This is a genomic window from Labrenzia sp. PO1, assembly GCF_012273635.1.
GTDB classification, from domain to species: domain Bacteria; phylum Pseudomonadota; class Alphaproteobacteria; order Rhizobiales; family Stappiaceae; genus Roseibium; species Roseibium algicola.
On the sequence record NZ_JAAXCR010000003.1, the window covers coordinates 806,818 to 922,160 of the forward strand.

Genomic DNA, 115,343 nt, shown 5'->3' on the forward strand with positions numbered 1-115,343 from the left:
ACCCAGCAGATCAATACCGAACCGACGATCGAGAGCCTTATTGCCGGCGCAGATCCCGAATACCAGGGCAGGACGGATCTGACCGCAACACCGACCGCAAGCGCAGAGCAGGTAAAGTCGGCCAAGGACCGTATCCGCGAGGTATTCGCCTCAAGGTCGATAGCGTCCACTGCACCTGAAGACCATTCCAACCCGCTGGGTCATGACACCAACAAGGTTGCCGACGACAAGATCCAGTCGCGACTTGCTCCAGCTCAGCCCGCCCCCGTCAGAACCAATAGCCAATCGGCACGCGGCACCACCAATACGCTCGTTGCCAGCGCTGCTGCCGCAGTGCCGGAGACCGACGAAAATCCGGTATCGGATGCATCGCCTCTGGAAGCTGACATTCCGGCCGTCACGGCACCTGACACCGACACTGCATCCGCCTCTACTCCGGATACCAGCGCCGCTGCGTCGGACTTTCCTCTTTCGGCAAAAATCAAGTCATCGGTGAACCTGCGTGAAGCGCAGAACAAGGATGCGACGGTTCTGGCCGTCATCCCGGCTGGAGCCGAGGTTCGCTTCAACACGTGTGGCAACTGGTGGTGCGGCGTTCAGTATGACGGCAAGACCGGCTACGTAGGTGAAAGTTTCCTGGAACCCCAGCAGCAGCCATGAGTAAAACCTGCGATTGCCAGGTAGAGCCTTGTTAAGTGTCGAAGCGTAATATCCCGTCGATTTAAGTTTGCCCTGCGGACCGCGGGGACAGTTGCATCGACGGGCGCAATCAGCAGCGCCTGTTTCGATTGCTCTCGATATGTCGCAACATTCTTCCGGCCGGTCTCGGCATTTGGATTGTTGCGCTTTCGCGGTGCAAGTCAGGCACTGCAGACAGGAGACGGACCATGGCGAACCGTGCAGCCCTCAGCCTCAGCGCTTCCCTTCTCTTCACTTTCCCGGCCGCAATCACGCAAGCTCAGGCGGATGGAACCGATTGCACAGTCTATGCGACCGACTATGCCAACGCCCGCATGGGCAGCGGTGATGTCGTCGGAGATGCTGTTTCCGGCGGCATGGCCGGAGCGGTTGTTGGCGGCGAATGGCGCGGGGCATCGGGCGCTTATCGTGGCGCCCGTGCAGGTGCAGCGCTTGGCGTCCTGGACAACATGGGCTCAATGCCCGGCGGTTGGCAGGCCCTTTACGACATGGCCTACCAGATGTGCCAGCAGCAGACGTCCGGGGTAAACGCCCCCTATTACCAGTCCCCCAGCGTCGGAACGTCTTCCTCCGACTGTCGTTCTTCAGCCAGCGTCAACGCGCCGCTGAAAAGATCCCCGAACGGCGGCATCATGGTCGGCTCTGATTTCGGCAATTGCCGTTAGCACCGCAGCTTGCTGCCAAAGACTTGGTGGAAGAGCCTTCAGCTCGCCCTGTCGACGGGTTGACGTTACAGGCGAAGCACAGTCAACTATGGCCGATTTTTAAAGGCTCCGGCCTGCCTTTGCGCCCAACGACAGGATTTTTCATGACACTCCGCTTCTCCCCGAAAATCGCTGCCACCGCCCTCGCCGGTTTCTGGCTCGCCACCGCGCCTGCTCAGGCGCAGCAGTGTGGCGGCGACTTCCGGCAGTTCCTTGCAGGCGTGAAACAGGAAGCGATTGCCAAGGGCCTTTCCGCGAATGCGGCAGACCAGACCCTGGCGGGCGCACAGGTCGACCGCAAGGTGCTGTCGCGCGATCGGGCGCAGGGTGTCTTCAAGATGACCTTCCTGGACTTTTCCAAGCGGGTCATTTCCGGCTACCGGATGAAAAACGGCGCCGCGAACATGAAGAAATACGCGAGCATATTCCAGCGTACCGAATCCGAATATGGCGTTCCGGCACCTGTCATTACCGCTTTCTGGGCGCTTGAAACGGATTTCGGCGCGGTTCAGGGCGATTTCAACACCGTCAATGCGCTGGCCACGCTTGCTCATGATTGCCGCCGCCCGGAACTGTTCCGGCCGCAACTGATCGCTGCCATCGAGATGGTCCAGCACGGTGATCTTGACCCGCGCAGCACCACCGGCGCCTGGGCAGGTGAGATCGGCATGGTTCAGATGTTGCCCGAAGACATCATCAAGTTCGGCCGCGACGGCGATGGTGACGGGCACGTTAAGCTGAAGGAAAGTGCCGCCGATGCCATTCTGACTGCCGGTGCCTTCATCCAGCATCTGGGCTGGCGCCGCGGCGAACCCTGGCTGCAGGAGGTCAAGGTACCGCAGAACCTCAACTGGGCTGAAAGCGGGCTCGACAAGACCAAGACCGGTGCCCAGTGGGCTGCTCTTGGCGTGCAGCCGCGTTGGGGTCAGATTTCCGGCAACCTGCCCGCTTCGCTACTCCTGCCTCAGGGCCGCAAGGGGCCGGCATTCCTCGCCTATCCGAATTACAACATCTATCTGGAATGGAACCAGTCGTTCGTCTACACGACCACTGCCGCCTATTTCGCGACAAGGCTCGCCGGCGCACCGGTCTACACGGAAGGCAACCCGGACCTTGGCCTGGACGACGCCCAAATGAAGCAACTTCAGTCGAAGCTATCCAGCATGGGTTATGACGTCGGCAAGATCGACGGCATCCTCGGCTCCGGCACCCGAAATGCCGTGCAGCAGGTGCAGCAGAAGCTTGGCATGCCGGCCGATGCCTGGCCGACACCTGAACTGTTGAACCGTCTCTGAGATCCAAGATCAGAAGACCGCTAATTTCTGCGGTTCTGGACGACACATTGGCAAATACGCAAAAGAAGCCCGGAGCCTAGCAAGGCCCCGGGCTTTTCATTTTAGTGACAAGTTAAACTCAGTTGCTGCCGCTCATGCCGGCTTTCAACTTTTCCTCGATCGCTGACAGGTTGAAGGATCCAGGTGTCTGGCTTGGCGGATAGTCCTGCATGGTCTGCAGGAACCTTGAGGCCAGTGCCTGGATCGGAACGATCACGAACGCACGGTCCAGCAACCAGTCAAAATAGATATTGGCATTGTGCTGGGCCTTTTCGAAAGGATCCCGGCGCAGGTTGAAGACAGCAGGCACACGCAATTCCGTGAAGGGCTCCTGCCAGACGCCGAAGGCCTGACCGCGGTTTTCCAGGAACACGACCTTCCAGTCGTCGTACCGGGCCGCAACCACCTGACCATCGTCATTCACGTACCAGAACTCATGACGCGGCGATGAATCGGTCTCGCCTTTCAGATAGGCGTTGAGGTCGTAACCATCGATGTAGTTGCGGTAAGTCCGGCCACCGAGTTCAACACCTTCAAGAAGCTGTTCCTTGATATCCGAAGCCCCTGCAATCGCAGCGAAGGTCGGCAGCCAGTCTTCGTGGGCAACGATACCGTTCAGCGTCACGTTTTCCTGGAAGACGCCGGGCCAGCGAACAAAGGTCGGCACACGGTAAGCGCCCTCCCAGTTGGAATTCTTTTCGCTGCGGAACGGCGTCGTGCCAGCATCCGGCCAGGTGTTGAAATGCGGGCCGTTGTCGGTCGAATACATCACCACCGTGTTATCGGCGATGCCGAGCTCGTCCAACAGGTCCAGCAGTTCGCCGACATGCATGTCATGCTCGACCATGCCGTCGTGATAGGTATCCCCGCTCGGACCGGCAATCCCCGTATGCTCTTCCTTCACATGTGTGCGGAAATGCATGCGTGTTCCGTTCCACCAGACAAAGAAGGGAACACCCTCTTCCACCGCTTCACGAATAAAACGCTTGGCTTCGGCAAGCGATTCCTCATCGACGGTTTCCATGCGCTTCTTCGTAAGAGGACCGGTGTCCTCGATCTTCTGCGTTCCGTCTGCATTTGCCCATGTATGGAGGACACCACGCGGACCGAACTGTTCACGGAAGGTCTTGCCGTTCGCCAGAACCATATCACCCGGATAGTCCCGGTTTTCCGGCTCTTCTTCAGCATTCAGATGATAGAGATTGCCGAAGAACTCATCGAAACCGTGGTTTGTCGGCAGATGTTCGTCCAGGTCACCCTGGTGGTTCTTGCCGAACTGGCCGGTCTTGTAACCTTGCGACTTCAGGATAGTTGCCATGGTGACGTCGGTTTCCTGCCAGCCTTGCTCTGCTCCCGGCAGGCCAACCTTGGTCATGCCTGTACGGACAGGCACATTGCCCCCGATAAAGGCGGCGCGGCCGGCCGTACAGCTTTGCTGGGCGTAATAGTCGGTAAAGGCAACGCCTTCCTGTGCGATCCGGTCGATGTTGGGCGTGCGGTAGCCCATCATGCCACGGTTGTTGTGGCTGATGTTCCAGGTGCCGATATCGTCCCCCCAAATAGCGAGAATATTCGGCTTCTGCGCTTCCTGCGCCAGACTTGTCTGGGATGTTACGGCAAAAGCTGCCGCAAGTCCGAGAACCACCGCGCTCAGACGCGGCAACATGCGAAAATGGCTCATGAAAACTCCCACCTGAATGGTTGCTTGGACTGCGCGCTCAGATTGCAGATGCATTTTCACCCCATCTGACAGGCAGTCTACAGTTACCTTAGGTAAGTTTTCCAATCTGGCAAGGAATTTTCAATATTTTACATAAAGTTCGCATTCCCAAAGGTATTGACAATCGGCCCAGGCTTTATCAATCAATGGGTGTATCGGACAAAGAGGCTGTGCGCGGTGTCCCGCGCTTATTCGACCTTGTTCTTGTTTGCACCCGGCTTGTCTTCGGCAACCGTTGCCACACCGTCATCACCGAGCAGGAAAACAGCCAGGATCTTGGCCGGCCCTTCGCCGGTGTTCTGCCCTCTGTGGGTAACATCCATCGCTTCCAGAAGACCGTCACCGGTACGGTAGACCTTCTTGCCAAGTTCCTCGTAAGTGACGGTAATCTCGCCTTCCAAAATGTAGGCAAAGAGCGGCGCATGATGCTGGTGCCACTGTGTCTCCTCGCCCGGCTCCATGGTGATCTCGATGGCCTTTAGCGAAGGGTTCGATTGCGGAAAGGCGACCTTTTCACCGGCAACTGTCGTATCTCCGGAAAACACGTCCCGCACCGTCGAATAAGGCGTTTGAGCAGCAGCTTCTTCATCCTGCGCGGCTTTGGACCCCGGCTTGGCATGCGGCTTGGAGGGCGCGGGCTTGCCGTCAGGCGTGATCGACTTGTCTGCCGACAAGACAGGCGACGCACAAAGAGCGCCGCTCAGAACCGCGATGAAAGCAAAGCTGGACAGCTTCATGATAAGTCCCCGGTTATTCACTTGCTTGGGTGGCTGGGCCAAAACGACGGCTTGGCTACCATCAAAATGTGCTTGCATTGTGCCTGACGATTGAAGGCACAACAATATTCTCACAATGACTTGAACAACTTATCACACACCAAAGCGCATTCAGCCATTCGGGTGTAGAGAAGCATCGTCATACCCCAACCATAAACACACCAAATATTTTTACTGCTCTCTGAAACATATACTTAAAACTATCAATGTTCTTTTCTCCTATCATCTGGCGAAATACTTATTTAATCCAAGCCCCATACCATCAGAGAACTCACTTCAGACATGTTGAGGCTCTCATGAGATTCGGAATTTCCCGCAAGCTGGCGCTGGTATTTGGTGCCCTGGTTCTGGTTTCCCTGTCCATGGGGTTCTTCTCCTACAGTCTCATGAAAAGTGTCGCGAGCGAAGGGGAACACCTGGGAGCAGAATTGGCGCCGCTTGGGGATGCCGCGATGGAGATCAAGCTCACCGCGACGCATGCGCATTTGCTTTTTGAGGAAATCATGTCCGGTGACGACGGCGAGAGCATCGACGAAGTCTGGAATCTCCTCGACGAAACACGGTTTTACGCGAACGCCATATTAAACGGCGCGAGCAACGAAGAAGGAACCTTCTACCCTTCCCGCTCCCCGGAAGTCCGCGAAAAGATCAAGGAAGTTCTGGCCGCAGTCGACGAGTTTGTTGCCTCCGCCCAAGGCCGGTACGCTTCCCTCGCAGGCGATCAGGGTGTCGGCAGTTCGGCTGACGAGAAGTTCGATGCGATCTACGACGATCTGGAACAGAAGATCGCTGCAATCTCCGCACCGCTGACAAATGATGCGAAGGCGCAAGCCCTGGCAGGTGAAGCAAGGTTCAGTCTTGCGCATGGACATTTGCTGGTCGCGGAAATCCTGGGCGGTGATGCAGGTGAGGAATTCGCAGAAGCTCTGGGCAGTTTCGAAAACGCCCGGAAAGCGCTTGAGGCCCATCCGGACCTTCAGAAGAGCAAGGACGTTCTCGCCCAGATCGGCGAACTGATCGACCTTGCGAACGTTCGACACCAGGCCATGCTTTCAACCGAGAAAGCCGGCTCGGGAGCCGATGTTGCCTTTGACGAAACCTTCGAACGTTTCATCGCCCTGGCGGATGACGCCGAAACGCTCATTCACCAGGAAATGGATAATGGGTTGTCATCCCTGCGCTCGGCCGCAGAAACGTCCAATGCACTTCAGGTCGGCGGCACGCTGGTGCTTGCGCTATTTGCGGCAACAGCCTGGTTCTATTTCAGCCGCACTATCGGTCACCGCGCACGGCAGCTTTCCGAAAATGCCAACCTGCTGGCATCCGGCCAGCTTGAAATCAAGCGACCGACCTGGCGGGCAGCAGATGAGCTGGGCCAGCTCCGCGACACGCTGGACGTCTTCCAGGGCTCTCTGGTTGAACAACGCCAGTTGGCAGAAGAAGTCGACCGGCAGCGCGAGGTCCAGGCAGCAGACCGCAAGAAGCTGATGCACAGGCTTGCAGAAGATTTCCGTGCCAGCACCGAAGCGGTCCTCGCGGCTCTCGACAATGCCACAGAGGGGCTGCAGGTCGCCGTTGATATGTCCACCAAGGCCGCCGAGGACTCCGGCTCGATCGTACAATCGACCACTCACGCCGCGGACAATGCATCCGGCAAGGTCGATACGGTTGCCGCCGCCGCAGAAGAGCTTACTGCCTCCATTGCGGACATCAGCAGACAGGTGGAAGCGACCGCGTCCGTGGTTGCCTCGGCCACCGGCCAGGCCAGCTTGACCAACGAGAAGATTTCAAACCTGGCCGACGCAGCCGACAAGATTGGCGAAGTTGTCGTTCTTATCCAGGCTATCGCCGAGCAGACGAACCTGCTTGCACTGAACGCAACCATCGAAGCGGCGCGGGCCGGTGAAGCAGGCAAGGGATTTGCGGTAGTCGCGGCGGAAGTGAAAGAGCTGGCGACCCAAACCTCAAAGGCGACCGAGGAAATCGGCGGGCAGATTGCAGCCATTCAATCGGAAACCAGAGAGGCTGTGCTCGCAATCGAACAAATTTCAACGACCATGACAGAAGTCGACACTCATACGACAACGATTTCCGCCGCAGTGTCACAGCAGGGCTCGGCAACAACCGAGATTGCCGCAAACGCGCAGGAAACGTCTTCGGATACCAGCGTCGTCTCCCGCAACATGATGCAGATGCAGGAAGCCATTCAGGCGCTTGTTCAATCCTCCGACCAGCTCCGAGGGTCTTCTTCCTCCGTTCAGGATCAATCGACCAATCTCAGGAAATCTCTGGACGACTTCCTCGCCCGCCTGGATGCAGCCTGATGGCTTCAGCAACGTGTTGGCTGGCGGCAGGTCAGCTGCCGGTCAGCCAAATCGCCTCTCCTAAAGCTTCAGCGCATCGCCTGACCTTGCGTACGGCTTGGTACTCTTGAACTTTACGTGAGGCGAAATCCCCTCGCTCGCCGGTAAAAATGGCATTGCACGATGAGTGCTGCTTTGAACGTTTATCCAAGCAAAGATCTAAGCTTGGGCGATATCTCCACCTCGATCACTGTCGTCCCCCTGTGCGCAAGCGCCGCGGAAAGAGACGCCCTGAATTCGTCAGCGGTTTTCACCTTCGCAGTCTTTGCGCCGTATCCACGCCCAAGTGCCTCGATATCAAGCCCGGGAAGATCAAGACCCGGAACGTTCGGCGTTTCCTCCAGGATCGCGAATTCCTTCAGGATCGCATATTGACTGTTGCGCATGGCAACGAAGACCACATGCGCCTCCTCCTGCACGCCGGTGTAGATGCTCTGCACCGAATACTGGAACGAGCCGTCGCCGATCACGGCAATTACGGGCCTGTTGCGTCCGCTCGTTTCCTCGGCAATCGCAAGACCGACAGCGGCCGGCATGTCCCAGCCGAGACCTCCGGATGCAAAAGTGTAGAACGTGTCCGGTTTATCGATCGGAATTTGTCGCTCCAGCTCGATGACGTTGGATGGAGATTCCTCTACCAGCACGAAATCTGACGGCGCAGCCTCCCGGATCAAGCTGTAGACTGCATCCGGCGTCAGTGGCAGGGCCGAGTAGTTGGGTACCGGCGCCGGATCCTTTTTGTAGGGATTGGGCTTTTCCTCACGTCGATCCAGCTGAGGCAGGATTGCCTGAAGAAAAAGCCTGCTGTCCGAGACGAGGCTGTCGCCAACCGGTGCCTTGGCCGCCATGTCCGGATCGTCGGTGATTTGCAGCAGCTTTGTTCCTGCCGGAAGGTAGTCTCCCGCGACATATGGATAGTAGCGGAAGACCGGAGCTCCGACGGTGATAACCAGGTCGTGCCCCTCGAGCCGCTTGCAGATGGGGCCGATGGCCGAAGGCAATGTGCCGGCGTGGAACCGATGACTTTCCGGAAATGGCGTGCGTTCCGCGAAAGGAGCCGTCAGAACCGGGGCAGACAGCGCTTCTGCGAACGCGATCCCTTCGTCCCAGGCTTCTGACCGGGCAATGTCCGAGCCGTATACCAGAACCGGAGTTTTTGCTGCGTTGATACGCTCAGCGAAATCTTTGATTCTGGCAGGGTCGGCGGCCGAGCGCAGAGAGACGGAGCGGACTTCTGCAGGTCCCTCCATTTCCTTGTCCCAGTCGTCCAGCGGGAGAGACAGGAACACCGGCCCGCTCGGCTGTTGTACCGCTGCCGCGTAGGCCCGCATGAAAGCGGCCGGCACGTCCTGGGCCCTTGCCGGTTCATAACTCCACTTCACCCATGGCTGGGGCAAAAGCGTCGCATTGATGTTGGTAAGGAGCGGCTCGAGCAGCAGCATGTCTCGGGTCTGCTGTCCGGCGGTCAGAATGAGTGGTGTCTTGTTCTGGTAGGCGGTCAGGATGCAGCCCATCGCGTTACCGAGGCCTGCACCTGTATGGACATTCACAATGACAGGTTTGCGCAGACCCTGCGCCAGGCCGTCAGCGATGCCGACGACGCTGGCTTCCTGCAGAGAAAGAACGTAGCGGAAGTCGTCCGGAAAATTCTTCAGAAAGGTTTCTTCAGTGGACCCGGGATTGCCGACGATAGTTGTCAAACCGAGCTTGCGAAGCAGATCGAAGGTAACGTCTTTTACAGTCGGCATAATATCCTCCGCCTGACGCTGGAACCCAAGCTCCCAGCGTCACAAAACAAGAAAACCACCCTTACTTCTTAAATTTCCCGGAAAAAGACTAAACCTCTACCTCCAAGGGAGACAAGCAAAGATTGCTTCCCTCGACTGAACCCGTCAGACGTCAATCGGTTCACCGGGTTTTGGCTTTGCCACCTTGTCGCGATCGCCGCCCATTGCCTCAAGGAACGTATCCGCCGTCTGGTCGATGATCGGGAACGAGCCGTAGTGGCAGGGAATGATCGTATCGAAGTTGAAGAACCGGGTGCAGGCGAGCGCTGCCGACTTGCCGCCCATCGTGAAGCGGTCACCGATGGGAACAAGCCCGATCTTCGGCTGGTAGATCTCGTCGATCAGGGCCATGTCGGAGAAGATGTCGGTATCTCCCAGGTGATAGAGCGTCTTTTCTCCAGGAGCTTCGATGATGACACCATGTGGATTGCCCAGATAGATAGCCTCACCGCCAGCCTGGAAGGACGACGAGTGATCGGCACGTGTCAGCGCGACGCTGAACGGGCCGACGTTCACCTTGCCGCCGGAATTCATGGGGCTGATATTCTCGATCCCCTGCCGGTTGGCCCACATGCAGATTTCGAAATTGGAGGTCAGCTGCGCACCGGTTTTTTTCAGGATGTCGACGGCGTCACCGATGTGATCGTTGTGACCATGGGTCAGGATGACATGCGTTACGCCATCCGCTGCCTGATCGACTGACAGGGTCTCCGGGAAAGACGGATTTCCGGTAAAGAACGGATCGAACAGGATGGATGCGCCTTCAATCTCGATCTTGAAAGCGGAGTGGCCATACCAGGTCAGTTTCATCGCAGTCTCCTAATTCCAGGACAGGTTGCCCGGACCCTATCAGTGACAGACTGCTCGCAACAAGCTGAATGCGTTCAATGTGCTCCGCAGGGCACGGTCCTGTTATCGATAATTTTGACAGTTCACCTGTGCAATTATGGCAACGCCTCGATTATTTCGACAACCAGAGCTAGCTTCCCCTATTCCTTCAACGCAAGATGACGTTGGGGATTCGCGAGACTTTGGAGCTATGCCGATGCGACTGCGTTCGAAACGTGTCTGGCTGGAAGTCATCTGCCCGGCAGTTCTGCTCTTGAGCAGCCTTTCGACATCCGCCCTAGCCGCCAATTGCAAGAACGATGGCGGCCTGCTTTTTCTGGGAACCAACAAGTCTGACAGCCGTTCGATCTGGGTTTCAGGCACGGTAGCCGGCGACTACCGACTGGATGCCGCCCAGGGTAATCAGACCGTCGACACATGGTCCCGCTCCAGCACCGGCCTGCATCTATCCACTTCTCCAGTTGTTTCGAGCGGAAACGGCGGCACGCACAAGCTTTATGGTGTCGACGGCGGGTCCGATTGTCTTATCGACACTCAGAACCAGAAACGCGACTTTCAGCTTCCCGACAACATCAAGCCCCCTAGCCTGGTAAAGCCTCCAATCAGCAGGCTGTTTCCGAATTTCGGACGACCAGTTCCACCGATCGCCGTCGTGCCTCCAAGCGGAGTGATGCCTGGTTTGCCGGGCCCCATTGCGCCGCCTTCAAGCGGGATCACGCCACCAGTTGGAGGATTGCCGCCTGCTGGCTTTAATCTTGGCCGTCCCGGCACGGCTGCACCGCCTATTGGCACCGTGCCTTCTGGTGTGCTGCCGAGTGCACCAGGGGGTGTTACCCCGCCTATTGGAACGCTTCCCCCGTCTGGTGGAGGCACAGGCGCACCGGGCACCGTCACGCCACCAATCGGAACCCTGCCGCCCGGCAGCCGCAATCCAAATCAACCCGCCCTTCCGGCCGGCTTTGTGCCGGTCAGGCGCGCTGATGGTCAGGTCATCAGTTACTGCGTCGATCCACGATCAGCCGAGGAGACACAGACTGCCAATGCACACACGTTCTGCACCCGGGAACAACTGCTGGCCGCCGGCCGTCTGCAGCAGCAGGACGAAGTTCCAATCACTCCGGGCCGGGATCTGATCGAACCGACACTCTGGAATGCCTGGAGCACGGTAACCGGGGTCTACAGCGACGACCGTCGTTTCGGCAGGGACTTTCAGACACTCAGCGGAACCGCGGCATTTGGTGCCGACCGCAAGCTAACCGAAGATATCGTCGGCGGTTTTTCCGTGACCTTTGAAACCACCGACACCGACGGTTTCAATTCCAACCTGACAATCGACACCCAGGGATTTGAGATCGGCCCCTATGTTGCCGCACGAATTTCACAGCACTGGGCCGTTGATGGCTCGCTGAGCTATGGCTTTTCAAACAGTCAGTCGGATATCTCGGTTTTGAGCGGCGAATACAACACCCACGAACTCGGAGCGACTTTCAGTGTTCACGGTCAGTATGCGTTGAGCGAGATCCAGGTACGCCCCAAGGCGACCGTAACCTTCAACCGCGTTTTTTCCGACGGTTACGATCTGAACGGGACGATCCTCAACCGGGCTGTAAGCGTTCCCATCTCGGGCAATGCCGCCTCTCTGGGAACAATTGAACTGACGACCGAATTCAGCCGTCAATTCACCTTGCAGGACGGGCTTCTGATCCAGCCCTATGTGGAAGCAGGCGCGGTATACGAATATTTGCGACCGAACGACGGCAAGATACTCGATGATGAACTCAACTTTGTCACCGCATCGGCCTGGAGCTTTACGCTGCGCGGCGGGGCGACTGCCCTGATTGCGGAGAACGTGACGCTTGATGCAAAGGGAGGCTATCTCAGCCTGGGCCAGAACGGGCTGGACGTTTGGGAAGGGCAACTTCGTGTTGCCATCGGGTTCTGAGTGAAAATCGAACTGGCGTTTTCCATGCCTCGCTGGTAAAGCCGCCGAATGGCAAATGACCCCGCACTTTCCCTGGAAGACTTCATGGCCGCCGTGCCCGACCGCACCCGGCTGATCGGCCTGGATCTTGGCACCAAGACCATTGGTCTGGCGCTTTCAGATCTCGGCCGTGGCATCGCCTCTCCCATGGAAACAATCCGGCGCAAGAAGTTCACGCTGGATGCGGAACAACTCCTGGCCATCTGCGCCAAGCAGGGCGTCGGCGGCATGGTGCTCGGTCTGCCACTCAATATGGATGGCTCCGAAGGCCCCCGCGTTCAGGCGACCCGCGCTTTCGTGAGAAACCTCTCGCAGAAAACGGACCTGCCGATCACCTATTGGGACGAGCGGCTGTCGACGGCGGCCGTGACGCGCACGTTGCTGGAAGCCGATACGAGCCGTGCGAAACGAGCCGACGTGGTAGACAAGATGGCCGCTGCCTACATCCTGCAGGGCTTTCTGGACCGACTCGGCTTTATGGGCTTAGATAACGGCTGATCCCACCGCTGCCGGGTACAGGCCCTTGTTTCAAGGCCTGTCGAACGCGAAAGCCGAACACATGCTGACCACACTTGCCGCCCTGATGCCGGTCATCCTCGTGATTGCCTCCGGCTACCTGATCGCCCGCACCGGACTGATTACCGGCGAGCAATGGCGTGGTGTCGAACGGCTTGCCTATTATGTCCTGTTTCCGGCGGTGTTGTTCCGCACGATCTCGCAAGCGGATTTCGCCAGTTTTCCGACGCTCAACATGGGTGGTGCCCTGCTCGCCTCCATCTTGTCCATGGCGCTGCTTCTGCTTCTGGCACGCACGACCATCGAGCGTGCCTGGGGTATCGCCGCGCCGCGTTTTACCTCCATTTTCCAGGGAACCTTGCGCTGGAACGCCATGATCGCGCTCGCGATTGCCGACAATGTGGTCGGTGAAACAGGGCTGGCCTTGCTTGCGGTCGCAATGGTGTTCATGATCCCCTTGCTCAATGTTGCCAGCATCCTGGTGCTGTCGCATTACGCAAGCGGAACGTCACCAAGTGGCGCCAAGATCCTGAAAGACCTGTTCACCAATCCCTTCATCCTCTCGATCGGCGCAGGCGGCATCATGAACGCGGGTGGCATCTCCCTGCCTTTCGTGGTCGACGATACCCTGGAGATTTTCTCCAGGGCCGCACTCCCCATCGGCATCATCTGCGTCGGAGCCGGGCTGGACCTCGGCTCACTCCGCAGACCGGGTCCGGCGCTCGCCCTCGGCACCTTTTTACGGCCGATATTCATGCCATTGCTTGCCTTTGGATTTGCCAGTCTTTTCGGCGTTACCGGCCCCGCATTGGTCGTTGTCATCATTGCCAGTTCAGTGCCCTGTGCCAGCAACTCCTACCTGCTCGCCCGTCAGATGGGCGGCGACGCAAAGCTGATGGCCGAGATCATCACGCTTCAGACACTGGCAGCGACCCTGACGATCCCGCTCGCCCTGCTGCTGGTCACTTGATCAGGCTCTTTGGCAGTGGGCGCTCGCCCAGTTGCGCAAAATCGTGCCCGTCATCAATTCGCTTTAGACCGGCACAGTTGCCAAGCCATGTGCAACGCCTGAAAGAAACTGGAAATTGCCTATAATTTTCAGAAACTTGTCAGCTGCAACCTACCAGAGTGACAGCAAGCTGCGAGCGGAAGAAAACCTGCAGACTCTTTGCGACTATTGCGACAGTATTCTCGCCGAGATTCGGTCGTGATTTTGAGTGGAACACAATAGTTTCAATCCTTTGGCGGCGCCTGCGCGTGTCACCTTTGAAACCTCTCCCGTTTACCGCCGCGCACGCAGCCATATTTTGTCCAGCCGATCAAATATTTAGCAGGTATGTGGACAGTGGGCATGATGTGATTTCCTGACTTGTCGAACCGGGCGTTCCTCCTTATAGGAATGGTCTCGATGACCGCGAGCAACACCCATCGAGACAGCCCTTACCCCCATCGTCATTTGCTGGGCATAGAGGGCCTCCACCCCCACGAAATTCTGGGCCTTCTGGACCGGGCGGAAGAAGCTGTAGAGGTTTCCCGCCAGATCAGCAAACGACGGCTGGTCTTGCAGGGACGAACCCAGATCAACCTCTTTTTCGAGAACTCAACCCGCACCCAAAGTTCTTTTGAACTGGCCGGAAAACGGCTCGGGGCGGATGTGATGAACATGGCAGTGTCCCAATCGTCTGTGAAAAAGGGCGAGACGCTGATCGATACGGCGGCAACGCTGAATGCCATGCACCCCGACCTTCTGGTGGTTCGCCACCACGCGGCCGGTGCGGTGCATCTTCTGGCGCGAAAGGTCGGCTGCTCCGTGGTCAATGCCGGCGACGGCCCGCATGAACACCCGACACAGGCCCTGCTCGACGCTCTTACAATCCGGCGACACAAGGGAAAGATCGCGCGGTTGACCGTGGCCATCTGCGGTGACATCGCCCATTCTCGCGTTGCCCGGTCCAATATCATTCTTTTGAACGCGCTCGGAGCGCGCGTCCGTGTTGTTGCCCCCACCACCCTCTTGCCGTCCGGCATCGCCAAGATGGGCGTCGAGGTCTTCACCAGCATGAAGGAAGGTCTCGAGGGTGCCGACATCGTCATGATGCTGCGCCTGCAGCGCGAGCGCATGAACGGTGCCTTCATTCCATCTGTAAGGGAATATTACCGCTACTACGGACTGGACGCGGAAAAGCTCGCCTATGCCAAGGAAGACGCCCTTGTCATGCATCCCGGGCCGATGAACCGCGGTGTCGAGATCGATGCCTCGATTGCCGATGGCGCCCAAAGCCTTATTCGCGAACAGGTGGAAATGGGCGTTGCCGTGCGCATGGCCGTGCTTGAAGCCCTTGCCGCCAATCTGCCGAACAACTGATCCAGGGGACAAGACACGTGGCTTACGACACACCCAAACCTCTGGTTCTCTCAAACGCCAGAGTGATTGACCCGGCACGCGGCCTGGATGCTCCAGGTTCCGTCATCATCGCGGACGGCACCATTCTCGCCGCCGGGCCGGAAGCTGCCAACCAGGGCTCTCCCTACGGTGCGGAAATTATCGACTGCAAGGGCGCGATCGCCTGTCCGGGCCTGATCGACTTCTGCGTCTCCGTCGGGGAACCGGGTGCAGAGCACCGGGAAACGCTCGCCAGTGCCTCCCAGGCTGCCGCAAGCGGCGGCGTGACGACAATTTGCACAATGCCCGATACGGATCCGGTCATTGATGATCCCGCGCTGGTCGATTTCATCCTGCGCCGGGCGCGTGACACGGCCATCGTCAACGTGTTGCCACTGGCCGCCTTGACCAAGGGCCTCAAGGGCGAGGAAATGGCCGAAATCGGCTTGCTGAAGGAAGCAGGAGCCGTTGCCTTCACCAACGGCCACAAGTCGGTAAAGAACGCTCAAGTGATGCGTCGCATGATGACCTATGCCCGCGATTTCGACGCGCTGGTCATCCACCACACGGAAGACCCGGACCTCGCCGGCGGGGTCATGAACGCCGGCCTGAACGCCAGTTGGAAAGGTCTTTCCGGTGTGCCGCGTGAAGCGGAAATCATCATGCTGGAGCGAGACCTGCGCCTGGTTGCCATGTCCAAGGGCAAGTACCACGCAAACCTCATTTCCACCTCTGACAGCGCAGACGTGGTTCGAGCAGGCAAGGCGAAAGGGCTGGACATCACCGCCGGGGTGTCGATCAATCACCTGACCCACAATGAAAACGACATCGGCGCCTATCGGACGTTCTTCAAGATGTCGCCCCCACTGCGCGATGAAGACGACCGGCAAGCGATGATCGCGGCTGTTGCCGACGGCACCATCGACATCATCTGCTCCAATCATGACCCGCAGGACGTGGAAACCAAACGTCATCCGTGGGCAGAAGCAGAAGACGGCGCCATCGGCCTTGAAACCCTTCTGGCGGCGGCCTTGCGGCTTTATCATTCCGAGCAGGTCGACCTTGTCACCCTGCTTGGCGCGATGACCTGTCGCCCGGCGGACCGGCTGGGACTGGAAACCGGACGCCTTTCGAAAGGGGCTCCGGCGGATGTGACCGTGTTCGACCCCGAGCGTCCCTGGGTCCTGGAAAAAAGTACCATCAAGTCACGTTCGAAAAATTCTCCCTTCGAAGATGCACGGTTCTCGGGGCGGGTGCTGCGCACGGTTGTCGGTGGGAAAACGGTTTTCAGCCACACCTGAACGAGCCCTTGTTTCCGTTCCAACGTTGATCCTGTTCGCGCCACAATTCTCCCTGAATCTGGCGCGAACGGAACTTCCAACGGAACTTGCTGATGCGCCCGATCGCCCTTGCCTTTCTGATAACCGCGCTGTTTACCGGCAGCGCTTCGGCGGCTGATCTCTACATTAAATACAAGCTTTACGCCCTTGGGCTGCCTATCGGCTCCGGCGTCCTGTCACTGGATGTCGACAGCAAGTCCTATTCCGTCAGTGCCAACGGCCAGACCGCCGCCTTCGGACGGCTGGTGTCTGACGGCAAAGGCACAGTTGAAGTCACTGGAACCGCACAAAAACTCGTCCTGGAGCCAGCCCGCTACGCTCTTGACCTCAAGAGTGAAGACGAGACCGGAACCATCACCATGCGAATGCGTAAGGGCAGTATCGACGCTATCGAAGTTCGGCCGCCGCAGGATCGGATGAAGGAACGGGTCAAGGTAACCGCCGAGCATCTTAAGAGTGTTCTCGATCCCCTGACCGCCGCCGTGCTTCCTGCCCCGCAGGGACTTGCCAAGGAGAGCTGCAACAGGACATTGCGCATATTCGACGGCAAGGAACGTTACGACGTTCACCTGCAGTACAAATCCCGCAAGGCCAACAGAACGTCTGATGGCCGGTTCAAGGGCGACGTCATAGTCTGCGGTGTCCGGTACGAACCCATTTCCGGCCACCGGCCGAAGCGCAAGTCGATCCAGCAACTCGCGGCAAACAAGTCCATGGAAGTCTGGCTCGCACCGGTTGGTGACAAGCCGTATCTCGTCCCGCTCCGGGCCAGTATTTCCCTTCCGTTCGGGTCGCTGCTGGTGGAAGCGGAAAAATACAAGCTCTCGGAATAGACCCCGCGCTATTTCCCTGCAAAGACACTCTTTTCTCAGTTGCCGGACTTGATCCGGGCTGCCATGCCGTTACATTGCGATGGCTATTTATTATGCACGTCATTGGAGTATCGCGTGCCAGAACCGATCAGCTGGGCCTTTGCCTGGCCCTACTATCTCGCCGCCATCGCCTTCGGCTATCTGCTCGGTTCGATTCCCTTCGGCCTGCTGTTCACGCGCATGGCCGGACTTGGAGACATCCGCCAAATCGGCTCGGGCAATATCGGCACCACCAACGTTCTGCGCACCGGCCGCAAATCTCTGGCAGCTGCCACGTTGCTGGGGGATGGATTGAAGGGCACCGTTGCCGTTCTGATCGTCAATCACTTCTACGGCCAGGAAATGGCTCTTATCGCCGGCCTTGGGGCGTTTCTCGGGCATCTCTTCCCGGTGTGGCTGAAGTTCAAGGGCGGCAAGGGTGTTGCAACCTACCTCGGCATTCTGCTTGGCCTCTATTGGCCGATGTTCCTGCTCGCGGCAGGCATCTGGATCGGCATGGCCTTTCTGTTCCGTTATTCGTCTCTGTCCGCACTGACGGCGACCCTGCTGACCCCGATCGTGCTCTATCTCGTTTTCCATCAGGTCCAGATAGCTCAGATGTTCGTCTTGCTGTCGGTGCTGCTATGGGCCAAGCATCACGAAAACATTGGGCGGCTTCTGCGTGGGGAAGAAAGCAAGATCGGCTCGAAATCCAAACCGGCGGCCAATGCTTCGTCTCCGCCCGGCGATGAAAGCGCGTGAACCGCGTTTCTGAAAATATAACTCCCGGCAACCTCTCCGAGGCGGAACGTCTGGCGTGGCTTCGTTTAATACGATCGGAAAACGTTGGTCCCGTTACATTCGCGGAACTTCTGAAACACGCTGGCTCCGCTCAACGAGCGCTGGAGCTGCTTCCCGATCTAGCAAGGCGCGGCGGCAAGGCTAGCCGGATTTGTCCGCTTGAAGACGCTGAAGCCGAGCTGGACGCCCATGGGCGGATCGGGGCCCGGTTGATTGGCCTGCATGAACCCGACTATCCGCAACATCTTCGACATATCGACGGTCCGCCGCCGCTCCTGTCCGTAAAGGGCGGCGCCTCCGCGCTGACCCGGGAACGGATGATTGCGATCGTCGGTGCCCGCAACGCTTCACTCTCGGGCAGAAAACTTGCGACACGATTTGCACAGGGGCTTGGAGCAGAAGGCTTTTCAATCGTGTCCGGCCTCGCCCGCGGGATCGATGCTGCCGCCCATGAAGCCTCACTACAAACAGGTACCATCGCCGTGTTTGCGGGAGGCATAAATGTGCTCTACCCGCCGGAACACGACAGGTTGCTTGCTGCCGTTCTCGACGCAGGGGGCGCCGTCATCAGCGAGATGCCTCTTGGCTGGAAACCCCGCAGCCGGGATTTTCCCCGGCGCAACCGGCTGATTTCAGGCCTGTCTCTGGGGGTCATCGTTATCGAAGCCGCCAAGGCCTCCGGCTCTCTTCATACCGCTCGTTATGCTCTTGAGCAGAACAGGGACATATTCGCCGTACCGGGTTCCCCCCTGGATCCGCGTTCGGAAGGTGCCAATGGCTTGATCCGGCAGGGTGCGGCACTTGTCTCGACCGCCGACGATGTGCTGGAAGGTCTTGGTGGTCGACTGGCACCAACCCTTCCCTTTGGCAGGCAGTTCCGCGAAGAGAGCGAAACCGCCCCTCTTTCCCGCTCCGAACCGGACGGAAAGCTGCGTGACCGCGTCCTTGCGGCGCTTGGTCCAACCCCGGTGGACATGGATGAATTGATACGCTTTGCGGATGGTGATGCGAGGTCGGTTCATGTCGTGCTGCTGGAACTCGAACTTGCCGGGCGCCTCGAAAGACACCGCGGCAACAAAATCTCCGCTTTGATGTAAGGGGCCGTTTTTCCTTGAATCTCAGTGGATAACCCGTATCTGGACCGAACCGCTTGACCCGGAAGGATCAAAGGTCCATTTGACAGGCGGCGCTTGATCCTTGATCGTCTGCGCCACTGAATTAGCACTCAGATCACCTTCTCCACCGGGCGGGGGCTCCGTATCCGGCAAAAATATTTTGGGTAAGAATGAACGTCGTCATTGTCGAATCGCCGGCGAAAGCCAAGACGATCAACAAATATCTCGGTTCCGACTATACGGTGCTGGCTTCCTACGGCCATGTGCGAGATCTGCCGGCCAAGGACGGCTCGGTGCTGCCGGACGACAATTTCGCCATGAGCTGGCAAGTGGATGCGAAGGCGCAGAAACGGCTGAGCGAAATCGCCAATGCGGTCAAGGATGCCGACCGCCTCATTCTCGCGACTGACCCCGACCGCGAAGGGGAAGCAATTTCGTGGCACGTTCTGGAAGTGCTGCAAAAGAAGAAGGTGCTGAAGGACAAGCAGGTCGAGCGCGTGGTCTTCAACGCGATCACCAAGAAGGCGATCCTGGAAGCGATGGACAATCCGCGCCAGCTGGATACCCCGCTGGTCGATGCCTATCTCGCTCGCCGAGCACTGGATTACCTGGTCGGTTTCACCCTGTCTCCGGTCCTGTGGCGCAAGCTGCCCGGTGCCCGTTCCGCCGGGCGCGTGCAGTCTGTCGCATTGCGGCTGATCTGCGACCGGGAAATGGAAATCGAAACCTTCAAGCCGCAGGAATACTGGTCGATCTTCGCCAACATGAAGACACCGACCGGGGACATGTTCCAGGCTGGCGTGACCGGTTTCGACGGCAAGAAAATCGGCCGTCTCGACATCAACAACGAAGCGGAAGCAACCGCGATCAAGACCATGCTGGAAAGTGCCAGCTTCAAGGTCGACAGCGTGGCTTCCAAACCTGCGAAGCGCAATCCGGCGGCGCCGTTCACCACCTCCACCCTGCAGCAGGAAGCCTCACGCAAACTCGGGTTTTCCGCATCGCGCACCATGCAGGTGGCGCAGAAGCTTTATGAGGGCATTTCAATCGGTGGCGAGACTTCCGGTCTCATCACCTACATGCGTACCGACGGCGTTCAGATTGCCGGCGAAGCGATCGCTGCCGCCCGCTCCGTAATCGCCAAGGATTTCGGTGACAATTACGTTCCGGAAAGCCCGCGCGTCTATACCTCCAAGGCAAAGAACGCCCAGGAAGCACACGAAGCGATCCGGCCAACGGACCTTTCGCGTCGCCCGAAGGATGTCGCCCGGTTCCTGGATCCGGACCAGGCCAAGCTTTATGAGCTGGTGTGGAAACGGACCATGGCTTCTCAGATGGAGTCGGCCGTTCTGGAACGGACCACCATTGAGATTCTCGCCGACGGTTCCGGTAAACGCGCCAATCTGCGTGCCACTGGCTCCGTCGTCCGCTTCGACGGTTTTCTTGCGCTTTACCAGGAAGGCCGGGACGACGAGGAAGACGAGAACTCCAAGCGTCTGCCGGCGGTCGATGAAGGTGCCGCGCTGACGGCTGCCTCTGTCGACGGGACCGCACAAGCCATCGAAGCCTCGCAGCATTTCACGACACCGCCGCCGCGCTACACCGAAGCGAGCCTGGTCAAGAAGATGGAAGAGCTTGGCATCGGCCGGCCGTCCACCTATGCCTCGACGCTTCAGACCCTGCGCGACCGTGACTATGTCGAACTCGACAAGAAGCAGCTTGTTCCGATGGACAAGGGCCGCATTGTTACCGCGTTCCTGGAAAGCTTCTTCCAGCGCTATGTCGAATTCGACTTCACAGCGAGCCTGGAAGAACAGCTCGACAAGATTTCCGCAGGCGAGCTTTCCTGGCTCGACGTGCTCCGTGATTTCTGGACCGGGTTTTCCGGCGCGGTCGATGAAATCAAGGACCTGCGCGTTGCCCATGTCATCGACGCGCTGAACGAACTGCTCGGGCCGCATATCTTCCCGCCGAAGGAAGATGGCACCGATCCGCGCAAGTGCCCGTCCTGCGACACAGGTCAGCTATCGCTCAAGGTCAGCCGCTGGGGCGCTTTCATCGGCTGCTCCAACTATCCCGAGTGCGGCTTTACACGGCAGCTCGGCAAGCCGAGCGGTGAAGACGGCGAAGGTGACGACGGCCCGAAGGTTCTCGGCACCGATCCGGAAACCGGCCTTGACGTTTCCCTGCGCAACGGCCGCTTCGGCCCCTATGTTCAGCTGGGCGAAGAAGCCAAGCCGAAACGAGCCTCCCTGCCCCGTGGCTGGTCCGCACCGGATATGGATCTGGAAAAGGCGCTGCAGCTTCTGTCGCTGCCACGCGAGGTGGGGCCACACCCGGAAGACGGCAAGATGATCTCGGCCGGTATCGGTCGCTACGGGCCCTTCGTGCTGCATGAAGGCACCTATGCCAATCTGTCCACACCAGACGAAGTGTTCTCCGTCGGCATCAACCGTGCTGTTGATGCGCTGGCGCAGAAACGCGCCAAGGGTGGTGGCCGCGGCGGTGCAGCGGCAACGCCGCTGAAGGAGCTTGGCGAGCATCCGTCCGAAGGTGGCCCGATCAATGTCTATGACGGGCGCTATGGGCCTTACGTCAAGCACGGCAAGATCAACGCCACGCTACCGAAGGACACCGACCCCAAGGCCGTGACGATGGAACAGGCGCTGGAGCTGATCGCGGCAAAGGCCTCCAAGGGCGGCACCAAGAAGAAGGCGGCTGCCAAGAAACCTGCTGCGAAGAAAACAGCAACCAAAAAGACGACCACCAAGAAGACGACGGCAAAGTCATCCGCAAAGGCAAAGGTCGATGCGTCGTCCGAAGAGGTGCCCTGGGATGATGCGAGTTGAGCGCAAAACGGATTAACACGCGCAAGCACACCAATCGAAAACACGCCAAGGTTCCGGGTGAAATGCCATCACGCGAGGATATTCTCGCGTTTGTTGCAGATAACCCGGGGCGTGCGGGCAAGCGCGAGATTGCCCGTCATTTCGGTATTATCGGCGGGGCCCGCATCCATCTGAAAAAGATGTTGAAGGACCTGACCGACGACGGCCTGATGGAAAAGCGCAACAAGCGCATGATCCGTCCTGGCGATCTGCCGCCGGTTTTCGTGGCCAATCTCATTGCACGCGACCGGGACGGTGAGCTGATCGCGACCCCTGTCGACTGGGACGACGAGGCTGGCACTCCGCCGAAAATTCTGGTGCTGACCGGCAAGACCAAGGCGACGCAACCCGGCCTGGGTGACCGCGCACTCGTGCGCCTGACCGAAGCTGAGAGCGGCCCCGAAACAGAACATGTTGCCCGCGTCATCCGTGTTTTGGAAAAGCGTCAGGGTGCAATCCTCGGGATTCTGCGGAAGCGTGACGGCACCCGCCCGCCCTATCTCGAACCGATTGACCGCAAGCAGCGGGAACTCGACATTGATCCGCGTGACCTCAAGGACTCAGAGGACGGAGATCTTGTCAGCGTTCAGGTGACGCGCTCCGGCCGCTACGGCCATCCCGTCGCGTCGGTGGTTGAGCGCTTCGGCTCGATGAATTCGGAAAAGGCGGTTTCGGAGATCGCCCTGCAATCGCATGGCATTCCGCATGTCTTTCCGGCAGCTGTAGAAGCGCAGGCCGAGAGCGCAAAGCCGGTAGAGAAACTCGGCAAGCGCGAAGACTGGCGGCAGGTGCCGCTGATCACCATCGACCCGCCCGACGCAAAAGACCACGACGACGCCGTCTACGCCGAAGCGGACGAGGACCCTTCCAACGAAGGCGGCTATATTTGCTATGTGGCGATTGCGGATGTCGCATACTACGTCACCCCCGGCTCTCCGATGGACCGGGAAGCGAACCTGCGCGGCAACTCGGTCTATTTTCCCGACCGGGTGATCCCGATGCTGCCAGAGCGTATTTCCAACCAGCTCTGTTCGCTCCGGGAAAAGGAAGACAAGCCGGCGCTTGGCGTGCGGATGGTGTTCGACAAGACCGGACGCAAGACCGGGCACACCTTTCACAGGGTGCTGATGCGTTCGGCGGCAAAACTCTCCTATCTGCAGGCCCAGAAGGCGATTGACGGCACGACAGACGAGAAGACCGAAACCCTGCTCGACGGCGTCCTGAAGCCGCTATGGGCCGCTTACGCCGTGCTGAAGAAGGGACGCGAGGCGCGCGAACCGCTGGAACTCGATCTGCCGGAACGCAAGATCAAGCTGAAACCGGATGGAACTGTCGATCATGTGTATGTTCCGGAGCGTCTGGACGCCCACAAGCTGATCGAAGAATTCATGATCCAGGCGAACGTGGCAGCCGCCGAAACGCTGGAGCAGAAGAAAACGTCCCTGCTCTACCGGATCCACGATGCCTCGACCCCGGAGAAGCTTGAAAACCTGAAAGACTTCCTGTCGACGCTCAACATCAAGCTGCCGTCTTCCGGAGGTCTGCGCCCGTCAGCCTTCAACGGCATACTTGCCAAGGTGAAGGACACACCGCAGGCCAATCTCGTCAACGAAGTGGTCTTGCGCAGCCAGGCCCAGGCAGAATACGCCCCGCAGAACATCGGCCATTTCGGCTTGAACCTGCGGCGGTACGCGCATTTCACGTCACCGATCCGCCGGTATGCCGATCTTATCGTTCACCGTGGGCTGATATCCGCGCTCGGGCTTGGCAAGGATGGCTTGCCGGAAGGTATCGAGACGAAGCTTGAGGCCATCGGCGCTGAAATCTCGGCCGCTGAACGGCGGGCAATGCTTGCCGAACGCGACACCATCGACCGTCTGATTGCCCTTTGGATGAGCGACCAGATCGGCGCGAGTTTTCAGGGCAGAATTGCAGGGGTGGTCAAGTCCGGCATGTTTGTTCGCCTGTCCGATACAGGTGCCGACGGCTTCGTACCGGCCTCCACAATCGGCCTCGATTATTATCGCTATGACGAAGGGTCGCACGCCCTGATAGGTGACAAAACCGGCGAGACCTACCAACTTGGCGATCAAGTGGAGGTCCGGCTGGTGGAAGCAGCCCCCTTTGCCGGTGCACTGACATTCGAGCTGCTGAGCCACGGCAGCATTGCCGGCAAACGCATCCGGAAAGCCGCGCCGAAGGTGCGGCGTGGGCCGCCGAAGGGCGGACGCAGCAAGGCCTCACCGAAGAAACAGGGTCGAAGGAGATCTTCGTGACGGTCCGGTATGAACTGCACGACAAACTGGAATCGCCGGAAACAGCATCCGAAAAACCGCGGCGCAATGTTCTTCAGGCCATGCTGCGCGGTGCCGGCAACCGGTGCATGAACTGCGGAAAAGGCAAGGTGTTCGATGGCTTCCTTCAGCCACACTATGCCTGCTCTGTCTGCGGTGAGGAGTTCCATCACCATCGCGCGGACGACGCCCCGCCCTATTTCACAATCACCATTGTCGGCCACATTATCGTTCCCGGCCTTCTGGCCGTGGAAGTGTTGTGGCATCCCGCGTTGTGGATCCATATGTCTCTCTGGGTCCCGCTGACGCTGATCCTGTCGCTGTCGCTTCTGCGACCGATCAAAGGCGCGCTGATCGGTCTGCAGTGGGCGCTCTACATGCATGGTTTTGACCCGGATGCGGAAGACGACACGCCTCCCATTCCGGTGCCTTCCGAAAGGGTGACATGAGCGGTTCGTTCGAAAAGCAGCTGGCAAAAGACGAAAAAGCCGGAAACTATCCGTATATCCGTCCCAAGGATGCCGCAACGCTGCTCATTCTGGACCGCGACGATCGGGGTTCCGTGAAGCTGCTGATGGGCCGTCGTCACATGCGCCATGCCTTCATGCCGGGAAAATTCGTGTTCCCTGGTGGCAGAGTGGATGTCTCCGATTCCCGTGTGACCGACGTGCTTCCCTATCATCCGGACGTCGAGGCAAAGCTTACGCAGGACCTGAAGAACGCCAAGTCTGCCGCGCGCGTTCGTGCGCTGGCCCTGGCCGCCATTCGGGAAACCTATGAAGAGGCCGGGCTGTTTATCGGCCGTCAGGCGCACAACAACCACCTGCACCTTGGTACCGGCTTCGAGGCATTTGCCGAGCGCGGCATACAGCCCGACCTGAGCGGCCTTCGGATGATTGCGAGGGCCATCACCCCACCGCAACGCCCGCGACGCTTCGACACCCGTTTTCTGGCCGTCTGGGCGGACGCCATTGCCGACAGGTTGCCCGATGGAACCGGCCCGTCCGGCGAACTGGAAGATTGTGCCTGGCTGACTTTCGAAGAGGCGAGGCAGAAGGATCTGCCGATGATCACCAACAAGATCCTGACCGACCTGGAAGACAGGCTGGCGAAAGACCCTGAGCTTTCACCGACGACGCCTGTCCCCTACTATTTCTTTCGCAAGGGCGGTTTCGTGAAGCAGGAGCTCTGAAGTTACCTGTACCTGGCGGATTGCCGGCCGTTGCAACACACAAAGGTGTGTCCAGGCTTATGCCTATCCTGATTGCCCTTTCCGGTTTACCCGGCGTCGGCAAGTCGACGATAGCAAAGGATCTGAGCGGGCGGCTGCCCGCATTTCTTTTGCGAGTGGATGCGGTTGAAGCTGCCCTCAAACGCAGTGTCTTGAACATTCATCCGGCTGAAGACGCGGGTTACCTCGCCCTTGCTGCTATCGCTGCCGGAAACCTGGAAATTGGTCACAACGTCGTTGCCGATACGGTCAACCCGGTTGCCGAATCCAGGCAATTGTGGAGGGAAACCGCTCAATCAACCGGCGCGACACTGCTGAATGTCGAGATTATCTGCTCGGATGAGCGCGAACACCGCAAGCGCGTTGAAAGCAGGGAAACCGAGATTGACGGACTGACCCTGCCCCGGTGGCCTGAGGTACGAAGTCATGAATACGAACCGTGGACGGAACCATGTCTCCAGCTGGATAGTTCCAGCCTGAGCGTGGGCCAATCGGTTGATACGATAACGAAGGCTTTGACAGCACTGCGGCAGAATGGCTGACATGGTTCGAAAAGGCGGCTGAACCATAGCAAGTGCTTGACTTTCGCGCTGCGATGAGTAGTTTGCGCGCTGATTTCAGACATTGGGGCAGATTCATCGCCAGCCATCTGGCCGCAAGAACTCTTTGCCCGACAACAGAGAACAGGATCCAAGGCCATGGCCAAGGCGACAACAATCAAGATCAAGCTCCTCTCCACGGCTGACACCGGCTTCTTCTATGTCACCAAGAAGAACTCCCGTACGATGACCGAGAAGATGGTCAAAAAGAAATACGACCCGGTTGCCAAGAAGCACGTCGAGTTCAAGGAAACCAAGATCAAGTAAGATCTGGTTCCTGATGATTTTTAAAGAACCCGCCGGAAACGGCGGGTTTTTTCATGCGTGGCCGAATGTGATTTTGAAATTTTGTCGGCGCAGGCCAGCGTCGTGAAACCTGTTTCCACAAATGATTACTGTGCGGACGCAGAGGCACGACGACGCAGCTTCAGCATTGCTGCTGGTGCTGCTTCTTGATTTTCGGTTGAAAGATTAGTGGTCGGCGGGAACACGGCATTCGAGGAGGCCACTCATCGGCCGGTTCCCTGCCGACCTGCCCCACGGACCCAGGAGATGCGGCGGACCTGAGCACTCCGAGGGGAAACTGTATTGCCCGTTTTGACGCTACGGCATTCTTTACCACGTCATTGAGGCGATCAGGAAAAACACTAATCTGCGGTCACACTACCTGAATGTTGCCTGATTGCAATATTTTCCGCAAAATATGCACAGAAACAATGCCGTTTTAGTAAATCCGTAACCTTAATATGAAGAGCGCGTGAACGCGAGGTTTTGCGATTCGCAGGAATTGGTTGCACGCAGCCATGCCAAACAACCGTGAAACCTTGCAGAAATCTTTACCTGCCGCAGCTCTACCGACGGCGGCCCGTTACGCTTCGCCGAGATATGCCCGAACTGTTTCCAGGAATTTCGCTACGGAGATCGGCTTGGATATGTAAGCTTCGCACCCGCCCTGCCGGATACGCTCCTCATCACCTTTCATGGCGAAAGCGGTCACGGCGATAACCGGGATGGAAGCGATATCCTCGTCTTCCTTGATCCATTTCGTGACTTCCAGCCCCGACACTTCCGGCAGCTGAATATCCATCAGGATCAGATCGGGATGATGCTCACGGGCCAACTGCAAGGCTTCGATGCCGGTCCGGGTCTGCAATGTATTATAGCCGTGCGCTTCGAGCAGATCATGAAACAGCTTCATGTTCAGCTCGTTGTCTTCGACGATCAACACGGATTTTGCCATATGTCCGGCCCTTTACCCGGCCTCTTGCCGGTCCCATTTTATCTTCGCAGCACATTTTAGTCCGCGGTAGAACCCTTCCCCGGTCCGCATTAAATTTCTTCTAACCCGGAATCGTTTCAGAAAGGCAAAAAAACACAATGAAAAATATACAGAGCAAGTCATTGTCCGTTGAAGAAGCACAAGGAATTGCTACTGAAGCTCTTCTCCAACTCAGCCGTGACCCGGAACAGATCGGCAGGTTTCTTGCTTTTTCTGGAATTGGACCGGAAATGATTCGAGAAGCGGCGGGAGAACCGGGGTTTCTTGCCGGTGTGCTCGAGTTCTACATGATGGATGAAGCGCTGCTGCTTGCCTTTTGTGAAAATGCCGGGATACGGCCAACGATGATGGCCGCTGCACGCTACGCAATTGCCGGCGGAGACGAAGACCATGCCTGAACCGACGCAAGTGCTGCCCGAAGTTCTTGCGCAGATCCAGGCACTGCCGTTTTCGAACCGTCCTTTGATCATCTGCGATGTGGATGAAGTGATTTTGCATCTGATCGCTCATCTGGAAGACTATCTTCACGCTCGTGACCTGGCTTTCCTGAAGTACGAGTACAGGCTGACCGGCAATATTGGTCGGCGGGACAACGGTGAACCCCTGTCGTCCGACGACGTTCGCAGACTGCTTCTGGAGTTCTTCGACGAAGTCAGCCATCGTCAGGACATGGTCCCCGGTGCAGGCGATGCGCTCAATGCACTTGCACAGCAATGGGACGTTATCCTGCTGACCAATCTGCCCGGAGGTCACAACAAGCCAGTGCGGGAAAAGCTGCTCACCGGGCTCGGTATCACCTTTCCGTTGCTGACGAATTCCGGTCCCAAAGGTGGTGCGGTTGCAGCTCTGTCTCGTGGACGTCCGGAGCCGGTTGTCTTCATTGACGACAGTCCGACCAACCACACCTCCGTGAACGCGACCCTGCCGTCTGCTGTCCAGATACAGTTCATCGCAGACGCCAGATTTCTGCAGACCACTGAAAAGGCAGGTTACATCGATCTGTTGAGCAGCGATTGGCAGGAGACGGCCGCCTTTATCGGAGCTATTCTGCAGGGCTCGAACCGAAACCAGCAGAGCGGCTGATTGCCCATCCGCACCGCAGCCGATTGCCAACGCCGTGTCCCAACCCGTTCCGCCCTTACGTGCCCTTTGCCGAGACTGCGGTGCCCGCCTCGCCCCGTCCGCAGCCAGGTGCACCCGCTGCGGCAGCCCGAGGCTGGTCAAGCATCCGGAACTCGACACGCTGGCCATTGCCCACATTGATTGCGATGCCTTTTATGCCTCGATCGAAAAACGCGACAATCCGGAGCTGCAGGACCAGCCGGTAATCGTTGGCGGAGGTCAGCGCGGTGTGGTTTCCACATGCTGCTACATCGCCCGCATTTACGGTGTGCGGTCCGCAATGCCCATGTTCAAGGCGCTTGAGGCTTGCCCGCAAGCGATCGTGATCAAGCCTGACATGGCCAAATACGCGAGTGTCGGCAAGGAGATCCGTGAACGCATGCGTGCGCTCACGCCCCTGGTGGAGCCTTTGTCCATCGACGAAGCTTTTCTTGATCTGACGGGCACCGAACGCCTTCACAAGAAGTCTCCGGCGGAAACACTCGCCGGCTTCATACGCGACATGGAAGCCGATATCGGCATATCGGCGTCTGTCGGCCTTGCCCCCAACAAGTTTCTGGCAAAACTTGCGTCCGATCTCGAAAAGCCGCGTGGTTTCTCCGTCATCGGCACGGCGGAAGCTGAAGACGTGCTGGCGGCCATGCCTGTGGGCCGCATCTGGGGTGTCGGCAAGGTGTTCCAGCAGAAACTGGAGAGGGACGGCATTCGGACAATCGGACAGCTGCAGGAAATGGAAGCGACGGATCTCGCCCGCCGATACGGCACCATCGGCCTGCGTCTGGCCCGTCTTTCGCATGGAGACGACAGCCGTGAAGTCACTCCTGAACGGGGTGCAAAAAGCGTTTCTGCGGAAACCACCTTCTTCACCGACATTTCGAGTTTCGACACACTGCGTCCCATTCTCAGAAACCTGGCCGAGAAAGTGTCTGCGAGGCTCAAGAAGGCGGAACTCTCAGGGCGCGGAGTGACCTTGAAACTGAAAACCGCCGACTTCAAGACGATCACCCGCGCTAGGCATTTTTCCGATCCGACCCAATTGGCCGACAAGATCTACGCGGCGGGTGAAAATCTTCTTCAGATCGAAGCCGATGGCCGACGTTTCCGGCTTATCGGCATCGGGGTCAGCGATCTGGAAAATGCGGACCGCGCCGATCCGAGAGACCTGCTCGACCAGTCGGCCGAACGACGGAAGAATGCGGAACTGGCCGTGGATCGGCTTCGGGACAAGTTCGGAACGTCAGCTGTCGAACTCGGCCTCACGCACGCAGCGCGCGCGGCGAAGGAAGCCAAGAAGCAGGGTGACAAGTAGTGCGCCTGTCACCCGATCATTTCAAGAAGCGGTCTTGCCGGTTACTGCTGCGGGCACTCGGTTTCATCGTAAAGCTCCAGCGATGCCATCTTGCCTTGGATGGTGAAATCGCCGTAGTCGAGCTTCAGGTGTCCGCTGATGCCGTTTTCATATAGCCAGAATGACAGCTGATAGACCGGCAGAAGCTCTCCACTTGCGTCTTCGGCACTCGGGTCGAAGTAGGCGACGGTAACGGGCCAGTAGCCCTTGCCGGACAGCGGTGCATCCACGTGGTCAGCATCGGTTTTTGCGTCGTTGACGGCTTTGGCACCGATCACCGTCGTCGTTGCATAAACCTTTTCTCCGGTTTCGGCGCCGTCATAGATGTCGGCTGCAACAAAATGGACGCCCGCCTCGGCCGACTTCATGATCGTCAGAAGATGCTCCGTCGGAAACAGCACTTCCCGGCCAATCTCCAGCGATTTTTCCGAAGGTTCCTTCAGTTCGACAGTACGTGCTTTCTTTCCGCTCCGTGCCGTTCCACGGGTCGCTTCGACCAATTTCTGATCGACAAAGGTCTTGGAGAGGAACTGGTAGCTCTCGGCGCGTGGCTCTTCGAAGGAAGTCGTCTGCAGATCAGTGATCTGTGAACCACCGTCGGTATTCTGGAACTCGGTGACAAAGCGGAAGTTTACGCTGTAGCCCTCGCAGGCGCTTCCGGAGAAATCGTAGACCATGCGTCCGTTGAGGCCCGCGATCCCGGCTTGCTCCTCGCTGTCTCCCAGGTTCATGTCGTAAACGGCGCGATGGGGCACGAGTTTAAAGCCGACAGTGCCGCTCGCATCGGCGTCGGTCACGCCAGACACCGCAAAAGCTGCGGCGGCCAAAACGATCGCACCAACGGTCGAGGACACTGACTTCGGAACGCATTGCATCAAAAAAACCTCATTCTCGTCCTGGTGGAAACGCCACCTGGACCGGTTCCACACATTATGCGGCAAACTGCACATTCCGCCACCGCGAATGTGCAGCCATGCCCCAAGCCCCGCTGGCCTGTTATTTCACAAATCGTCCTTCTCAAGTGGTGACCGTGGCAATCGAAACCAAGCTCCTCCACAGTTTCCTTTTACCGTACACACCCCATTTTGACCTTGTCACCTGTGACGAATTACGCCAAGACACGCCGAAAGCTCTCAAACTTGGAGACCCCCATGAGCAGCGCGATCGAAGCCCGGCTGAACGAATTTGGCATCACCCTTCCGGAAGCGGCGGCACCCGCGGCCAACTATGTGCCTTTCCTGCAGACCGGCAATCAGCTGTTCGTTTCCGGCCAGTTGCCGATGGCAGGCGGCAAGCTTCAGATCTCCGGCAAGCTGGGTGACGGTCTGGGCATCGACGAAGGCAAGGCCGCTGCCAAGCTGTGCGCCATCAACCTGCTTGCACAGGCAAAGGCTGCCACCGGAAATCTCGACAAGGTTGCCCGACTGGTGAAGATCGTCGGCTTCGTGAACTCCACGGCCGAATTCGTCGACCAGCCGCAGGTCATCAACGGCGCATCCGACTTCCTGGTAGAAGCGATGGGCGAAAAGGGCCGCCATGCGCGCTCCGCCGTCAGCGCCGCGTCCCTGCCCTTCGGTGCTGCTGTCGAGATCGAAGCGATTTTCGAAATCGAAGACTGACTGATTGCGGGGAGCCAGGCCTCCCCCACACTCTTCCCGAAGCCACACCGGCCGGTGAGGCATTTTCCTTCCTGACGAGCCCCCGCCATGACACCGGAACTCGAAGCCATCTTCGCCCGCCCGATCGCCCATCGGGGTTATCACGATGCCGACAACGGCGTCATCGAGAATACGCCTACCGCAATTCAGCATGCGATCGACAAGAATTTCGCGATCGAGGTGGATGTTCAGGAAACGGCAGACGGCGAAGCTCTGGTGTTCCATGACTACACGCTGGAGCGCCTTGCGGAGGGAACCGGCAGGGTTATCGATCTGGCCGCACCCGAGCTCACCAGCATTCACATGAAGACCGGAACAGACAAGCTCTGGCTCCTGAAGGATCTGTTCGATCTTGTCGACGGCCGCGTCCCGCTGGTGGTCGAGATCAAGTCGTTGATGCGCCGTGATGCGCAAATGGACTTTGTCCGGCACGTGACGGACCAGGTGGCGGGCTACAAGGGCCCTGCATGCATCAAGTCATTCGATCCGGACATGTTGTCCATAGCAAAGGCACGCAACGCCTCGGTGCTGCGCGGTATCGTCGCCGACGGCGCCGAGCCCGGACCTGACTATGCCCGCTACAGCCGTGTCGACCGGTTCATCCTGCGCCATATCCTGCATGCACCGCGCACGCGCCCGCATTTCATTTCCTACGGTGTCAAGGACCTGCCAAAGGCCGGACCCAGTCTGCTGCGCTCTGTGTTCAAGGTGCCGCTGATGTCCTGGACGGTGAGGACCACCGAACAACGAGAAAAGGCCGATCGCTACGCAGACCAGATCGTTTTCGAGGGCTTTGATCCGGACAGGAGCGCAGCCCGTTCCCTTTAGAAATAACCATTACACGACATCAACCTCTTGCACTGCAAAATGCCAGCGCTACATCAAGAGTATGGTTTCAAACTTTGGTTTCTTCTGACGCATGACCTCCTCCCGGTCCACGGACGGCAACTCCCCGGCTACAGATGACGGCGGACAGACAGCGACCTTGCGAATCCTGTCTTCCTTGAAGGATGTCACTGCCTCCAACTGGGATCAGGTGGCCAATCCAGGCTGGCAGCTTTCCGGGCGGGGGTTCTTGAAGAAAGACCCGAAATGCGAGGCGCTGGCCGAGCTTTCCGGGGCACTTGGCGGCAGTTCCGAATTTGCCGGTGAGGACATCGATTTCAACCCGTTTCTGTCCCACGCTTTTCTGGAGGCTCTGGAGGCTTCCGGATGTGCAACGGAAGCGACAGGCTGGCTGCCCAGACACATGGTGCTGGAAGATAGCGGCGGCGAGGTCCTCGGTGCCGTGCCGGCTTATCTCAAGAGCCATTCGCAAGGCGAATATGTGTTCGACCACGGTTGGGCCGACGCCTTCTACCGTGCAGGTGGTGACTATTATCCGAAACTTCAGATCAGCGTGCCCTTCACGCCGGCAACCGGACGCCGGTTCCTGACAGGTGCCGGTGTCAACCGTGAAGCGGGCCTTCAAGCGCTTGCCGCCGGTCTGGTACAGGTGTGTCAGCGCTCCGGGGCTTCATCCGTGCATACCACTTTCCTGACCAAACCGGAATGGGACAGTCTGGGTGAACTAGGATATCTGCAACGGACCGATCAGCAGTTTCACTGGGAAAACCACGGTTATGACAATTTCGACGGCTTTCTGGCAGATCTGGCGTCGCGCAAGCGCAAGGCCGTCAAGAAAGAGCGGCGCGAAGCCCTGAGCGCAGAGGGCATTGAGGTGGAATGGGTCACCGGGTCCGATCTGACCGAGGCCCATTGGGACGCCTTCTACAAATTCTACATGGACACGGGTTCACGGAAGTGGGGCCGCCCCTATCTGAACAGAAAATTCTATTCGCTGATCAATGAGAGGTTGGCTGACCGCACCTTGCTGGTTCTTGCCAAACGGCACGGCCAATACATTGCCGGTGCCCTCAACTTCATCGGCTCGCACACCTTGTTCGGGCGCCATTGGGGCTGCACCGAGCACCATCCGTTCCTGCATTTCGAGCTCTGCTACTACCAGGCGATCGACTTTGCCATCGCCAACAAGTTGAAGCGCGTTGAAGCCGGCGCTCAAGGTGCCCACAAGCTGGCGCGCGGCTATCTGCCGACCACAACCTATTCCGCCCACTGGATCGCCCATGAAGGGCTACATCAGGCTGTCGCCGATTTTCTTGAACACGAACGCCTTGCCGTCGAACGCGAGAACGAGGCGCTGGCCGAACACGCGCCATTCCGCAAGATCGACCAAGAGACCTGAACCTTGGTGTGCACTTAGCAATCAAGCCGCATTTCGTATTGTTGCAGCAGCTCTTCCGCACCTGACAGGCGCAGGAATGCGTTGGCGCTTTGCGCAGCGGTGTCGACGTTGACAAACCGTAGTTCGGATCCGCCCAGGGCCTCCATCAGCCCCTGCAACAAGACTCGGCCAATGCCTTGGCGACGATGGTTCTTGTGAGCGGCGATCTGCGCGACCGCGCCATCGGCAAAACTCGCCCCCCACCCCAGAATTTCATCGTCATGGCGAACAGCCAGAAGGTGGATATCAGGGCTCAAACCACGAAGCCCGGCAATACTGTTCTGGGGGGTCGGCAAGGTATCGAAATAGGGGCCGGTATCATCAGGAAGATCGTTCAAGCCGATCCGCTCCAGCACCCACTCTCCGACCTGCGACTTGAGCGCCTTGCTGTTCACGAGCCGAAAGACACCAAGTGTCCTTTCGCGGCGAAAGCCAAAGGCTTCATAAGCAGAAACCGCCTTTTCGTTTGTCGTGATGACCTCAAGCTGCAGGCCTTTCGCACCGACCTCAAGCTGCTTTTCGAGGACCGCTGCAAGAAGCTTTCTCGACAGGCCTTTGCGACGATGCGCAGGACTGGTCCCGACGGACAACGTATAGGCCCTGTCGCCATAGCTGGAGTTCGGCAAGCTCGAAAACCAGAAGGCTGCAATCTCTTCCCCTGCCATCGCAACGAAGGAATGCTCTGCCGAAAACCCGCGCTGGCGCTGAAACTCACGGAAATCCTTCTCGCTCAGATGCAGTGGCGTGACGTAATCCGAGAAAGCAATGTTCAAGGCCTCGCACAGCTGGTCAGCACCAAACAAGCGGCAATCGACAATCTGGTAGGACATGGAAGTTTCCGAAAAATGCGGGAGGTCCGCAAGGAACCTCCGGCCCCTGTTCCAGGAGCCCGGAGCAATGTGCAACGCCGGTCGTTCACGACCGGCGCCATCACGATTTCTGTCATGAAGGTCAGGTCAGTCGTAGGCGTCCACGACGTCGTACATCACCGGTTCGAAACTCTTGCACAATGAACTGATACGCCGGTTGCGCTCACGCATTTCCGGTGAACGCAACATGGCCAGGAAATCCTCCCGTCGGCGCCACTGCGAATAATTGGCGATACGGGTTTGAGCATCGTTGACATGCAGCCCGGCACCAATGAAACCCGGCTGATGGCTAATGAAATTCTCGTAGGCGTCCTTCAGTTCGTCCAGAAGGTCGTAGCATGTGCCCGGTGTCATTTCGAAAGTGGTAATGACGGTCTGGCAATCGCGGTCGCTTGAAATTTCAGGCATGGGGCTCTCCTCCTCCGCCGGTACCTCCGAGGCTGGCACGTTTTTAGCGGACCGGCAATATGGGGAGGATTACGTGGCACGGGGGACCATCAATTCTGCTTTACGCTTCCAATTACCTTTGTGAGCCTCTTTCAGGCCGGCTCGACACCCTCAACTTGCATGCTGTTCACCGCCTGGAGCGCAAGGGTCAGCAGGTTTTCGAAATGGGTGGTTCGGGAAGACCCGCATCGCCAGACGAGATGCATCGTCCGGCGCATCGGCAAGCCCTCGATCTTCTTCAAAAGAAGATCCGGCTCCTTTCCGAACTCGGACGCAATGTAAGCGGCGGGAAAGAGTGCCAGTCCCATGCCGATCGAAGCCATCTGGCGCAAGGCATCAAGGCTTGTGCCTTCATAGTCCTGCCGGAAGTCCGCCCCCGCGGCATGTGCCAACGCCTGAACATCGTTGTGGAGGCGAAACCCCTGACCGAGTGCAAGCAGCTTCTCGCCGCGCAACATATCCACCGGGATCACTTCGACTCCAGCCAAGGGGTGCGACTTCGGCACGGCAAGTGACACGCTTTCCCGGCACAGCACCTGTGCCGTCCACTGATCCGATGACGCAAAATCCGGTGTCAGAATGCAGTCGAGCGCACCGGACATCAGTCCCTCTTCCAGGAGATTGGGCCTGTCTTCGCGGATGTAGAGCTCAAGAAGCGGAAATTCACGTTTCAGGATTGGCAAAAGGTAGGGCATGAAATACGGCCCGAATGTGGGCGAGACCCCAAGGCGGATCAGACCGCCGAGATTGGATTGTCCTGCCTGGGCGACAGTCACGATTTCGTCGAGATTTTCGAGGGTACGCCGTGCAAGCGGCAGCAGGCGCTCACCGGAGGCCGTCAGGCTGATCCCCCCACTGCCGCGCTCCAGCAAGGTGCAGCCAAGTTGCTCTTCAAGCAGCTTGAATTGTGCTGAAAGCGTCGGCTGCGAGACGTAGCAGCGAGAGGCAGCCCTGCCGAAGTGCAAGGTTTCTGCGAGTGCAACGAAATAGTCCAGCTGCCGTGACGATGGCCGAAACCGCATGTCGCCTCCCTGAGTGATAGAAAACTTCTATCAACTCAATCGAAACAATGTATTTCATCTATTCTCTCCGCGTATCCATATCAAGGGTGTCGAAGACACAGCCCACGAAAGAGGAGCAGGCGATGTACAACAGACTGAAGTCGCTGCGCAGCCAGCACAACACCCTGGATTCCCTGATCCGCAGAGAGGAAATGCACCCTTATCCGGATACGCAGCACATACGGTCGTTGAAGAAATTCAAGCTTCGGTTACGGGATGAGATTACCCGGATCGAGACCAACCTGAGCTCCTCTCAGCTGGTCTACTGACCGGCAACACAACGCCAATCGGGATGTTTTGAATGAATCCGTTCCTGCCATTCTTTTCACCCTTTGCGGCCCTGCTGCGCACGCCTTCCAGACAGTCCCGCCTGAAGGATATCGATGCTCGCATGGCCTCGTTCCTGCGCGAGAAACAGACGTCGGGCGCTGCCTGCCCCAAGGTGCTCGACAACGTCAAGACCGCAAGGAGCACAGTCCAGCGCGAGATGGTCTCGGCACGTTAGAACCACGTCCCGAAAAGAGGACGGGTTCCCGGCCCCAACCGGATTTCCGCCATCCGGACCACGCTGACCATCCAGCTGGACATCCCGCCCGCAGGCCTCGCGGGCGGGTTTTCTTTTTCGTTGCCTTGGCGTAAGCCGCGCTTTCTAATTCAGCTCGAAACACTGTTTCGGCAACGGTTCAGGGAAACCCGCATGACCTCATCGCCCTACTACTCTCCAAGCGGCGGTCACCCGCCACAAACCCAGCTGCTGACCGACCGGGCCGTCTTCACGGAGGCTTATGCCGTCATCCCGAAGGGAACGATGCGTGACATCGTCACCAGTTATCTGCCGTTCTGGGAAAAGACCCGGCTTTGGGTGCTGTCACGCCCTCTCTCCGGATTTGCAGAGACCTTCTCCCAATACATCATGGAAGTGCAGTCGGGCGGCGGCAGCAAGAACCCGGAGCAGGACGCCGATGCAGAAGCCGTTCTCTTCGTGGTGCAAGGAAAACTGACACTAACAATCGAGGGGAATGTGCACGTACTGGAAGACGGTGGATACGCCTATCTACCGGCCGGTTGTGCCTGGACGGTCGAAAATTCGGCCGATGCTCCAGTCCGGTTTCACTGGATCCGGAAAGCCTATGAAGCAGTCGAGGGACTGGCTGCCCCGGATGCATTCGTAACGAACGAAAAACAGATCAAGCCGACCGAAATGCCGGGGACGGACGGCAAGTGGGCAACCACCCGTTTCGTCGCGCCGGAAGACCTGCGTCATGACATGCATGTGACCATCGTCACCTTCGAACCGGGTGCCGTTATCCCGTTTGCCGAAACCCATGTGATGGAGCACGGGCTTTACGTGCTGGAGGGCAAAGCCGTCTACAGGCTCAATCAGGACTGGGTCGAGGTTGAAGCCGGTGACTACATGTGGCTGCGCGCCTTCTGCCCGCAAGCCTGTTATGCCGGCGGGCCAGGCAAGTTCCGCTATCTGCTCTACAAGGATGTCAACCGGCACATGAAACTCAGTCGCGGCTGAAAGGCAGACTGAGAAAATGAGTCCGGATACGTCGACAAGATCTTGATATCACGAGACTAGATGCCTCTTGAGGCCATAGTGAAACCCGGAACTGCATTTCCGTGTTTCCTGCACTCCCTGGCGTAACGGGTTGGGTCCCATGATCAAGCCATGGGGGGCCGATGTTGGTTGGCGTTGGGATGTCATTTGAGAGAAAGACAAAAGGCGGCTCGAAGGCCGCCTTTCAAGTTCGTGAGTGACCGCGTCCGGGGTTACTTGGCCGGAACGGCATCCGCCGGAACTGACGGTTCCGCCTTCGTCTTGTCTTTCTTCGGCGGGCGAATCCGGAAGAACAGGGCATAGAGCACGGGTGCGGCAATCAGGGTCAGCACGGTGGCAAACGCCAGACCGCCCATGATTGTCACTGCCATGCCCCGGAAGAAGGCATCCGACAGGAGCGGTGCCATGCCGAGGATGGTGGTGATCGCCGCCAGCATCACCGGCCGCATACGTGAGACGCTTGCATCGACGATTGCCTGGTATTTGTCCCTGCCCTCGCCAATCAGAAGATCGATCTCTTCAAGAAGCACGATGGCATTCTTGATGAGCATGCCGGAAAGCGACAGGAAGCCAAGCAGCGACATGAAGCCGAAGGCTGTGTCCGTGGCCAGCAAGGCAATGGCAACACCATTGATCGACATGGGCACCATCAGCCAGATGATCAGCGGCTGCCGCACGGAGCCGAACAGCAGGATCGAGATGATCAGCATGACCAGGAAACCGAGCGGCAGCTGCGCACCCAGAGATTCCTGCGCATCGTTGGTGCTTTCATATTCACCGCCCCACTCCAGCGCATAGCCCGGAGGCAGCTCGATGGCCTCGATTTGCGGACGGACCCTTGCAAGAGCAGCAGTCGCGGTTTCGCCCGCAGTCGTCTCAGCCTTCACCGTAAGCGTGCGCACGCGATCACGGCGATGGATGAGCGTATCCTGAGGCTCCATCACGAATTCCCGCACAACCTGCTCGATTGGCACATAGCGGCGTTCATTGCTGCTCAGGACCAAAGAGTCCGACACGCTCTCGTTGACGGAGATGCCGTTCTGTTCGGCCTTGCGGGCGACAATCGGAATGCTCTCGTCGACATCGCGGTAGGAGCCGACACGAATGCCTTCGGTCGAAAACTGCAGGGCGACCGACAGCTCCTCGCGGGTCACACCGGAAATACGGGCACGGTCTTCATCGAAGATCGGCCGCACGACAAGTTCGCGCTGGCGCCAGTTCGTGTTGACGTCTGCAAGCTTGTTGTCAGGCATCGCGAAGATCGCCTGCGCCTCGTTGCCGAGCCGCTTGAGCTCATCCGCATCCGGACCGGAGAACCGTGCCTCGATCTTGGCACCGCCACCGGGACCGAACACCAGGCGCTTGGTGATGATCTGAGCAGACGGGAAACGTTCGGCGAACTGCTCCCTCAACTCAAGCGCCAGCATGTCGATCTCTTCACGATCATGCGTCCGGATGATCATGTGGCCATAGGCCGGGTTGGCGTCTTCCGGTGCGTAGGTCAGCATGAAACGCGTTGCACCACCGCCCGCAAAGCTAGTGACGGTTGCGACCCGCTCATCCGTGAGGACGATTTTCTCCATCTCCTTCAGGTCCGCCTCGGTCGACCGGATATCGGTTCCCTGGGGTGACCAGTAGTGGACGTAGAAGATCGGCGTGTTGCTGTCCGGAAAGAAGGCCTGCTTCACGTTGCCGAAGGCCATGACACAGATAACCGTGATCCCGACAAGTGCGGCAACGGTCAGCAGCCGCACATGCAGGGAACCGATCAGAATCCCGCGATAGGCCTTGTAGAGAATGCCCTTGTAAGGGTCATGATCGTCCAGATTGCCGGTGGCGGTTCTGAAGAAGTACTTGCCGAACAGCGGGGTCACAGTGATCGCGAAGACCCACGACAACAGCAGCGATATTCCGATCACGGCAAACAACGAGAACAGAAACTCACCGGTAGCATCCGGCGACAGGCCGATGCCGGAAAATGCCATGATGCCGATGACAGTTGCCCCCAGCAACGGCCACATGGTCTGAGCGACGACGCGGCTGGCCGCCTCGATCGCCTTCTGGCCACGCTGCATGTTGATCATCATGCCTTCCGCCACCACGATGGCGTTGTCCACCAGCATACCCATGGCAATGATAAGCGCACCGAGCGAGATGCGCTCCATCTCGATGGCGAAGATGCGCATGAACAGAACGGTGGCCATCACGGTCAACAGAAGCACCGTGCCGACCACGATTGCCGCGCGCCACCCCATGAACAGCGCCAGAACACCGATCACGATGACGACGGAGGCCGCAAGGTTCATGATGAAGCCGTTTACGGATTCATCGACCACGATATTCTGCTCGTAGATGGGATGGATCTGCATGCCGACCGGCAATTGCGCTTCGACGGCGGCAAGCTTCTCGATCACCCGTTCGCCGACTTCGACAATATTGGTGCCATCGACCTGAGACACGCCAATCGTCACTGCCGCGTGGCCATCATGGCGTATCAACCTGTCCGGCTTCTCCGGCTCGCCCAACTCCAGCGTCGCGATGTCGGACAGGCGGATCATTGCCGTCGACCCTGCCCTGCCGATGACGAGATCCTGAATGCCGCGGAAGTCGTCAAAGGCGGAAGCCGTCATGAGGCGAATGCGTTTGTCACCTGAAACACCCGACCCGTTGGTCTGAATACGGTTTTCCGCATCCAGCACACCGATCACGTCGGTGAAAGTAATGCCGAGCCCGGCCATCTTGTCCTGATTGACATTCAGGTAGATGACATCCTGCGGTTCGCCGGCAACTTCCACCTTGCCGACCCCGGGAACCGTCAGGAGTTCGCGCCGGATACGCTTGACCGTGTCGCGAATGTCCCGGTTGGTATAACCGTCAGCAGTGAAGGCGTAGAAAAGGCCATAAACATCGCCGAAATCGTCATAGACCAGCGGCGTTCCCGCCCCTGTCGGCAGGTTCCGGACCTCGTCATTGACCTTGCGCCGCAATTCGTCCCAGACCTGAGGCAATTCTTCGCCGTCGTAGGTTGGCTTGATTTCGACGCTGATGCGCGACAAGCCGGGCTCCGACACGGATGTGATCAGATCCAGTTGCGGCATCTGCTGGATGGCCGTTTCGAGGTTTTCGGTAATTTCGTTTTCGACTTCAGCCGCAGTTGCGCCTGGATAGCTGGTGATCACCTGAGCCTGCTTGATGGTGAACGCAGGATCTTCCAGCCGCCCCACGGTGGACAGGCCCCAGAGCCCGCCCAGAAGCGACATGATCACGATCATCCAGGTGTTGACCGGCTTTTGAATGGAGTAGCGTGCAATATCCAAGGTTTCTGATCCTCTTGCCTGTCCGGAACCGGATCAGTTCAAACGCCGCACGACCTGGCCGTCGCTGAGATAGGCGACGCCGGCGGAAACGATGTCATCGCCTTTGTCCAGGCCGGAGCGGACCGGAATGAAGTCACCCATGACCGTGCCGATTTCGACCGGGTTCTTGGACACGGCGCCCGTGTCGGCATCGAATTTCCAGACGTAGGAGCTGCCATCACCGTCGACTGCAATTGCACTTGAGGGCACCAGGAACTGTTCTCCCAATTCCAGACCTTCCGGCAGAAACTTCACGGTGACAGAAGCCGTCATGCCGGGTGACAGCTGCTCTGCGCCGTCGCGAGGCATGGCAAGGGTGATACGATAGGTTTGCGCCACATCGTCGACCTGGCTGGAATGCTCGCGGTAGGTCAGCGGAAACAGCTTGTCGCCATAGGCCGGGAACCTTGCCTCGATCGAGGCCACTTCAGACTCAGATACCCGTCCGAACAGCGCCTCGGCAACGTTGATGTCCACCTGCACTTCCGACACATCGTGAAGCCGCACAACCGGTGTGCCGACACTGACCGTGGTGAAATTGTCGACCAGTCGTACTGAGACGATCCCGTCGAAAGGTGCTTTCAACGTGGTGTATTCGAGGTTCTGCTTGGCTTCCTTCAACGTCTCAAGCGCAAGGTCGTGCTTGTTCTTCTGCTCGTCGTAGGCGGACTGTGAGATCACGGAGCGTTCGCGCAGGGTTTCCAGCCGGTCGAGTTCCCTCTTTGCCTGCTCGGCATTGATCGTCGCCTCGCGGACGGCACGGTCGTAGTCAGTCGTGTCCAGCGTGGCGATCAGGTCGCCCTCTTTCACGCGCTGGCTTTCCAGAACCGGAAGCGCAACAAGCTTGCCCGGCACCTGAAAGGACAAGTCGACGGTCTTTACCGCCGCAACCCGGCCCGCGAACCGCCGCTCCAGCAAACCTATCTGGTCTGTCACCGTAAAGATCTTCGCAGGCCTTGGCGCGGCGTGAAGCTTTGCTTCTGCTTCGGAAACCGGATCAACTGCGTCTTCCTGGCAGGCTGCGAGCATCCCCGCAGCAAACAGGAGGGCGACCCAACGGCGGATTGGGGCTTTGTGAAGTGCCAGCATTTGGTCTTCCGTTCTAGTCTTGGAGTTGGGTCAGACGCTTGCGCAGTTCCTGAAAAACCAGCGCGCGTTCTTCATCTGTGAAAATCGTGACGCAATGCGCCTCGGAGAAATGCAGACCTTCCAGGCACGCCCAGATTGCCCAGGCTTTGCCGCGGTCGGAAAGTTCGGCTTCGATGGCCGCCTTCATACGGGATTTCACGCCCATGAAGGGTTCACTCAGGTCGGGACGGTCTGCTTTCGTGGCCAGCATGGCCTGCGCAAGATCCCGCTGCTCACTCAGCCAGCCTTCGGTGACTTCGATCATGGCGCTCAAGGTCGGGCATTCGGAAGAAAGGTTCCGCTCCCGCGCAGCGGACACTTCGGCTTCGAACTGGCCCGCAAGGAATTCCACCATGCCTGTAATCAGCGCGTCCTTGGTGGGAAAATTATAGAGCACCCCACCTTTCGAAAAGCCGCTTTCCTCGGCCACGGCATCCATGGTGAGGCTTTGCGCTCCCGAGCGTCTCACGACTTCGAGTGCAGCCTTCAGTATTTCCGATTTTGATTCATGCGAGTTGCGTGTCGAACGCGCGGCCATTTCTATACCGTCCAGTCAGTACAGTTTCGCGCTATTTATACCGTCCAGCCGGTACAGACAAGAGGGCACACTGGCATAAGTTCGCCAGCTTTTTCATCCTGCTCACACTCGAAGCGTGTCCAGGCAGCCGGACACTCCAAAAACTGGCACGGGTAAGAGCCTGTGCCAACCGACAGAACCTGATTTTTTTCGAGATCGATCCAGGTAAAAAAAAACAGCCAGCCGGGAGCCCGGATCAGGCCGCAGCGTTCTTGCGCATTGCAGCTTCGTTTGCCGCCTGTTCTGCGGCGGCAGCTTCCGCTGCAAGCCGCGAACGCTCATTGGCTTCTTCATCGGTGCGTTCTGCAAAGGCGATGAATTCATCGGCCGGCATGGGGGCTGCGAAGAAGTACCCCTGGGCAGCGGTAACGCCAAGTTCAAGCAACCGGTCGATCTGCTCTTCCATTTCGACACCTTCGGCAATGATGCCCATGCCCAGATTGTCGGCCAGTTCGACCATGGAATCGACGATGGTCGTCGAGTTGTCGTCCGACCCGATGGTATCGATGAACATCTTGTCGATCTTGATGATGTCGACGCCCAGCTTCTGCAGGTAAGCCATGCCGCCGTGGCCGGTGCCAACGTCGTCCAGCGCCACACGCACACCCAGGGCCTGCAATTCCGCGATGATCTTGCGGGCGAGTTCCATATCTTCCAGCGGATGGCGTTCGGTCACTTCCACGACGATCTGCTGGAAGGAAATCCGGGACTTTTCGAAGATCGAACGGATGTCGGAAATGATTTCGCGATCCAGGAAGTGCCCCGCGAAAAGGTTGATCGACAGCTTCAGGTCCGGGTTGTCGCCATAAAGGTCGCCGATTTCCTCCGACGACACGCGCATCATGTGGCGGGTCATGTCGAAGATATGGCCATTGTTTTCGGCATAAGCCATGAACTGGCCCGGCGAAACGATCATGCCGTTTGGACGGCGCCAGCGCATCAGGATCTCGCAGCCGCGCAACCGGCCACTCTCGATGTCCATGACAGGCTGATAATAGGGAATGAATTCGCCATTGCGGATCGCGGCGATGAATTCGTCGTCGGCCTCCCGCTCCGGACGCCAGGACAACCAGACGCCGATGGCAACGAATAGAAGCGCAATGCCGGCACAGGCGGCGGCCGCAACAACCTTCAGATCCTGCACGACATTGCCGGCGGCCGAAATCGGCGCGGTGATCGTCGCGACCAGCGGATAGAGCTGCGAGGAGACCTCGACAGACAGGATTTGCGAAGGATCGGTCGCCTCGGAGTTATAGCCGCCAATACTGTACCAGAGCAGATTGTTGCCGAGGCGCAGTTCGGCTCTGCGATAGGAGCGCAGATATTCCGGACCGGGATCGATGGCAATGACGGCGGGCGTCACTTCCGCGAACAGACGGGTCTGGTCCTTGAGATCCCAACTGATTACCGCTGCGCGAGCCCCCAGATAGTTGCGGTCCAGCATGCCGATACCGACCAGCGGGCCGTCTTCGCGCATCGGAGGAAGAACGACCTTCCCGGCCAGATCTCGATCCGGAATGATGCACATGCGTTGACCGGCCGCGTCCGCCAGCCCGATGGCGTCGATCATGCCGTGCTCGACGATCTGTTTTTCGTAAATGCCCCGGTCTTCGGCGCTACAGGTTTGCACGTCGTCACGGTCCAGTCGCTGCAGCAGGGAGACGGTCGTGGAAATTGCCTCTTCGGCGCGATGGATAGCCACATTTCCCATGGCTTCCATTTCGACGACGGCGCGGCGTTCCGCATATTGGTTGAGAATGACATTGATCGCAAAAAGCGGAGCAGTCGCCAGCGCAAGGGCGATCAGCACCGTTTTTACAAAACCAACATAGCGGAAAGACAAGTCGCGGGCCTGTTCGTGAATAAACTCTTTCTGACCATGGCTGATCTGGGTAAACAAGGACTGAAGATTCAGCAGTTTCATTCAGATCAAAGCGACCTGCCTCATTGCCGTGTTAGCTGCAGGGCAGACGAGAAAAAGCCGGACTTCGGGAGGGTTACATGCAGGCATTGTTTATTGGACAAGCCTATATCGACGTTACGTTTTTGACCGACCAGCTGCCGACGGGCGACGAAAAGACAATTGCCCGGGATTACGCGATCAGTTTCGGCGGCAATGCCGTTACAGCGGCGTTCTGCTGCGCCAAACTGGGCGGCAAGCCGGAACTGTTGTGTTCGCAGGCGGATGACTGGCTGGCGCGGATGTTCCTGGATATGGCCGCGGCCTACGGCATTTCCATTCACGGGCGCAAGGTGCGCGAGAGTTCGCTCTCCTTCATCATGCCGAAGGGTGGCAAGCGTGCCATCGTGCGCTGCCGCGACAACGAATTCCTGCATCCTTTCCCTCCCCTCACGCTTACCGGCATGAAGGCATTGCATTTGGATGGCCACATGCCGGATGCAGCCCTCCACTATGCGACCACATGCAAGAACCTCGGTATTCTGACGTCTCTCGACGGAGGTGCGGTTCGCGAGAACACGGACGAGCTTTTGAATCAGATCGACATTGCGGTCGTTTCCGAACGGTTCTGCCAGCAGCTTGGCATGTCGACCGGCGAGACCCTGGCGTATTTGCGTACCAAGAACTGTCCCGTCGGTGCTGTCACGCTCGGCGACGAAGGCATGGTCTGGTACGAAGCCGGCGGTCCGGACAAGGTTATGCCGGCCCTGAATGTACCTTTGTCGAAAGTGGTCGATTCCAATGGGGCCGGCGATGTGTTTCACGGCGCCTATGTTGCGTCCTATCTGCAATGGCCGGAAAGAAGCTGGGATCAACACTTCCGCTTTGCGCGTGGTGCCTCGACCCATGCGATCCAGCACCTGGGCAACGAAGCCAGCCTGCCGACACTGGAAGACATCGAACGCGCCAACAGCACCTTCCTTGAAAAGGCAGCTGCCTGACACAATCAGCCCCGGTAAAGCGCTGGCTACAAGGCCTTTGCGTTTCAACCGGGGAAAGTGTGACGCAGGACATATTTTGTTCGAATAAGCCCGGCTATTGCTTCAACCGGCTTTCGCCTTGCCACACTGTGGAACTTACCCCAGAGTGGGATCACCTCTATTTCGTGGAGATTTTCAATGATGTTTTCCCGTTCGCCCCGGATCGCAGCCGGTCTGACAGCCGCTGTCAGTCTGCTCGCTCTACAAGCCTCTCCGGCTCTTGCCTTCGATCCGTCCGGGAACGAGATTGCCGACGCGTTCCTGTCGCTGCTGGACGCTGAAAAAGGCACCGTCGAGAGCTACGGTTCGGTTGACGAAGCAGGTGGCGCCGTCACGCTCAGCGATATCGTCATCAGCAAGGAAGACGAGGAAGGCGCCAGCGTCACCATCGCTTCTACCGTGCTCACTGGTGGCGAAATCCAGGCTGACGGCCGGCTCAAACTGGCAAGTCTCGACATGAGCAACCTTCAGCTCACGGCCGAGGACGGCGGCATGTCGCTGGCAGACCTCAAGGTTACGGAACTTCTCCTGCCCACGCCGGAAGAAGCTGCGTCCGATACGCCGCCGGTCGGGCCCGGCTACAAGACGTTTGAAGCTAACAGCATCCAGATCCGCGATGAAGACAACCAGATTGCCGACATCACAAAAATCTCCTCTTCGATCGATGCCATGGACGGCGATCTTCCGACGGCCGGCAGTTTCGCCGTGACCGGCGCCACGATTGATGTGAAGGAACTGGAATCGAAAGAAACCAAGTCCCTCACGGATCTCGGTTATGAAACCCTGACTGTTGATGTTGCCGGTTCAGGCAAATGGGATCCGGAAGCAGCCACGCTTGTGGTGCCGGAACTCAAGATCGATGCCAAGGAAGCCGCCAGCCTGTCGCTTTCCTTCTCCATGGGCGGGGTTACCCGGGAAGTGGTCACCCAGCTCAACGAAAAGTCGGAGAAGCCGGAAGAAGCGATGGCGCTTCTACAGAACGTGACCATCGAAAATGCCAAGATCCGGCTGGACGACGCCTCTTTGACGGGCCGCGTTCTGGATCAGGAATCGAAAAAGGCCGGTGTTGACACGCCGACCTATGTAGCTGGCCTCACCGGCACACTGCCGATGATGCTTGGCATGCTGCAGAACAAGGAACTGGAAGGCAAGGTCACTCAGGCTGTGACCCAGTTCCTGAACACCCCAGGTTCGCTGGAACTGACGGCGGCACCCGGTGCGCCGGTTCCCCTGTCCCAGATCATGGGAACGGCGATGTTCGCGCCCCAGATGATCCCGCAGATCCTTTCGGTCGGCATTACCGCCAACCAGTAACTCTGCCTTTACACAGCAAAAAGCCCGGACCTTGTCCGGGCTTTTCTTGTTTGTGCGTTTAAGAATGCAAGTTTACTCGGCTGCCTCGTTCCGGCTCTGAAACTGCAGTTCGCACAGGCGGCGATATATGCCGTCGTGCTCGAACAATTCGTCATGCGTGCCGCTTTCAAGGACGCGGCCCCTGTCCAGAACGAGTATCTTGTGCGCGTGGCGAACCGTGCTGAGCCGGTGGGCGATCACAAGTGTCGTGCGGCCTTCCATCAGTGTTTCGAGCGCGGATTGGATCTTGGCCTCGGATTCCGCGTCGAGAGCGGAGGTCGCCTCGTCCAGTAACAGGATCGGCGCATCAAGCAGCATGGCGCGCGCGATGGCAACCCGCTGACGCTGACCGCCGGACAACCGGCCGCCACCGTCGCCTGCCAACGTGTTGTAGCCTTCAGGCAATTCGAGGATGAAGTCATGGGCGTTTGCCGCCTTTGCCGCCGCCTCGATCTCTTCCTGCGTGGCATCGGGCCTGCCGATTGCGATGTTGTCGCGGATGCTGATGTTGAAGAGGTAGGAGTCCTGACTGACGTAGGCAATGTTACGGCGCAGGGAACTCATCGTCACCGATTTGATCGGCTGGCCGTCAACGCAGATCGTACCTTGCTGCGGATCGTAGAAACGCTCGATCAAGGCAAAGACCGTTGATTTCCCGGCACCGGATGCACCAACCAGTGCCGTTGTCTTGCCGCCCTCAGCCGTCAGGGTCAGCCCGTTCAGGGCAGCACCTTCGCCATAGGAGAACTTGACGTCCTTCAGTTCGATCTGCCCGCTATCGACCTTGAGGTCCGGTGCATTTTCGACCTGCTCCAGATCCGGCTGCTCGTCGATCAATTCGTACATCAGACGAACCCCGACCAGCGCCTTGCTGAGATTGACATTCAGGCGGGCCAGACGGCGCGCCGGATCATACGCAAGCAGCAGGGCGGTGATGAATGCAAAGAACGCGCCGGGATCCTTGCCCAGTTCCACCACCGAATATCCACCGTAGAAGATAACCAGTGCGATCGCGAACCCACCGAGGGATTCCATCAGCGGGGATGTCCGCGCCGTTAGCGCCGCAATCTTGTTGGACTGGCGCTCGACTTCAGAGACGGATGTCGCCATCCGCTGCTGCATCGTCTGCTCCATTCGGAATGCCTTGACGATGCGAATACCCAGCACGGTTTCCTGCAGGGTCGAGCCGATCTTGGCGTTCGAAACCACCTGCCGCTTGGCATAGGTCTTCACCCGCTTGACCAGAAAACTGACACCGACGACGATCGGCGGCATGATCACCAGTGCGAGCAGGCTCATCAGGGGATCCTGGACAATCATCACGCCGACGAGACCGATCAGGGTCAGAATATCCCGGCCAAGGCTGAGCACGATCATGTCGATGACCGAACGGGCACTGCCAGCACCCGTGTTCACGCGAATGCCCAGTTCCGGCAGGGACATCCGGTCGTAATAGGCCTGGTCCTGCATGGTCAGCCGCTTGAACAAGCGGTTCTGAAGGTCGGCAACAATCGCATTGCCTACCCTTGAGAGAACGACCATCTGACCGTAGGTCGAAGCGCCCTTGAGGGTGAAGATGCAGATGACTGCTCCGGCGATGACATAGATCATCGCCTTGTCGCGGTTGATGAACACCTCGTTGATGACATCCTTCATGATCCAGGCACTTGCGGCAGTCGTCGCCGCTACCATGCCCATGAAAACGAAGGCCACCATGTAGCGTGGTATGTAGGCCCGGAGATTTTCGCTCAACAGGCGCTTGATGACTTGGACCGTGCCATCCGGATCGTTCCAGATCTCCCATTTTGCAGGGTTGAGCACTGTAAGCCGCCTTTCCAAAAACTCGCTAAGCTTAGCATGACTGAGGCCGGCTAGGCCGGCCTCAAGCCTCTGTTGCAGAGGGTTATCCCTATTTAACGGTTACCCGCAAGTAGGTTGTTATCAGGCGTCCGGCAAGTTCAGACGCAAATGCAGATCGCGAAGCTGAGCCGATGTCGCTTCGCTCGGTGCGCCCATCATCAGGTCTTCCGCCTTCTGGTTCATCGGGAAGAGCATGACTTCACGGATGTTGGCTTCATCAGCCATCAGCATGACCATGCGGTCGATGCCGGCCGCGCAGCCGCCATGCGGAGGAGCGCCATACTGGAATGCATTGACCATGCCGCCGAAGCGCTTGTCGACTTCCTCAGCCGGATAGCCAGCAATTTCGAAAGCCTTGTACATGATCTCCGGCTTGTGGTTCCGGATCGCGCCGGAAACCAGCTCGTGACCGTTGCAGGCCAGATCGTACTGATAACCGCGAACTTCCAGAGGATCGCCTTCCAAAGCTTCCATTCCGCCCTGAGGCATGGAGAACGGGTTGTGTTCGAAATCGATCTCACCGGTTTCCTCGTCGCGCTCGTAGATCGGGAAATCCACGATCCAGGCAAATTCGAACCGGTCCTTGTCGGTATGGCCGAGCTCTTCGCCGATGATGACACGGGCCTTGCCTGCGACCGGCTCGAACTGCTTCGGCTTGCCGCCGAGGAAGAAGGCCGCATCACCGACGTCGAGACCCAGCTGGGTGCGGATCGCTTCGGTGCGCTCCGGACCAATGTTCTTGGCCAGCGGACCGGCAGCTTCCATGGAACCGTCTTCAGCCTTGCGCCAGAAGATGTAGCCCATGCCCGGCAGGCCCTGCTCCTGGGCGAACTTGTTCATGCGGTCGCAGAACTTGCGGCTTCCACCCTTCGGTGCCGGGATAGCGCGGATCTCGGTGCCCGGCTGCTCCAGCAGCTTGGCAAAGATTGCAAAACCGGATCCTGCAAAATGCTCGGAGACGATTTCCATCTTGATCGGGTTTCTGAGGTCCGGCTTGTCGGTGCCGTACCAGAGCGCTGAATCCTTGTAGGAAATCTGCGGCCAGTCGCGGTTGACCGGACGGCCGTTGCCGAAACGCTCGAAGCAGCCTGCAATCACCGGCTCGATGGTATCGAACACGTCCTGCTGGGTGACGAAGGACATTTCCATGTCGAGCTGGTAGAAGTCGGTCGGTGAACGATCGGCACGCGGGTCTTCATCGCGGAAACACGGCGCGATCTGGAAGTACTTGTCGAAGCCGGAGACCATCAGCAGCTGCTTGAACTGCTGCGGGGCCTGCGGCAGGGCGTAGAACTTGCCGGGGTGCAGACGAGACGGAACCAGGAAGTCACGCGCGCCCTCAGGGGAAGAGGCCGTGATGATCGGCGTCTGGAATTCGTTGAATCCGATGTTCCACATGCGGTCACGCAGATCGCGCACAACGTTGGAGCGCAGGATCATGTTCTGGTGCAGCTTCTCGCGGCGCAGATCCAGGAAACGGTACTTCAGACGAACTTCTTCCGGATAGTCCAGATCACCGAAGACCGGCAGCGGCAGTTCCTTCGCCGCACCCAGGATTTCCATCTCGCGGATGAAGACTTCAATGTCACCGGTCGGAAGTTCGGCGTTGATGGTTTCGTCAGTACGCTTCTTCACGTTGCCGTCGATGCGGATACACCATTCGGAACGCACGGTTTCGGCCAGTTTGAAGGCCGCAGAGTCGGGGTCGACCACGCATTGGGTGACACCGTAATGATCGCGCAGATCGATGAACAGCACCCCGCCATGATCGCGGACCCTGTGGACCCAGCCGGAAAGACGGATAGTCTGGCCTTCGTCGGACAGACGGAGGTCACCGCATGTGTGACTACGGTAGGGGTGCATTCTAATTCCTCGACATTTTTCTTGGCATAGAAAATCGTTACGGCCCGCTGGAGGCAGGCCGAGTCCGGCTGCACAATCCATGTTGCGGGACGAAAGTCAAGGGAAAGGCTTGCGGTAGACTTGCCTCTCCCCTTTTGAACGCGAAACGGTTCGGAAATTTCTCTCAGGCGTCGACTGCTTGCAACAGTGGATGCCACTGGCCGCGGATCTCGTGGGAACTGGCATCGGAATAGTCGAAAACGCCAGACCCGGCTGCGGCATGGCGGGCATATATCACCCGATCAGAAATCCGGGCAAGCAGCGGATAGCCCTTCTTGGCGAGCAACTGCTCCAGATCGGCAACCTGGTTTGACCGGCGATCGATCCGGTTTGCGACCACGTGAATATCGGCCTTGCCCTTGCGCACGCGCTTGATATCGGAAATGCCGTCGAGAAACTTCAAGGTGGCGTCCCAGTCGAAGGCTGATGCAAGCACCGGAACAATGATATCGGACGACTCCGCGATCAGGTTCTTGGCCAGCTCCGATCGAAGCCCGCCGGGTCCGTCGATGACAATGGCGTCCAGATGCTTGTCCTTGTCACCGATAGCGTCCTCCTTGCTCCAGTTGAGACCTTCGATCTGCGCCAGGCCCTTTGGGCGGCGCTTGACCCAGGAAAGGCTCGACTTCTGGCGGTCCGCATCGGCAAGTGCAACATCTTCGCCACGAGCGGCGAGCGCAACGGCAAGATTCGTGGCGAGGGTCGTCTTGCCGCAACCGCCCTTTGAATTCACCACCAGTATCTTGCGCATTTCCACTCCCCTGTGTGTTCTTTTGCGGACGCTCGCTTAAGCTTCAACATAGGCGCACAAAATGCGCCTTTTCAAGAGCTTCAAGCGCGAAAATTACCATTTCGTGGCGACAAAGCGGCAGAACTCGGGTATAGCTGTCCGTCACCATGCATGTGATTACAAAAACAAAAGATCTCGCCGCTGCGTGCCAGCGTCTTGCCGCTCATGATTACGTGACTGTCGACACGGAGTTTCTCCGTGAGACAACCTTTTGGCCCAAGCTCTGCGTCATCCAGATGGCAGGGCCTGACATGGCCTTCATCGTCGATGCCCTGTCCGAAGGGCTGGACCTTGAGCCCTTTTTCGAGCTTATGCGCGACGGCAATGTGACAAAAGTTTTTCACGCTGCCCGCCAGGACATCGAAATCATCTATCATCTGGGAGAACTTATCCCGGCCCCGCTGTTCGACACTCAAGTCGCGGCCATGGTTTGCGGCTTTGGTGATTCCATTTCCTACGACCAGCTTGTCTACAAGGTGACCGGTGCCCGGATCGACAAGTCGTCCCGCTTCACCGACTGGGCCCGCAGGCCGCTGACGGCAAAGCAACTGGATTATGCGCTTGCGGACGTCACGCATCTGCGTGACGCCTATCAGTTCCTGAAAGCGAATCTCGCCGAACAGGACCGCAGCCACTGGGTTCAGGACGAAATGCAGGTGCTGACATCCATCAACACCTACCGTACGGATCCCGAACAGGCCTGGAAACGGCTGAAGCTTCGGGTGCGCAAGCCGGTTGAACTGGCCGTAATGATGGAAGTTGCAGCCTGGCGCGAACGGGAAGCGCAATCACGCGACGTTCCGCGCAGCCGCGTCATCAAGGACGATGCCATCTATGAGCTCGCAGCTCAGCAGCCTCAGGACGCAGAATCGCTCGCGCGCCTCAGGACCATTCCGCGCGGTTTCGAGCGTTCAAAGTCCGCAGACGAGATCCTGAAAGCCGTCAGACGGGCCGTTTCGCTTCCCAAGAACGAAATGCCGAAACTGCCGAAAGGTCGACAGGCACCGGATGGTTCAGCGGCCGCTGTCGATCTCTTGAAGGTTCTTCTGAAACTTGTTAGCGAAGCACATGGCGTTGCTGCCAAGGTCATAGCCACGGTGGATGATCTAGAAAAGATTGCCGCGGATGATGCTGCCGATGTGGCAGCCATGAAGGGCTGGCGGCGCGAGCTTTTCGGCGAAACCGCGCTCAAGCTGAAGCGCGGTGAAGTCGCCCTCGCCTTCCAGGATCGTCAGATCGTCGCGATTGATCAGCCGCGGCAGGCGAACGTTGAATCGGAAGCGGCAGAGTAAACTCTGCCGCCTGCCTTCTCAGTCTCGGTTCCGCAGCACCCCAGAAATCAGCCGGCGTTTACAGCAACATCGACATCGATGACCTTGCTGAGCTGGTTCGCGCGCTTGCGCAGGCGTTCACCGTCGAGGTCGGCAAGATCCTTGCCGAGATCGAGCGACAACCCTGTTTCCGATTTGGTGATGCCGACCTTCGGCAACATGCCGGCAATGGAAGCACTCAAAAGAGACGCCACCCGCATGGTCGCGCCAAGAACCTTGGCGCGGATGCGCAGACGGTCGGTAAACAGCTCCCGGATGACCGGCGAAAGATCGCCCTCGCGCAAACCCTGGTGGCGATAGAAAACGGCTGCCGCAAGATAAGCGCGACTGGCATGATCCAGCCCGACGAAAGATGCGTTCGAAATGATATTGAGGCTCTGCTCGCCGCGATAATCGGGATGGGCGCGCCAGCCGATGTCGGAGAGAAGACACGCTGCGTGGCGAAGCCGAGTCTCATTGGCGGTTTCCTCGATGCCAAGTTCCTTGAACAGCTTGTCCGTCCAGACAATCAGCTCCTCCGCGTGCGCAGGTGAGCGCGCACGCAGCGTGCACAGTTCGCGCGCAGCTTCAATCACCGGGTCATGAGCCTGCATTTCCAAAGGTAGCTTTTCATGGAGCAGGCCTTCACGAACACCGGTTGCGGAAAAGACCAGGCGCTCCGCCTTCATCGACGTCAGCACCTGTTCCAGGACGACCGCACCGATCGGCACCAGAGGACGGCGCTGTTTGGAAACGATCTCCGCCAGTTCCACCCCTTCAAGGTTCGGAATGGCGATACGCTTGCAGAAGGCAATCGCCTCTTCCGCACTGATTTCATAATTGTGCATCACGTGCAGCGGATAATTGTTCTGCATCAGATGCAGACGGCCCAGCGACCGCCACGTGCCGCCAACGGCATAGAATGTCCGTTCACCGGGAGCAAGGTCAGGCCACTGAAAGTCCTTGAGAGCCGCTTCGGTGATCTTCTGCGCCTTGGCGATCTTGCCTTCGGCCTCTTCCGAAAGCCGCAGCCCGCCAAGGGGGAACGTCGCTCCCGTGCCAGGCTTGTTGTCGGCAATTTCCACCAGCTCCAGACTGCCGCCACCCATGTCGCCGACAATGCCGCGCGGCTGCCAGAACCCGGCAATCACACCAAGAGCGGAATAATAGGCCTCTTCATTGCCATCGAGGATACGAACCGGAGCCTCCAGAAACCGTTCGACCTCACGCACGAAATCAGGCCCGTTTTCCGCATCGCGCGCCGCAGCCGTCGCCACGATGTAGATGTCCTGGCAGCCGGTATGCTTGATCAGGGTCTTGAAGCGGGTCAGTTCACCGAGAGCCAGGCTGACGGAATCGTCGGCCAGACGGCCGGTCGCCGCAATGCCCTTGCCAAGCCCTGCCAGCAGTTTTTCGTTGAACAGCATGGTCGGTGTGCGGGCCTTGCGTTCGTAAATCACGAGGCGCACGGAGTTGGAGCCGATGTCCACGACTGCGACAGGTCCGGACCCGTTGAGCCGGCCACGTGCCGGATGAAACTCAGCAGTCATGCTAACCTCGTTTTTGCCGTTCCAGGAACGGCCTCGGCCGATCGCTCTTCAATGATTTGCCTCTGCCGGAAAGCGAGGGGTTCGTCATGAAATACTGGTGCGCATTGAAGGGTTCCTCATTGGCGTTCGGAACGATGCGCTCATGGCTGCCGTCCGACAGAATGCGCCAGCTTTGCTGGTTGTCCTTCAGGTTGGCCACCATGATCTGGTCCAGAACCTGTTCGTGCACGGTCGGTGTCTTGAGCGGTGCCAGGACCTCGACCCGCCGGTCGATGTTACGCGGCATCAGATCAGCTGAACCGATATAGACGTGAGCCTCGGGAGACGGCAGCCCCTGGCCGTTGCCAAAGCAGTAGATGCGAGAATGCTCCAGGAAACGTCCGACAATGGATTTCACCCGAATATTGTCGGACAGACCCGGAATGCCCGGACGCAGGCAGCAAATGCCGCGAATGATCAGATCGATCTGCACGCCTGCCTGGCTTGCGCGATAAAGGGCATCGATGATCGCCGGATCCACGAGGGAATTCATCTTCCACCAGATCTGCGCGGGGCGGCCTGCGCGGGCGTGCTCGATCTCGTTCTCGGTCATTTCCAGCATGCGCTGACGCAGGTTGACCGGAGACACCATGAGGTTGTTCAGTTCCGCCGGTTGAGCGTAACCGGTGATGAAGTTGAACACCCGGGCCGCATCCTCGGCAATGCCGGGATCATCGGTGAAAAAGGAAAGATCCTCGTATATCCGCGCCGTGATCGGGTGATAGTTTCCTGTCCCGATGTGGCAATAGGTCTTGAGCTGACCGTGCTCGCGCTTGATGACCATGGAGAGCTTGGAGTGCGTTTTCAGCTCGATGAAGCCGAAGACCACCTGCACGCCAGCCCGCTCCAGATCGCGCGCCCACTTGATATTCGCTTCCTCGTCGAACCTTGCCTTGAGCTCCACCAGTGCGGTAACGGATTTGCCGGCTTCGGCCGCCTCAGCCAAAGCCTTCACGATGGGGCTGTCGTTGGAGGTACGATAGAGCGTCTGCTTAATCGCCACCACATCCGGATCACGCGCAGCCTGCCGCAGATACTGAACCACCACGTCGAAGGATTCATACGGGTGGTGGACGATGATGTCCTTCTGGTGGATCGCCGCCAGACAGTCACCGCCATGTTCGCGAATGCGCTCCGGAAAGCGGGCGGTATAGGGCTGGAACTTCAGGTCAGGCCGCTCGAGGTCAACAATCTGGGACAGGTTGTTGAGCGCAAGCAAGCCGTTTGCAAGGAAGATCTCGCTTTGCCCGACATGCAGCGCCTCGCCCACGAACTCACGCAGCGCCGGTGGTGTGGTTTCCTGGATTTCCAGACGGATCACCGAGCCCCGGCGGCGGCGGCGCAAAGCGCTCTCGAACAGACGAACGAGGTCTTCCGCTTCTTCTTCGATTTCAAGATCGCTGTCACGAATGACGCGGAACGCCCCCTTGCCCCGGATCTCGTAGCCTGGAAACAAGCGCCCGATGAAGAGGCTGACGACTTTCTCGATTGCGATGAACCGGGCGGCGCCATCTTCGCCGTTTGGCAATTGAACGAAGCGATCAACCTGGCTCGGAATTCTGAGCAGAGCAATCATGCCGCGCCCACCGGAAGTTGGCGCCAGTTCAAAGACGATGGAAAAGCCAAGGTTCGGAATGAACGGGAACGGATGCGCCGGATCGATGGCAAGCGGCGTCAGAACCGGGAAGACATAAGCAAGGAAATAGTCTTGCAGCCAGGCCTTGTCCGCCTGGTCAAGCGTGTCGCCTTGCGGGATCTCGATCCCCTTGTCGGCAATCTCCCGGCGCAGTTCCACCCAGATCTTCTGCTGAGACGCCTGGAGATCACGCACTGCTTCGCTGATCTTCTGAAGCTGTTCGGTCGGCGTCAGGCCGTCGTCGGACAGATTGGTAACGTCGGCCCGTTGCTGGCCACGCAGGCCGGCCACGCGCACCATGAAAAATTCGTCGAGATTGTTGGCGGAGATCGACAGGAACCGAACGCGCTCAAGCAGCGGATGGTTCGGGTTCATGGCTTCTTCCAGAACCCGGAGATTGAACTGGAGCCAGGACAGCTCCCGGTTCATGAACCTGGCCGGAGATGTAGCCAGCTCACCTTCCGGTGTCAGTTCCGGCACGGTTCCCTTTGCATCGGAAGCAACGGTGGAGGCAGGCAGAATGTCCGAAAGATCAGGGGCTTCGTTCATGGCATCATCCCTTGTTCCGCGCAGCTTCCGCTTCAATCCGGCAAAACCGGGCACGCCCATTCTGCCTCAACGCCGCCGTGACTAACATGAACTTCTGAGCGGGCAAATGACAGTCCTGTGGCAGCATTGGCGATTATTGGCCTTTATGCACATTTTCCAAGACCCGCCCGGCAAGTGGTTTCGTGATCTTGACCCGCCCGGCAAGAGCCTCCTGATCGATCGCCTCGACGGCGCGCATGGCGACTTCGAGCGAACGTTCCATTCGCACCACAAGATAGTCGACGACACCTTGATCGACCGCAATCTGCCGGTCGGCAAACAACTTCACCAGAACACGGCGAAGGAGATCATCGTCCGGCTCCAGAATTTCGACAGGAGTGGCCGCGCGCAGGCGGGACTGCAGATCCGGAAGGGAAATTTTCCAGCTGGCAGGCCAGGTGCGGCTGGTGATGAGCACCGTCTTGCCCGCCTGACGCGCCGCGTTGAGAAGGTGGAACAGGGCCGTGTTGTCGATGCCCAGGTGCGCATCCTCGATCACGGCAGCGGGTGCGGCAACGAGGGTTTCCACGGACTGCGGATCGAGCTTGGAAGCAGCCAGAACAGCAGCGCCGGTCTCATCCTGAAAGGCCTGGACAAGATGGGTTTTTCCCGCGCCGACGGGGCCTGCAAGGACAACGACCGGAGAAGGCCAATCCGGCCAGCGTTCCAGCAATTCGAACGCAGCCCGGTTGGAGCCTCCAACCAGATAGTCGTCACGGCTCAAGGCCGCTTCATGCGGCAATTCCAAAGGCAACTGGCGCGGTGTTTCCACCATTTTCTACTCTGATACCTGTTCTTCTTGCCCCGATACGGGATGATCGGTTCCCCGATAGACCGGGCTTGCGAGATACTGCTTCAGGGCAAAGCGTGCAAGCACGCCGATCATCGCGGCGGCGGGAACCGCGATCAGCATCCCCACAAATCCAAAGAGATATCCAAAGGCAAACAAGGCAAACATAAGCGTAACAGGATGCAGGCCCGTGCTTTCGCCAACAAGTTTGGGCTGCAGGATATTGCCCTCCAGAAACTGACCGACGCCAAAGATCGCGGCAACTGCGATAATCCAGGGCCATTCCGGCCAGAATTGGACAAGCGCCACCCCGATGGACAGGACAAGCCCCAACCCGGCCCCGACGAAGGGAATGAAACTGACGAGACCAGCCACCATTCCGATCAGGAGACCGAAGTTCAGCCCGATCAGCGCCAGAGAAACAGCATAAAACGATCCCAGGATAAGACAGACCGACACCTGCCCGCGAACGAAACCGGCAACAGCCTGATCCATTTCCTTTGCAAGGCCGCGGATTTCTGCCAGATGATCACGCGGCAGCCAGCTGTCGATACGCGCGACCATGCGGTCCCAGTCGAGCAAAAGATAGAATGCAACGACCGGTGTAATGACGAAGAGCGACAGGATCGACAGCAACGCCTGACCGCCGCTCCAGAGTGACTGGGCCAGCTTGCCGACGAAAGAAGCCCCCTGCCCGATGAGATTGGACATGGAGGACTGGAGGTCTTCCGCATTGATGCCCGCAACGGACGCCAGATCGGCCGGAAAGTTATCCGACAGCAATGCCTGCAGCTTGCGGATCAGCTCCGGGAACTTTTCCAGGAAAAGGGCAAGCTGATTGCCCAACAGTGGCAGAAGCAGGATGAAGAACATCACGAGGATGAGGACGAAGGCGAACAGGATTGTCAGCGTCGCCCACATCCGCCCCATGCCCAGCTTTTCCAGCCGGTCGCAAACCGGATCCAGCAGATAGGCCACCGCCATGCCAGCAACGAAAGGGAGAAGTACGCTGGAGAAGACATATAGAAACAGGCAAAGAACAACCAGGGAAATCAGCCAGAACTGGACCTGACGGCGAAGGGTCATGTATGGCGCTCCTCGGTTGTGCCGGTGCGTAGGAATGGCTTTCTTCCGGACATGGAATTAAACCCCGCCTCCGGTCAAGTCCAGAAGAAGTCGGCTTTTCGCGGCATTGGCCCATCAAGGAGCCAATTCTGCCTCGTGAGGCAAAGCCTATGACCACGGTTTCAAACAGGCCAGCAACACCGATTTCCGGCAACAGACTGTCTGCAGCCCGTTTGCGCTGAAGGGTGATCCGGATGCTCCATGACCTCTTTTTTCGCCGGCAATGCACTTTGAGCCATTCAAATCGGCCTGGTTTTGAAGAAAAATGCGGAAGTTGGCCTGCCATCTGTTCTTAAGCCCTGCGCAGAACCGCTCGCCTCTTGTGTTCCTTGGCGGCAGACTGTAATCCGCACTGGCACAGCCAACCGCACGCAGTCTCGGAGTGCCCCATGAGCGAATCCTCTGGTCCCAACGGCCTGACCTATGCCGATGCTGGTGTCGATATCGACGCCGGAAACGAACTGGTGAACCGCATCAAGCCGCTGGTCAAGGCAACTTCCCGCCCCGGGGCCGACAGCGATATCGGCGGTTTCGGTGGTCTTTTTGACCTCAAGGGCGCTGGGTTTCAGGACCCGATCCTTGTTGCCGCCAATGACGGCGTCGGTACCAAGTTGAAGATTGCGATTGAAACCGGCCAGCACCGCACTGTGGGCATCGACCTTGTTGCGATGTGTGTCAACGATCTGGTGGTCCAGGGCGCTGAACCGCTGTTCTTCCTCGACTATTTCGCGACCGGCGCGCTGGATGTGACCACTGCAACGGATGTGGTTGCCGGCATTGCAGACGGCTGCAAGATGGCAGGCGCCGCGCTGATCGGCGGCGAGACAGCTGAAATGCCGGGCATGTATGTGGAAGGCGACTACGATCTGGCAGGCTTCTCCGTCGGCGCCGTGGAACGCGGCGGGATCCTGCCGCGCCCGGACGTTGCCGCTGGTGATGTGCTGCTTGCTCTGGCCTCCTCCGGCGTTCATTCCAACGGCTATTCCATGGTGCGCAAGATCATCGAACTGTCCGGTATGAACTGGTCGGATGCGGCACCGTTTGCAGCCGGCAAGACACTGGGCGAAGCCCTGATGGAACCGACCAGGATTTACGTCAAACCGCTGCTGGCCGCACTGAAGGAAACCTCCGGCATCAAGGCGCTTGCCCACATCACCGGTGGTGGCCTGCCGGAAAACCTGCCGCGCGTCCTGCCGAAGAATTGCTCCGCTCGCATCGATCTTGGCCAGATCAGCGTTCCGCCGGTGTTCGGCTGGCTCGCGAAATCGGGCGGCGTTGCCGAGAAGGAAATGCTGCGCACGTTCAACTGCGGCACCGGGATGGTGATTGTCGTGTCTGCGGACCAGGCCGATGCGGTTGCCGACGTCCTGCGCAATGCCGGTGAAACGGTCAGCAAGATCGGCGTCATCGAAGCTGAAGGCGCTGCACCGGTGCTGTTTGACGGTAGCCTGGACCTTGGCGCATGAGCCGCAAGAAGACTGCCATCCTGATCTCAGGACGCGGCTCCAACATGGGCGCGCTGATTTCCGCGGCAATGTCTCCCGACTATCCCGCCGAAATCACGCTTGTCCTGTCCAACCGGCCTGACGCCAAGGGACTGGAACGGGCCGCTGAGCTGGGCATTGCAACGGCAGTTGTCGACCACAAGGACCATGCGGGTGATCGGGAAGCGTTCGAAAAATCGGTAGATGCCGTTTTGAAGGACCACAAGATCGACCTGGTCGCCCTTGCCGGTTTCATGCGTATTCTGACGCCCTACCTTGTCAATGCCTGGGCGGGCAGGATGATCAACATCCATCCGGCTCTCCTACCCTCTTTCAAAGGCCTTGCCACACATGAGCGGGCCTTGCAGGAAGGTGTCAAGTTGCATGGTGCCACCGTGCATTATGTGTCTGCTGAAATGGACGATGGTCCGATCATCATGCAGGGAGCCGTACCGGTTCTGGACAATGACACCCCTGACACGTTGGCTGCCCGTGTGCTGGACGTTGAACACCAGATCTACCCCAAGGCTCTTTCCATGGTTGCCAGTGGCAAGGCCAAGGTGTCGGGAGCACGGGTAACCGGCAGCGGCAACAGCGACGAGACGGAAACGCTCATCTGGCCGTAGGCCGGACGGCTTTTCTCGCTTGCAGCAAAACGATCGCAGATTTTTCAGACCGATCCTGACGCGCCAAATGGATCGGTTTCCTCTGGCTAGCCTTTTCGCACCTTCTGCTGGAACGACAGGACAATGAATTCCGCCGGCCGCAAGAGCGAAACCTTCACCACGACGTTCATGCAACCGGCCTGAACATCGGCGCCCGTCATCGTCGTCCCAAGGCCGACTTCGACACCGTAGGCATCTTCCGACGAAGCGCCCGCGAGAGCCCCTTGTTTCCATAGCCCGTTCAGGAAATTTTCGATCACCGATTTCACCATAAGCCAGGTCGGAGCGGTGTTTGGCGCAAAGACAAAAGGATCCAGCGCCGCCTTGATCGATTGTTCCAGCATGATTGCGGTTCGGCGGATATTCACATAGCGCCATTCCGAGCTGTTACCGTCCAGCGTGCGTGCTCCCCACACCACATTACCTCGCTCGGGAAACGACCGGATCGCGTTCACGGCTTTTCCGTCCAACGGAGTGTTCAGGTCTTCCTGCTCAGCATCGGAAATAGATACGCAAGGCGATACGACTGAATTGAGGCTGAGATTTGCAGGCGCTTTCCAGACACCTTCCTGGGCGTCTGTCGCTGCATATGCACCTGCCAACGCGCCTGACGGAGGCATGACACTTACTGCTTTTACAGCTTGCGAGAGAAGCTCGTTGTAGCGCTTTGAAAGACCCCGCATGATCTTGTGAGTAGTGCATTTCTCCTCTTCGGAGATGTCGTCGCCCTCCAGTGATTTCACCGCCTTATCGAAAGCGGCTTTCCGGGCCTCATTGGCCTGAATGGCAGTCTCCTGGCCAACATGTTCGAAGAAGGCCTTGCGCGTACCAGCCGAAACATTTTCAAAGGTCATCGACCCCGCACCGAAGTGAGACGTATTCAACCAGGGATAATAGGCGGCAGCAAAGCTCATATCTTCCGCTGCGAGCAAGGTTCGCAGGCCGCTTTTTCCCGAGATCACGTCGTTCTCGTCCAAAGTTCGCGCCCTGTTCCCATCGAACACGTCGACAATGGCGAAACGGTTTTGCAAGTCTGTACAATGGGCAAGGCATCTATTGCTGACGGTCTTGTAATCTTCTGACGACAACAACACCGCGTCGGGTATCACGATAACCGACGGCTCCTGCAGCTTGGCGAGCTCTCGCCAGACAGGTTCACCGAAATCCTCCACGGACTTGGTGAGAACGGGCTCTCCCGCGCCGTAACATCCAACCGACAAGATCCAGCAACCATGTCCTCCATTTTCGAAGAAAAGTCCCATGGCCGCATGCAAATTGAAGCGGCTTGCTTCCTCCAGGACCAGAGCCGGCTTGCCATCCTGCAGGTCGAAGTCGAAACGAAACATGGGCCCCACGCCGAAACGGGCCTCGAATTCCGACATCGAGGAGATCCGCACCGGAATGCCGGTCACATCCTTGCCATCCACAATTGCTGTTTCTGTGTAGCCGACAAAGACCGCAACGCTCGTCGGGACCTGCACGACCGTGTTTGGGAAGGAGTTCAGCTCGGTGACATAAACACCCGGGGCCTCATACTTCTTCATTGCTCTCTTCCTCGTAGCGCGTCATCCGGCAGGAGCTTGATAAGCCTGACAGGTTCAAGCTCCCACAGTCGTGCCGGCGAGCAAAGGACTTTCTGCCTCAAGTTGCAGATGCTCCATGAAGCACCCTTCGCCTCAATCTGACGCTCAAGGATCGCAAATGCGAAGCCGATAGTATCTTGACTGATTGTGGGCACTTAACCTGTCGGATAACGTGCCTGCATGTTTTTGAGTTTCATGTCCGCGCTTGGTGGCGTCGGGTTGTTTCTGATCGGTATGCTGCTACTGACCGACGGGCTGAAAGCCCTGGCGGCACAGCGCATGCGCGACGTGTTGTCCAGGTTTACCTCAACACCCTTGTCGGGCGCCGTGACGGGTGCTCTCACCACCGCAGTCATCCAGTCATCCAGTGCAACCACAGTTGCCGCTGTCGGCTTTGTCGCTTCCGGCCTCCTCACCTTTCCCCAGGCGCTCGGCGTCATCTTCGGTGCCAACGTCGGCACGACCCTGACAGGGTGGCTGGTTGCGGTTCTCGGCTTCAAGCTGGATCTTGGCCAGATCGCCCTGCCCTTCGTGTTTTTTGGCGCGATTGCGCGGCTGGCATTCCGTGGCCGGATCGCACTCTCAGGCCAGGCGCTCGCGGGCTTTTGCCTGATCTTTATCGGCATCGAACACATGAAAGACGGTCTGGACGCCTTCAGCGGCGTGGTAACCCCGACCGACTTTCCGCCGGACACACTCTTCGGCCGGCTGCAGCTGGTGTTGATCGGCATGCTGATCACCGTCGTGACACAGTCCTCCAGCGCAGGCGTTGCAACGGCGCTGGCTGCGCTTGGCGCCGGTGCGATCAACTTTCCGCAAGCAGCGGCGCTGGTAATCGGCATGGACGTCGGAACCACATTTACGGCAGCTTTGGCGACCATCGGCGGTGGCACCATGGCCCGACGTACGGGCTATGCGCATGTGATCTACAACGTCATGACCGGTGTCATGGCGTTTTTCCTTCTAGGACCGTTTCAGCTTGTGGCCGGGGCGTTGACCGGAAACGGCGACAGCCAGATTGCGCTTGTCGCATTTCACAGTTTCTTCAATGCGCTCGGCGTCGTCTTGGTGCTTCCACTTGCGCGGCCATTCGCCCGGCTGATCGAACATCTCGTTCCCGAAAAAGGCTCCGATCTGACCAGCCGTCTGGATCCGCTCGTATTGCGGGACCCGCACGCAGCCGCGTCCCTGGCGGGGCAGACCGTCGCACATCTGGAAACTTTGATCATCGAACGCCTGCGCGGTCGGTTGGGCGCAAAGTCATCTGCTTATGAAGAACTGGATCGGGAGGACCTGGCCAAGGCCATCGCAGAAGCACGGACATATCTGGACAAGATCATCGTTCCGCCGAACGACATGGCCTTTCAGGAGGAACTGAAAGGCCTGTTTCACATTCTCGACCATTTGAGCCGCCTTCTCTACCGTTGCGACCAGCGGCAGAGGATCGACGAGCTGTCTTTGGATCACCGGCTCAAGCGCCTGGCGGGTCTGCTTCTCGGCGTCACGGACATTTCCACCAGGCAGAAGGACGCCAAGACACAGGAGAAGACGCTGGACCGGTTGCGGTTGCTGATGCGCCGACAACGCCGCCTCAATCGTGACCGGCTGATTGCAATGGCCGCCGCCGATGCAGTCCCGGCGGAAACAGTCTGGCTGAAACTGGATGCCTTGCGCTGGCTGCACAGGGTTTCCTATCACCTGTGGCGGATCCGGTTGCACCAGAATGTGCTTCTGGATGCGAACCGGGATCTGGCCTCGACTGTCGAAGAAGCCCGCATAGACGTCGACCAGGATTGATCAGCGTTGGCCATCGGCCGATCACGCGCCGTCAGGCAGCGGACCGGTCGATGATGACGTGATTTTCTCCGCGCGAACAGGCCTCCACGCGCGCCTCCACACGGTAGATGTCACGCAGCATCGCTGACGTGATGACATCTTCGGACGGGCCGGCGGCAACGAGACGCCCTTCGGCAATCACCATGGTGTTCCGACAGAACCGCAGGGCATGATTGAGATCGTGCAAGGCAATCAGAACCAGGGTGCCCTGGCGGCGTGCCAGATCACGCATGAAGTTCAGAACCTCGACCTGCCGGTAGAGATCCAGCGCGGAGGTCGGTTCGTCCATCATCAAAACTTCCGGACGGCGTACCAGTGCCTGCGCAATCGAAACCAGCTGACGCTGACCGCCGGAGAGTTCGCCAAGGTTCCGGAACGCCAGGCTATCGATCTGAAGCGCCTTCAGGATCTGGTCGATTTCGACGAGTTCAGAGTCCTTTACACGCCAGCCCTCACCCTGTTTGGCAGCCAGCAGAACGGATTCATAAACCGTCAGGACGGCATTGGCGTGGGTATCCTGGGGCATATAGCGGATGGCATCCCGGGGCGCTGCCCGGTTGCCGGCCAGCACGACATCGCCGGGGCCTTTCAATAGACCGGAGATGCGCTTGAACAAGGTCGATTTGCCGGCCGCGTTGGGACCGATCACCGCCGTCAGTTCACCGCCGGAGAAGACCGGTGTCGTGACCCCTTCGACCGCAAGAGTGGAGCCATAGCGTGCGCCAACCCCTTTCAGCTGCAACGTTACCATGACTGCCTCCGGTCGGCGAAAATGAGCGCGAAGAAGAATGGAACCCCGACAAGCGCGGTGATGACGCCGATGGGCAGGATCGCCCCCGGAAGAATGATCTTGGAAACGACCGATGTTGCCGACAGCATCAAGGAACCGCACAAGATTGCCGCAGGCAGGAAGAAACGCTGGTCTTCTCCGACCAGCATCCGGGCAATGTGCGGTCCGACAAGCCCGACGAACCCGATCGTCCCGACAAAGGACACGGGGATCGCCGCCAGCAGGCTGACGCCGAGCAGCGTTTTCAGCCGAAGCGACCTGATGTTGACGCCGAAACTCGCCGCCTTGACGTCGCCGAGCCGAAGGGCTGTCAGAGCCCAGGAATGCCGTGCGAAGAACGGAACGCAGACAACAAGAATGATGAAGGTCGCCAGAACCTTGCCCCATGTCGCCTTGGTCAGCGACCCCATGGTCCAGAAGACAACCGCAGCCAGCGCCTGTTCGGACGCAAGATATTCCAGCAGTGACAGCAGAGCGTTGAACGTGAACACCAATGCGATCCCCAGAAGAACGATGGTCTGAACAGTCACGCCCCGTACAGTGGACAGCAGATAGATGAACAGCGAAGCCGCCATGGCCATCAGGAAAGCATTGATCGGGACCATGTATTGCACTGCGGCCGGAAAGATCGCGACGCCGGCGACAAGACCCAGGGCCGCGCCAAAGCTGGCAGCAGCGGAAATGCCTAGCGTGAAGGGGCTGGCCAGCGGGTTGGCAAGGATCGTCTGCATCTGCGCACCCGCAAGGGACAGGCAGGCCCCAACGGTGATCGCCATCAGCGCGATCGGCATGCGAATGTCCCATAGGACGACGCGTGTCTGCAGATCGGCGCCGGACGGATTAACCAGGGCGGAAAGCACTTCCGACAGCGGATAGCGGGCCGGTCCGAGGGCCAGATCCAAAGAAAAGCTGAACGCCAGAGCGACGATCAGCCCGCAAATAACCAGAATGCGCCTGAACGCAAGGGCGCGGTAAAGACCGCGCCCCTCCTCAGCCGGAATGATTTCCGAAACCGCCATCTTATTTACTCGAGTTCAACGAAACGAAGTAGCCTGGCCGGTAGTCGATCGGCAGGAAGCGGTCGTGCAATTCCTGGAAAGTCGCTTCCGGGTCAAGGTCAGCAAAGAGCTCCGGATGCAGCCATTTGGCGATCTGCTGAACAGCGACGAACTGGTAAGGGCTGTTGTAGAACTGATGCCAGATGGCATGGACATTGTTGTCCCGGACAGCCTTTACGCCAGTAAAGCCCGGACGTTCCATCAGGCCCGCCAGCTTGTCTGCCGATACTTCCGGATCCGCGCCGGCGCCGACACCAACCCAATTCCCGCCGGGAACATACAGCTCCCAGTTTGCACCGGTCACGATGATCTGGTCCGGATCGGACGCGATGATCTGCTCCGGGTTGACGGTGCCGAAGGTGCCGGGAATGATCTCGGCAGCCATGTTGATGCCACCGGCCATTTCAACCATCTTGCCGAAATTCTCGTTGCCGAACGACATGCAGCAATCATCGGAATAGCCGCCTGCACGCTCCACGAACACAACGGGTTTCGCGAGATCTGACTGTGCCGCCAGCTTGTCTGTCACCTTGGCGATCTCGGCTGCCCGGAATTCGATGAATTCCTCGGCCTTGTCTTCCTTGCCGTAGAGCTTGCCGATCAGGCGCATGGACGGCTCGGTGTTTTCCATCGGCTTTTCGCGGAAGTCGACATAGACAACCGGGATGCCGACCTTGCCGAGTTTCTCGATGTAGCCGCCTTCTTCGGTCGCAACCTTGGCGTCGAGGTTCAGGATGATCACGTCCGGCTGGAGTGCAACGGCCTGCTCAACATCGAAAGTGCCGTTCTTCATGCCGCCGAAAGTGGGCAGATCGGCCATTTCCGGGTACTTCTCGAGATACTGATGGTATCCGTCGTTGTCCGCCTTCTCGAAATCGTCTCGCCAGCCGACGACACGTTTGAAGGGGTCTTCACCATCCAGCGCGGCGGTGAAATAGATCTGGCGCCCCTCGCCCAGGATGACCTTTTCCACCGGCACTTCGACCTCGACCTCACGGCCGGTAATATCCGTGACCGTTACCACGTCGCCGGCAAGTGCCATTGCCGGAAGAAAAGTAGCCGTTACCAGCAAAGATGCTGCCAAGCTTCTGATTTTGCTCACATCCGCCTCGATTTTTTATTGAGGTTATAAGTTGAGTTTTAAATTCTTGTTTTTCGTATTTTTCCTGAGTATATGAGTCAAGAATTATCTTTTGGAATGGTTCCAAGCAACCGGAGCAATACGCCTGATGAGCGACGCAGACACACTCTCGAATTTCGATCTGCGTGAAGAAATCAAGGAATACTGGGGCAAGCGGGCCGAGACCTTCGACACCCAGCCGGGCCACGAGATTTTTTCCGACGAAGAGCACACCGCCTGGATAAGGCTGTTCGAAAAGCATCTGGGCCCGGGCGGCTCCAGGCGCGTTCTTGACCTTGCTTCCGGAACCGGCGTTATCTCGCACCTGCTCGACGACCTCGGCTTTGAGGTGACCGGCATGGACTGGGCGGAACCCATGCTTGCCAAGGCCCGAGAAAAGGCAATGAAACGCGGGCGCACGATCCGCTTTCTGCTTGGCGATGCCGAACGCACGATGGAAGCGTCCGAAAGCTACGATGCCATAACGTGCCGGCACCTTGTCTGGACCCTGGTCGATCCTGCGGCCGCCTTTGCGGAATGGCACCGGGTGCTGAAACCGGGAGGACAGCTGCTCGTCGTCGACGGAGACTTTGTCAATCCTGGCTGGTTCGCAAAGTTGCTTGCAACGTTTTCAAAAACTCGTGCTCGCTTTGGCTTGCTCGCGCAACCGGAAGCAAAGCCGGCAGACATGATGGAAACACATCGCAGCATCCTGTCCCGCGTTCATTTCTCGAGGGGAGCAAGGGCAGAAGCAGTCGTGGAGCTATTGCAGCAGGCCGGCTTCACTCAAATCGTTGTCGATACGGACCTGAAAGCCGTTCACCGGGCACAACGGCGTCACCTGCCTTTCTTCAAGGGTCTGGAAAGGGCAACGCAGCACCGCTACGCAATCTGTGCCAGGAAATGAACCACCCGACCTGGGTTGCCGATTTGAATACCAAACCAACTATTCTTGACATGGTGAAAGAATTATTACCTTCAGTACAGCAGAAGAAATAAAATCAACTCAAAAAATCTAAGTCAAACTATTTAAACTTACAATTGCAAGAATAAATTGAACCTTTATTATTCACCCTACGTTAAGCCGGTATCGATAAGAGTGCATGACAACACAACTATCGAGTATTGCCGATGCACGCCGGCCACGCTGTTTACTGCCTTCCTTATAACAGCCTTCCGGCTTTGTGCAGGACGCTGAAAACTCGTGCCGCAGCTGTTCTGCTGGCTCTGCTGCTTATTCCCCTGTCTGCAGGACTGACAAAAGCTTATGCAGCCGAATGGGTGATCACACGGATTTCCGGAACGGTTTATCTGGTCGCACCAGGCATTCAGGCGCACCGGGCCCGCAAGGGGATGGCACTTCACAAGGGCCATACCATTGCGACGCGAAAAGGCGCACGCGCCGTGCTGCAGCGAGGCAACGACAGCATCACGGTCGGCCCGAATACGGAATTTGCGCTGTCGCAATATCGCAGCAACGACAGCCAGACCACGCTGCTTCAACGCAAGGGAACGATCGATGTCGATGTCGAGACCCGCGGCAGACCGTTTTTCAGGGTTGAAACGCCTTATCTTGCAGCGGTCGTCAAGGGAACCCGCTTTTCGGTAACCGTAACCGGCAACGAAAGTCAGGTTTCGGTTCAGCGCGGCGTCGTTGGTGTTCAGGATCTCGCATCCGGGCAGCAAAGCGACCTGCGTGCAGGCCAAAGCGTCCAAAGCGCTCCGGGGAAGTTCAACGGTCTCAAATCCGTCGGCAAGAGCCGCGCCGCCATCCAGCAAGGTACACCTGGCAAGCCCAGCTTCGGCGATACCCCGGCAAGCCTCTCACCTGCGGGCTCAAAAGCTCAGAACACCGCCACCGGCGGGCGTGACAATGCCGCTAGCGGTAACGGCAACGCAAATGCCTCCTCCGGCAACTCGGGTGATCGCGGGCCGAGTGGTAACGCCAATGGGAACTCAAGCGGAAACTCTGGCGCAAATTCTGGCGGAAATTCTGGCGGAAACTCTGGTGCAAATTCCAGCGGAAGCTCTGGTGGTAACGCCGGCTCGGGTTCTGGTAACGCCGGTTCCGCAGGTGCTTCTAACAGCGGCGGGGCAAGCGCCGGCGCGTCGGCTGGCGGGACCAGCGCAGGCGCATCCGCCGGAAACGGTGGAGCAAACGCAAATGCCGGTGGCGCCGGAGCTTCTGCCGGACGCTAACCTTCTCTCGCTTCTTCCGGGTTCCGCTCTTCAGCCATTGCCGAGCGCTTCTCCAAGAGAGCGGCCGAGAGCTGACTTCTCTCGCAAATCCAGACCGGAATGCAGATCGACGATGTGGCTCTTCTGGATCTTCTCGGCTGCAGCGCCGTCGCGCTTTTCAAAGGCATTCATCAGGGCATGATGAGAGTGGCTTTCACAGGCAGTGTCTGAGCGTTTCCAGTAAAGAGCGATGATCAGCGAAGAGCGCGAGATCAGTGATCGGATCATGCCGGCGAACACCCGATGGTCGGCGATATCCGCAATCTCCGTATGAAAGCTTCCGGACAGGAACAGCGCCTTGCCCATGTCACCGGCATGAAGAGCTGCATGTTCCGCATCCAGATGTGCGTGCAACTGCGCGAGCTGCCTGTCGGTGATGACATCGGCTGCCAGCCTGGCCACGGCAGGCTCGATCAGCGCACGGGCCTGAAACACCTCGTGAGCCTCGCGGATCGATGGCTTTGCGACGAAGGCACCACGGTTCTTTTCCATGGCGACCAGCCCGGAATGGGCGAGTGCCTGCAACGCAGCGCGCACGACGGTACGGCTGACGCCATATATTTCGCCCACCTCATCCTCAGACAGTTTCAGCCCCGGTGTCAGTTTGTGTTCCAGAATGGCAGTCTGAAGCTTCAGGCAGATTTCAAGGGCCCGTCCCTGAGGTAGGGCAAAGACTTCATGCAGCTTGCTGCGTTGATCAAGATCGGCTGTGGTCACAGGTTTGGTCATTTTTCTTGAAGTGCCCAATGGGGGTTGAGCGGTGCCTTGATCCTACTCCCCGCCACCTGAAGCGGCAATCTAGGATCGTATACAATTTTTGTTCATATCGTATTTAATTTGCCAAAATATTGTGCACTTTTACCGGTGAGAATTTACTCATCGCTCCGCCTTCTCATCAGGATCTCCGGAATTCCGCCAGTTTTACGCTTTGGCACGGCACTTGCTGTCTCAGGAGCCGAAAACGGTTTTCTGAAGGAGACGTCCGGCCATGGCGAAGTCCCTGGACCTTGAACTGGCAGCCACCACCAAGATCTACGGCGAGACCATTGCGGTCGACGCGATCAATCACAAATTCGCCGCCGGCACCTATTCTTGCCTGCTCGGGCCATCGGGCTGCGGCAAGTCTTCAACCCTGCGAATGATTGCCGGCCATGAAAGCGTCTCCACCGGCGACATCGTTCTGGGCGGCACCAACATCACCGATCTTCCACCTGCCCGGCGCGGCACGGCGATGATGTTCCAGAACTATGCGCTGTTTCCGCATCTGTCCGTGGTCGACAACGTCGCCTTTTCCCAGAAGATGAAGGGTGTCGAAAAACCGGTCAGGCTCAAGAAGGCCCGTCAGTTGCTGGAACTGGTGGATATGGCGGCGTATGCTGAACGGTTGCCTTCGCAGCTCTCCGGCGGTCAGCAGCAACGTGTTGCCCTGGCCCGTGCCCTGATCACCGAACCTTCCGTGCTTCTGCTTGACGAACCGCTGTCGGCACTGGATCCGTTCCTGCGCATCAAGATGCGGCTCGAGTTGAAGAAGCTGCAGCGCGAGCTCGGCATTTCCTTCATCCACGTCACGCACAGCCAGGACGAAGCCCTTGCGCTGGCGGACGACATCATCGTCATGAACGGCGGCAAGATCGAGCAGGCAGGCAGCCCGCGCGACGTGTTCAACACGCCAACAACCGAGTTCGTCGCCCGCTTCATCGGCGGCCACAACGTACTGCAGCAGAAAGGCGCTTCGGTCGCGCTGAGGGCAGACAGGTTGAGGGTGAAAAAGGCGGCCGGAGAGGACGGCGCTGTTCTGACGGCCTTCGTCAAGGACGTCGAATACCTCGGCTCCACCGTCAATCTCGCGCTTGATGCGGGGGGCGCCGGCGATCTGACGGCCGCTCTCACCGACGAAGCCTTTTTCCAGGACCCGATCGAAATCGGCGCAACCGTCTTCCTGACATGGAAGCCGGAAGACGCACACCAACTGGCTGCCTGAAGGCTGCCGATCGAAGGCCTTCTCCCGAGGCCGAACAAACTCCAGAGGGGAACAGGAGTAAGAACATGACAGATACAGTGGGAAAAACTGAACAGATGACCAAGAAAGGCGTCAGCCGCCGCAGCATCCTGAAAGGCGGCGCTGCTGCTGCCGGTGCGGCCCTGGGTTCGGGAGCCATCACCGGCTTCCCGACCATCTGGGCACAGAACATCAAGGACGTGACCCTGCGCCAGTTCGGCACCGGCGTTTCCAACCTCAACGAAGTAGCGCAGAAGGTGAAGGAAGATCTCGGCTTCACCCTGGAAATGACCGCTCTGGACAGTGACGCCGTCACCCAGCGTGCGGCGACCCAGCCGGACAGCTTCGACATTGCGGACATCGAATACTGGATCTGCAAGAAGGTCTGGCCGACCGGCAACCTGCAGGCAATGGACACCTCCAAGATCAAGAACTACGACAAGATCGTCGGCATCTTCAAAAGCGGCAAGCTGACGCCGGAATCCGTGATCGCACAGGGCACCGCTCCGCACACGGTCGGCTTTGTCGACGGTCCGGACGGCAAGGCGTTCGCCACCGAAGAAACCGGCTGGATGACACTCATCCCGACCATCTACAACGCCGACACACTCGGCATCCGTCCGGACCTGATCGGCCGCCCGATCGAAAGCTGGACCGAACTGCTGAACCCGGAATTCAAGGGCAAGGCATCGATCCTCGACATCTCTTCCATCGGCATCATGGATGCGGCCATGGTTTGCGAAGCCATGGGCGAAATCCAGTATGGCGACAAGGGCAACATGACCCGCGAAGAGATCGACAAGACCATGGCGATCTTCACCGAAGCCAAGAAAAACGGCCAGTTCCGCGCCTTCTGGAAGACCTTCGACGAAAGCGTCAACCTGATGGCGTCCGGCGAAGTCGTGATCCAGTCCATGTGGTCTCCGGCGATCACTGCCGTGAAGTCCCGCGGCATCGATTGCGTTTATCAGCCGCTCAAAGAAGGCTACCGGTCGTGGGGTGGTGGCATCGGTCTTTCCAAGAGCTTGACCGGCCTCGAACTGGAAGCAGCCTACGAATACATCAACTGGTATCTCGACGGCTGGGTCGGCGGCTTCCTGATGCGCCAGGGCTATTACTCGGCCGTGCCGGAAACCTCCAAGAACCACATGGACGAGAACGAGTGGGGTTACTGGTTCGAAGGCAAGGAAGCCACCGGCGACATCACCAACCCGTTCGGTGACGTTCTGGCGAAAGCCGGCGAAACCCGCGACGGCGGCTCGTTCTACGAGCGCATGGGTGCCGTTGCCTGCTGGAACGCTGTCATGGACGAGAACCAGTACATGGTTCGCAAGTGGAACGAGTTCATCGCCGCCTGAGGCTGAGCCGACACACTGGTGCCCGGGAAACTTTTCCCGGGCACTTCAAGACACCCGGGGCGAGCATGACACCCGCCTTCTCTACTTACCGGACCCGACCTTCATGACGGATCAGACACAGTCCATTTCCAGCGTGGCCCCGGCTGCGAAAGCTCGTGCAAAGGCTCCCTTCAGCCTCAGCCGCCTGCCCGATGCCATGACCGGCTGGCTACTGTCGCTGCCTCTGGCGCTGGTGCTGTTCTTCTTCCTGGTTCTGCCGATTGCCATGATCGTCGTGGTGAGTTTCTGGGGAGCGACGGAATTCTCTATCTACCCGGCCTTCCAGTTCGACAACTACGAATTCCTGCTGACGTCTCCGGTGACCTACCAGGTGTTCTTCAACACGGTGAAATACGCGCTGATCACCTGGGCGATCACACTGGTGATCGGGTTTACCGTTGCCTATTTCCTCGCCTTTCACGTGCGCACGCTGACCTGGCAGATCGTTCTGTTTCTGTTGTGCACGATCCCGTTCTGGACATCCAACATCATCCGCATGATCTCCTGGATCCCGTTCCTGGGTCGCAACGGCATCGCCAATTCCACGTTGATCTCGATGGGCGTCATAGACGAGCCGCTGGATTGGCTGCTCTTTTCCGACTTTTCAGTGATCCTGGCCTTTGTCCACCTCTACACGCTGTTCATGGTGGTTCCGATCTTCAACACCATGATGCGTATCGACCGCTCGCTGATCGAGGCAGCTTATGACAATGGTGCCACCGGTCTGCAGACACTCACCAACGTCATCATTCCGCTGACCAAACCCGGCATCATGATCGGTTCCATTTTTGTCGTCACGCTGGTGATGGGCGACTTCATTACCGTGCGCTTCATGTCCGGCAGCCAGAAGGCCAATGTCGGCAGGTTGATCTCCAACGACATCGCGCTTTTGCAATATCCCTCTGCCGCGGCAACAGCGGTCATCCTGCTGATCACGGTGCTTCTGGTGATCTCGATCCTGCTGCGCTTCGTCGACATCCGGAAGGAGCTCTGATCATGGAAAAACGTTCGCGCTCCTTCTATGCGCTTGCCGCGTTCTTTGGCCTTTTCCTGGTTTTCCTCTATGGCCCGACAGTCACCATCGCGATCCTGAGTTTTCAGGGACCGCAGGGCGGGCTGACCTTCCCGATGCGCGGCGTCTCGCTGCACTGGTTCCACGACCTGTTCGAACAACAGGCCGTCGGGGATATCTGGGGCAGTTTCTCGCGCTCGCTCGTGCTTGGCCTCATGGTCATGGTGACAACGGTCGTTGTCTCCGTCATGGGCGGCCTTGCCTTCCGCAAGCGGTTTCCCGGGTCCGGTGCGATCTTCTATCTGATCATCACCTCGCTGGTGATCCCGTCGATCCTGGTTTCGCTCGGCGTCGGCCTGATCTTCTCCCAGTCCGGCCTTGCCGTGCATTGGTCGACCTCGGGCTTCGGCGCGCAGCTGACCTGGACCTTGCCCTTCGGCCTATTGATCATGTTCGCGGTTTTCAACCGTTTCGACAAATCCTACGAGGAAGCCGCGCGCGACCAGGGCGCAAGCGCCTGGCAGACTGTCCGTCATGTCGTGCTGCCGATAATCGCGCCGATGCTGATCGGGGTCGCCCTGTTCGGTTTCACCCTGTCCTATGACGAGTTTGCCCGCACGCTTCTGACGGCCGGCAGCTACAACACGCTGCCGCTGGAAATCTACGGCATGACAACAAACGTCACGACGCCGGTGATCTTTGCGCTCGGCACTCTGACAACCGCCTTCTCCTTCGGCATCATCGGCCTGTTCCTGGCCATTGTCGTCATCCTGAACAAACGCAGGTCACGGCACGGCTCGGATGCCGGAAAGGGCATGGTCTAGGGCCTTACATGCGCGACATACACATCCTCGTCATCAATCCGAATTCCACGGCTTCAATGACGCAGAAGATCGCGGCGGCTGCTCGCGCCGCAGCTGGTCCCTTCAGCCGGATTACGGCCATCAATCCGCTGGAGGGACCGGCAGCCATTCAAGGGCCAGCGGATGGCGAGGCCGCCCTGCCCGGCCTGTTCGATCTCTTCGAGCGCTCGCTGAAGACCGACCCTAGCATCAGCGCGGTCATCATCGCATGCTTCGACGACACCGGCCTGTGGGAACTGAAGGCGAAATCCCGCGTCCCGGTGGTTGGCATCGGCGAGGCGGCCTACCATGTTGCCTCCGTGGCGGCCGAACGGTTTTCGGTGGTTACCACCTTGTCCGTCTCCGTACCGGTGCTGGAAGAGAACCTGCAGCGCACCGGCCTTGCCGCCCGATGTGTCAGGGTGCGCGCATCTGACGTACCGGTTCTCGAACTGGAAAACCCCGAGAGCGATGCCCGGCACAAGATCGAGGCGGAAATCCAGGCCGCTCTGAGACTGGACGGCATTGGCGCAATCGCACTCGGTTGCGCGGGCATGGCGGATCTGGCCGCCGACCTGACGGCGCAATTCAAGGTACCCGTCATTGATGGTGTGGCGTCCGCTGTGCGTCTTGCAGAGGCGATCACCGCCTAGGCGTCCCCCTCGCCTGCTAGTGGTCCAGAATGACGTCCGCCTCCGTGCGGAAGCTTTCCACGGCGGAAAAGAAAACGTCGAACAACATGCTGCGCTCGTCGCCGAGCGAGAAAACCACTTCCTCGTATTGGCGTTGCATGTCCGAGACCGGAACCCGGTGAACGACATCGGTTCGACCGGTTCCGAACCGCCACATGAAACCGACCCCGAGGCCATTGACCACTGCTTCATAAACCGCGTCACGGGTGTCCAGTGTCAAAAGAGGCGAAGGCTCGAACCCGGCAGAACGAAAGGCCCTGTCGACCACCCGTTGGGTGGAGGATCCCCTTGTCCGGAAAATCAGGGGTTCGGCCATCAGCCGTTCGCAGGTCACGGCCGCCTCCCGGGAAAGCGGGCTGTCGGGATGGACGATGGCAACGACATTCTGCCTTGCAAGCAAGGCGCGCCGGAAACGGCCATCCGCAGGCACATCCGGCAGCACACCGATGTCGACTTCGCGGGTCAGCACTGCCCGCGTGATCCGCTCATGCGAACCTGTTTCCACCGCGATTTCGATGCCCGGATGTCGCTTGAGAAATTGCGCGATCAACGCCATGCCCGGCATCGAATTTCCCAATCCGATTTTCAAACGACCATTCAGCAAGGTGTTGTGGCGGGTCAAAAGCCGTGTTGCTGCGCGTTCGGCTTCTGCCATTCGTTCGGCGACATCGCATAGCTCGTTGCACAGCGGTGTTGGCGACAACACACCGTTTTTCCGGTCGAACAGGCGTACGCCGAATTCCGCTTCAAGGTCTTTCACATGACGCGCGACGGCCGGCTGCGAAATCTTCAGCGCCCGTGCCGCTGCAGCATATGAGCCTCCGGACGCGACCGCGTTGACCGCCCGAATGCGCGACAGGGAAAGGGTCATTCCAGGTTTTCTCCGATTAGCAAAGCCAAAGGTTTGATCACCTCAAACCATAGGTTCGCTCTGTTACGGCAGCGTCACAGAGTGACGACAATTTGATTGCGATTTCAGCGGGCCACGCCAACGGAGCACGGCCCTTCCTGACCAGAACAATCCGCCTGCCGTACCGGCGGATTCTCAATGCCGATCGGTGGTACCGAGAGGCAACCGGACAGATATGGACTTCGCAATGCGGGCTCGCAAAACAACAACAATTCAATGGCTTGGCGCCGCGGAGGTTGACGGTTATGCCGCAATCCTGTGCGATCTGGACGGCTGCCTGATAGCCGCCGGACGAGCATTGCCGGGCGCGGAAGATTTTGTCCGGGCTGCCGGCAGAAGGGTATCGATCGTTTCAAACAACTCGGCCGACACAAGCATCACGCTATCGGCAAAACTGAACGCAATCGGACTGCTGCTGCCGCAGGAAAGCATCTTTCTTGCAGGTGAGCTGGCTGTGCGCACGATCGCAGCGGAACGTCCGGGCGCGCGCATCCATGTAATTGCCGAACAGCCGCTTCACGCTCTTGCAACAGAGCTCGGCCTTGAGCGTGCGAACGACCGGACCGACGTCGTCCTGCTTGCCCGGGATACAAAGTTCACCCTGACCGGACTGGAAAAGGCCTTGCGACTGCTGGAGCAAGGCGCAGAGCTGGTCGTGACCAATCCGGATCTTTCCCACCCGAATGCGGACGGTCGCCCGGTGCCGGAAACCGGCTCCCTGCTTGCAGCTTTCAAGGCGTGCTGTCCGGAGATCGCGCCAAGGGTTATCGGCAAACCTCAGCCGTTCCTCATCAACGCGGCACTTGAAGCTGCGGGCGTTCCGGCGAGCGAGGCTGTCTTTGTGGGCGACAACGCCGCGACCGACGGCGCGGCGGCAACCCTTGCCGGTCTTGATTTCATTCACCTCGTCGCAACGCCCTCGCCGATCGCGAACGGTGCTCCCGTGAACGAGCCGATACCGTCCGCTCACCCATCGCCAGTGGAGGCGAGCGCATGTTGACCTACGTTCTGCGAACCCTTTTGCGGATGGCGATCACCCTGTTCCTCATCGTGACGCTCGTCTTCTTCGCCACCAGGCTTTCCGGAAATCCGGTCGACTTCGTTCTCGGCGAAGGCATCACCAAGGAAGACCGGGCCCTCCTGATCGCTTACTACGGTCTGGATTCCTCCATCGGCACTCAGTACTGGCGCTATCTCAGCTCGGTGTTTTCGGGCGAGTTCGGACTATCCTTCCTGGAAAGGCGGCCGGTTTCGGAAATCGTTCTCGAACGTGCCTGGCCATCCTTGAAACTGCTGCTGAGCGCCGTCTGCTTCACGCTCATTGTTTCCATTCCGCTTGGCATTCTGGCCGCCATCTACCGCACCAGCATCATCGGCAGCGTGGTGATGGTGATCGCCTTTCTCGGATATGCCGTGCCGTCCTTCATCATCGGCATCCTGCTGGTGCTGATCTTTGCCTACACGCTCAACTGGCTTCCCGTCATTGGCGATGGAACGGCGCTGCATTTCATTATGCCGACGCTTGCCATTTCCGGCACGCTGGTTGCGGCGATCACCCGCTTCACCCGCAACGCCATGCTGGACGTGCTCAGCCAGGACTACATGCGCACAGCCCGTGCCAAGGGTCTGCCGGAGTGGATCGTCATTCTGAAGCACGGACTGCGCAACGCGTCGATCACGCTGCTTTCCGTGGTCGGACTACAGATCGCCAGCCTCGCGGCGGCGGGTAGCGTTGTCGTGGAATCGATCTTCGCATGGCCCGGTATCGGCGACCTCCTCGTCCGGTCCGCCATCCTGCGTGACTACCCCGTCCTCCAGTTCGGTGTCCTGTCCGTCGCTGTCGCGGTCATCGTGATCAACGCAGTGGTCGACATCGCCTACGCCTTCGCGGATCCGCGCATCCGCCTTGCCAAGGGATAAGCGCATGACCGACGCAACACACAACCTGTCTTCGCCGCGTAATACCGGCACAAGAACATACCGTCTGCCGATCTGGTCGGATGCGAACTGGATTGTCCGGATCGCGCTTCTCATTGGCCTGATCCTGGTCGTGACGGCACTTGCCGCCCCCTGGGTAGCCCCCTTCGACCCGAATGCCCAAAGTCTCATTTCCCGGCTGCGACCGCCAATCGGGTTCGAACGCTACAAGGACGGCTTCTATTTCGGCACCGACGAACTCGGCCGGGATATCTTCTCCCGCTGCATCTACGGCCTGCGGCTGACCTTCGCACTCGCCCTTGCGGGAGCCGTCATAGGTCTTCTGATCGGCGGTACATTGGGTCTGATGGCCGGCATCATCGGCGGTGTTTTCGAAGAGGTCATCATGGGCCTGGTCGACGCGCAGATCGCCATTCCCTTCACCCTGATCGCCCTTCTCATTCTGGCAGTCATGGGCTCATCCCTGGACGTGATGATCCTCGTGCTCGGTGTCTACGGCTGGGAGCAATACACGCGGATCGTGCGCGGTGAAGTGAAGAAGCTGATCCAGATGCCCTTTGTCGAAGCGGCACGTGCAGCAGGTGCTACGCCGCTCCGGATTGCGGTGAGGCACATCCTGCCCAATGTCGTCTCGCCGGTCGTCGTCCAGTTCACACTGAACTTTTCCAACATCGTCATCCTGGAATCGACCTTGTCTTTCCTCGGTCTCGGCGTTCAACCGCCAACCGCAACGCTCGGATCGATGGTCGGCATCGGCCGCGACTATCTGCCGACGGCCCCCTGGATCGTTCTCGCCCCCGCGATGGTGATCCTGCTCCTCACATTCGCAGTCCAGATCCTTGGCGACTGGCTGCGCGACAAGGCGGATGTCCGTCTCAGGTCCCGCTGACCGAACCCAACCACAGAAGCCGGAACGGCCAACGCTCCACCCTAGCAGCCTTGGAGGCTCGATATGACCAAACTACTGGCAACCACCGCTCTTGCTTCGCTCATGGCGACAAGTGCCTTCGCAACAGAACTCACCGTTGGTGCAGCCAACGTGTCCAGCTACCTCGATCCGGGCCGCGATCACTCGAATGTCGGCTCACAGTTCTACTACAACGCCTTCGATACGCTGATCGCCAAGAACCACGACACCACCGACACTGAATGGCAGCCGGGCCTTGCGACAGAGTGGAGACTTGTCGAACCGACGATCATGGAACTGAAACTGCGCGAAGGCGTGAAGTTCCACAATGGTGCCGACATGACCGCCGACGACGTCGTGTTCTCGCTGAACCGGATGTATCAGGCCGACTTCCCACCCTATCAGGTGCGTGCCCGGGACCGTCTTGAAAACTTCGAGAAGGCCGAGAAGGTCGACGATCTCACCGTGCGCATCCATGCAAAGCGCCCGGAGCCTCTTTGGGAAACACTGCTGAACCTGCAGCAGGTCATGATCATTCCGGAAGCTTACACCAAGAGCCTTGCAGGCGACCCGGACAAGCTTGAGCATGACGACTTTGAAGCCTTTTCCCTGAAGCCGGTCGGCACAGGCCCATACAAGGTTGCCGAATTCGTTCCGGGCGAAACAGTGGTCTGGGAACGTTTTGACGACTTCTGGGGCGAAAAGGCACCGCTCGACAAGGTCACTGTCCGGCATATGCCGGAGACTGCTTCACGCATCACGGCCCTGAAAACAGGTGAAGCCGACATCGTCACCAACATCGCACCTGACCAGCTTCAGCTGATCGAGAACGATCCGGACATGAAGGCCGCCGGCAGCGCCACTGCCCTCTTCCACGTCATGATCATGAATGTGAACCATCCGAAACTGAAGGATGCCCGCATCCGTCAGGCCCTGTCGCTCGCCATCGACCGTGACACGCTGAACGAAGCCCTGTGGGGTGGCAAGGCCGTGGTTCCGTCCACGCACACGCTTGCGGAATTCGGCGAACTGTACCAGCCGGAGCTGACCACCTTCGAATACAATCCGGAGAAAGCCAGGGAACTGCTCAAGGAAGCAGGCTATGACGGCTTCGAAATCACCTACGACACCGCGCCGGGCTACTACACCAACGGCCTTCTGGCGGCCCAGGCCATCATGGAGATGTGGGCGGAAGTCGGTATCAAGGGCAAGGTCAACGTCCAGGACAAATGGAGCGGCAACTCACCGGACATGATGACCCGCAACTGGTCCAACCCGATGTATTTCGCCGACCCGTTCGGCAGCTTCGGCGTCATGTGGGCTCCGAATGGTCCGTCTGAATCCGAAGGCCGTTTCAACACGGACGAAGACTACGCCAAGAGCTGGGAGCAGTTCCGCTTTAACGGTGATGTCGAGTTGCGTCGCGCAGCCTATGCGGAGCTGATGGAGCGCATCAAGCAGGATCCGCCGGTGCTGCCGCTGTATCGCCCCTATGAGAGCTGGGCGATGAAGACCAACGTCAACTGGGCTCCCAAGCCGGGTCACATTCCCTACGTGCTCGACTTCCGCGCCGGCTCCATTTCGTTCAACTAAGCAAAAAAAGGCGCCGCCGGTACACCGGCGGCGCTTTCCCTACCCTTTGATCAATTCAGGAAATTCAACGTGTCCGTACGCATTGCTGTTGTCGCCGACATCCACCACGGCAAACCTTCCGCGACCAAGCGCGGTGACACTGCCCTCGAGCTGATGGCGGAGTTTGCCCGTTTCGCCAACGATGCCGCCCCCGATTTCGTCGTCGACCTGGGCGATCGGATTTCCGATATGGACCGCGACACGGACCTTCAGCTGGAACGCGAAGTCGCCGACGCCTTCAAGGCCGTCAATGCTCCGGTCCACCACATCAACGGCAATCACGACCGCGATCACCTGGATGTTTCGGACAACGAGGAAATCCTCGGTCAGTCCCTCGCCAACGCGACCTTTGATGCAGGTGACTGGAGAATTGCGCTGTGGCGCGCAGACAGCAAGATCCATCGGACGCCGGAGCATTCCGGGTTCATTCTGCATGAGGCCGATCTCCTGTGGCTGTCACGCGTTGCACAGAACACGGACAAGCCTCTTCTGGTTCTCAGCCACGTTCCCGTTTCCGGTCATGGCCAGATCGGTAACTACTACTTCGAACGCAATCCGTCAGCTTCCACCTACCCGATGGCAGAACGTGCCCGCGCGGCACTGGCGCAGTCCCGGCAGCCGGTGGTCTGTCTGTCCGGACACGTTCACTGGAACACAATCACCACGGTGGACGGCATTACCCATCTGACACAGCAGTCGCTCACCGAAAGCTTCACCACCAAGGGCCAACCTGCCGGTGCCTTCGGTTTGCTTGAGCTTGGCGAAACCGTCTCTTGGCAGGTGCAGGGCCTCGACCCGATTGCCCATTCGTTCAAGCCTCATGCCGACCGCTGGACACCGCCACTACCGGACTTCAAGCAGCATCCGGAATTTGCAGCAAGACGCCGCGGAGACCTCAAATGACCCAGTCGGTACTGGACGTTCAGGACCTCAGGATTTCTTTCGGTGCTCATGAAGCCGTGAAGGGAATTTCCTTTGCAATTCATGCGCGCGAGACACTTGCGCTGGTCGGAGAGTCCGGTTCCGGCAAATCAGCCACGGCACTTTCCATCCTGCGGCTGATCGAACGAGAAGGTGGAACGATTGGCGGCGGCAGCATCCGCCTGAACGATGGTGATCGCTCCCATGACTTGCGAAGCCTGTCGGATGCACAGCTGACAGCTCTGCGCGGCAATGCCATTTCCATGGTCTTTCAGGAGCCGATGACCTCACTCAACCCGGTTCTGAAAATCGGCGATCAGGTTGGCGAGGTCTTCATCCGCCATCGGAAGTTCGACAGGCGCAAGGCCATGCAAGCCGCGGAAGAAGCCCTCGATCAGGTGCGCATTCCGGATCCGGCGCGGCGGCTGCAGCAATATCCGCACGAACTTTCGGGCGGCCTGCGTCAACGGGTGATGATCGCAATGGCGCTCGCCTGCAGGCCCAAACTGCTGATCTGCGATGAACCGACAACGGCTCTGGATGTCACTACCCAGGCAGAGATCCTGACACTGATCCGGAACCTTCAGGCAGAGATCGGCATGGGCGTTCTGTTCATCACACACGACATGGGCGTCGTTGCCGAAATTGCCGACCGGGTCGTCGTCCTTCGCAACGGCGAAAAGATGGAAGAAGCCAGCGTTCACGATCTTTTCGAACGACCGAAGGCCGCCTACACAAAGGCGCTGATGGCGGCAACGCCGAAACCGGGTTCCGGCACCAGCACGCAGGAGGCCGGGACCGAGACAGTGCTGGATGTTGAGCAACTGTCGACACGATTTGCGGGCAAATCCGGCTTGTTTTCAAGGAAATCCGGCGGCGTTCTGGCCGTGAACCGCGTTTCGCTGAAGGTTGCGCGTGGTGAGACGCTTGGTCTGGTAGGCGAATCCGGTTGCGGCAAGTCGACCCTGGCGCGGTCCATTCTGCACCTGATCGAACCTGAAAGCGGATCTGTCCGGCTTGACGGTCATGTTCTGAACAGCTCCTCCCGGCAGGCGCTCCGCGAAACGCGGAAGGACATGCAGATGGTGTTTCAGGACCCTTATGCGAGCCTCAATCCGCGGCTTCCGGTACATGAGCTGATCACGGAGCCGGCACGGATCCACGGCCTTGTCTCGCGCAAGGACCAGAAGGAACTCGCAGCGGATCTGGTTGAAAGGGTTGGACTGGAGCGCGATGCCATCAATCGCTTCGTGCACCAATTCTCCGGCGGACAACGTCAGCGTCTGTGCATTGCGCGTGCCTTGTCGGTGGAACCGAAACTCATCATTGCGGACGAAGCGGTTTCCGCGCTGGATGTTTCCATTGCCCGGCAGATCACTGATCTGATGCTGGAACTGCAACGCACGGAAGGTCTGTCGTTCCTGTTCATCTCACACGACATCGGCGTGGTGGAGCGGGTCAGTCACCGCATTGCGGTGATGTACAAGGGCGAGATTGTCGAAACCGGTCCAACCGAACAGATTCTGAAAAACCCGCAGCACCCGTACACACGCCGCCTGTTGTCTGCAGTTCCAAACCCGATGCCGAAGCAACGCCGCAAGTCTGCGGAGGCCTTCACGGCATTTCCGCAGGAAAGCACGACACTGGCGGCCCTGGCCTAACCAACTTCAGGCCAATTCGTTCCGGTGCAATCTGTTTCGGGAATATGGGGTCTCTTTACTGGCCCCTCACCCGGCAACACGCTATATCCTTGCCCCGGACGGACACAGACCTGGAGCTGCCATGAGCGGATTGCTTGCCCTACTCGATGACGTTGCCGCAATCGCCAAGATTGCCGCGGCCTCCGCGGATGACGTGATCGGCCAGGCGGCCAAGGCGGGCGCGAAAGCGGCCGGAGCCGTAATCGACGACGCAGCCGTCACTCCGAAATATGTCGCCGGATTTTCCCCTGCACGCGAAATTCCGATCGTCTGGCGGATCGCGAAGGGATCAATCAAGAACAAGCTGATCTTCCTGCTTCCTGCCGGCCTCGTACTCAATGAGTTTTTACCAGGTATCATCACACCGTTGCTGATGCTGGGTGGCGCCTACCTGTGTTTTGAGGGGGCGGAAAAGATCTATCACATCTTCAAGCCACATCATCATGACGCCGACGAGCCGGAAGGCTTCGTTGCCGACCCGTTGCATCTGGAAGAACAGAAGGTTTCCGGCGCCATCAAGACCGACTTCATCCTGTCGGCGGAAATCATGACGATCGCCCTCGCCGAGATTCCTGAAAGCACCATCTGGATGGAAGCCGCCACGCTTGCAGTGGTCGCAATCGGCATAACCGTTCTCGTTTATGGCTCCGTTGCCTTGCTGGTAAAGGCGGACGACTTTGGCCTGATGCTGACGCGCAGAGGCCGCCTGTCGCTGACCCGCGCCATCGGCCACGGCATTGTGAAAGCCATGCCCGGCTTCATGAAACTGCTGATGACGGTTGGTACCGCCGCAATGCTTTGGGTCGGTGGCTCCATCGTGCTGCATGGTATGGACGTTCTGGGCTTCGGGCAGATCTACGGCATCATCCACGACATTGCCCACAACGTGGCTCATTCGGTACAGGTCGCTCAAGGCTTCCTCACATGGGCGGTAACGGCAAGCCTGGACGGTTTGTTCGGCCTTGCACTCGGCATGCTGCTGATCCCGGTCACCAGCAAGGTGATCCTGCCGGTCTGGCGGCTCGTCAGAGGCAAGTCAGCCGCGAAGAGCCACTGACCTTCCAGCGGTCGGCCCGGAAAAAACAAAGGCAATCGACAAGAGACAGTCGATTGCCTTTTTCGTTAGAGAGCAAAGCGTAGGATTTTCTGTACGCCGACGAAACCGGGACATGTCAGCCCGACAGCCTGCTCCCAGTCGCTCAAGGTCAGTTCCTAAAACGTATTGAAGCTTGAGGGGCCTTCTGGTTGAGCAAACGTGGTGTAAGGCGCAACGGTGAGTGCCGTACCGACGAAGCCAGACTTCATGATGACATAGGCATAGGCCATATAGGTGCGGTCATAGAGCACCGACGGGTCCTTGTCGCAGTCAACGAACCGCCACGCCCCTAAACACCTGCAAGCGCGAGAAGTTCAAATTAGCGTTTAGATCCAAATTAAATTTTACCTTCGCAAATTCGAGCATTGCGATTGAACGGGCATCGTTGGCTCTGCAGATCAGGCTTCGGCGTTACCGGGCAACAGCATCCCGAGTTCTTCGCCCGACAGGAACATTGCAAAGAGATCTGCCGCCTTGTTCGCATCAAGAGGGATGGTCTCGATCCGTTTCGGCAGATCAGCGCGCTGCGTGTCGTTCAAAACATATCCGCGCAGCTTCACAATGCCCGCAAGATAGTCCGGATCTATTTCCGGATGCGGCTGACATGTCAGGATCCGGCCAGGCAGATGAAGCCCGGCAATCGGGCAACCTGAACTGCTTGCAACAACTTCAAGCCCCTTGGGCGCCATTGTGACCTGGTCCTGATGCCAGGCATTGAGCACCAGTTTTTCTTGACCGAAACCGCGATAGGTTTCCGGTCCGGCGGTAAATCCCCTGGGCGACCTCTCCACTTTACCACCAAAGGCCTGAGCAATGATCTGGTGACCGAAGCAAACACCGATCAGAGGGCGCTCGCTCTGGTGGATAGCGCGGATAAGTTCCTCAAGCTGCGGAATCCAGTCGTGGTCTTCGTAAGCTCCGTGGCGGGACCCGGTTATCAACCAGGAATCTGCTGCTTCCGGCCCATCGGGGAACTGGCCTGCCTCGACATCATAGGTCGTGAAGGAAAACCCGCGACCGGCCAGCAACTGCCGGAAGCATGCATCGTAGTCGCCCAATTCCTGTGCCAGTTCGTCGGGGGCATGCCCGGGCTGCAAGATGCCGATATGTCTGGAGTTCATCGAAAGGTCTCGTCTGGCGAATCCGGCTGGCGCCGATCGCTCATGATTGACCGCTCTTTGCAGCATCCGCAAGACACGCACCAAGTTTGCGCTTCTGCTCTCCGGATGACTCGAAATTCTCCGCGGCCAACCAGGCTTCGTAGCCCTTTTTCAGCGCCGGCCATTCCTTGTCGATCATGGAGAACCACGCCGTATCGCGATTGAGACCCTTGACGACAAGATGCTGCCGGAAGACGCCCTCCTCGCTGAAACCGAAACGCAAGGCGGCCTGCCTGGACGGAATGTTGTCGTTGTTGCACTTCCATTCGAAGCGCCGGTAACCGAGATCATCGAACACATATTTCATGAACAGATAGAGGGCTTCGGTCGCCCCACGTCTGCGCGAGATCAGAGGCCCCCAATAGATATTTCCAATTTCGATGACACCGTTGGCCTCGTCGATCCGCATAAGCGTCTGCCGTCCGGCAACTTTGCCGGTTTCCTTGTCCACGATTGCAAAAAAGAGCGGATCCTTGCTGGCTGCAGCCTTTTCCACCCACCCGCGGAAATCAGTCTCCGTCTTCGGTGGATACTCAGGCAGCCAGTGGAATTTCTGATCGCCGTCCGGCACATCGGAAGCTTCGAATAGCCCGGACGTATGACGCTCCGGATCAAGCGGCTCCAGAACAACGTAACGGCCCTCAATCGGCTTGTGCTCCGGCCGGGGACGCGCGGTCCAATGGCTAAGGTTTTCAGGCATGATCATCTCCGGAAAGGGCATGGCTTGCTTGCATGTGCCGGCAGTTTGCTACCGGCAGGCTCCCACTGTCTACCGCTTCACTGGTACCGCGAGAAGATCCAGTTCCTCGAGACCAACAGAACCAGTTAGGAGGCTCTTTTCCTTTAGGCCGCACCACGCCGTAAAGGAGCAACGAAGCCCATCTGCAACCAACAAAACTCGTGTTAAGCTCGGCCGGTTTCTGGAGGAGGCAAACCATGACTTCGGGTGTAACGGTGCTTGTCGGAACCACCAAGGGAGCGTTCCTGCTGAACGGTGGAAGCGACCGAGGAGGCTGGAAGGTAAAGGGACCTTTCTGCGATGGCTGGCCGATCAACCACGTGATCGGCGATCCGGAAAGCGGTACGATCTGGGCCGGCGGCGGCGGCGAATGGTCCGGCGCGGGCGTCTGGCGTTCTGTCGACGGCGGCGAGACATGGGAGGTCACCCGACTGACCAAAGGGACGCTCGACGACTGGGCAGCCAATGATCCCGAGACGGCCAAGTTTCTGAATTGGACACCTCAGGACCTGCCTTTTGCGGACGACTTTTCGCAAATCTGGTCGCTCGGGTACGCCCACGGCACGCTCTACGCCGGCACCAAGCCCGCAAGATTTCTTGCCAGCCGGGATGGCGGCAAGAGCTTCGCGCATCTGGAGGGGCTTGCCAATCATCCGTCCGCAGACAGCTGGAACCCGGGTGCGGCCGGCCTTGTGCTGCACACGATCGTTTCCGACCCGGACAATCCGAAAAAGCTCTGGATAGGCATTTCTGCCGCAGGCGTTTTCGCCAGCGAAGATGGCGGCATGACGTGGGAGCGACGCAACCGGCTGTCCAACGCGGCCGCCTGTGAGGGACATGATCACCCTGCCTCCCCGCGCGACGGCGAGACCGGCCATTGCATTCACAACATGATGCGTGCACCTGGTGACAATGACCTGCTTTATCAGCAGAACCACCACGGCGTCTGGCGATCCGCAGACGGCGGGCTCAACTGGGACAACATCACCGACGGCCTGCCCTCCACCTTCGGCTTCCCGATCCGCGTTCATCCGCGAGATCCTGACACCATCTGGACGCTCCCGCTTAACGGAGACACCGAAGGCCGGTTTCCACCCGGTGCGGCAGCAGCCGTCTGGAAGTCCGATGACGGTGGCCGAACCTGGCGGGACAAGCGCGAGGGCCTTCCGCAGGAAGCCTGCTTCTTCACGGTTCTGCGTCAGGCGATGGGCGGCGACACACGAGACCCCGCCGGGCTCTACTTCGGCACAAACTCAGGCTCGGTTTTCGCCAGCCTGGATGAAGGTGAAACCTGGCAGGAGATTGCCCGCCATTTGCCGACAGTGCTGGCCGTTGAGGTTTTGGACCGAGGATAAAACCAGCTGACATCGGGAAGGCCCTGCTGCCAGCTCGCTGCCACACGTTCGTCACGACCACATCTTCCTGGAAACAAAGACCGTTCAGCACGCGCGCTGTTCGCCAGCCGTCCATTGTTCGCAAGCTCCCCTGGGTGCCCCACCCTGAAGCGAATGATTGGTGACATTCCGGCACGACCTCTGTATACAGTCAATATCCAGTCAATTTGAAAGCAATTCTTCATGACCGAATGGTGTCCGGACCTTTCCGCCAGCAATGCTCCGCGCTATGCCGCGATCGCGGACGCCATTGAAGAAGATATCCGCACCGGACGCCTTTCGCCTGGAGACCGGCTTCCTGCGCAGCGCCAGTTGGCAGCCCGGCTCGGGCTTGACTTCACCACCGTTGCACGCGGTTACACCGAAGCCCGCAGGCGTGGCGCTATCTCTTCCATGGTTGGCAGCGGTACATTCGTCACCGGCCCCGACAGCGTGCTGGGCGGCGGCGCTGCAACACGTGATGCCAAGCGGCTGTCACCTCCGGACTTTTCCATGAACCTGCCGCCGGAAGTCAGTGACGCTGGCCTGATTGCCCGTATGAAAGAGGGGCTCGCGGCGCTTTCAGCCGACCTCATTCCGCTGCTTCGATACCAGACAATTTCTGAAAAAGACCCGGACCGCCAGGCTGCAGCACGCTGGCTTGCCGGAGTTGGCCTCAAACCCGACCCGGAAGATATTCTGTTTGCTCCCGGTGCTCAGGCAGCTCTTGCCGGCATTCTTGCAACGCTTTGCGAGCCGGGTGACCGGATCGCATGCGAAGCCGTCACCTATCCCGGGATCCGCTCCATCTGCGGACAACTCAGACTGGAGCTTTGTGGCTTGCCGAGCGACGAAGAAGGCATTGATCCGGAGGCCTTTCGCAAAGCCTGTCTCGAAGGTCGCCTGAAGGCACTCTATCTCAATCCGACCCTGCACAACCCAACCACTCGCACCCTCTCCGAGCAGCGGCGCCGCGATCTTGCCGCCGCCGCGCAGCGCCACGGCGTGCCGATCCTGGAGGATGATCCCTACGGCCAGCTCAGCCGCAAGCAGGTCCCGTCGATAGCCGCTCTTGCTCCGGATATCACCTGGTACATCGGCTCTCTTTCGAAAAGCGTTGGAGCCGGTCTCCGGCTCGCCCACGTCCTTGCCCCGGACCGGAGCGCTGCATGGCAGTTCGCTCGTTCACAGCGCACGTCCAGCGTCATGATTTCCCCGCTCACGACAGCCCTGGCCACGCGCTGGATCGAAGATGGCACTGCCAGAGCCCTGCTTCGGCACATCCGAAGCGAAAGCGCGGCCCGGCAGGACCTGGCCGCCCGCTATCTGAAAAGCCAGAAGTTTGAAGCCGACTCTGACGGATTTCATATCTGGCTTGCCTTGCCGGAAGGCTGGTCTCGTCCGGCCTTTGTCAGCCAGATGAGGAACCAGGCTGTTGGCGTTGTGGAAAGCGACGCCTTCACGATTGCCGGAAAGGCGGATGAATCCGTGCGGCTCTGTCTGGGCGGACCACATGATCGCGCTCAGATCGATAGCGCGTTCAGGGTCATTTCCGAGGCATTGGCGTCAACGCCGGACAAGACCTCCACCTACTTCTGAACAAAAAAGACTGCACACATCCCTCTGCCAATCTGCCGCAGGCGATTGGCTTGCCATGCAAGCAATTTGCTTTATCTTTGACTGCAAACATATCCATTCATTCAAATATTGACTGGATTAACGTCTCCGGCTCGAACCGGAAGACCTCTCGCAGGAAAAGGTGTTCCATGACCACTCCACAAAGCTGGCCGCAAATTCCGCCGATCCGCACCGGCATCAAGGGCCGCTGCCCGCGTTGCGGCGAAGGTTCCATCTTCGACGGCTTCCTGAAGCTGAAGCCGAAATGCGACCACTGCGGACTTGATTACAGCTTTGCCGACCCTGCGGACGGGCCCGCGTTTTTCGTGATCTGCTTCGGCTGCATTCCCGCAGTCGCCTTTGCGATCTGGCTCGAAATCGCCTTTACAGCCCCTTACTGGGTGCATTTGGTGACGACCCTGCCGCTGATCCTGGTGACTTGCATTCCTATGCTTCGACCGCTCAAGGGCTGGCTGGTCTCAAGCCAGTATTTCTACAAGGCGGAAGAAGGCAAGCTGGCCACACCGGTTTCCCAATCCTCGGAAAGCCAGGTCTGACGTTCGGAAGCCCCAAGCCGGACCGACGACCAGACTTTCCCGAGGCAGGCGGTGACATCGGACGGGCGATGCACCGCCTTTTCTTTTCTGAAATTGAGAGGCTATGGAGCAAGTGGCCCATCCTTCGAGACGGTGCTTCGCACCTCCTCAGAATGAGGATGAGTGTGTTGCTCTGCTTGCGTCTGAATGCACGTCCGCCTCATCCTGAGGAGCGAGTTCGCTCGCATCTCGAAGGATGGGCCGCAATTACCTAACAAACCGGCAGTCAGCGTCAGACGGCCCTCACCCACACGGCCGTGTCGTGAAACGCCGCGCCGCCATAGGGCGCAACCGGGTCGGCCCCGGTAAGCGTGTTGATGCCGCGGCCATCCTCGAATGCATCGTTCGGCCAGATCCCTTCCGAGATCACGGTTCCGGGTGCGACGGTCGCAACATATCGCGCATGCAAAGTCACGACACCGCGCCGGTTGCCCATCTTTACCTTGGCACCGTCTTCGATGCCGAAACGCTCTGCCTCTTCCGGACGCAACCAGACCTCCGGTCGGCCTTCCTTCTTCTTCGAGCTGTCGGTCTCGTTGAACGTGGAATTCAGGAAAGAGCGAGCTGGCGATGTCACCAAGCGGAACGGATGCTGCTCGTCTGCAAGTTCGATGCTGTCCCATTGATCCGGCAACTCCGGCATCGTCTGCCAGGGACCGAAAATTGTGCCGTCTTCCGGCTTGTTGGGAGCAGAGGAACGACCCCAGTCAGCCTTGAAGTGGAACTTGCCGTCTGCGTGACCGAAACCGTTGAGATAATGCGCCGTTTCGAAATCAGGCTGCAGATCGATCCACTTTCCAGCTTCCAGGTCTGCGAGCGTTCCATAGTTGGAATTGCGCAACAGCCAGTCGATATGGTCGCGTGCGCTCATATCGAATCCGGGGTGAGGTTTTGAGTCAACGCGCCTGGCGATCTCGTTGATAACAAATATATTTTCCCTAGGACCTTCCGGCGGCTCAACAGCTTTGGGACCCAGCATCAGATACTGGTGTCCGCCGCCTTTATAAAGGTCGTCATGTTCCAGAAACTGGGTTGCCGGCAGCACGATGTCTGCCATCTGCGCTGTCTCTGTCAGGAAATGCTCATGGACGACGGTGAAGAGGTCCTCGCGCGCGAACCCCTGCTTTATCAGGTCCTGCTCCGGTGCCACGGAAACCGGGTTGGTATTCTGAATCAGCATCGCCTTCACCGGCGGACCACCAAGCAACGCCGCTTCGTCGCCCGTGAGAATCCGGCCGACAAGGCTCTGGTCGAGGGCACGCACAGCCGGGTCCTTCAGCGAGCCGGCTTCGATCATTTCCTTGTTGAGCTGATAGATCGCGCCGTTGTTGTGGAAGGCGCCGCCGCCCTCTTCCTTCCAGCAGCCGGTGACAGCGGCAATGGAACTGGCAGCATGCATGCCGACTGCACCATTGCGCGACCGGGTGAAGCCGTAGCCGAGCCGGAAATAGGTCTTCTTGACGGAACCGATCAGCTGCGCCAGCTCCTCGATCCTTGAGACGTCCAGCCCCGTGATCGAGGCAGCCCACTCCGGTGTCTTCGTTTTCAGATGCGCTTCCAGCTCGGCTGGACAATCCGTGTAGGTTTCCAGGTAATCCCGGTCGGCATGGCCGTCGCGGAAGAGCACATGCATGACAGCGCAGGCAAGCGCGGCATCCGTGCCGGGTTTCAGGATGATGCCGATGTCCGCCTGCTTCATCGTTTCGGTCTCATAGACGTCAACAACAATGATGCGTGCGCCGCGTTTCTTGCGGGCGGCAATGGCATGGGTCATCACGTTGACCTGGGTCGCGACCGGATTTGTGCCCCAGATGACGATCTGGTCGGAAACCGCCATTTCACGCGGATCGGGTCCGGCCAACTTGCCGGTGCCGGCAACATAGCCTGTCCAGGCCATGTTGGTGCAGAAACTGTCGAACTGACGCGAGTAGCCCTTGGTATGACGCAGCCGGTGGATACTGTCCCGCTGCACCATCCCCATCGTACCGGCATAGTGATAGGGCCAGACGCTTTCGGCTCCGAATTCGGCTTCCGCAGCCAGGAACTTTTCAGCGATCAGATCCAGCGCTGCATCCCAGGAGATTTCCTCAAAACGGCCTTCACCTTTCTTGCCGGTGCGCCGCAGCGGCTTCAATAGCCGGTCCGGGTGGTAAAGCCGCTCGGGATAACGCGCGACCTTGGCGCAGATAACGCCTGCGGTATAGGCATTGTCCTTGGCACCATTCAGCCGGCGTACGTCGCCATGCGGATAAAAATGCACCTCCAGCGCGCAGGTCGACGGACAATCGTGCGGACAGGCGGAAAAAGTGCTCTTGGGCGGCTGCTGGGTCATGATGCCTTACTGAATTCCTCGAACATGAGCCCGGCAAGGTTCCCCCAGCGCGGCCACCTGTCAAGTCGGATGGCCGCTTTTACCCATTATCCGGGTGGTTCGTTTCACCCGCGTGGGCCGAAATCCGCAACTGTGACGACCCCGTCGCCGTTGCGGTCGATCATTTCGATCCAGGAGGCTGCGTTGTCGAGAAACTCGGCTTCAGAAACCTTGCCGTCGCCGTCGATATCATTGACTTCAAGGCGCATGCCGTTTGCCGGGTTTCTTGCACCTTTCCCCATTCCCTTGGGCTCATTCTCTGCCTGATCCTGGGCTCTTGCCTCATCGAAGAGAACATATTCCTCTGCATCCAGAAAACCATCGTCGTTGGCGTCGAAACTGGCAAAGACATTGCCGCGCCGTTCCCGCGCTTCTTCAGCGGTCACTGCACCGTCACCATTCAGATCCCAGTTTTCGATGAAATGCGCCCCAGGCCCTTCTGCGGCAAAACATGAGCCCACGGTTGCCAGAATGAGGGCGGCTCCGAGCGTGATCGATTTCATGTGATTTCCTTTCTTTCCAAGTTTCGAATTTTTGAATGTTTCATTTCAAAAAAAAGTGCGTGGATGTCACGCACTTTTTTCGTTCAGCTGCCGCTGCAGGGAGATCTCCCCCCACGCCCGGCTTCCGGCCTTGCGCCGGGTGGAGGACCTCCGTTGCGCGAGCCAAAGCCTGGTCCATGGCCAGATCCAAGGCCCGGGGGCGGTGGGCGACCTCCATGCAGAAAACGTGGCGGGTGTCCGCCCTGCGCCTGAACAAGCATGACGGCAGCCTCGCTGTTGTCCGACAACGCCGCAAAATCGACCGTGGGAAGATCGCTCTCGTTCTGGATCTCGCCTCTCATGCCAGCTCGTTTCAAGCGCATGAAGCTGCTGTCGGGATTGCCCATCCAACAGCGCGGAATGAAAGGAAATGCATCCGTCAGCACATAGTGATACGTGCCGTTCGGATATTCCGGCGTAACCGCAAAACGCCCGTTGCACTGGTCAAGATCGCCGGCGCCGGCAACATAGGCCCAATCCTGTGTGAACTTGCCGTTGTAGCGCCCGCCCGGCCCGCCCGGCCGATTGCCTTTCTTCACCCTGTAGCTGCTGTTCAGCTTCTTGAGACCCGAATTCCGCTTGGGGTCGGAATAGCCGTAAGGGCCGTAGATGGGAAAGCCGTCCGCGGCAAATCCCAACAAGGCAGGCACTGACTTACCATCCTTGGAGGCCATGACGCCGGTCGGAATGCCATGATAATGGTAGGTGCCATCCGGTTGGACATGGGCGTTGTACCGATCAAGACCCAGCTTGCAAGCACCGCCCAGCGCCTCGTAGTTCCATCCCGAGCGCCGGTCGTTTTGCCAGAACTCCGCCGTGCCAGGGTCCATGACCACACCGTTCACCGCAATGCCAAAAACCGCCCCCTGCGCCCTGGTTGCACTGGAGTTCTTGTGCGGCACCAGAGGGACCTTCAGATTGTAGTTCTTTTTCGAAATGGAATGCGGGTTCCCGCGGTTGGGAAATTGTCCGGGTGGTTTCACCGGATAGCCGTCGGCATGAATATGGCGATAGTTGCTGTCGACTGAAATGTCTGCCGACGCTTCGGCCTTCGGCAGCAAGAGGTTCCAGACTTCCTCCATAACATGCGTCTGCTCGACGGCTTGTTCACCTTCCAGTGGCGCCATGCTGTCATGCGCGGCAGCCGGTACTGCAATCAGCACTCCGGCCAGCGCTATCGATATGCGCATCGCTCTCTCCCGATCTCTTCGCCCACGAATTGAGTATGAGGCCTTTGGAAGCAGAACGCTGTCAGACAATCGCATCAAAGTGTAACGCGATGTAACGGCTGAGAGGTGGCGCAAACAGAAAAAGCCGACCCCGACGGGACCGGCTTTTCAGTCAACTCATTGCCCGCAGGTTAGCCGACGAGTTCGACACCGGAGAACCAGAACGCGATTTCTTCAGCAGCGGTTTCAGCTGCATCGGAACCGTGTACGGAGTTTTCGCCGATGGACAGGGCATAGGACTTGCGGATCGTACCTTCTGCAGCGTCAGCCGGGTTGGTTGCCCCCATGACTTCACGGTTCTTGGCAATGGCATTTTCGCCTTCCAGAACCTGAACGACGGTCGGGCCAGAGGACATGAATTCAGTCAGTTCGCCGAAGAACGGACGTTCCTTGTGAACCGCATAGAAAGCTTCAGCTTCGCGCAGGGACATCCAAACGCGCTTGGAAGCAACGACGCGCAGGCCGGCTTCTTCAAGCTTGGCGGTGATGGCACCGGTCAGGTTGCGCTTGGTGGCGTCCGGCTTGATCATGGAAAACGTGCGTTCAATCGCCATGGTTTCATCTTTCTCGTTTCAGCAGCGGGCCGGCGGAGTGCCGGTTCCGGATTTTTAAAAATTTCGCGGCCTTAATAACGGGGTGCCGTCACGCCCGCAAGGGGGCCGGGTCATGACATTTTGATGTCGGTAACCGGTTTGTGGCTCAATATGGTGCTGGCCAACATACGAACGGCTGCCTAGTCTGCGCGCAAATGCAAAGGTCGAGCGGACGGTTTGCGGCGCTCCTCTTCGGGAATGACACCATGGTCGAACTCTTCGCCATCCTGCCAACGCTGCTTTATGCGGCCGTCGCATCGCTCTGGCTCAGCCTTGCCGCCCCCTCGGTGGCGGCCAATACACATGGGACCGATAGCCCGCAAACTTTCCCCACTTTGGCAGGGCAACTTGCCGCCCTTTCGCCCGAACAGCTGGAAGAGCTCTTCGTTTTCGTTGCGGGCAACACGCTGTTCACGCTCTACCACGAGAGCGGACATATGCTTGTCTCGGAACTGGAACTTCCCGTCCTGGCCCAGGAAGAAGATGCCGTCGACAATCTGGCCACCGTTTCCATGCTCGGCGCGGACACCGACGACATGGATCTTTATCTCACACAGGCGATGATCGGTTGGTTCCTGATTGCCGAGGAAGACTACGACGACCTGGTTTTCTACGATGAGCACGATCTGGACCAGCAACGCGGCTACAAGATGCTGTGCCTGATGGTAGGGGCCGACGAAGACGCCTTTCTGGATCTTGCCAGAGACCTGGAGTTGCCGGAGGAGCGGATCGAAAGTTGCGCCTTCGACTATGAACAGGCCTCGGCTTCGTGGGAAATCGTGACCGATCCTTATCTGAGAGACAGCGATACGCCAGGGGGCAAGATCAAGGTCGTCCATGATCCGGCAACAAGAGACCTGGAAGCCATGGCCGTTTTCCTGAAGGAAAGCGGACTGGTGGAGATGGTCGCCAAGGAATTCGACACTTTCTACGAGCTGCCGAAGACAGTCACCTTCCGCTCAACCGCCTGCGGCGAGGAAAACGCCTTCTGGGATCCGCAGACGCGGGAAGTGATCCTCTGCCATGAACTTCTCGCCGGCCTAGCCGAGATCTATCTGAGTGTTCCGGAAGAAGATGAAAAAGCTCAGAGCGAGGACTGAGCATTCTTGCGATAAGCGCCTGGCGCTTCGCCATATGCCTTCTGGAATTCCCTATAGAAGTTCGAACGGGTCAAAAATCCGGCCCGCTCCTGTATCCGGCCGACAGGCTCATCCGTCGTAACCAGCAGTCGTTCCGCTTCCGCGAGGCGGACCAGATTGACGAACTGGCTGACATTGATGCCTTCAACTGCGTTGACGGCTCTGGATAGATCCCGATCCGGAACCCCGACCCGCCGGGCCAGCCGCGTAAGTGTGAGCGATGGATCCCGGAAGAACTCCTGGTCCACCAGAACCTTTCGGGCAGAATCGACAATCCCTGCCCGCTGCGCGTCACTTCCAACGCTCTCTTCAACCTTTGCCCGTGACTGCCCGAAGCGGGCACCCAGAACACCAAAGGCTGCTCCGACTGCAAGGACCAGAAAGAACAGGCTTGCCAGCGAAATCGCAAGCGCGGCGGCAACCTCGCTTTGCTGCGCGAACAGGTAAGCGACAAAGGCGTCGATCAGCAGTGTTGCCAGCATGATCAATATGGAAAAGCCGAGCAGATTGCGAAGCAGACCACTCTTGTTCGTCGGAGCCTGGCAAAACACATCCGGCCCCTGGCTCCAGAGCCTTGCAAGCGCAAGCGCATAGACCGCGTAGCTTGCGCCGATTAGCCCATCAACGTAACCGGCAACCGGCACAGGCAAATGCATTGCAACTGTCACGATGGCAGCCGCACCAAAATTCAACACCACGAGTTGCCGGGTTCTTTCACCCGAAACGGTCAGCGAGACGAAAGCCAGATAAACGGACGGCGCTATCCACACCGGCAACACCCTTTGCACGGTCAGGAGTTCGACAACCCCGAAGGCGAAGCGCGCGCCCACGAGGGCAGCTTCCATCGTCAGCAGACCGAAGAGCCAGACGAACAGCCCTCTCGCGACAGGCGGCAACGAGCGCCAGTTCAGTGCAGCGATGCCGAGTGACAGGAAGACAGCTGCAAGCAGAAAGGAGACGGGAATGCTGATCATGACCGATATGCGCAGACAGGCAGTTTGAACGTGCTGTCCTTTATCACGATTGAGGACAGGACCGGCAGCCTGCAGCGATTGTCAACAGATCCGCCACCGGACATTTGAAGGGCATCGCAACTTTCAGATGGATTTCCCATGTCTCCTCACCTCGCCGGACGGCACTCTTGCACGCGCATATTCCTGAGTGCTGCAATCCTTGTTGCAGGCCTCATCGACCCGGTCCTGTCACAGGCACAGGACACTTCAACCCTCCCCTATGGTCCTGGTGTAAGCAGTCTGACGATCGAGGACGATCGGCTGGATCGCCCTCTGGCCGGAGATCTCTGGTATCCGACACAGACACCCGAGGTGTTCAGCCTGGCAGACAAGAGCAAGGTCTGGCAGATGGCTGCTGCGGATCCAGACGGCAAACCAGCGGACGGACGTTTCCCGCTGCTTGTCCTTTCACACGGAATGTATGGCAACACGTTCAATCAGGCCTGGCTGGGCTCGGAGTTGTCGCGGCGCGGTTACCTGGTCGCCATGATCAATCATCCGGGAACCAGTACATTCCTGCGTGATCCGGATCAGGCACGTGAACTCTGGGATCGACCGGTGGATCTATCGAGGGTGATCACTTTCCTGCAGGAAGACGAGGCAACTTCAAGGCGGATCGACCCGGACCGCATCTACGCGGCAGGGCATTCTCTTGGCGGGTACACCGTGATGCTGTTGGCAGGTGCCAAGTTTGACACTGAACGGCAAAGGGCAATCTGCACCGGCGAGAACCAGCCAGTGGTGTGCGGAGTTTTCGCAGGATGGTCCGTTGCCGAGACCGCCGCCGACAGGAAACAGATGTCCGTTTCGCGCAAGGATAGCCGTGTCCGGAAGGTCATCAGCATGGACCTCGGTGGCACGCCCCTGTTTTCAGGGCAAAGTCTTCACGCAATAGACATTCCGGTCCTGGTACTGGGTTCGGAACGTGCGGATATGCTGAACCAGGAAGTCGAATCCCGCGCTCTTGCGGCCGCCTTGCCTGCAAGCATGGTGCACCATCTTGAACTGAAAGATGCCGGACATTTCGACTTCATGGGCGTGTGCAAACCGGAGGCCTTCGAAATCCTGAAGGAAGAAGAGCCCGGCGATGAAATTGTTTGTGTCAAAGGTTCCCGGGAGCGCGAGCAGCAACACAGGCGGATAGTCGCCGAGATCCTCGATTTTCTGGAACCTTGATCTTCAAACCGGCGGGCCAACGGTGCAGCGATGCCACAGCCCGCCACCGGATCGCCCCAAGAACAGCTTTCCACTTGCATCCGCATGGACGCTCCGCCAAACATCCGCCTCATGTTGCAGATTACGGACCTTACATATCGGATCGGAGACCGCCTCCTGATCGACAGAGCCAGCGTTACGCTTCCCGGCAAGGCCAAGACAGGTCTTGTCGGTCGAAACGGTGCGGGCAAATCAACGCTGTTCAAGATCATCACCGGGGATCTTTCCACCGAGACAGGCTCAGTGCAGATCCCGAAGCGCGCGCGCATCGGTCAGGTCGCACAGGAAGCACCGGGGACGGAAGAAACCCTGATGGAAGTGGTGCTGGCCGCGGACAAGGAACGCAGCCAGCTGCTGGCAGAAGCCGAAACACAGACTGACCCGGCCCGGATTGCCGAAATCCACACACGGCTCGCCGACATCGGCGCCCACACGGCTGAAGCCAGGGCAGGCTCGATCCTGTCCGGCCTTGGCTTTGATGCCGCCGCGCAGCAAAGGCCGTGTTCGTCGTTTTCGGGCGGATGGCGCATGCGCGTTGCCCTGGCTGCGGTTCTTTTTTCCGAACCCGACCTTCTTCTGCTCGACGAGCCGACGAACTATCTCGATCTTGAAGGCACGATGTGGCTGGAAAACTATGTTGCCCGCTACCCGCATCAGGTGCTTCTTATCTCCCACGACAGAGACCTTCTGAACAAGGCTGTCGACAGCATCGTCCATCTCGACCGGGGCAAGATGACTTACTACTCCGGTGGCTATGACAGTTTCGACAGGCAACGTCGCGAAGCGATGATCCTTGCCGAAAAGGCAAAGGAAAAGCAGGACGCCCAGCGCAAGCACATGCAAGCGTTTGTCGACCGGTTCCGCTACAAGGCCAGCAAGGCCCGGCAGGCGCAGTCACGCCTGAAAATGCTTGAAAAGATGCAGCCGATTGCCGCCCTCACGGATGAGAGCAGCAAGCCGATCCATTTCCCCGATCCGGACAGCCAGCTGGCACCGCCCATCCTGAAACTCGAAGGCGTGGCGACCGGCTATGGCGATACCAGGATCCTGTCGCGGCTGACGCTGAATATCGACACCGACGACCGGATTGCGTTGCTGGGCGCCAACGGCAACGGCAAGTCGACATTCGCCAAACTGATTTCCGGACGCCTGGGCGCCATGGATGGTGAGATCACCAAGGCGTCAAAGCTGAAAATCGCCTTCTTCGCGCAGCACCAGCTTGACGAGCTCAAGCCTGCTGAAAGCGCCGTTGCGCATGTGCGTGCCCTCATGCTGGATGCGCCGGAGGCAAGGGTTCGGGCTCGTGTCGCACGCATGGGTCTTCCGACCGACCGGATGGACACGCCCGCGAAAGACCTGTCTGGTGGTGAAAAAGCCCGCCTCCTCCTGGGGCTGGCGACGTTTGACGGTCCGCATCTGCTGATCCTCGATGAACCGACCAACCACCTCGACATCGACAGCCGGGAAGCGCTCGTGATGGCGCTGAACGACTTTCAGGGAGCCGTGGTGCTGATCAGCCACGACAGGCATCTCGTCGAGGCTTGCGCCGACCGGCTATGGCTGGTGGCAGACGGCAAGGTGGAACCCTATGACGGCGACATGGAAGACTATCGCCGACTGATCCTGCAAGGTCCCGAGGCGGTTCAGAAAGCCCGTGACAAGGCCGCCGCGGAAGCTGACAAGGCAAATGCGCAAGAAAAACGCCGCGATGCTGCTGTCAAACGCGAACTTCTGAAACCGTTGAAACAGAAGATCGATGCCGCTGAAAAGGAAATGAAGCGCCTGCAGGAAAAGATCATCAAGCTGGACGAAGCCCTTGCCGATCCGGAATTCTTCACGAGGGAACCCGAACGGGCTGCGAAATTCGCCAAGGAACGGGCCTTCTGCGAGAAGAAGCTGATCAATACCGAAGAGGAATGGCTGGAGCTTTCCGCCGAATTCGAGGAGGCTTCCTGATGGCCAAGATCACGACACTCGGCTTCGATGCAGACGATACGCTCTGGCACAACGAACGGGTGTTCAGGCTGACGGAAGAACGGTTCGCCGCATTGCTCGGCGACTACACCGACAAGGATCACCTGGCCGAGCGGCTGCTGGCCGCGGAAAAACGCAATGTCCTGCATTACGGCTACGGCGTTAAGGGCTTTACCCTTTCCATGATCGAGACAGCGATCGACGTCACCGACAGGCAGGTGCCCGCCGATGTCATCGCCGAAATCCTGGAAGCCGGGCGAGAAATGATGTCCCATCCCGTCGAGCCTCTCCCTTACGTCGAAGAAACGCTGAAAAAAGTGAAGGCGTCTTTCAAGCTGGTCCTGATCACCAAGGGGGACCTGTTCGACCAGGAACGCAAGGTGACTGCCTCCGGCCTCGATGTCTATTTCGACGCAATCGAGATTGTCTCTGAAAAGACCGACGAGACATACCGCTCACTTTTTTCGCGTCACGGCAGTGGCCCGGGTGAAGCGCTTATGATCGGCAATTCGCTGAAATCGGACATCCTGCCTGCGCTGAACGCAGGAGCATACGGTGCTCACGTGCCCTATGACCTGACCTGGGCACTGGAAGAGGCGGACGAGCCACGTGGCCATGACCGGTTTTACCGATTGGACCACATCGGCAAGGTGCCGCAACTGCTCGCTCGTCTGAGTTGAATTGCGGTTTTTCGACCGAAAAATTCCTGTCGGAAGTGAAACCAATTAAAGTCTGACGGGTTGTCGTAAGTGAACATTCAGACACTGCGGGCACGTTTGCGGAGTTACCGCGGGCGTTTTCGCAAAGCTCGATTTTTCGCACGCTTCAGACCAGGATACGTAATGTCTCTCTCCAGAACCGTCACCCTATTCCTTGGCGCAACAGCGCTTGTCGTTGCCCCTTCCCTGTCGCCGGATGTGCCTTCGCTTTCCTTCCATGTGGACAAGGCGTTCGCCAAGAATGGCAACGGAAACGGCAATGGCGGTGGCGGCGGCGGAAATTCCGGCGGCAATGGTGGCGGCAACAAGGGAAATTCCGGCAACAAGGGCAATAGCGGCAACTCCAACCGCGGTGGGAACTCCGCTTCCAACGGCAACGGCAACGGCAACAAGGGCCTTGGGATCTTCAACCGCGGCAATGGTTCCAAGCAGGCCAAGTCGAACAACGGCAACGGAAATGGAAAAGGCCTCGGCGGCTTTCTGAATTCCGTATTCGGAACCGAAAATTCAAAGAACTCCGGCAAGCGTCAGACCGCCTCCAGAGGCAATAGTGGCACCGCGAGCCATCGGCTTCCAAAGGCTGAACGCGCGACACTGGCAAGCATTGCCGTGACCCCACAGGCAAGCCCTGCAGGCAAACCGAAGAACTTCAATGCAAAGCTTGGCCGGTTGAATTCCCTCAATCGCAATTACCACGCCTATATTAATTCCAACGACCCGCATCTGGCAGCCATTCAGGCCTACATAAATGACAGCCTTGCCTACGAGCGGCTTTCCGCAGATTTGCAAGGCCTTGAACAGGACCTCCTGACCGCACGTACGCTGTTCGACGGGTTGCTTCAAGACGTGGACAGCTATGATGGCTTCGCCTACGAAGGCCTGACCTCGCAACAGCTCGAAGACCGGCTTGCCGAACTTGAAAGCCTGGATACGGCTGAATTGTCAGATGACGAGCTGACCGCTCTCGAAACCGAAAGACTGGCGCTTGAAACTGCTCTTCAGAGCGACGCCTATTCGGATTTCAAAACGGCTGAAACCAACTACGAAACGGAAAAGACCGGCCTGGATGGGCTGGCCGCTGATGTTTCTGACGAAGCGCTGGAAGAAGCACTTCTGGCGATGGCAAACGAGAACCGCGTCCGGGAATATGGCGACGACTACGTCGACGAGGAAATGCTCGACTGGGCCAAGCAGGTTCTCGGGGTTGGCGATTACGACGGCAAGATTGATGAAATCCGCGAAGCAACCGAGACCCCGGACGACGGCACAGACCCGATTGACCCCGATGAAACCGCCGGCAACGACGATGGTACGGACGGTTCGGACGCCGATCCGGATGAACTGCGCCTGATCTCGACGTCCAACTAGCACCAATACGGCGGGGCGGTCTATTTCAGTCCTTTTGCTCGACAGGACCGCCCTTCTCGACCCAGTCTGCGAACCCATCTGTCAGATGGGCAGCTTCAAAGCCCATATCCTGAAGCGTCGCGACAGTGAGTGCAGAGCGCCAACCTGCGGCGCAATGGAAGATGAAGCGTTTTTCCTGCGAGAAGACCTCCTTGTGATAGGGGCTCTCCGGATCCACCCAGAACTCGATCATGCCGCGTGGGCAATGAATGCTGCCCGGAATGAACCCGAGCTTCTGACGTTCACGCACGTCTCGCAGGTCTACGAACACCACATCCGGGTTTCCTACCAAGGCAATGGCAGCGTCGGTGTCGACTTCCTCAATCCGTGCCTTGGCTTTGGCGACCATGTCGGCCGATGACATCTTCAGCTTCTTCATAAGGCTTTCCTCCAATATCGGCATCGCGCACCGATGCGCGTCTCACTTTTTAAAAGATTGTCGCCTGTAGCAGTGTCTGTGACGGCCTAGGCCTTGCGTTCCCAACCGCCGGCTTCGGTCTGTTGCCAGTAAGCGATTTCAAACCCTTCCGCCTTGGCTTCCTTCCAGCGATTGCGCGCTTCCTGAACAGCCTCGGTATCGTTGCCATCGAACATGTAGATCGCCCGCTTGTAGGCGCTCAGCGGTGGCGGTACTGCCCTGTCCACCAGGAAGCGCACGTCGGCTTCGTTCGGATTATCCTGTTCGGACGTGAGATATATCGGCTGATGTTCGGCGTAACCGTCTGCCTTGGTGCCATGTGGCAGAAAACCGTCGTCGGTAAAGGTCCACAAATGGGCATCAAGGGCGCTGCATCGCTCCTCGGTTCCCGTTTGCACGACAACTTTCCAATCCCGCTCCAGGCACTTTTGCAAAAGCTGCGGCAAAGCCATCTCCAGCGGCTTGTGCAAAAGGTGATAGAATACAACTTCAACGCTCATGCCGGACCCTGTCTAGACACATCCTTGTACCTTCGCTTTCCGTTTTCCACCGCCATGCCGGAATGTGGTGCAGGCCTGCAACACTTGCCTGTTCAAATTCCCCCGACGGCAAACATGACATGGACAGGCCATAAGACTCGTATCATTAACCCTTCGAAAATGTCGATTGGCTAGGGTTCGTCCCCGGGGACGATCCAATGATCATTTGATTTGGCCATGGATCAAAAAATTTGGCTGGTGAGCGGTTTTCCCGAGCCGGCGCAAAAGGGGATTTGGTGAATGCTTGCGCGTGTCGTTGTGTTTTTCGCATTGGTTGCTGTCGTTGCAGGCGCGACACTTGGCATGGGTCTTCTGGTTGAACCGGCAACGGCCTGCCAGACCTACAAGACCTGCTGATCCAGGGTCGACAGTCAGATACGAAAAACCCGCCTTCCCGGCGGGTTTTTCTTTGCCCAGCGGCATTGCAGTCCTGGCGCCCTCCACCAGTAGAAAATGCGAAGGACGCCAAGATGGACCTCAGCCTTCGTAGTGATCCGCGACAAGCTGGTTGAGCAGACGCACGCCATAGCCCGAAGCCCAGCTCTGGCAGATATCGTCCTTCGGAGCGCCGAATGCGGTTCCGGCGATGTCCAGATGCGCCCAGGGCACGTCATTCGTGAAACGCTGCAGGAACTGGGCAGCGGTGATGGACCCGGCCCAGCGGCCACCGGTGTTCTTGACGTCTGCGTTGGGCGTGTCGATGATCTTGTCGTATTCCTTCGACAACGGCAGGCGCCAAAGCGGCTCACCGCTCGACTTGGCAGATGACAACAGCTTGTCGGCCAGACCGTCGTTGTTGGAAAAGAGACCGGCATTCAGATTGCCGAGAGCGACAAGCACGGCACCGGTGAGCGTTGCCAGATCGATCATGATCGCCGGTTTGTACTTTTCCTGCGTGTACCAAAGTGCGTCGGCAAGAACCAAACGGCCTTCCGCATCGGTATTCAGGATCTCGATCGTGGTTCCGGACATGGCCGTGACGATGTCACCTGGTCGTTGCGCGTTACCGTCCGGCATGTTTTCGACGAGGCCGATGACACCGATCACGTTTGCCTTGGCCTTGCGCCCCGCGATCGCATGCATGGCGCCGATGACTGCGGCAGCTCCGCCCATGTCGCCTTTCATATCTTCCATGCCCGCGGCCGGCTTGATGGAGATGCCGCCAGTGTCGAACACCACGCCCTTACCAACGAACGCAACCGGAGCTTCGCCCTTCTTGCCTCCGTTCCAGCGCATCACGGCCAGCTGCGGTGGGCGGGTCGAGCCTTGGGACACGCCAAGCAAAGCAGCCATCTTAAGCTTCTTCATTTCCTTTTCGCCGAGAACCTCGACTTCGACACCAAGGGCCGTCAGTTCCTTGGCCTTCTCGGCAAACTCCACCGGACCCAGCACATTCGCCGGTTCGTTCACAAGGTCGCGGGCCAAAATCACGCCGTCGGCAATAGCTTCAGCAGAAGACCAGGCCTTCTTTGATGCCTTGGGATCGGCAACGGCCAAGGTCACCTTCATGTTCTTGGGTTTGTCATCGCCTTTCTTGGCAGTCTTGTAGGTGTCGAAGGCATAGGCCCGCAGCTTCACGCCCATTGCGAACTCTGCTGCCAATACTCCAGACGGATCTGCATCGCCCGGGACATCCAGAAGCACCGTTGCTGCGTCTGCCTTGGTCTTCTGCAATTCTGCAAATACTGCGCCGCCAAAAGCCCGCCAATCGTCGCCAGTCAGCTCGCCGGCATCGCCAACGCCGAATACGATCAGCCGGTCGAGACCCGATCCGGCAGGAGCGACCAGATCAAGACTTGCCTTCTTCTTCCCGGTGAAACCTGCGATACCGGCCGAACGTTGCAAGCCTCCCTCGAGACCCGAGACAACTTCTGCAGCAACCGGCCCAAGGCTAAGGTCGCTACCGGCCAGGATTACGGCCACCCCACCCTTCGGCGTTTCGGCCTTGGAGAAGTTCAGTTTTGCAAGCTTGGTCATGCTTCGGTCCCGTTGGTTTTTCTGGTTGGAGCGGTTGGGCAGTGGAAAGAAAAGGCGCCCTAACCCGTAGATTGTGATTTTCCTGTCAAATCATGGGGTTTCAACAGCTTTTCGGCAAGGGCGACAAAAATTAATGTATATTTACCATTCTTATTCATGAGCCATTCACCACATTCCGTGTTATTCGGTCTCAGGCCGATTATCGTCATTTTTGCAGGGACATGTACCGGCACCGTTATGAAAACGCTTGAACGTTACATCATCCGCCGGACTGTTTACGCTTTCACCCTCACGATTGCAGCGATGACGGGTGTGGTTTGGGCAACCCAGGCCTTGCGCCAACTGGACCTGGTGACCTCAAAGGGTCAGACCATCGTCCAGTTCATTGGCATAACCATGCTTGCCCTGCCCTTCCTGATCGTCATCGTGGCTCCGTTCGCCCTGATGATCGCGCTGATACTGGTTCTAAACTCCTTGTCGGGCGACAGTGAGCTGATCGTGATCGATGCCAGTGGCGGCTCCAGGTTCCTTGTCTTGAAACCGGTCATGCTCTTTGCCTTCGTGGTCATGTTGTTGACCGCGAGCATGTCACTTTATGTGGCTCCGACAGGACTGGCTCAGCTACGCACCGAGATTACCCGCGTGCGCGCAGACCTTGTTGCCAACATCGTCAAGCCGGGCCGCTTCATCACCGTCGAGGACGGATTGACGTTCCATATCCGCAACCGTTCAGGCAAAGGCACTCTTGACGGTCTTTTGATGCACGACACCCGCGACCCGGAGACGGCCTTTACCTATCAGGCAGACACCGGGCTGATCGTTGAAGCTGCCGATCGCACGCTTCTTGTCATGCAGAACGGCACAATTCAGAGACGTCCAAAACAGCAGGGCGATATTTCGATCGTTCGCTTCCAGTCCTATGCATTCGATTTGTCGAACCTTATTCCTGAAGCCGGCGAGCCAGTGTTCAAAGCCAGTGAGCGGACCACCCTCAACCTGATGTCACCAGGCAGGAACGACGAATATGCGCTGAAGAATCCGGACAAGTTGGCGCAGGAACTCCACGAACGCTTCAGCCAGCCGCTTTACTGCCTTTCCTTCGGCCTGATCGTGTTCGCGTTTCTCGGCAAGGCCAGAACGACACGCCAGGGGCGCGGGTTCGCCGTGCTCGGGGCAATCTGTTCCTGTGTCCTGTTGAGGACCACGGGCTTCGGCGTAACCGCCATTTCCGGTGGTTCCACCGCGCTTCTCAGCCTGCTTTACATTGTTCCCGTTGCGGGCGCGGTGTTCGCCCTCGTCTCCATCTTCCGCGAACAAGGCGGGTCGCAGCCACGCTGGCTGGTCGATCTGCAACATTCCGTTCAGGACAGGATTGATGCACTGAGTGATCGCTTGAACGGTCGCAAGCCGGGAGGCGTCGCATGATCCTTGGACGGACCCTGTCGCTGTATTTTTCAGGGCGTTTCCTGAAGGCTATCCTCGGTCTCTTCCTGTTTGCCGCCGTCCTGATCTATCTGTTCGACGTCCTGGAACTGGTTAGACGCGGTGGTGACCGCGAAGGATTTTCCGTCCTGCGCGTTGCCATGATCTCGGCCTTGCGGGTGCCTCTGCTGCTGGAACAGGTCATTCCCTTCACCGTCCTGTTCGGTGCAATTGCTGCCTTCGTGACGCTAAGCCGAGGCCTGGAACTGGTCGTGGCACGGGCTTCCGGCATCTCGGTCTGGCAGTTTTCTCTTCCCGCCATCCTTGTCGGGATCGTTCTCGGCATCCTGTCCATCACTGTCTACAATCCTGCGGCTGTCTGGTTTCAGCAGAAATCGGACGAGGCAGCTGCCGGTTTGTTCGGCTCGGAACAGAGTTTCCTTTTGCAGTCCTCGAACGACGTTTGGGTTCGGCAGGACGGCCTGGACGGAGAATCAGTTTTGCTTGCCAAGCAATTGCTGGAAGGCGGCACGCTGCTGCAGGGCGTCACCATTTTCACGTTCGACAAGGACGGTACCTTCCGCGAGCGGATCGAAGCTGACGAAGCGCGGCTTGGAGACCAGATCTGGTACCTGGACAATGCCATCGTCTACACGACCGAACAGGATCCACAGCCTTACGGGCAATATCAGATCAGCACATTCCTGACTGCGACTGAAGTTCGTGAAAGCATCGGATCCCCCGAATCGATTTCGTTCTGGAATTTGCCTCGTTTCATCGAACTGGCCAGAAACGCTGGGTTACCTGCCTATCGCTACAATTTGCAGTATCAGACTCTCCTCGCCCGCCCGCTTCTTTTGGTCGCTATGATTTTGATCGCAGCGGCGGTTTCCCTTAAAGTTTCGAGGTTTGGCGGTTTGGGAAGTATGATTCTGGGTGGAATCCTTTCCGGGTTCGTGCTTTACGTTCTAACCGAACTTGCCAAGGACTTCGGGGGTGCGGGTATTGTCCCTCCCTTGGTGGCGGCCTGGGCGCCGGGAATATTTGGAGTACTCATGGGTTTGACAATTCTCTTGAATCAGGAAGACGGGTAAAGCGATGACTTTTCCGGTTTTTCTGACAACAGAGACTTGGGCCAAAAAAGGCAGACTGTTGGCTGCGGCGAGCTTGTGCGCCATTGCAGCAACCCTTTGCCATGGGTACGGATCACCAGCCGCGGCACAGGACCTGACAGCAGGTCTGGCCGGTCAAGTCGATCCCGATGCCGAACTCCTGCTTGAATCAAGTGAGATCACCTACGATTTCGACCGCGATCTCATCGTCGCGACCGGAGATGTGCAGGTCTACTACGACGGCAGCACCGTGCAGGCGCATCAGGTTGTCTTCGACCGCAAGAGCCAGCAGCTCAAGGCGTCGGGCAATGTGATCTTCATCGAATCCAACGGCAATGTCGTGCGCACGGAAGAAATGGTTCTGTCCGAGGACTTTTCAGAAGGCTTCGCACGTGCCCTTCAGATCGACACGACGCGGCGCACACGCTTCCTGGCCGAGCAAGCCCGGCGCGAAGGCAACAACATCACGACCATCGATAACGGCGTCTATACGGTCTACACCAAACCGACCAACCCGCCGGACAAGCCGCCGCTCTGGCGCGTGCGGGCCGAGAAGATCATCCACAATCAGCAGGAAAAGATCATCCGGTTCGAGAACGCCGCCTTCGAGGTCTACGGTCAGCCGATTGCCTACCTGCCCTATCTGTCGATGCCGGATCCGTCCGTCACCCGAAAGTCCGGTTTCCTGATGCCCAGCGGCATTGTGTCCGACAAACTCGGGTATGGCGTAAGCGTTCCCTATTACTGGGCGCTCAGCCCCTATTACGATGTGACGACCATTCTGACGCCACTCACCAAGCAGGGCGTGTTCGGCGATGTCGAATATCGTCATCGGTTTGCCGCTGGCGAAGTGAGTGTTTCTGCGGCTGGCCTGTTTCAGGCACAGCCGAGCAATTTCACGACGGACCGCGCTGACGATCGCTGGCGTGGTGCGGTCAATTCGACCGCCTCCTTCAGCATTGCGCGCGACTGGACCCTCGGCTGGAACCTGACCTACAAGAGTGACCGTCAGTTCTTCAAGGACTACTCGTTCACCAGTTTTGGCGACAACGGCGAGACCTCCACGATCTACCTGGAAGGCAAGACCGACCGTAACGCGCTGTCTGTCAAAGCCTATGCGTATCAGATCTCCCAGGAGGACTATACGGACAGCCAGTTCAACGCCAATGGCTTCTCTCCGGTCGGCAGCTCCCTGCAGGACAAGCAGCCGCTCGTTCTGCCCGTGATCGACTATGACTATGTGTTCGCGGATCCGATCCTCGCCGGTGAGTTGGCACTGACTGCCAACTTCACCTCGCTGACACGCGATGAAACGGATGCTTTCTCCATTGATGGCGGCACAACCGCGAAATTCCGTGGTATCGACGGCACCTTCTCGCGCGTGTCCGTGAAGGGGAACTGGCGCCGCACATTCATCGATCCGCTTGGACAGTCGTTCACGCCGTTTGCCTATATGCGCGGTGACCTGTTCTTTCTTGCCTCACCGGATTCTGACGTGACCGCTCTCACAGGAGAAAGTTTCGTCGGCCGTGCGATGCCTGCTATCGGCCTGGAATACCGCTATCCGTTCATTGCAACCTTCAACGGCGGCAACCAGATCCTGGAGCCCGTCGCCCAGGTTGTGGCCCGTCCGAACGAGCAGCGGATCGGCGAACTGCCGAACGACGACGCGCAAAGCATCGTCTTTGATACGACGACCCTGTTCGACTACGACAAGTTCTCGGGCTTTGACCGCGCCGAAGGCGGCACACGTCTTAACGTCGGCCTGAACTACAAGCTGCAACTGGACAGTGGCTACTATGTCAGCGGCCTGTTCGGTCGGTCCTATCAGCTTGCCGGCGACAACTCCTATGCCATTCCGGACATACTCGGTGCGACGCAGGATTCCGGTCTGGAAACTTCCTTGTCCGATTACGTCGGCAGCCTCTATCTGGACACGCAATACGGTGTGAAGGTCGGCGCCCAGGCCCGGCTCGACAAGGAAGATTTCACCGTGAACCGGATACAGGCACAGGCCAGCGGTATCTACGGCCCGGTCGTGTCTTCCCTTGCCTATGCGTTCCTGAACGCTCAGCCGGATGTCGGGATCGATGACCCGCGAGAGGAACTGCTAGGCTCCGCAAGCCTTCGCCTTGAGGAAAACTGGCGCATTTTCGGTTCCATGCGATACGATCTGCAAAACAGCAACATCGTGCAGGACGGTCTCGGGATCGGTTATGACGACGAAGGTTTTTCGCTCTCCGTCACCTATGCTGAAGACCGCAGCCGCAACGATGGCGATGACGTCAACCGGACGCTTTATTTCCGCATCGGGTTGAGGACCATCGGCACGACACAGGTTTCAAGCGGCGCTCTCAACTAGGCCATCTGACTGACCGTAGGTCATCATGCCGCCATGAAAAAAGGCATGATGCGTGGAACCTTTGAAATTTCGGGCATGATATGCGAAACATCATGTCATAAAACAACGAACTTCGGTTTGGCCTCAAGCCAGCACGGATGGTTATTCAATGCGACTTCGTATCGTTCCGGTATTCTTTGGACTAGCTTTGATCCTGGCAGCGCCGCTGGCAACGCCTTCCCATGCAGCGATCAAGATCATCGTCAACGATGTGCCGATTACCGACTACGACATCAGCCAACGCGCCCGGCTGATTACAATGACCCAGCGCAAGTCCGCATCCATCGCCAAAAAGCAGGCGGAAGAGGAGCTGGTCGACGACCAGGTCAAACTTGCCGAAGCCGAGCGTGTCGGCGTTGACGTCAGCCAGTCGGAAGTCGACAACGCTTTCAACAACATTGCCCGTAATGTGAAGATGTCTCCGGCCCAGCTTTCCAAGGCGCTTCGCAGTGGCGGTGTTCAGCCGGATACCTTGAAGGAACGCCTCAAGGCGCAGCTTGCCTGGAACCAGGTGTTGCGGTCCCGTTTCAGTGGCCGGATCGAAGTGGATGAATCCGACGTGATCGCGGCCCTGAAGAAGACCGACGAGGAAGACCGTCAGAAGTCCGTGGAATATGACCTCAAAAGGGTCATTGTCGTGGTACCGAAGAACTCTTCCGGTGGCTTCAAGTCCAAGCGCAAGAACGAGAGCAACCAGATCCGGGCTGCTTTCAACGGCTGCGATGAATCCGGCGCCATTCTCGGCAAATACAGCGAAGTGGTTGTGCAGCCTATCGGACGCCGGCTCGAAACCGAGCTTCCGGAAAACATGCGCGCCGAAATCGAAAAAATGACACCGGGCAAGTTGACGAAACCTTCCACCACGCCCGTCGGTTACGAAATGATCGCGGTTTGCGGAAAACGCGAAATCGCGTCGGACATAGCCGTTCGCACGGAACTTGAAAACGAGCTGCGACAGAAGGAAGGCGAAAGCCAGTCCCGTCGGTATCTTCTGGAAATCCGCCGTCGTTCCACCATCATTTATCGCTGATCCTGCATGCGCTCCAACCAGAAGCCGATCGCCGTCAGTATGGGAGAACCTGCCGGGATCGGCCCGGACCTGGCTCTGATTGCATGGGCTAATCGCAAAGCTCTCGGATTGCCGCCATTCTACATTCGCGGTGACGAAGCCCTGCTGCACGAACGTGCACAGAAAATGGGTCTGAACGCGCGGCTCAGGCTGGTGGCGCAGGACGAAGCCGTTGCGACTTTCACCAAAGCTTTGCCAGTTGTACAGACCGGGCCGGCCCTACCCGACCAGCCGGGTGTGGAAGCACCTGAAACGGCAGCTTCCGTTGTTGCTGCTATTGAAGGATGTGTCGACGATATAAAGTCCGGCCATGCCTGCGCCCTCGTGACCAGTCCGATCAACAAGGCTGCGCTTTACCGAACCGGCTTCGCCTTCCCCGGGCATACGGAATATCTGGGCTCCCTTGCAGAGATGCACTGGCCCGGAGAACCGGCAAAACCCGTGATGATGATTGCCGGACCGGAGTTGATGGTGGTTCCGGTCACCATTCACATTCCAATTCGCGATGTTCCGACATCTCTCACGACTGAACTTATCGTTGAGACTGCGGAAATTACCGCACGCGACCTCAAGACCAGGTTTGGCTACACGTCGCCACGATTGGCGATTTGCGGGCTGAACCCTCATGCGGGTGAAAACGGCTCGATGGGAACAGAAGACCGCGACATTATAGAGCCAGCCATTTCTCGCCTGCGAGCGATGGGTATCGAGGCGACAGGTCCGCATCCAGCCGACACTCTGTTTCACCCGCCTGCACGGCAGCATTATGACTGCGTGCTTGGCATGTATCACGACCAGGTGTTGATACCGGCGAAGACCATCGGTTTCGATGAGAGTGTCAATGTCACGCTGGGCCTGCCTTTCGTGCGCACCTCTCCCGACCATGGCACGGCATACAACCTGGCTGGAACCGGCACCGCCCGGGTCGACAGTTTCGCTGCGTCCTTGCGCATGGCGGATGTGCTTGCCAACCCCGAGCGGTTCTAGGGCGATAGCGATCAATGGCTCAGATAGACGACCTGCCCCCGTTGCGCGACGTCATCGCCGCTCATGGTCTCAATGCGAAAAAGTCGCTGGGACAGAACTTCCTTCTCGATCTCAATCTCACCTCTCGCATCGCCCGATCTGCGGGCAGTCTTGAAGATTGCACCGTTCTGGAAGTCGGCCCTGGTCCCGGTGGGCTGACCCGTGCCCTGCTGGCCGCAGGAGCGAAGCGGGTGATCGCGATTGAAAAGGACAGCCGGTGCCTGCCGGCTCTTGCCGAAATCTCGGCACACTATCCGGGGCGCCTGGAAGTCATCGAAGGCGATGCCCTTGAAATCGATCCGGTGGCCCTGACTGGAGGAGACAAGGTCCGCATTGCCGCGAACCTGCCTTACAACGTTGGCACCCAGCTGCTTATCAATTGGATCACGACACCGCAGTGGCCGCCATTCTGGTCGTCGCTGACGCTGATGTTCCAGAAGGAAGTCGGTGAGCGGATCAGCGCGCCCCCCGCGTCCAAGGCCTATGGCAGGCTTGCAGTTCTGGCAGGCTGGCGCTGCAAGGGCGGGATCCTGTTCGACATCAGCCCAAAGGCATTCACGCCGCCCCCGAAAGTGACGTCGGCTGTGGTTCATCTGACGCCAAATCCTTCGCCCCTGCCCTGCGACCTGAAAGCCCTTGAAAAGATTACCGCTGCGGCCTTTGGCCAGAGACGCAAGATGCTGCGTGCCAGCCTCAAGTCACTGACACCGGACGCAGAAGACCTCGTCACAAAGGCCGGGTTGAAGCCGACCGCCCGTGCCGAAGAAATCGACATCGCCGGGTTCGTTGAACTTGCCAACACGTTCAGGGCCGCTCGGGTAGTTTGACGACTGGCAGGATGCTGGAAAGTTCCGGTTTGCGGCACTTGCCCGCCTGAATAGCTTTCAGGTTGTCCGGGTTATCCAACCCGAGATCCCGCATCATCCAATCCGGCATTTGGTTTCTTCGGTCAGCCTTGTCCGGACCGGTGTACCAAACGTGTCGTTTTCTTGAAAACAGGACCCTTAAAAAGCTGACCATTGTCTCATCTCCCGTTGATGACGGGCAGAAGATGTCAGAACCTTTTTAGAATGTAATTGAATGATGCTGCATGATATCATTCAAAAATGAATGAAACCGATTTTGACTGGGATGCCGTACGCGTCTTTCTTGCTGTTGCCGAGAATCAGAGCCTCAGCAAGGCCGCCCAGGTTCTTTGCCTGTCACAACCAACCGTCGGCCGCCATATTGCCCGGTTAGAAGAACAATTGGACGTACAATTGTTCGATCGACGCCAGACCGGCTACGAACTGACGGGCGGTGGGCGGCGTTTGATCAAGATTGCCAGATCCATGGCACGCGGAGCGGCGGACTTCAGGCGCGCGGTTGATCTGGAAAAGGTCGGTTCAAAAGAGCAGGTCTGCAGGATCACGCTCGGTGAATGGGGGCAGCATTATCTGACACGGCACGTCGACCAGATAACCGATGGTCTTGACGGTGTCCGGATAGAATTTTTCGCGGACGATGCCTTCTGGGATCTCAGCCGGAACTCCGCCGACATCGCCATCGGGAACAGACAGCCTAAACATCCGCACCTGATTGTCCAGAAACTGGGTGAGATCCAGTTTCACGTCTACGCCTCAAAGGACTACTGCCGAAAGCGGCCGGACGCAGTTGACCCCTCGACCTGGCAGGAACAGATCTGGGCGGGATATTGCGGCAGCCGGGCGCGGCTCAAGTCCTCGCAGTTGCTCAACGCCATTCTGCTGGGCAAGACATGCCGCTACGCCGTCAACAATTCCATATCGCTCTGCAATATTCTGAACGCCGGACATGCCATGGGCGTTCTACCGGACTGGATCGCGGAAACGGAGGGTTTGACGCGCCTGACCACCTCCCCACTCGCTCAGGGAGAGTCATGGATGAGCTTTCACGAAAGACTGCGTTTCCACCCGATGCTGTCGGAGGTCAAGGATCGCGTCGCCAAGCTCTTTCGGCAGAGGTTTTCAGAAACAGCCTCTCGAGCAGAGCAAATGGATACAGCTCATGTCGCAGGTGCAGGTTCTTCGTCTTCCTAGCTTCTATTGACGCTGAATGGCCAGTCCAAACAGCGCTTGAGACGTCAGGATTTTTCGGCCAGCTCGTTTTCCAGATCATCGACCATGCCCTGAATGAGCGGACCGATTTTCGGCGAGCGGAACTGCTTCAGTCTTTCTGCTTTCAGGATTGCACGAACGTTTTCGTAAGCGCGTTCCAGATCGTCATTCACCACAACATAATCGTATTTCGACCAGTGGCGCATTTCACCAACTGCAGTCTTCATCCGCTTGAGGATAACAGTGTCCTCATCTTCAGCACGCCGCTTCAGCCGTGATTTCATTTCCGCGATGGACGGCGGCAGAATGAAGATGGAAACGACATCGTCACGCATCTTTTCATAGAGCTGGAAGGTTCCCTGAATATCGATGTCGAACAGGATGTCCTTGCCATTTTCAATAGCATTTTCGACCGGTCCACGCGGTGTGGCGTAGTAGTTGCCATGCACCTCGGCCCACTCCAGCAGCTCATCGTGCTCGCGCATCTGCTCGAACCTGCCGGCATCAATGAAGTGGTAGTGCACGCCGTCAACTTCGCTAGACCTGCGTGGCCGCGTGGTCACGGAGATCGACAGGGCAAGATTGTCTTCGTTCTGCAGCAGCAGGCGCGCGATCGTCGACTTTCCGGCTCCGGACGGTGACGACAGCACCAGCATCAGGCCACGGCGCTGCTGCTCGGCCTGCTCCGCACTGACAGTGGTTCCCGTTGAGGTACCGGCAGGTGCGTCGGTCATGTGGCTCACTCCAGATTCTGTATCTGCTCACGCATTTGATCGATAACGGACTTCAGGTCCAGCCCAATGGCTGTCAGGTCCACGTCGTTGGACTTTGAACACAAAGTGTTGGCTTCCCGGTTAAATTCCTGAGCCAGGAAATCCAGGCGCCTTCCGATTGCTCCACCGGTGTCCATCAATTCACGCACGGCTGCCACATGGGCATGCAGGCGATCCAGCTCCTCACGGATGTCAGCCTTGGTTGCCAGAAAGACAG

101 protein-coding genes and 1 pseudogene (2 of these 102 only partly in view) are annotated in these 115,343 nt (G+C 58.4%); 62 read left to right on the top strand and 40 right to left on the bottom strand.

Translation table 11 applies throughout. The features are described 5' to 3' along the window. The 3 genes from HCG46_RS18570 to HCG46_RS18580 form a co-directional block, all read left to right on the top strand. Positions 1 to 660, top strand: the 3' portion of a protein-coding gene (locus HCG46_RS18570) for an SH3 domain-containing protein (protein ID WP_168687030.1). The gene continues 525 nt to the left of window position 1, outside the view; the window shows 660 of its 1,185 coding nt (coding positions 526–1,185); the start codon falls outside the window, past its left edge; the stop codon is at positions 658 to 660. A 227-nt stretch (positions 661 to 887) separates the two neighbouring features. Further along, positions 888 to 1,364, top strand: a complete 477-nt coding sequence (locus tag HCG46_RS18575) for a hypothetical protein (RefSeq protein WP_075281657.1) — start codon at positions 888 to 890, stop codon at positions 1,362 to 1,364. A 143-nt stretch (positions 1,365 to 1,507) separates the two neighbouring features. Then, positions 1,508 to 2,698 carry a lytic murein transglycosylase gene (locus HCG46_RS18580; RefSeq protein ID WP_168687031.1) on the top strand — a complete coding sequence of 397 codons (1,191 nt, stop codon included), beginning with the start codon at positions 1,508 to 1,510 and terminating at the stop codon, positions 2,696 to 2,698. 118 nt (positions 2,699 to 2,816) lie between these two features. Here the strand turns inward: HCG46_RS18580 and HCG46_RS18585 are convergent, their stop codons facing one another. After that, positions 2,817 to 4,418 carry an arylsulfatase gene (locus HCG46_RS18585; RefSeq protein ID WP_168687032.1) on the bottom strand — a complete coding sequence of 534 codons (1,602 nt, stop codon included), beginning with the start codon at positions 4,416 to 4,418 and terminating at the stop codon, positions 2,817 to 2,819. 227 nt (positions 4,419 to 4,645) lie between these two features. Further along, entirely contained in the window at positions 4,646 to 5,194 is a 549-nt protein-coding gene (locus HCG46_RS18590; RefSeq protein ID WP_209009524.1) for a cupin domain-containing protein, read from the bottom strand. 335 nt (positions 5,195 to 5,529) lie between these two features. On the opposite strand from HCG46_RS18590, the gene HCG46_RS18595 reads away from it, so the two are divergent. Continuing rightward, the gene (locus tag HCG46_RS18595; RefSeq protein ID WP_168687033.1) at positions 5,530 to 7,557 is read left to right on the top strand and encodes a methyl-accepting chemotaxis protein; all 2,028 of its coding nucleotides are present in this window, start codon (positions 5,530 to 5,532) and stop codon (positions 7,555 to 7,557) included. A 182-nt stretch (positions 7,558 to 7,739) separates the two neighbouring features. On the opposite strand, the gene mdlC is transcribed toward HCG46_RS18595, so the two are convergent. Next, on the bottom strand, positions 7,740 to 9,344 hold the full coding sequence (gene mdlC, locus HCG46_RS18600) for a benzoylformate decarboxylase (protein ID WP_168687034.1): 1,605 nt from the start codon (positions 9,342 to 9,344) through the stop codon (positions 7,740 to 7,742). A 144-nt stretch (positions 9,345 to 9,488) separates the two neighbouring features. Then, entirely contained in the window at positions 9,489 to 10,193 is a 705-nt protein-coding gene (locus HCG46_RS18605) for a metal-dependent hydrolase (protein WP_152506898.1), read from the bottom strand. Positions 10,194 to 10,428: 235 nt separating this feature from the next. Here HCG46_RS18605 and HCG46_RS18610 point away from each other — a divergent pair, with 235 nt between their 5' ends. The 14 genes from HCG46_RS18610 to rpmG all read left to right on the top strand — a co-directional run bounded on the left by HCG46_RS18610 (position 10,429) and on the right by rpmG (position 26,498). Further along, positions 10,429 to 12,174 (top strand): autotransporter domain-containing protein, encoded by a 1,746-nt coding sequence (locus HCG46_RS18610; protein ID WP_168687035.1) that lies wholly within the window; start codon positions 10,429 to 10,431, stop codon positions 12,172 to 12,174. A gap of 48 nt (positions 12,175 to 12,222) precedes the next feature. After that, a complete protein-coding gene (gene ruvX / locus HCG46_RS18615; RefSeq protein ID WP_023004059.1) occupies positions 12,223 to 12,711 on the top strand; it encodes a Holliday junction resolvase RuvX in 489 nt (162 codons plus the stop codon). A 61-nt stretch (positions 12,712 to 12,772) separates the two neighbouring features. Then, the gene (locus tag HCG46_RS18620) at positions 12,773 to 13,699 is read left to right on the top strand and encodes an AEC family transporter (protein WP_168687036.1); all 927 of its coding nucleotides are present in this window, start codon (positions 12,773 to 12,775) and stop codon (positions 13,697 to 13,699) included. A 429-nt stretch (positions 13,700 to 14,128) separates the two neighbouring features. Continuing rightward, positions 14,129 to 15,094 (top strand): aspartate carbamoyltransferase catalytic subunit, encoded by a 966-nt coding sequence (locus HCG46_RS18625; RefSeq protein WP_197923286.1) that lies wholly within the window; start codon positions 14,129 to 14,131, stop codon positions 15,092 to 15,094. 17 nt (positions 15,095 to 15,111) lie between these two features. Next, positions 15,112 to 16,413 (top strand): dihydroorotase, encoded by a 1,302-nt coding sequence (locus HCG46_RS18630; protein ID WP_031270764.1) that lies wholly within the window; start codon positions 15,112 to 15,114, stop codon positions 16,411 to 16,413. A gap of 92 nt (positions 16,414 to 16,505) precedes the next feature. After that, positions 16,506 to 17,285, top strand: coding sequence for a DUF3108 domain-containing protein (locus tag HCG46_RS18635; protein ID WP_168687037.1), 780 nt, complete (start codon positions 16,506 to 16,508; stop codon positions 17,283 to 17,285). A gap of 114 nt (positions 17,286 to 17,399) precedes the next feature. Further along, positions 17,400 to 18,065 carry a glycerol-3-phosphate 1-O-acyltransferase PlsY gene (plsY, locus tag HCG46_RS18640; protein ID WP_168687038.1) on the top strand — a complete coding sequence of 222 codons (666 nt, stop codon included), beginning with the start codon at positions 17,400 to 17,402 and terminating at the stop codon, positions 18,063 to 18,065. Then, positions 18,062 to 19,201, top strand: a complete 1,140-nt coding sequence (gene dprA / locus HCG46_RS18645; RefSeq protein WP_168687039.1) for a DNA-processing protein DprA — start codon at positions 18,062 to 18,064, stop codon at positions 19,199 to 19,201. Before plsY ends, dprA begins: the two co-directional genes overlap by 4 nt. A gap of 188 nt (positions 19,202 to 19,389) precedes the next feature. Further along, positions 19,390 to 22,068, top strand: coding sequence for a type I DNA topoisomerase (topA, locus tag HCG46_RS18650; RefSeq protein ID WP_168687040.1), 2,679 nt, complete (start codon positions 19,390 to 19,392; stop codon positions 22,066 to 22,068). Between the two features lie 62 nt (positions 22,069 to 22,130). After that, positions 22,131 to 24,383 (top strand): ribonuclease R, encoded by a 2,253-nt coding sequence (gene rnr, locus HCG46_RS18655; protein ID WP_205838606.1) that lies wholly within the window; start codon positions 22,131 to 22,133, stop codon positions 24,381 to 24,383. Then, complete coding sequence (locus tag HCG46_RS18660; protein WP_173017394.1) at positions 24,380 to 24,850, top strand: DUF983 domain-containing protein; 471 nt, start codon at positions 24,380 to 24,382, stop codon at positions 24,848 to 24,850. The genes rnr and HCG46_RS18660 overlap by 4 nt, the downstream gene beginning before the upstream one ends. After that, positions 24,847 to 25,593: an NUDIX hydrolase gene (locus tag HCG46_RS18665; protein WP_023004049.1), complete on the top strand. Its 747-nt coding sequence runs from the start codon at positions 24,847 to 24,849 to the stop codon at positions 25,591 to 25,593. The genes HCG46_RS18660 and HCG46_RS18665 overlap by 4 nt, the downstream gene beginning before the upstream one ends. Before the next feature lie 59 nt (positions 25,594 to 25,652). Then, positions 25,653 to 26,174 (top strand): AAA family ATPase, encoded by a 522-nt coding sequence (locus HCG46_RS18670; protein WP_168687042.1) that lies wholly within the window; start codon positions 25,653 to 25,655, stop codon positions 26,172 to 26,174. 156 nt (positions 26,175 to 26,330) lie between these two features. Next, positions 26,331 to 26,498, top strand: coding sequence for a 50S ribosomal protein L33 (rpmG, locus tag HCG46_RS18675; protein ID WP_023004047.1), 168 nt, complete (start codon positions 26,331 to 26,333; stop codon positions 26,496 to 26,498). 601 nt (positions 26,499 to 27,099) lie between these two features. Here rpmG and HCG46_RS18680 read toward each other — a convergent pair. After that, positions 27,100 to 27,471, bottom strand: coding sequence for a response regulator (locus HCG46_RS18680; protein ID WP_006934912.1), 372 nt, complete (start codon positions 27,469 to 27,471; stop codon positions 27,100 to 27,102). A gap of 137 nt (positions 27,472 to 27,608) precedes the next feature. Between HCG46_RS18680 and HCG46_RS18685 the strand changes: the two genes are divergently transcribed. The 3 genes from HCG46_RS18685 to HCG46_RS18695 are packed head-to-tail and all read left to right on the top strand — an operon-like array spanning position 27,609 to position 29,941. After that, complete coding sequence (locus tag HCG46_RS18685; protein ID WP_023004046.1) at positions 27,609 to 27,908, top strand: DUF3572 domain-containing protein; 300 nt, start codon at positions 27,609 to 27,611, stop codon at positions 27,906 to 27,908. Continuing rightward, positions 27,901 to 28,593, top strand: a complete 693-nt coding sequence (locus HCG46_RS18690; protein WP_023004045.1) for an HAD family hydrolase — start codon at positions 27,901 to 27,903, stop codon at positions 28,591 to 28,593. The genes HCG46_RS18685 and HCG46_RS18690 overlap by 8 nt, the downstream gene beginning before the upstream one ends. Before the next feature lie 34 nt (positions 28,594 to 28,627). Continuing rightward, positions 28,628 to 29,941: a DNA polymerase IV gene (locus HCG46_RS18695; protein ID WP_023004044.1), complete on the top strand. Its 1,314-nt coding sequence runs from the start codon at positions 28,628 to 28,630 to the stop codon at positions 29,939 to 29,941. Between the two features lie 41 nt (positions 29,942 to 29,982). On the opposite strand, the gene HCG46_RS18700 is transcribed toward HCG46_RS18695, so the two are convergent. Continuing rightward, positions 29,983 to 30,855 carry a cell envelope integrity EipB family protein gene (locus HCG46_RS18700; protein WP_205838582.1) on the bottom strand — a complete coding sequence of 291 codons (873 nt, stop codon included), beginning with the start codon at positions 30,853 to 30,855 and terminating at the stop codon, positions 29,983 to 29,985. 276 nt (positions 30,856 to 31,131) lie between these two features. On the opposite strand from HCG46_RS18700, the gene HCG46_RS18705 reads away from it, so the two are divergent. From HCG46_RS18705 to HCG46_RS18715, 3 genes are all read left to right on the top strand, one after another. After that, positions 31,132 to 31,599, top strand: a complete 468-nt coding sequence (locus HCG46_RS18705) for a RidA family protein (protein WP_168687043.1) — start codon at positions 31,132 to 31,134, stop codon at positions 31,597 to 31,599. Positions 31,600 to 31,686: 87 nt separating this feature from the next. Next, positions 31,687 to 32,466: a glycerophosphodiester phosphodiesterase family protein gene (locus HCG46_RS18710; protein ID WP_055653722.1), complete on the top strand. Its 780-nt coding sequence runs from the start codon at positions 31,687 to 31,689 to the stop codon at positions 32,464 to 32,466. Between the two features lie 91 nt (positions 32,467 to 32,557). After that, on the top strand, positions 32,558 to 33,883 hold the full coding sequence (locus tag HCG46_RS18715; protein WP_205838583.1) for a GNAT family N-acetyltransferase: 1,326 nt from the start codon (positions 32,558 to 32,560) through the stop codon (positions 33,881 to 33,883). Between the two features lie 14 nt (positions 33,884 to 33,897). On the opposite strand, the gene HCG46_RS18720 is transcribed toward HCG46_RS18715, so the two are convergent. The 3 genes from HCG46_RS18720 to HCG46_RS18730 all read right to left on the bottom strand — a co-directional run bounded on the left by HCG46_RS18720 (position 33,898) and on the right by HCG46_RS18730 (position 36,260). Further along, positions 33,898 to 34,752 (bottom strand): GNAT family N-acetyltransferase, encoded by an 855-nt coding sequence (locus tag HCG46_RS18720; RefSeq protein WP_168687044.1) that lies wholly within the window; start codon positions 34,750 to 34,752, stop codon positions 33,898 to 33,900. Positions 34,753 to 34,878: 126 nt separating this feature from the next. Next, positions 34,879 to 35,199 carry an antibiotic biosynthesis monooxygenase family protein gene (locus HCG46_RS18725; RefSeq protein ID WP_055653719.1) on the bottom strand — a complete coding sequence of 107 codons (321 nt, stop codon included), beginning with the start codon at positions 35,197 to 35,199 and terminating at the stop codon, positions 34,879 to 34,881. Positions 35,200 to 35,330: 131 nt separating this feature from the next. Then, complete coding sequence (locus HCG46_RS18730; RefSeq protein ID WP_168687045.1) at positions 35,331 to 36,260, bottom strand: LysR substrate-binding domain-containing protein; 930 nt, start codon at positions 36,258 to 36,260, stop codon at positions 35,331 to 35,333. 122 nt (positions 36,261 to 36,382) lie between these two features. On the opposite strand from HCG46_RS18730, the gene HCG46_RS18735 reads away from it, so the two are divergent. The 3 genes from HCG46_RS18735 (at position 36,383) to HCG46_RS18745 (ending at position 37,824) form a co-directional block, all read left to right on the top strand. Next, positions 36,383 to 36,568: a YdcH family protein gene (locus HCG46_RS18735; RefSeq protein ID WP_031270751.1), complete on the top strand. Its 186-nt coding sequence runs from the start codon at positions 36,383 to 36,385 to the stop codon at positions 36,566 to 36,568. Positions 36,569 to 36,600: 32 nt separating this feature from the next. Next, positions 36,601 to 36,804, top strand: a complete 204-nt coding sequence (locus tag HCG46_RS18740; RefSeq protein WP_168687046.1) for a hypothetical protein — start codon at positions 36,601 to 36,603, stop codon at positions 36,802 to 36,804. Between the two features lie 192 nt (positions 36,805 to 36,996). Continuing rightward, positions 36,997 to 37,824 (top strand): bifunctional allantoicase/(S)-ureidoglycine aminohydrolase, encoded by an 828-nt coding sequence (locus tag HCG46_RS18745; RefSeq protein WP_168687047.1) that lies wholly within the window; start codon positions 36,997 to 36,999, stop codon positions 37,822 to 37,824. A gap of 251 nt (positions 37,825 to 38,075) precedes the next feature. Here HCG46_RS18745 and HCG46_RS18750 read toward each other — a convergent pair whose 3' ends face one another. The 4 genes from HCG46_RS18750 to HCG46_RS18765 all read right to left on the bottom strand — a co-directional run bounded on the left by HCG46_RS18750 (position 38,076) and on the right by HCG46_RS18765 (position 44,848). Continuing rightward, on the bottom strand, positions 38,076 to 41,180 hold the full coding sequence (locus tag HCG46_RS18750) for an efflux RND transporter permease subunit (protein ID WP_168687048.1): 3,105 nt from the start codon (positions 41,178 to 41,180) through the stop codon (positions 38,076 to 38,078). Positions 41,181 to 41,213: 33 nt separating this feature from the next. Next, positions 41,214 to 42,308: an efflux RND transporter periplasmic adaptor subunit gene (locus HCG46_RS18755; protein ID WP_168687049.1), complete on the bottom strand. Its 1,095-nt coding sequence runs from the start codon at positions 42,306 to 42,308 to the stop codon at positions 41,214 to 41,216. Positions 42,309 to 42,321: 13 nt separating this feature from the next. Continuing rightward, on the bottom strand, positions 42,322 to 42,885 hold the full coding sequence (locus HCG46_RS18760; protein ID WP_023004031.1) for a TetR/AcrR family transcriptional regulator: 564 nt from the start codon (positions 42,883 to 42,885) through the stop codon (positions 42,322 to 42,324). Between the two features lie 235 nt (positions 42,886 to 43,120). Then, the gene (locus HCG46_RS18765; protein WP_209009525.1) at positions 43,121 to 44,848 is read right to left on the bottom strand and encodes an EAL domain-containing protein; all 1,728 of its coding nucleotides are present in this window, start codon (positions 44,846 to 44,848) and stop codon (positions 43,121 to 43,123) included. A 77-nt stretch (positions 44,849 to 44,925) separates the two neighbouring features. On the opposite strand from HCG46_RS18765, the gene HCG46_RS18770 reads away from it, so the two are divergent. Together HCG46_RS18770 and HCG46_RS18775 are read left to right on the top strand one after the other, a co-directional pair. Further along, on the top strand, positions 44,926 to 45,825 hold the full coding sequence (locus tag HCG46_RS18770) for a sugar kinase (RefSeq protein WP_023004029.1): 900 nt from the start codon (positions 44,926 to 44,928) through the stop codon (positions 45,823 to 45,825). 177 nt (positions 45,826 to 46,002) lie between these two features. Further along, a complete protein-coding gene (locus tag HCG46_RS18775; protein WP_209009526.1) occupies positions 46,003 to 47,178 on the top strand; it encodes a hypothetical protein in 1,176 nt (391 codons plus the stop codon). A 72-nt stretch (positions 47,179 to 47,250) separates the two neighbouring features. Here the strand turns inward: HCG46_RS18775 and HCG46_RS18780 are convergent, their stop codons facing one another. The 3 genes from HCG46_RS18780 to HCG46_RS18790 all read right to left on the bottom strand — a co-directional run bounded on the left by HCG46_RS18780 (position 47,251) and on the right by HCG46_RS18790 (position 51,730). After that, on the bottom strand, positions 47,251 to 49,038 hold the full coding sequence (locus HCG46_RS18780) for an ABC transporter ATP-binding protein (RefSeq protein ID WP_168687050.1): 1,788 nt from the start codon (positions 49,036 to 49,038) through the stop codon (positions 47,251 to 47,253). 120 nt (positions 49,039 to 49,158) lie between these two features. Next, positions 49,159 to 50,940 (bottom strand): aspartate--tRNA ligase, encoded by a 1,782-nt coding sequence (aspS, locus tag HCG46_RS18785; RefSeq protein WP_023004026.1) that lies wholly within the window; start codon positions 50,938 to 50,940, stop codon positions 49,159 to 49,161. 163 nt (positions 50,941 to 51,103) lie between these two features. Next, positions 51,104 to 51,730: a ParA family protein gene (locus tag HCG46_RS18790; RefSeq protein ID WP_168687051.1), complete on the bottom strand. Its 627-nt coding sequence runs from the start codon at positions 51,728 to 51,730 to the stop codon at positions 51,104 to 51,106. A 146-nt stretch (positions 51,731 to 51,876) separates the two neighbouring features. Between HCG46_RS18790 and rnd the strand changes: the two genes are divergently transcribed. Next, positions 51,877 to 53,061 carry a ribonuclease D gene (rnd, locus tag HCG46_RS18795; RefSeq protein ID WP_023004024.1) on the top strand — a complete coding sequence of 395 codons (1,185 nt, stop codon included), beginning with the start codon at positions 51,877 to 51,879 and terminating at the stop codon, positions 53,059 to 53,061. Positions 53,062 to 53,108: 47 nt separating this feature from the next. Here rnd and HCG46_RS18800 read toward each other — a convergent pair whose 3' ends face one another. The 4 genes from HCG46_RS18800 to HCG46_RS18815 all read right to left on the bottom strand — a co-directional run bounded on the left by HCG46_RS18800 (position 53,109) and on the right by HCG46_RS18815 (position 58,768). After that, positions 53,109 to 54,629 carry a Ppx/GppA phosphatase family protein gene (locus tag HCG46_RS18800; RefSeq protein ID WP_077290081.1) on the bottom strand — a complete coding sequence of 507 codons (1,521 nt, stop codon included), beginning with the start codon at positions 54,627 to 54,629 and terminating at the stop codon, positions 53,109 to 53,111. A gap of 1 nt (position 54,630) precedes the next feature. After that, the gene (locus HCG46_RS18805) at positions 54,631 to 56,853 is read right to left on the bottom strand and encodes an RNA degradosome polyphosphate kinase (protein ID WP_031270745.1); all 2,223 of its coding nucleotides are present in this window, start codon (positions 56,851 to 56,853) and stop codon (positions 54,631 to 54,633) included. A gap of 133 nt (positions 56,854 to 56,986) precedes the next feature. Next, positions 56,987 to 57,667, bottom strand: a complete 681-nt coding sequence (locus HCG46_RS18810; protein ID WP_055653703.1) for a DnaA/Hda family protein — start codon at positions 57,665 to 57,667, stop codon at positions 56,987 to 56,989. Positions 57,668 to 57,670: 3 nt separating this feature from the next. Further along, positions 57,671 to 58,768 carry an AI-2E family transporter gene (locus HCG46_RS18815; protein ID WP_023004020.1) on the bottom strand — a complete coding sequence of 366 codons (1,098 nt, stop codon included), beginning with the start codon at positions 58,766 to 58,768 and terminating at the stop codon, positions 57,671 to 57,673. Positions 58,769 to 59,196: 428 nt separating this feature from the next. On the opposite strand from HCG46_RS18815, the gene purM reads away from it, so the two are divergent. Both purM and purN read left to right on the top strand, forming a co-directional pair. After that, positions 59,197 to 60,273 carry a phosphoribosylformylglycinamidine cyclo-ligase gene (gene purM, locus HCG46_RS18820; protein WP_055653699.1) on the top strand — a complete coding sequence of 359 codons (1,077 nt, stop codon included), beginning with the start codon at positions 59,197 to 59,199 and terminating at the stop codon, positions 60,271 to 60,273. Continuing rightward, the gene (gene purN / locus HCG46_RS18825; RefSeq protein WP_168687052.1) at positions 60,270 to 60,917 is read left to right on the top strand and encodes a phosphoribosylglycinamide formyltransferase; all 648 of its coding nucleotides are present in this window, start codon (positions 60,270 to 60,272) and stop codon (positions 60,915 to 60,917) included. Before purM ends, purN begins: the two co-directional genes overlap by 4 nt. An 86-nt stretch (positions 60,918 to 61,003) precedes the next feature. Here the strand turns inward: purN and HCG46_RS18830 are convergent, their stop codons facing one another. Then, positions 61,004 to 62,500 carry a phage tail sheath C-terminal domain-containing protein gene (locus HCG46_RS18830; RefSeq protein WP_168687053.1) on the bottom strand — a complete coding sequence of 499 codons (1,497 nt, stop codon included), beginning with the start codon at positions 62,498 to 62,500 and terminating at the stop codon, positions 61,004 to 61,006. A gap of 219 nt (positions 62,501 to 62,719) precedes the next feature. On the opposite strand from HCG46_RS18830, the gene HCG46_RS18835 reads away from it, so the two are divergent. Then, positions 62,720 to 64,336 carry a Na/Pi symporter gene (locus tag HCG46_RS18835; RefSeq protein WP_168687054.1) on the top strand — a complete coding sequence of 539 codons (1,617 nt, stop codon included), beginning with the start codon at positions 62,720 to 62,722 and terminating at the stop codon, positions 64,334 to 64,336. A 31-nt stretch (positions 64,337 to 64,367) separates the two neighbouring features. On the opposite strand, the gene HCG46_RS18840 is transcribed toward HCG46_RS18835, so the two are convergent. From HCG46_RS18840 to HCG46_RS18850, 3 genes are read right to left on the bottom strand one after another with little or no spacing between them, the layout of a single operon-like run. Continuing rightward, entirely contained in the window at positions 64,368 to 65,126 is a 759-nt protein-coding gene (locus tag HCG46_RS18840; RefSeq protein ID WP_055653694.1) for an ABC transporter ATP-binding protein, read from the bottom strand. Next, positions 65,120 to 66,184: an iron ABC transporter permease gene (locus HCG46_RS18845; RefSeq protein WP_062489027.1), complete on the bottom strand. Its 1,065-nt coding sequence runs from the start codon at positions 66,182 to 66,184 to the stop codon at positions 65,120 to 65,122. The genes HCG46_RS18840 and HCG46_RS18845 overlap by 7 nt, the downstream gene beginning before the upstream one ends. Before the next feature lies 1 nt (position 66,185). Next, positions 66,186 to 67,265, bottom strand: coding sequence for an ABC transporter substrate-binding protein (locus HCG46_RS18850; protein WP_023004013.1), 1,080 nt, complete (start codon positions 67,263 to 67,265; stop codon positions 66,186 to 66,188). Between the two features lie 187 nt (positions 67,266 to 67,452). On the opposite strand from HCG46_RS18850, the gene HCG46_RS18855 reads away from it, so the two are divergent. Continuing rightward, on the top strand, positions 67,453 to 68,250 hold the full coding sequence (locus tag HCG46_RS18855; RefSeq protein WP_168687055.1) for a class I SAM-dependent methyltransferase: 798 nt from the start codon (positions 67,453 to 67,455) through the stop codon (positions 68,248 to 68,250). Between the two features lie 374 nt (positions 68,251 to 68,624). After that, a complete protein-coding gene (locus HCG46_RS18860; RefSeq protein ID WP_209009527.1) occupies positions 68,625 to 69,542 on the top strand; it encodes a FecR family protein in 918 nt (305 codons plus the stop codon). 30 nt (positions 69,543 to 69,572) lie between these two features. On the opposite strand, the gene HCG46_RS18865 is transcribed toward HCG46_RS18860, so the two are convergent. Further along, positions 69,573 to 70,310, bottom strand: coding sequence for a GntR family transcriptional regulator (locus HCG46_RS18865; protein ID WP_152506918.1), 738 nt, complete (start codon positions 70,308 to 70,310; stop codon positions 69,573 to 69,575). Positions 70,311 to 70,569: 259 nt separating this feature from the next. Here HCG46_RS18865 and HCG46_RS18870 point away from each other — a divergent pair, with 259 nt between their 5' ends. The 5 genes from HCG46_RS18870 to HCG46_RS18890 all read left to right on the top strand — a co-directional run bounded on the left by HCG46_RS18870 (position 70,570) and on the right by HCG46_RS18890 (position 75,484). Further along, a complete protein-coding gene (locus HCG46_RS18870; protein WP_023004009.1) occupies positions 70,570 to 71,562 on the top strand; it encodes an ABC transporter ATP-binding protein in 993 nt (330 codons plus the stop codon). 65 nt (positions 71,563 to 71,627) lie between these two features. Then, complete coding sequence (locus HCG46_RS18875) at positions 71,628 to 72,938, top strand: extracellular solute-binding protein (RefSeq protein ID WP_023014488.1); 1,311 nt, start codon at positions 71,628 to 71,630, stop codon at positions 72,936 to 72,938. 196 nt (positions 72,939 to 73,134) lie between these two features. Then, positions 73,135 to 73,971 carry an ABC transporter permease gene (locus HCG46_RS18880; RefSeq protein WP_031270739.1) on the top strand — a complete coding sequence of 279 codons (837 nt, stop codon included), beginning with the start codon at positions 73,135 to 73,137 and terminating at the stop codon, positions 73,969 to 73,971. A 2-nt stretch (positions 73,972 to 73,973) separates the two neighbouring features. Continuing rightward, positions 73,974 to 74,813, top strand: coding sequence for an ABC transporter permease (locus HCG46_RS18885; RefSeq protein ID WP_055653687.1), 840 nt, complete (start codon positions 73,974 to 73,976; stop codon positions 74,811 to 74,813). Between the two features lie 8 nt (positions 74,814 to 74,821). After that, entirely contained in the window at positions 74,822 to 75,484 is a 663-nt protein-coding gene (locus HCG46_RS18890; protein ID WP_023004005.1) for an aspartate/glutamate racemase family protein, read from the top strand. A 16-nt stretch (positions 75,485 to 75,500) separates the two neighbouring features. Here the strand turns inward: HCG46_RS18890 and HCG46_RS18895 are convergent, their stop codons facing one another. After that, positions 75,501 to 76,394, bottom strand: a complete 894-nt coding sequence (locus HCG46_RS18895) for a LysR family transcriptional regulator (RefSeq protein ID WP_055653685.1) — start codon at positions 76,392 to 76,394, stop codon at positions 75,501 to 75,503. A gap of 226 nt (positions 76,395 to 76,620) precedes the next feature. Here HCG46_RS18895 and HCG46_RS18900 point away from each other — a divergent pair, with 226 nt between their 5' ends. The 7 genes from HCG46_RS18900 (at position 76,621) to HCG46_RS18930 (ending at position 84,588) form a co-directional block, all read left to right on the top strand. Further along, positions 76,621 to 77,433: an HAD family hydrolase gene (locus HCG46_RS18900; protein WP_168687057.1), complete on the top strand. Its 813-nt coding sequence runs from the start codon at positions 76,621 to 76,623 to the stop codon at positions 77,431 to 77,433. Continuing rightward, complete coding sequence (locus tag HCG46_RS18905; protein ID WP_023004002.1) at positions 77,427 to 78,353, top strand: ABC transporter permease; 927 nt, start codon at positions 77,427 to 77,429, stop codon at positions 78,351 to 78,353. The genes HCG46_RS18900 and HCG46_RS18905 overlap by 7 nt, the downstream gene beginning before the upstream one ends. 4 nt (positions 78,354 to 78,357) lie before the next feature. After that, positions 78,358 to 79,260, top strand: coding sequence for an ABC transporter permease (locus HCG46_RS18910; RefSeq protein ID WP_168687058.1), 903 nt, complete (start codon positions 78,358 to 78,360; stop codon positions 79,258 to 79,260). A 63-nt stretch (positions 79,261 to 79,323) separates the two neighbouring features. Next, entirely contained in the window at positions 79,324 to 80,871 is a 1,548-nt protein-coding gene (locus HCG46_RS18915) for an ABC transporter substrate-binding protein (protein ID WP_168687059.1), read from the top strand. 69 nt (positions 80,872 to 80,940) lie between these two features. Beyond that, the gene (locus tag HCG46_RS18920) at positions 80,941 to 81,813 is read left to right on the top strand and encodes a metallophosphoesterase (protein ID WP_168687060.1); all 873 of its coding nucleotides are present in this window, start codon (positions 80,941 to 80,943) and stop codon (positions 81,811 to 81,813) included. After that, on the top strand, positions 81,810 to 83,492 hold the full coding sequence (locus tag HCG46_RS18925; protein ID WP_168687061.1) for an ABC transporter ATP-binding protein: 1,683 nt from the start codon (positions 81,810 to 81,812) through the stop codon (positions 83,490 to 83,492). Before HCG46_RS18920 ends, HCG46_RS18925 begins: the two co-directional genes overlap by 4 nt. 121 nt (positions 83,493 to 83,613) lie before the next feature. Then, complete coding sequence (locus HCG46_RS18930; RefSeq protein WP_168687062.1) at positions 83,614 to 84,588, top strand: DUF808 domain-containing protein; 975 nt, start codon at positions 83,614 to 83,616, stop codon at positions 84,586 to 84,588. Between the two features lie 155 nt (positions 84,589 to 84,743). Here the strand turns inward: HCG46_RS18930 and HCG46_RS18935 are convergent. The 3 genes and pseudogenes from HCG46_RS18935 to HCG46_RS18945 form a co-directional block, all read right to left on the bottom strand. Then, positions 84,744 to 84,902, bottom strand: a pseudogene (locus tag HCG46_RS18935) (histidine decarboxylase, pyruvoyl type); the annotation flags it as partial. Positions 84,903 to 85,025: 123 nt separating this feature from the next. Further along, a complete protein-coding gene (locus tag HCG46_RS18940; protein WP_168687064.1) occupies positions 85,026 to 85,748 on the bottom strand; it encodes a type 1 glutamine amidotransferase in 723 nt (240 codons plus the stop codon). 40 nt (positions 85,749 to 85,788) lie between these two features. Continuing rightward, positions 85,789 to 86,487: a GNAT family protein gene (locus tag HCG46_RS18945; RefSeq protein ID WP_168687065.1), complete on the bottom strand. Its 699-nt coding sequence runs from the start codon at positions 86,485 to 86,487 to the stop codon at positions 85,789 to 85,791. A gap of 236 nt (positions 86,488 to 86,723) precedes the next feature. Between HCG46_RS18945 and HCG46_RS18950 the strand changes: the two genes are divergently transcribed. The 3 genes from HCG46_RS18950 to HCG46_RS18960 all read left to right on the top strand — a co-directional run bounded on the left by HCG46_RS18950 (position 86,724) and on the right by HCG46_RS18960 (position 90,073). After that, positions 86,724 to 87,881 (top strand): exo-alpha-sialidase, encoded by a 1,158-nt coding sequence (locus tag HCG46_RS18950; protein WP_168687066.1) that lies wholly within the window; start codon positions 86,724 to 86,726, stop codon positions 87,879 to 87,881. 222 nt (positions 87,882 to 88,103) lie between these two features. Then, the gene (locus tag HCG46_RS18955) at positions 88,104 to 89,498 is read left to right on the top strand and encodes a PLP-dependent aminotransferase family protein (RefSeq protein ID WP_168687067.1); all 1,395 of its coding nucleotides are present in this window, start codon (positions 88,104 to 88,106) and stop codon (positions 89,496 to 89,498) included. A 167-nt stretch (positions 89,499 to 89,665) separates the two neighbouring features. Beyond that, complete coding sequence (locus HCG46_RS18960; protein ID WP_023003992.1) at positions 89,666 to 90,073, top strand: DUF983 domain-containing protein; 408 nt, start codon at positions 89,666 to 89,668, stop codon at positions 90,071 to 90,073. Positions 90,074 to 90,344: 271 nt separating this feature from the next. Here the strand turns inward: HCG46_RS18960 and HCG46_RS18965 are convergent, their stop codons facing one another. The 4 genes from HCG46_RS18965 to ndk form a co-directional block, all read right to left on the bottom strand. Then, the gene (locus tag HCG46_RS18965) at positions 90,345 to 92,444 is read right to left on the bottom strand and encodes a molybdopterin oxidoreductase family protein (protein ID WP_168687068.1); all 2,100 of its coding nucleotides are present in this window, start codon (positions 92,442 to 92,444) and stop codon (positions 90,345 to 90,347) included. Positions 92,445 to 92,548: 104 nt separating this feature from the next. Next, the gene (locus HCG46_RS18970; protein ID WP_168687069.1) at positions 92,549 to 92,986 is read right to left on the bottom strand and encodes an EF-hand domain-containing protein; all 438 of its coding nucleotides are present in this window, start codon (positions 92,984 to 92,986) and stop codon (positions 92,549 to 92,551) included. A gap of 83 nt (positions 92,987 to 93,069) precedes the next feature. After that, a complete protein-coding gene (locus HCG46_RS18975; protein WP_168687070.1) occupies positions 93,070 to 94,215 on the bottom strand; it encodes a YHYH protein in 1,146 nt (381 codons plus the stop codon). A gap of 170 nt (positions 94,216 to 94,385) precedes the next feature. Then, complete coding sequence (gene ndk, locus HCG46_RS18980) at positions 94,386 to 94,808, bottom strand: nucleoside-diphosphate kinase (RefSeq protein ID WP_031270733.1); 423 nt, start codon at positions 94,806 to 94,808, stop codon at positions 94,386 to 94,388. A 245-nt stretch (positions 94,809 to 95,053) separates the two neighbouring features. Between ndk and HCG46_RS18985 the strand changes: the two genes are divergently transcribed. Beyond that, entirely contained in the window at positions 95,054 to 95,947 is an 894-nt protein-coding gene (locus tag HCG46_RS18985) for a DUF4344 domain-containing metallopeptidase (RefSeq protein ID WP_168687071.1), read from the top strand. On the opposite strand, the gene HCG46_RS18990 is transcribed toward HCG46_RS18985, so the two are convergent. Further along, positions 95,932 to 96,960 carry an AraC family transcriptional regulator gene (locus tag HCG46_RS18990; protein ID WP_168687072.1) on the bottom strand — a complete coding sequence of 343 codons (1,029 nt, stop codon included), beginning with the start codon at positions 96,958 to 96,960 and terminating at the stop codon, positions 95,932 to 95,934. The genes HCG46_RS18985 and HCG46_RS18990 overlap by 16 nt on opposite strands. Positions 96,961 to 97,098: 138 nt before the next feature. Here HCG46_RS18990 and HCG46_RS18995 point away from each other — a divergent pair, with 138 nt between their 5' ends. The 4 genes from HCG46_RS18995 to HCG46_RS19010 all read left to right on the top strand — a co-directional run bounded on the left by HCG46_RS18995 (position 97,099) and on the right by HCG46_RS19010 (position 102,275). Next, on the top strand, positions 97,099 to 98,175 hold the full coding sequence (locus HCG46_RS18995) for an alpha/beta fold hydrolase (RefSeq protein WP_168687073.1): 1,077 nt from the start codon (positions 97,099 to 97,101) through the stop codon (positions 98,173 to 98,175). Between the two features lie 111 nt (positions 98,176 to 98,286). Then, the gene (locus tag HCG46_RS19000; RefSeq protein ID WP_168687074.1) at positions 98,287 to 100,170 is read left to right on the top strand and encodes an ABC-F family ATP-binding cassette domain-containing protein; all 1,884 of its coding nucleotides are present in this window, start codon (positions 98,287 to 98,289) and stop codon (positions 100,168 to 100,170) included. Next, positions 100,170 to 100,868, top strand: coding sequence for an HAD family hydrolase (locus tag HCG46_RS19005; protein ID WP_168687075.1), 699 nt, complete (start codon positions 100,170 to 100,172; stop codon positions 100,866 to 100,868). Before HCG46_RS19000 ends, HCG46_RS19005 begins: the two co-directional genes overlap by 1 nt. Before the next feature lie 162 nt (positions 100,869 to 101,030). Then, positions 101,031 to 102,275, top strand: coding sequence for a hypothetical protein (locus HCG46_RS19010; protein ID WP_168686713.1), 1,245 nt, complete (start codon positions 101,031 to 101,033; stop codon positions 102,273 to 102,275). Positions 102,276 to 102,300: 25 nt separating this feature from the next. Here HCG46_RS19010 and HCG46_RS19015 read toward each other — a convergent pair whose 3' ends face one another. The 3 genes from HCG46_RS19015 to HCG46_RS19025 all read right to left on the bottom strand — a co-directional run bounded on the left by HCG46_RS19015 (position 102,301) and on the right by HCG46_RS19025 (position 105,248). Beyond that, positions 102,301 to 102,693: a rhodanese-like domain-containing protein gene (locus HCG46_RS19015; RefSeq protein WP_168687076.1), complete on the bottom strand. Its 393-nt coding sequence runs from the start codon at positions 102,691 to 102,693 to the stop codon at positions 102,301 to 102,303. A gap of 86 nt (positions 102,694 to 102,779) precedes the next feature. After that, on the bottom strand, positions 102,780 to 103,232 hold the full coding sequence (locus HCG46_RS19020) for a DNA polymerase III subunit chi (protein WP_168687077.1): 453 nt from the start codon (positions 103,230 to 103,232) through the stop codon (positions 102,780 to 102,782). Positions 103,233 to 103,748: 516 nt separating this feature from the next. Next, positions 103,749 to 105,248, bottom strand: coding sequence for a leucyl aminopeptidase (locus HCG46_RS19025; RefSeq protein WP_168687078.1), 1,500 nt, complete (start codon positions 105,246 to 105,248; stop codon positions 103,749 to 103,751). Between the two features lie 237 nt (positions 105,249 to 105,485). On the opposite strand from HCG46_RS19025, the gene lptF reads away from it, so the two are divergent. The 6 genes from lptF to rsmA all read left to right on the top strand — a co-directional run bounded on the left by lptF (position 105,486) and on the right by rsmA (position 113,105). Then, on the top strand, positions 105,486 to 106,673 hold the full coding sequence (lptF, locus tag HCG46_RS19030) for an LPS export ABC transporter permease LptF (protein ID WP_023003978.1): 1,188 nt from the start codon (positions 105,486 to 105,488) through the stop codon (positions 106,671 to 106,673). Beyond that, positions 106,670 to 107,764 (top strand): LPS export ABC transporter permease LptG, encoded by a 1,095-nt coding sequence (gene lptG, locus HCG46_RS19035; protein WP_023003977.1) that lies wholly within the window; start codon positions 106,670 to 106,672, stop codon positions 107,762 to 107,764. The genes lptF and lptG overlap by 4 nt, the downstream gene beginning before the upstream one ends. Positions 107,765 to 107,822: 58 nt before the next feature. After that, entirely contained in the window at positions 107,823 to 110,144 is a 2,322-nt protein-coding gene (locus HCG46_RS19040; RefSeq protein ID WP_035907990.1) for an LPS-assembly protein LptD, read from the top strand. Positions 110,145 to 110,292: 148 nt separating this feature from the next. Beyond that, positions 110,293 to 111,213, top strand: a complete 921-nt coding sequence (locus tag HCG46_RS19045; protein ID WP_075281556.1) for a peptidylprolyl isomerase — start codon at positions 110,293 to 110,295, stop codon at positions 111,211 to 111,213. Positions 111,214 to 111,219: 6 nt separating this feature from the next. After that, entirely contained in the window at positions 111,220 to 112,239 is a 1,020-nt protein-coding gene (pdxA, locus tag HCG46_RS19050; protein ID WP_168687079.1) for a 4-hydroxythreonine-4-phosphate dehydrogenase PdxA, read from the top strand. A 14-nt stretch (positions 112,240 to 112,253) separates the two neighbouring features. Further along, positions 112,254 to 113,105: a 16S rRNA (adenine(1518)-N(6)/adenine(1519)-N(6))-dimethyltransferase RsmA gene (gene rsmA, locus HCG46_RS19055; protein ID WP_168687080.1), complete on the top strand. Its 852-nt coding sequence runs from the start codon at positions 112,254 to 112,256 to the stop codon at positions 113,103 to 113,105. Here the strand turns inward: rsmA and HCG46_RS19060 are convergent. Then, a complete protein-coding gene (locus tag HCG46_RS19060) occupies positions 113,083 to 113,298 on the bottom strand; it encodes a hypothetical protein (protein WP_168687081.1) in 216 nt (71 codons plus the stop codon). The two genes, rsmA and HCG46_RS19060, sit on opposite strands and share 23 nt — an antisense overlap. Positions 113,299 to 113,384: 86 nt before the next feature. Between HCG46_RS19060 and HCG46_RS19065 the strand changes: the two genes are divergently transcribed. Beyond that, positions 113,385 to 114,335 carry a LysR family transcriptional regulator gene (locus tag HCG46_RS19065; RefSeq protein WP_168687082.1) on the top strand — a complete coding sequence of 317 codons (951 nt, stop codon included), beginning with the start codon at positions 113,385 to 113,387 and terminating at the stop codon, positions 114,333 to 114,335. 44 nt (positions 114,336 to 114,379) lie between these two features. Here HCG46_RS19065 and gmk read toward each other — a convergent pair whose 3' ends face one another. Next, a complete protein-coding gene (gmk, locus tag HCG46_RS19070) occupies positions 114,380 to 115,087 on the bottom strand; it encodes a guanylate kinase (RefSeq protein ID WP_023003971.1) in 708 nt (235 codons plus the stop codon). A gap of 5 nt (positions 115,088 to 115,092) precedes the next feature. Further along, positions 115,093 to 115,343 carry the 3' end of a YicC/YloC family endoribonuclease gene (locus HCG46_RS19075; protein ID WP_168687083.1) on the bottom strand. It continues 643 nt past the right edge of the window, so 251 of the gene's 894 nt are visible here — the last part of the coding sequence; the start codon falls outside the window, past its right edge; its stop codon occupies positions 115,093 to 115,095.

Coding starts and splice junctions, on each gene's coding strand:
- HCG46_RS18575 (WP_075281657.1), top strand. CDS start 888: ATGGCGAACCGTGCAGCCCTCAGCCTCAGCGCTTCCCTTCTCTTCACT.
- HCG46_RS18580 (WP_168687031.1), top strand. CDS start 1,508: ATGACACTCCGCTTCTCCCCGAAAATCGCTGCCACCGCCCTCGCCGGT.
- HCG46_RS18585 (WP_168687032.1), bottom strand. CDS start 4,418: ATGAGCCATTTTCGCATGTTGCCGCGTCTGAGCGCGGTGGTTCTCGGA.
- HCG46_RS18590 (WP_209009524.1), bottom strand. CDS start 5,194: ATGAAGCTGTCCAGCTTTGCTTTCATCGCGGTTCTGAGCGGCGCTCTT.
- HCG46_RS18595 (WP_168687033.1), top strand. CDS start 5,530: ATGAGATTCGGAATTTCCCGCAAGCTGGCGCTGGTATTTGGTGCCCTG.
- mdlC (WP_168687034.1), bottom strand. CDS start 9,344: ATGCCGACTGTAAAAGACGTTACCTTCGATCTGCTTCGCAAGCTCGGT.
- HCG46_RS18605 (WP_152506898.1), bottom strand. CDS start 10,193: ATGAAACTGACCTGGTATGGCCACTCCGCTTTCAAGATCGAGATTGAA.
- HCG46_RS18610 (WP_168687035.1), top strand. CDS start 10,429: ATGCGACTGCGTTCGAAACGTGTCTGGCTGGAAGTCATCTGCCCGGCA.
- ruvX (WP_023004059.1), top strand. CDS start 12,223: ATGGCAAATGACCCCGCACTTTCCCTGGAAGACTTCATGGCCGCCGTG.
- HCG46_RS18620 (WP_168687036.1), top strand. CDS start 12,773: ATGCTGACCACACTTGCCGCCCTGATGCCGGTCATCCTCGTGATTGCC.
- HCG46_RS18625 (WP_197923286.1), top strand. CDS start 14,129: ATGGTCTCGATGACCGCGAGCAACACCCATCGAGACAGCCCTTACCCC.
- HCG46_RS18635 (WP_168687037.1), top strand. CDS start 16,506: ATGCGCCCGATCGCCCTTGCCTTTCTGATAACCGCGCTGTTTACCGGC.
- topA (WP_168687040.1), top strand. CDS start 19,390: ATGAACGTCGTCATTGTCGAATCGCCGGCGAAAGCCAAGACGATCAAC.
- rnr (WP_205838606.1), top strand. CDS start 22,131: ATGCCATCACGCGAGGATATTCTCGCGTTTGTTGCAGATAACCCGGGG.
- HCG46_RS18665 (WP_023004049.1), top strand. CDS start 24,847: ATGAGCGGTTCGTTCGAAAAGCAGCTGGCAAAAGACGAAAAAGCCGGA.
- HCG46_RS18670 (WP_168687042.1), top strand. CDS start 25,653: ATGCCTATCCTGATTGCCCTTTCCGGTTTACCCGGCGTCGGCAAGTCG.
- rpmG (WP_023004047.1), top strand. CDS start 26,331: ATGGCCAAGGCGACAACAATCAAGATCAAGCTCCTCTCCACGGCTGAC.
- HCG46_RS18680 (WP_006934912.1), bottom strand. CDS start 27,471: ATGGCAAAATCCGTGTTGATCGTCGAAGACAACGAGCTGAACATGAAG.
- HCG46_RS18685 (WP_023004046.1), top strand. CDS start 27,609: ATGAAAAATATACAGAGCAAGTCATTGTCCGTTGAAGAAGCACAAGGA.
- HCG46_RS18690 (WP_023004045.1), top strand. CDS start 27,901: ATGCCTGAACCGACGCAAGTGCTGCCCGAAGTTCTTGCGCAGATCCAG.
- HCG46_RS18700 (WP_205838582.1), bottom strand. CDS start 30,855: ATGCAATGCGTTCCGAAGTCAGTGTCCTCGACCGTTGGTGCGATCGTT.
- HCG46_RS18705 (WP_168687043.1), top strand. CDS start 31,132: ATGAGCAGCGCGATCGAAGCCCGGCTGAACGAATTTGGCATCACCCTT.
- HCG46_RS18710 (WP_055653722.1), top strand. CDS start 31,687: ATGACACCGGAACTCGAAGCCATCTTCGCCCGCCCGATCGCCCATCGG.
- HCG46_RS18715 (WP_205838583.1), top strand. CDS start 32,558: ATGACCTCCTCCCGGTCCACGGACGGCAACTCCCCGGCTACAGATGAC.
- HCG46_RS18720 (WP_168687044.1), bottom strand. CDS start 34,752: ATGTCCTACCAGATTGTCGATTGCCGCTTGTTTGGTGCTGACCAGCTG.
- HCG46_RS18725 (WP_055653719.1), bottom strand. CDS start 35,199: ATGCCTGAAATTTCAAGCGACCGCGATTGCCAGACCGTCATTACCACT.
- HCG46_RS18730 (WP_168687045.1), bottom strand. CDS start 36,260: ATGCGGTTTCGGCCATCGTCACGGCAGCTGGACTATTTCGTTGCACTC.
- HCG46_RS18735 (WP_031270751.1), top strand. CDS start 36,383: ATGTACAACAGACTGAAGTCGCTGCGCAGCCAGCACAACACCCTGGAT.
- HCG46_RS18740 (WP_168687046.1), top strand. CDS start 36,601: ATGAATCCGTTCCTGCCATTCTTTTCACCCTTTGCGGCCCTGCTGCGC.
- HCG46_RS18745 (WP_168687047.1), top strand. CDS start 36,997: ATGACCTCATCGCCCTACTACTCTCCAAGCGGCGGTCACCCGCCACAA.
- HCG46_RS18755 (WP_168687049.1), bottom strand. CDS start 42,308: ATGCTGGCACTTCACAAAGCCCCAATCCGCCGTTGGGTCGCCCTCCTG.
- HCG46_RS18760 (WP_023004031.1), bottom strand. CDS start 42,885: ATGGCCGCGCGTTCGACACGCAACTCGCATGAATCAAAATCGGAAATA.
- HCG46_RS18765 (WP_209009525.1), bottom strand. CDS start 44,848: ATGAAACTGCTGAATCTTCAGTCCTTGTTTACCCAGATCAGCCATGGT.
- HCG46_RS18770 (WP_023004029.1), top strand. CDS start 44,926: ATGCAGGCATTGTTTATTGGACAAGCCTATATCGACGTTACGTTTTTG.
- HCG46_RS18775 (WP_209009526.1), top strand. CDS start 46,003: ATGATGTTTTCCCGTTCGCCCCGGATCGCAGCCGGTCTGACAGCCGCT.
- aspS (WP_023004026.1), bottom strand. CDS start 50,940: ATGCACCCCTACCGTAGTCACACATGCGGTGACCTCCGTCTGTCCGAC.
- HCG46_RS18790 (WP_168687051.1), bottom strand. CDS start 51,730: ATGCGCAAGATACTGGTGGTGAATTCAAAGGGCGGTTGCGGCAAGACG.
- rnd (WP_023004024.1), top strand. CDS start 51,877: ATGCATGTGATTACAAAAACAAAAGATCTCGCCGCTGCGTGCCAGCGT.
- HCG46_RS18800 (WP_077290081.1), bottom strand. CDS start 54,629: ATGACTGCTGAGTTTCATCCGGCACGTGGCCGGCTCAACGGGTCCGGA.
- HCG46_RS18805 (WP_031270745.1), bottom strand. CDS start 56,853: ATGAACGAAGCCCCTGATCTTTCGGACATTCTGCCTGCCTCCACCGTT.
- HCG46_RS18810 (WP_055653703.1), bottom strand. CDS start 57,667: ATGGTGGAAACACCGCGCCAGTTGCCTTTGGAATTGCCGCATGAAGCG.
- HCG46_RS18815 (WP_023004020.1), bottom strand. CDS start 58,768: ATGACCCTTCGCCGTCAGGTCCAGTTCTGGCTGATTTCCCTGGTTGTT.
- purM (WP_055653699.1), top strand. CDS start 59,197: ATGAGCGAATCCTCTGGTCCCAACGGCCTGACCTATGCCGATGCTGGT.
- purN (WP_168687052.1), top strand. CDS start 60,270: ATGAGCCGCAAGAAGACTGCCATCCTGATCTCAGGACGCGGCTCCAAC.
- HCG46_RS18830 (WP_168687053.1), bottom strand. CDS start 62,500: ATGAAGAAGTATGAGGCCCCGGGTGTTTATGTCACCGAGCTGAACTCC.
- HCG46_RS18835 (WP_168687054.1), top strand. CDS start 62,720: ATGTTTTTGAGTTTCATGTCCGCGCTTGGTGGCGTCGGGTTGTTTCTG.
- HCG46_RS18840 (WP_055653694.1), bottom strand. CDS start 65,126: ATGGTAACGTTGCAGCTGAAAGGGGTTGGCGCACGCTATGGCTCCACT.
- HCG46_RS18845 (WP_062489027.1), bottom strand. CDS start 66,184: ATGGCGGTTTCGGAAATCATTCCGGCTGAGGAGGGGCGCGGTCTTTAC.
- HCG46_RS18850 (WP_023004013.1), bottom strand. CDS start 67,265: ATGGCACTTGCCGGCGACGTGGTAACGGTCACGGATATTACCGGCCGT.
- HCG46_RS18855 (WP_168687055.1), top strand. CDS start 67,453: ATGAGCGACGCAGACACACTCTCGAATTTCGATCTGCGTGAAGAAATC.
- HCG46_RS18865 (WP_152506918.1), bottom strand. CDS start 70,310: ATGACCAAACCTGTGACCACAGCCGATCTTGATCAACGCAGCAAGCTG.
- HCG46_RS18870 (WP_023004009.1), top strand. CDS start 70,570: ATGGCGAAGTCCCTGGACCTTGAACTGGCAGCCACCACCAAGATCTAC.
- HCG46_RS18875 (WP_023014488.1), top strand. CDS start 71,628: ATGACAGATACAGTGGGAAAAACTGAACAGATGACCAAGAAAGGCGTC.
- HCG46_RS18880 (WP_031270739.1), top strand. CDS start 73,135: ATGACCGGCTGGCTACTGTCGCTGCCTCTGGCGCTGGTGCTGTTCTTC.
- HCG46_RS18885 (WP_055653687.1), top strand. CDS start 73,974: ATGGAAAAACGTTCGCGCTCCTTCTATGCGCTTGCCGCGTTCTTTGGC.
- HCG46_RS18890 (WP_023004005.1), top strand. CDS start 74,822: ATGCGCGACATACACATCCTCGTCATCAATCCGAATTCCACGGCTTCA.
- HCG46_RS18895 (WP_055653685.1), bottom strand. CDS start 76,394: ATGACCCTTTCCCTGTCGCGCATTCGGGCGGTCAACGCGGTCGCGTCC.
- HCG46_RS18900 (WP_168687057.1), top strand. CDS start 76,621: ATGCGGGCTCGCAAAACAACAACAATTCAATGGCTTGGCGCCGCGGAG.
- HCG46_RS18905 (WP_023004002.1), top strand. CDS start 77,427: ATGTTGACCTACGTTCTGCGAACCCTTTTGCGGATGGCGATCACCCTG.
- HCG46_RS18910 (WP_168687058.1), top strand. CDS start 78,358: ATGACCGACGCAACACACAACCTGTCTTCGCCGCGTAATACCGGCACA.
- HCG46_RS18915 (WP_168687059.1), top strand. CDS start 79,324: ATGACCAAACTACTGGCAACCACCGCTCTTGCTTCGCTCATGGCGACA.
- HCG46_RS18925 (WP_168687061.1), top strand. CDS start 81,810: ATGACCCAGTCGGTACTGGACGTTCAGGACCTCAGGATTTCTTTCGGT.
- HCG46_RS18930 (WP_168687062.1), top strand. CDS start 83,614: ATGAGCGGATTGCTTGCCCTACTCGATGACGTTGCCGCAATCGCCAAG.
- HCG46_RS18940 (WP_168687064.1), bottom strand. CDS start 85,748: ATGAACTCCAGACATATCGGCATCTTGCAGCCCGGGCATGCCCCCGAC.
- HCG46_RS18945 (WP_168687065.1), bottom strand. CDS start 86,487: ATGCCTGAAAACCTTAGCCATTGGACCGCGCGTCCCCGGCCGGAGCAC.
- HCG46_RS18950 (WP_168687066.1), top strand. CDS start 86,724: ATGACTTCGGGTGTAACGGTGCTTGTCGGAACCACCAAGGGAGCGTTC.
- HCG46_RS18955 (WP_168687067.1), top strand. CDS start 88,104: ATGACCGAATGGTGTCCGGACCTTTCCGCCAGCAATGCTCCGCGCTAT.
- HCG46_RS18960 (WP_023003992.1), top strand. CDS start 89,666: ATGACCACTCCACAAAGCTGGCCGCAAATTCCGCCGATCCGCACCGGC.
- HCG46_RS18965 (WP_168687068.1), bottom strand. CDS start 92,444: ATGACCCAGCAGCCGCCCAAGAGCACTTTTTCCGCCTGTCCGCACGAT.
- HCG46_RS18970 (WP_168687069.1), bottom strand. CDS start 92,986: ATGAAATCGATCACGCTCGGAGCCGCCCTCATTCTGGCAACCGTGGGC.
- HCG46_RS18975 (WP_168687070.1), bottom strand. CDS start 94,215: ATGCGCATATCGATAGCGCTGGCCGGAGTGCTGATTGCAGTACCGGCT.
- ndk (WP_031270733.1), bottom strand. CDS start 94,808: ATGGCGATTGAACGCACGTTTTCCATGATCAAGCCGGACGCCACCAAG.
- HCG46_RS18985 (WP_168687071.1), top strand. CDS start 95,054: ATGGTCGAACTCTTCGCCATCCTGCCAACGCTGCTTTATGCGGCCGTC.
- HCG46_RS18990 (WP_168687072.1), bottom strand. CDS start 96,960: ATGATCAGCATTCCCGTCTCCTTTCTGCTTGCAGCTGTCTTCCTGTCA.
- HCG46_RS18995 (WP_168687073.1), top strand. CDS start 97,099: ATGTCTCCTCACCTCGCCGGACGGCACTCTTGCACGCGCATATTCCTG.
- HCG46_RS19000 (WP_168687074.1), top strand. CDS start 98,287: ATGTTGCAGATTACGGACCTTACATATCGGATCGGAGACCGCCTCCTG.
- HCG46_RS19005 (WP_168687075.1), top strand. CDS start 100,170: ATGGCCAAGATCACGACACTCGGCTTCGATGCAGACGATACGCTCTGG.
- HCG46_RS19010 (WP_168686713.1), top strand. CDS start 101,031: ATGTCTCTCTCCAGAACCGTCACCCTATTCCTTGGCGCAACAGCGCTT.
- HCG46_RS19015 (WP_168687076.1), bottom strand. CDS start 102,693: ATGAAGAAGCTGAAGATGTCATCGGCCGACATGGTCGCCAAAGCCAAG.
- HCG46_RS19020 (WP_168687077.1), bottom strand. CDS start 103,232: ATGAGCGTTGAAGTTGTATTCTATCACCTTTTGCACAAGCCGCTGGAG.
- HCG46_RS19025 (WP_168687078.1), bottom strand. CDS start 105,248: ATGACCAAGCTTGCAAAACTGAACTTCTCCAAGGCCGAAACGCCGAAG.
- lptF (WP_023003978.1), top strand. CDS start 105,486: ATGAAAACGCTTGAACGTTACATCATCCGCCGGACTGTTTACGCTTTC.
- lptG (WP_023003977.1), top strand. CDS start 106,670: ATGATCCTTGGACGGACCCTGTCGCTGTATTTTTCAGGGCGTTTCCTG.
- HCG46_RS19045 (WP_075281556.1), top strand. CDS start 110,293: ATGCGACTTCGTATCGTTCCGGTATTCTTTGGACTAGCTTTGATCCTG.
- pdxA (WP_168687079.1), top strand. CDS start 111,220: ATGCGCTCCAACCAGAAGCCGATCGCCGTCAGTATGGGAGAACCTGCC.
- rsmA (WP_168687080.1), top strand. CDS start 112,254: ATGGCTCAGATAGACGACCTGCCCCCGTTGCGCGACGTCATCGCCGCT.
- HCG46_RS19060 (WP_168687081.1), bottom strand. CDS start 113,298: ATGGTCAGCTTTTTAAGGGTCCTGTTTTCAAGAAAACGACACGTTTGG.
- HCG46_RS19065 (WP_168687082.1), top strand. CDS start 113,385: ATGAATGAAACCGATTTTGACTGGGATGCCGTACGCGTCTTTCTTGCT.
- gmk (WP_023003971.1), bottom strand. CDS start 115,087: ATGACCGACGCACCTGCCGGTACCTCAACGGGAACCACTGTCAGTGCG.